Genomic DNA, 115,343 nt, shown 5'->3' on the forward strand with positions numbered 1-115,343 from the left:
CAATAAGCTTGCCTTGATTGGCTTTGTTCTGCCAGTTCGATAACGTTTGCATCGCTATGCCAAGTTGCTTGGCTGTGGCTGAAACATTACCGTTATTGTCTGCTATTTTCTTAACGGCTTCTGCTTTGAATTCGTCACTGTAGGTTCTTACTTTCTTGGTCATGGTAAACTCCAGTTAATACGCTTAGTTTACCAAGTTTAGTTGTACGGTTTCTTCAGCATAGCTCAACTACCTATTTAACTAGGCAGCTTTGGTGGTTTTTTAGGTTTTGGTAAAGGGGTTTTGGCATCGCCAGTCGGCTTATCATCAGGATCAGTATGATATTCTTCATCGAGGTTATCGCTATTGACGACACTTATTGTTTTGGTCGTCTTATCATACTGAATATCATCGGTATAAGGAACATTGTTCAGCTCTTCATCAGTCAAACCATCATCTAGATCCACGACTTTTTTTGGAGAGTTGTGAGGCTGAGTGTGATCACCTTCTGGTTGACTGTCGTAATATATGTCTGTACTTGTCTTTGAGTTTTGAGCTTCATTTTGCTTAGACTCAGGCAGTATTCTGACATCAGATAATCGGCGAACCACATAATTGCTTGGTATCGCCTTTCCGTTCTTTTGTGCTGAGGTATCGTCAAATATCATGTGCCCTTGACTATCGATACGCGGATAGTCCATCGGCTTATCACGTGGCCAAAAGAAGTCAGAAGGGTGGCTAATGATGTGACCGAACACCAGTTTGGTAAGGCGACTCCACTCAAAAAACCGCACTTCTTTAGAGCGTAGGGCAACAAACAGTGCCAGTGAAAAGCTGACTATGAGGTTGACCATACCGATGAGGGCTACGCCAAGTACAGAAATTAAAATGAGACTCCAGTTTATTTCATCAGCAGATATATTGAAAAGTCCATGTGCCAAGTTGGCCGAGGCAAAAGCAATATGGCGAATATCAATAGGTAAGCCAAAGATATAGCCGATGGTTGCTGTACTACCTAAGAATACGCCGAATAAAAAGTTGCCCATAATAGCGCCTAGATTGGCTTCTATAAAGCCGCCCAAACGCTTGAGCCATGATTGAGGCAATATATATTTTAAGAACCTATGACGCTGTATACGTGCACCCACATGGTTATACACTGCTAGATTGTCATAGTATCCTGCAATGAGACCAGATAAGAACAGATAAACACCAGCGATGGCAGCGTGAGGGAGCGCTAACGAGCGAAACGGGTCTAGATCGTGTAGTAAATGACCAGCTTTTTCTGAATCAATCATTGGTGCGCCTGTATACTGTAACCAGGCAAAGGAAATAATAAGCGCCACAGGCACAGCCAACATCACGTTACCCATGATAGCAACGAACTGAGTCCGCAAAATATCAACGACCAGTTCTGATAGCTTGGTTAGCTGATGTGATTTTTTACCAGAGCCTTCAGAAATGGTAGAGGCAATCGCAGCCGCGGTCATGGCTGGCTGCTTGGTCGCGACTGTGCCACGAATAACATGAATAAATACGAAACCCAAACCATAGATCATACTGTTGATAAATGCTCGTCCCATAGGGGCGAGTGCTAAATGGTAAGCCAATATCTTGATGGTGGCCATAAATGCAATGAAAAAGCCACCAATAGAGGCTTTTTTGAACATTTTTTGGTAACCAGCTTTATCGGTACTAATATAATGCTCGCCGACGCGACTGGCATTTTCTGTGACTTTGCGAGAGAGTAGTTTGGTATTGTTATCAATTAAATAACCAATACTATAGCGCTGATTGGCCGTAGTGATGAGCGCCTGTATCAGTTCGATAACAGCACGATCTCGCTTTTGATTATCGTCTGTAACCAACTCAGTTAAAATCCGCATACGCTGCAAGCTTTGATCTAAACGCAGCATCATATTAGTCAAACGAATAGAGATACCGGTCTTATAAATCCGCTTGCGTACGGTAGCGACGATATCTTCGCACTGCTCAATCATAACCAATAGCGGTGCAGGATCGACTGCTTGCTCGGGCGTAATATCTGTCAAGGTATCCAGCTCATGTGCTTGACGATATTGATTGACAAAGAGTACAGCTTCTTGATTTTGTGCAACAAAAGACGCTGAGTAGTTCAGTATCTGCGGATATGCCTCCATTAAATCAGGATGCAAGCCGATACCGCTGATGCGATAAGACAAAACGATAATGGCGTTTAAAATACTGTTTTTTGCAGTAGCGACTAGATTTAAGTGTTTCTCTTCTACGCGAACCAGCTCAACCAGTTTGTCCCATTTTTCCTTTTCAATATTGGCAAGCCAACGTTCATCAGAGCGCTTGTCAAATAGATAGCCTACCAGTTCTACGACAGAATCGTCTTGTGGTAGTAATGGTAAAAATCTATGGCCAATCAAACGGCGTAAACTGTTAAAGAACCCTTGGTCAGACATGATACCAGTGTCGGTATACAGTGCGATTTGCCGATATTGGATAATCAGTTTTAGCACAAAACTAGACAACCCATCTCCATATTCTGGATGTTGATGTATGATGTCAATAAGGGATTGAATTTTTTCGTTGGCCAATGCAGGTTCTTTATCACTGACTCGTAGCTCATCAATCAAGCGTTTGAGTACCGCAGGATCTGGCACGTCGCTCAAGGCGGTAATCTGTTGTAAAATGCGTTTTAATTCTGACACGTCGCACCCTTTATCATGGTTGTTTCAATCGTTTTTATTATTTAAATCGGTATAAGTGGTTGAGTGATATTTGCCAATCGTTCAATTGTAGTCGAGCGACATCTTGTCTTGCGTTATTTTAATCGGAACTGCCAATTGATATTGAATTATTTTGTTAGCAGTTATTTTGACAAAAAAAAGGACAGTAACACGACTGTCCTTTTAATCAAGGTATTTTAGGTTAGTTTTAAAGCTAGCTTAGCTTGCAGGAACATCGAAATAAGCAAGGTCAAAGTTCATCATTGGGTCACTACCAGCTTTGACCATTTGTGCATGAGCATCGATACGCGGTAAGACACGACCAACGAAGTAATCTGCAAGCTTGGCTTTGTTGGTATAAAACTCACCTTCTTTGCCATTAGCAGCTTCCACCATCAACGCAAACATGTATGAGTAAGCAAGGTAGCCAAACGCATGCATGTAGTCAACCGCACAGCCATTGATTTCGTTTTTGCGTTCGCCGATATTGTTAAGCACAGTGGTGGTTAACTCTTCGATGGTATCCGCAGCATCTAGAGTAGCTTGCTTGATAGCATGGTCTGCTTGCATATTGTTAACGAAGTCACGAATCTCACCCAAGAAATGAGTGACGTACTTACCATTGTTACGAGCAACTTTACGACCTAATAAGTCAAGCGCTTGAATACCGTTAGTCCCTTCATAAATCTGCGCAATACGTGTATCACGAACGATCTGCTCCATACCCCATTCGCGGATATAGCCATGACCACCAAAGACTTGCTGACAATCAACAGTGGCTTCCAGTGCTTTATCAGTCAGGAACGCTTTAGCAACTGGTGTCAGTAGGGCAACACGAGCTGCAGCCGCTTTGGCTGACTCAGGATCGGTACTAAACTTCTCTTCATCAAGGTTTTTGGCAACGTACATCGCAAAACAGCGTGACGCTTCAGTGTTTACTTTGGCGTTCAATAGCATACGACGGACGTCAGCATGATGGATAATAGCATCAGCGGGTTTTTCTGGGCTCTGTAGCTGGGTATCGCTACGGCCTTGACCGCGGTCATTGGCATATAACGCTGCATTTTGATAGGCAAGCTCAGAACCACCAAGGCCTTGCAAGCCCATAGTGACACGCTCGTAGTTCATCATGATGAACATTGATGATAGACCAGTGTTTTCCGCGCCAACCATCCAGCCTTTAGCGTTATCAAAGTTCATGACACAAGTCGCAGAGGCTTTGATACCCATTTTGTGTTCGATAGAGCCTACCGCTAACGTATTGCGCTCGCCTAAGCTACCATCTGCATTGACCAAGAATTTTGGTACGACAAATAGTGAGATACCTTTTGAACCTTCTGGTGCATTTGGTGTTTTTGCCAATACCAAATGAATGATGTTGTCAGTAAGGTCATGCTCACCACCAGTGATAAAGATTTTGGTACCAGAGATATCATAGCTACCATCATCATTAGGCACGGCTTTGGTTTTGATAATACCCAAATCAGTACCAGCATGCGGCTCTGTCAAGCACATGGTGCCAGCCCATTCGCCGTTGTACATTTTTTCTAGATAAGTTTGCTTTTGCTCTTCAGAGCCAGCTGCATTTAAACAAAGTGTCGCACCGACTGTTAGGTTTGGATACAGGGCAAATGATTGGTTGGCAGTGAAAACCATCTCTTCGGTGAGCATGGTAACCATTTTAGGGAAGCCCTGACCGCCGTATTCAGCGTTACCGCTTAAGCCGACCCAGCCGGACTCAGCATATTGCTTATAGGCTTCTTTGAATCCTGTCGGAGTCGTGACGACGCCATCACCTTCGAAAGTTGCGCCTTCTTCGTCACCGCTACGGTTAATAGGAAGTAGAATGTTTTTTGACAGTTTTCCCATTTCTTCTAAAATCATATCGACAGTTTCCATGTCGACATGAGCCAAGTTTTCGTTGTTTTGCCAAAACTCTGGCGCCTTGAATACGTCATTTAAGATAAAGCGCATGTCATTAAGAGGGGCATTATAAACAGCCATAAACATTCCTTTGGTTCAAATAATTAAAATTGAAGTTGTTAAGATTATCAACTGTTCTTTTGGTATAACCTTAGCGATTAATAATCAAAGTTTAACAAATAAGCTTGTGAGCGAGTGTATTTCTTCGTGAATTGTGCGTACACCAAAAGTTAGCAGCGGCTATTGAAGTGCTTACAGACACCTCACTGATAATTATAATGTAAGAAGGTAGGCGGGTCGGTACTTATAGACTGTTGCTACAGTCAAAACTATGTTGATAGTTATTATAAGCATACGCAAAACAAAGCGGCAACACACCGAAGTATATTGCCGCTCAAGATTATACGATTACGAAGTTTAGCGCTTTAATTAAAAGGCAAACTGATCAACGTCCATGCTCATGTATGGCTCTACACCAGTGCTGATACGCTGTACGTGCGTAGTAGTACGTGGCAATAGCTTAGCAAAGTAGAACTGAGCCGTTTTAACTTTAGCGTCATAGAATGCTTTTTCGCCAGTACCGTTTGCGATAGCAGTTTGAGCAACCAGTGCCATGCGTGCCCATAAGTAGGCTAGGGTCACATAACCGCTGAAATACATATAGTCTACCGCAGCGCCGCCGACAGCATCTGGCGTTTCAGTTGCTTGCATACCGATGCGTGCAGTTAAATCGCCCCATTCTTTAAGATGCTTGGCAAGTGGGCGGATAAACTGACCCATCTCGTCATTTTCTTTGTTTTCTTCACAGAATTCTTGGATAACGTTTACAAAGTTCGCAAGTAGCTTACCTTGTGAACCCAAGACTTTACGACCTAACAAGTCAAGCGCTTGAATCTCTGTGGTACCTTCGTATAAGCAAGAAATGCGCGTATCACGCACGTTCTGCTCCATACCCCATTCACTAACGAAACCATGACCACCATAAACCTGAATACCATGGTTGGCAGCTTCCAGACCTGTTTCAGTCAAGAACGCTTTAGCAATTGGTGTCAGTAGTGACAACATTTGGTCAGCAAACTTCAACTCTTTGCCTTCGCCTTTTGCGACGGTATCTGCAAAGTGTGAGAGATAATACACTAGCGCACGACCACCTTCAGCAAAGGCTTTTTCAGTCAATAGCATGTTACGAACCGCTGGATGTACGATGATAGGATCAGCGGCTTTTTCTGGTGCTTTCGTACCTGATAGTGAACGCATCGCTAAGCGGTCTTTTGCATAAGTCAATGAACCTTGGAACGCATACTCTGCTGCAGTCAAACCTTGTACAGCAGTACCGATACGTGCCACGTTCATGAAGGTGAACATGCACTGTAGGCCGCGGTTTTCAGGTCCAATCAAGTAACCCGTTGCACCATCGAAGTTCATGACACAAGTTGCAGAGGCTTTGATACCCATTTTGTGTTCGATAGAGCCACAAACGACATTGTTGCTTTCGCCAATGCTGCCATCTGCGTTGACCGTCATTTTAGGAACGATAAACAATGAGATACCTTTGGTACCAGCAGGCGCGCCTGGTAGACGAGCCAATACAATGTGGATGATGTTGCTAGTTAGATCATGCTCACCGGCAGAGATGAAAATCTTTTGACCAGTGATGCTATAGCTACCATCTTCTTTAGGCTCAGCTTTGGTACGGATAATACCCAAGTCAGAACCCGCATGCGCTTCAGTAAGACACATGGTGCCTGACCATTCGCCAGTAACCATTTTTTCTAAATAAGTTTGTTTTTGCTCGTCAGTACCATGATGCTCGATGGTTTGGATGGCACCATGTGAGAGGCCAGGGTACATAGAGAATGACCAGTTAGCCGTACCAACCATTTCATTGATGACAGTAGACAATGAGAACGGCATGTTTTGACCGCCAAAATCTTCTTCAGCTGATAAAGCAGGGAAGCCAAGCTCACAATACGCATCATAAGCTTCTTTGAAGCCTTTTGGCGTGGTGACCTTACCATTGTCAAACTTACAGCCTTCAGCATCACCGCTTTGATTCAATGGTGACAGTTCGTTTTCAGCAAAGCTTGCAGCCATCTCAAACAGGCTGTCCATTAGCTCGCGGTCAGCTTCTTGGAACGCAGGCAAAGTTTTGTAGTGGCTTTCACTATCGAGTAGTTCATGCATAACGAATTGGATATCACGTAAGGGCGCTTTGTATTGCATAACTTCCTGTCCTTTTTGGAATGTAACCGAGTATAGCCAATAATGAGCATATGGTCGCACTATCCTCTAGTGCGTTATTCTTACCTAGCCAATCTGAAAATCTAAATAAAGGATAAACAGTAAAGCAGGTTAACCATGCTATCGATTACATAAAATAGTGTTAAAAAGAGTGGTGATTGTCAGAGTCAATGAGAGATTAAATGTGCTCTAACAAATTCACTATAAAAGATAGGCTTTCATAGGTGATTATACAAGTTTGGTGATAGGACTGATAAGTCATGAACCTATCTTGCATCGGTTATGCAATCGACGTTAGGCGCTAGGAAACAGCAGCATTAAGCATATGAAAACTTTAATGTTACTAAGATAGGTAGTCCTCTATATGACCAGTATTAACGTGAAAAAACGACGGCCAAAAAAATAGCGTTTGCCAGAAAGACAAACGCATTAGTATAAATTACAACATTATTTGGTATAACCGAGCATGTAAGTTATTTCACAGATATGTACGCGATAAACCGTAATAAACATTAAACATGATCGTATGCTAGGAATCTGAACATATAGTCGATCCAATTTAGAAGTAGTACAAGGCAACCGAGTGCAGATGGAACTGTAATACTTTTATAGTGGATGACTATAGTAGTTTATGATTAATAACTTATAACGAATAATTTAGCGTTTACTCAGCAGCGTTTTGCTGAATCAACATCGCAGTAGCGACATCAGCAGCCACGGGTTTGCTAAACCAATAGCCCTGCCCATTTTTGCAACCCATATCTAACAATACATCACGCTGCTGCTCAGTTTCGATACCTTCAGCAACGACCTGCATGTCTAAAGCGACTGCTAAGTCCAAAATGGCTTTTACAATCGCGTGCTGGGTACGATCGGTTTCAATATTGGAGATAAAGCTCTTATCGATCTTGATAAAATCAAATGGGTATTCTTGCAAGTAGCTCAATGATGCATAACCAGTACCGAAATCATCGAGCGCTAGACGTACGCCAAGCTCTCTAAGCGAGTTAAGCTGTTTTTTTACATTGTCATGACGCTGAATCAAAGACGACTCGGTCACTTCAATATGCAATTGATGGGCAGCAACGTCATTCTCTGTCAGTAGTGTGCTGACCATATCAAAGAAGTCAGGGTGGCTAAATTCCGCGGCATCAGCGTTGATACAGACGTGTTGATGAAACCCTTGCTGTTGCCAAACGGAGAGTTGTTTGACAATTTTAATGGCCATTTGCGAAAACAAATCAAAGGAGAGCTTGTGCGCGATAATGGCATTGATGAAATGAATGGGCTTGAGTAATCCGCGAGTAGGGTGTTGCCAACGTACCAATGCTTCAAAACCTGTGATAGCCCTAGTCTCCAATGAGAACTTTGGCTGATAATAAGGAACGAATTGACCTTCAAGGGTAGCAGTCCTAAGCTCAGACTCTAACTCTAAGCTACCAGCGGTAGCGCTTTCAATGGCTTCATCGTACCAGCGAATATCATCGCCACCCTGCTGCTTGACATAGTCCAATGCTTTTTCTGCTTTGGTCAATAAACCCGTTACTTCGTTATCGTCTTTTGGAAAACAGCTCACACCCACAGAAATATGGTAATAGATATTTGCATCTGTCGCATGGCTCTTGTCAGTAGAGAAGGGGCGTTCACACATTTGCATGAGTGTGTCTAGCTGATGACGTACCATATTGGCATCTTTAACTTCAAACAGTAGCGCAAAATCATCACCACCAAAGTGAGAAAAGGAGCGTAAATTATGCAGTTTGAGCTTTTCGATTTCTTCTACAAAGTTTTTTATTAAGTCATTGGCACCATCAGGCCCTAGTAAGCTGGCAAGATTGCGATAACGATCAATATTTAAGCGTACAAGGACAACCTCTTGGTAACTATCTAATAGCATGTCACTCGTCTGACTCAAAAACACCTTGCGGTTAGGAAGACCTGTGAGCTGATCATAGTTGAGTAAATGCGCGACCTGTTTTTGGTCTTTGATAACGGATGACATGTCACGCAGCATACCTACATGGTAAGCTGTCTGCTCGACATAAATCTTGCGATAAGTGACATGGCAATCAATAGGCTCGCCATAACGATTGATCATCGAAAAATCAAGTTCGTAAAATCCATGACGGTCAAGGTTTTTACTGATGTCTTTCAAAATCAGCTGCTCTGCTTCTGATAGAAACTCAGCAGCATAAATACCAAGGGGCCGACCAACCAAGAACTCTTCTTTGTAGCCAATTATAAGCTCATAACTGGCATTAACCGCTAAATAACGTAAATTATTATCTAGTACAAATATGGCGTCTTCAAGTTGTTCACATAGCGTACTCATCAACTGCTGCTTGATTGATACTGGAAGAGTGTCAAAATTACTCATAATAGTGGCTCACAAAAGATAAAGGCTTATAAAAATAAGAACTGCATTATCAATTTATTTACATTGAGTTGACATCGCGTTTTACCATGTACGATGAAGAACAGACGTTATTTTTGACTATAAGCATAAAAGATGAAAACTACGATAGTCTTACTAGTACTTATCAGTTTTTACTAGGTGTTTAAAGCATGTAAAGTAGCTAATGCTACTACTGGTGCAGTTTCGGTACGCAAGACTCTTGTGCCGATTTGCCAACGCTCAAATCCAACACTTTCCGCTTGCTGACATTCATCTTGACTCAGACCACCCTCAGGCCCGATCAACAGTTTGATATAAGGGGTCTGTTGTTTAAGAATATCAGATAGAGCGTTAGGCATGGCAGGTTGTCCTGCTGCTGGTACACTCATTTGCATACATAGATCTGCAGCGTTTGCTAATACTTGGTAGTAAGGATCATGACTAAGCACATAAACGATAGAACTGACGGCCATTTGCGCCTTCGTAACGTCAGTAGCCATAGCCTCAGTAGTCTTAGCGTCAGAATTGGTATTGCTTAGCCATTCGTTGATAGATTGTGGCGCAAGAATAAGAGGTGGGCGGTTAAGGCCGCATTGTTCACAAGCTGCGATCGCTACTTGTTGCCAATGTGCCAGTTTCTTTTCAACTTGGGCAGGTTTTAATGTGACTTCACCGTGGTGGCTGCTGAGCAACTGAATGGCAGTCACTCCAAGCTCAGTTGCTTTTTGAATAGCATAGTCCATACGCTCACCGCGGCTCATTACCAAACCAATCTGAGTGATAGTAGGCGGCGTACGATCGTCGTCTATATGTATAAGCAAAGTAGCAGTGGCATTTTTTTTACTGATTGCCTGTAGCTCTACTGTATATTCGCCGCCAAATCCATCGAACAAAATCCCTTGATCACCAATATTGGCTCGTAGTACACGGCACCAGTGATGGACTACACTATCTGGCAATTCGACATTGCTACCTAGCGGTAACTCACCCAATTTAGGTAGTGCTGAGGCATCAGCGTTGTCGTTATTAACGGCATAAAAAAAACGTCGCACGTGGTCTTATTCCTATTATTTGATTGAGTATAGTTATTATTAGACCTATAGAATATCACTTGAGCCAATTAATGACATTTGTTTTATGAGAATTTTTCTTAATAAAGAAAATTATTTTTAGAGCAGCATTATTACACAGTGAAGAAATTTTTAAAAATCAAATAAGATAAAGTGTATGAACAAAACGGTAAAGGGTTATTGGTCAAAATTTTGACAATAAAAAACTGGCGCTCCTAGAAGCGCCAGTCATTGATAATGTATTCAGGAATGATTAAAGGATATTCTAGAATGCTTACAAGTTTAAGCGGTCAATCCCAAAGCTTCTACTAAGCGTTTGTTTGGCTCAACTTTGTTCATGCTATAAAAATGCATGGCAGGTACGCCCTCGGCAATCAAGCGTTCACACAAGCGATAAACCACATCAAAGCCAAACTCACGAATAGCCTTACTATCGTCACCAAAATCCGTCAACTGCTTACGTACATAGCGCGGAATATCGGCGCCACAGCTATCAGCAAAACGCAAGAGATTGCTTGAATTGGTAATTGGCATGATACCAGCGACCAAAGGCTGAGCTACCGTGTCAATACCGCGTTTCTCTAACTTATCACGCAAGTACAGATAGCTGTCAGCGTTGTAGAAAAACTGGGTAATCGATGCATTGGCACCAGCTTGGTATTTATTTACCAAGTTATCGATATCAAACTCAAAGCTACGCGCTTGTGGGTGCATTTCAGGGTAGGAGGCCACTTCGATATGGAAGTGATCTCCTGAGTGCTCACGAATGTACTTTACCAAATCTACCGCAAATGGCAGCTCACCCATGCCAACTTGACCTGAAGGCAAGTCGCCACGCAATGCAACAAGACGTCTGATGCCTAAGCTTTTGTAAAACTCAAGCAACTCAGCGATCTCAGACTTGTCATCACCGATACAAGACATATGCGGCGCGATTTCAGTGTCACCACGCGTACTTAGTGCCTGTACGATATCTAAGGTGCGGCTACGGGTTGAACCGCCCGCACCGTAGGTTACCGAAAAATACGCCGGTGACAACTTATTCAGCTCATCATAAGTGCCAAGAAGCTTTTCGTGACCTTGCTCGGTTTTTGCAGGAAAGAACTCAAAGGAGAAAGCAGGCTTACTCACAGTCAGACTCCTTTTAGTATTTATAAGCGTCAGGCTTGAATGGACCTTCAACTGGCACACCCAAATACTCAGCTTGCTTTTCAGTTAGTTTAGTTAGCGTACCGTTAAAGCCTGCAACCATCGCAGCGGCCACTTCTTCGTCTAATTTCTTAGGCAATACTTTTACGTATAAGTTGTCAGTACGTTGGTCAGCTGGCAAATCAGCAAATTTTTCTTCGAACAGATACATTTGAGCCAATACTTGGTTAGCAAATGAGCCGTCCATCACGCGTGATGGGTGACCAGTAGCATTACCTAGGTTTACTAGGCGACCTTCGGCAAGTAAAATCAAGTAATCGTTTTCATCATCTGAGCGGAAGATTTGATGCACTTGTGGCTTGATCTCAACCCAGCGCCAGTTGTCACGCATAAACTGAGTGTCGATTTCGGTGTCAAAGTGACCGATGTTACATACCACAGCACCAGGTTTAAGGGCTGCTAGCATATGTCTATCACAAACATGGTAGTTACCAGTAGTCGTGACGATCATGTCAGTGTCTTCAAGCAAGCGCTTGTTGATGCTGGCCGCGCCGCCAGTATTGTCACCGTCGATGTATGGTGATAATACTTCAAAACCATCCATACATGCTTGCATAGCACAAATAGGATCAACTTCTGAGACACGTACGATCATGCCTTCTTGACGTAAGCTTTGTGTAGAGCCTTTACCTACATCGCCGTAACCAATAACCAAAGCGCGGCGACCAGCAAGGAACATATCGGTAGCGCGTTTGATAGCATCGTTTAAGCTATGACGGCAACCGTATTTGTTATCATTTTTAGACTTGGTAACTGCATCGTTGACGTTGATGGCTGGTACTTTAAGTGTACCTTTACCAAGCATTTCAACCAAGCGATGAACGCCAGTAGTGGTTTCTTCTGAGATACCATGGATGTTATCAAGAAGCTCTGCATAATCGCTGTGAATCAAAGCAGTCAAATCACCACCATCATCCAAAATTAAGTTAGCATCCCAAAGTTGGCCTGATGCTTCGCCGCCAACATGGACTTGCTGACGTAGGCACCATTCATACTCTTCTTCTGTTTCGCCTTTCCAAGCATAGACAGAGATACCAGCAGCAGCAATTGCAGCAGCAGCATGGTCTTGAGTTGAGAAGATGTTACATGATGTCCAGCGTACTTCAGCACCTAGCGCGACTAATGTCTCGATAAGTACGGCAGTCTGAATAGTCATGTGGATACAGCCAGCGATTTTTGCGCCTTTAAGCGGCTGGTCGGCTTCGTAGCGACGACGCAAGCCCATTAGGGCAGGCATTTCGGCTTCAGCAAGGGTGATTTCACGACGGCCGTAATCAGCAAGGCTGATGTCAGCGACTTTGTAGTCAGTGAAAGAGGGATCGATCGTATGGGCAGATGGTGTAGTAGACACTGCGTCCATAATATGCTCCTATCAGTGGTTAACGAATGATAAAAAGAATAAAAACGCAGGTGCCGTTGTTTGCGCTGTGAGCGACCAAAAATATGGACTCTCGACAGTTAACCGAGCCTAACATAACCTGTGATTGCATAATTATAGAATGTTAATGCAGTAAATCACTGTTATGGCGCAACACCTCTCGGAGGTCGTTATTGTAATAGATGAGTGGTTAATTGTCACCTATTGACTGAGATAAATGATAAGCAATCATGGCATAAGTACCAGTATGTTTTTCATAGGTATAAAAAAAGGCCACCTGTAGATGACCTTTTATATTTACATAAGCGCTAGAGTTTTATAGTGCTAAGTCAGCTTAGTACCAGTTGTAAGTTAGAGAGGTAAAGTAGTTAGTGCCGTCAGTGCTGTATTCTGTGCCGAACTGATTAGATAACGTGTAATCTTCGTCAGTGATATTGTCAACGCGCAAATTAGCACGAAGATTAGGTGTAATGTAAACAGAGCCACTTAAGTTTAGTAAGGTGTAATCATCTAACTTAGTTGTATTTGCAGCGTCGGAAAATCTTTCGTCGGTATACTTAGCTTCTAATCGTACATCAAACTTTGGCTGTTGATAGCCTACATAAATTGAACCGCTATTTTTAGGGCGGTAAACGAGGTAATTACCATAAGTAGGCTCACCAAATGCAGGTTTTATAGGGTTTCTATCTTCTGCGTCTAAATAATTATATCCAAAGCCAAATAAGAAAGAATTGATTTGCCAATCTGACGTTAAACTTAAGCCTTTGATCTTTGCTTCTCCGATATTTTCCCCAGATGCTATTAAGTTTTCTGCATCAGTATGGTAACCAGTAAGTCGTGATAGCTGATTATCAGTGACATACTCCACGAAGATTTCGGTGTTCTTAGTGGTTTCAGGTTTTAAGTTTGGGTTTTCATAGCCTGGGAAGTATAGATCGTTAAACGTAGGAGCACGAAACCCTGTGGCATAACTTGTACCAATACGTACACCCTTCAACGGATGTATAGCAGCACCTATATTGTAGGTGCTTTCATTGCCATATTGGGAATTATCATCAACACGGTAATTAGCTTGCAAGTCGTAATACGTGTCGGCTAATTGGTAGCCGATAAAAGCACTTTTTATAGTGCGGCTATCGACATCGTATTCAGTAGTAGAGTCTATCTTTTGCTTTAGGTGTTCAAGTCCCAAAATCGCATGACCATCACCTGATTTAATTTGGCTCTCTAAACGTGCATGGTCTTGCTCAGTATCAAAAACAGTGCTGTTATTTAAATCATTACCATCTTCATAAGTAGAGATTTCATCGATACTACGACCATAGCTTAGCTTAGTAGTAGCAAGATCGTTAGTATGTTCAATAAATGCTGTTGCTGAACCATTTTTCTGATCACTATGAGCATCAGGATGTACAGCTCCAGTTGTCCAATCAGCAAAACCATCAAATTCAGACGTTGATTTGTTGTATAAAGCGCTTAGACCTGCTTTTACATTAGGTGCGATTTTTTTTGTCACAGCAAGGCTTGCGGAAGTCATATTAAATCCATCGTCATCTGGATTGAAATTGCTTCCAGTTTCGACAGCATTGAAACCATCAGTATCAGTATGACTAATGCCTAAGCTAAGCGTTGTATCTTGATTGGTAAATTGACCATTTACTCCCAAGTTATAGAGGTTGTGAGACCCTGCTCCCGCCGTGACTGAAACGTTGTTTTGCTCGATGTTAGAGCCTTTGGTAAATATTTGAATGACACCGCCCATAGCGTCAGAGCCATATATACTAGAGCCTGATGCACCATATAGTATTTCGATACGGTCAATTTGATCAGCAGAAAGTAAGTTTAATGCTGGCGTGCCTAAAGAAATAGAGCTATAGCGGATGCCATCAATAAGTACAAGTATCTGCTTGCTATCGTAACCGCGCATGTAAAAGTTACTAACACTTCCCATACCACCACTTTGAGTAATGTTGATGCCTGGTTGATTCTTTAATACATCTGTTACGGTTTGACCTTGATAACGTTGTAACTCTTCCTTATTAATTACTCGTGTTTGCGCAATTACATTACTTGTCTTAGTAGGTGTGCGAGTGGCTGTCACGACAATTTCATCAAGCTCAACTTGTGGTAGGTTACTATCGTTGATGGAAGTATTTTCAGAGGTAGCTGCCATTGCGGTATTTACTGCAAGTAAGCCAAGCGCGCTCAAAATACTTAAACGAAGATAGGTACGTGAAGATGCACGTGATACAGACATAGTCGATTCCAAAGTAATCAAGTTAAAAATGCAGAAATGAGAGGTAACTATTATGACGTAAAAGGGGTCAAAAGTTACAAAAAACAGTATATAAGCAAAACTGCGCTCATTATCTACAAATTAGCCTGCTTTATAAACTACTTTAACCTAATGTTTATTCAGGGTAGGCTGAATACTACTCATGTTAGCTTGCTAATAGTCTATTAAAAATTACTTTACTTAGATATTCTATGAGAACTTATTCAAGTTTATAAGATAAGCCTATTCTTAAAAATACCTACTATTAGAAGTGCACATAGAGTAAGAAACCAAATACCAATACAGTTAGCTACAAAATTGCTTAATCAAAAGCACTGCTGTTATAAATAATTGTTACTATAGTATGGACGCCACCTGTCATTTATCATGCCATTTTTAAACTAAGAGGTTTGTTTTGTCTATCAAGCATAATCTGACTCCCAGTCCTTCGCCTAATTTATTCTCTGCTATTACTAAAATGCCATTTATAGTCGCGATGCTATTACTGACTATACTGTTGAGTATTGCCTTGCCAAATAATGCCTATGCTGTCGAGGCTGGTGCGCTTGGAGTGGGTAATGACAGTAGTGGAGAGACAGTAAGTACGCCATTGCCTGATTCATTTGGCCGAGATACGCCGCGTCATACGGTACAAGGGTTTATCAGTGCGCTGGGTGAAAATGATTATTTGCTGGCAAGTAATTATCTCAACTTATCTAAGTCTGACAACCCAACGACCGTTGTGCGACAGTTCAAACAGGCACTAGATGCAGGAGGGCGTTTTCAGCCAGATCTACAGATTAGTAACACACCTGAGGGTAATCTAACTGACCAGCTGCCACCTAGCCAAGAAAATGTCGGTGTGATTAATATCGGAGAGCGAAGTGTTCCGTTACTACTCGAAAGAGTGGTCTCAAAACAAAACGAACAATATTGGCAATTCTCTAGCGATACGCTGACCTCAGTACCAGAAGTGATAGAAAATACTGAGCCGACCTTAGTCTCTCGCTATACAGTTGATTCTTTAGATGGCAAAAAGCTTTTCGGCTATCAGTTAGCTGACTTGGTCGCTGCGCTCACCATGATTGTGACCAGCTTTGTACTCACTTATGTCGCGGTATGGTTGCTGTACCATTTATTAAGGATTGTATATCCGCGTGTGCGTGGGACGCCGTTGCCATTACCAGACAAAGTTATTTTGCCATTATCTGTCGTGATCATGGCACTGATACTATCCGAGGTTATGGTTTATGCAGGGGTTTCGGTGACCCTGCGTGAGCCGGTCAATCGCTTTACGGATATAGCCTCTTGGTTGGCGCTGACTTGGCTACTATTGCGAGTGATCGATGCGATATTCACCCGAGCGGTAAATTTAAGCTACAAGAAAAACTATACTGAGCGAGTCTCAATTTTGGGGTTGCTGCGGAAAGTCGTCAAAGCGCTATTACTGATATTTGCAGTGATTGTCATTTTTGGCAATTTGGGTTTTGATTTGACCACTGGTATTGCGGCACTGGGTGTGGGTGGTTTGGCATTAGCCCTTGGTGCGCAAAAGACCATCGAAAACCTAGTTGGTAGTGTCGTCGTCGTCGCAGATTCACCTGTGCGTATCGGTGACTATTGTAAGTTTGGTACTTACGAAGGCACAGTTATCGACATTGGTATTCGCTCATCGCGTGTACGGACCTTGTCGCGGACGATTGTTACGGTACCAAATGGTGATTTTTCATCGATGCAGATCGAAAACTTTACCTCTCGGGATATGTTTCGTTTCTTCCATTACTTATATATTAAGCGTACCGCTGATCTTGACGTAATATTTAAAATGGTTAATGACTTGGATGAATTTATAAAAGAGCATGATTTGACCAATCAAGAATGGAATCAGGTCAATATTTTGGAGCTGCGCCAAGATTGCTATGTTATTCAGTTGCAAGCTTATGTGAATGCTATTGGTATCATTGAGTTCTATGACAAACAAAACGCTTTGTTTGTCGATATATTAAAGAAAGTCGCGAAATATAAAGTAGAACATGCATTGCCGACTCAGCAGTTGATTGTTAATCAAACGGAGCTTGAACATCATGTGGGAAGTAGCACTGATGAATCAGCAGCAGGAAATGAATCAGATAACAGTAGTAACTCTGCTAATAATGAAGTGTCTGATAACAAGGAAGTAAACACAAGCGTATACAGGAAAGATTACAACGACGATGGCGTTAATATTCGTAAAGATAGCGACAAGGCTAAAAATGATGTCGCAAGTCACCACAAATTCTCTATGGCGACCGTTAGCAGAAGTGGTGCGCTTAAGGCACTAAAGCATAAAAGTCATATGCTAAGAAAAAGTAAGTTTAAGCACACTAAAAACAAATCTGGTTTTTCTATATGGAACCAGCCTTAAAAGAGACTCTTTGCTCACGAGTGGTAGTGAATAACACTAGCTATGTCTTTGCTCAATTATTCATAAAGGTACTGCAGTTTTATCACGTAATGAGCCGTAGTACGACCAAAGCAATAGACTGGCAGCACTGCGACAAGGTGACCAGTGCTGAGTTAAGTCTTTTAGCTGCTTGGGTGTTGGGCGCTCTGCTAAGCCTAACAACTCCATGGCTGCAACTTTAATGGCTAAATCATCGACAGCGAGTATGTCTGCACGTTTTAGTGAAAATAGTAAATACATCTCAGCTGTCCAGCGCCCAATGCCTGTCACAGCTGTCAAGGTTGTTATGACTTCTTCATTTGGAAAGGTTTCTAACGCTGCAAAGTCTATATCATGATCCACTAAAGAGCGTACATAACGAGTTTTCTGCTTGGACAATCCCTGTGTCTTCAAAGTATCGTCTGTCGCTTCACGTATAGCTTGCGGGGTGATCAATTCTGCATCAACCAACCGTTTCCAAATACTGGCAGCGGCGGCAACTGATAACTGCTGACCTACCATCGCTCTCATCAACTGCTCAAACCCACCTGCGTTATGCCTAAGGTTAGGTGTGCCAACCTGCTTATGCACAGGAGCAAACCTTGGTTCAATGGTAATCAGTGTAGCAATCTGCCTTTCTAGTTCGTTGGTGTTTTCAATAGTATGTATGCTCATAGTGATTTCGCTTTGCTAATAAGAAGGTGTTCAAGTCAACATATTAATTCAGAATGAGAAGCTAACATTAAATGGAATGTACATGAAAGAGAGCGTTCATTAAAGGAAAAATTGTTGCAGTCTACCTCTAGACCATAAGTGATTGATAAAAAAAGGACTGCAAATAAGCAGTCCTTTTTATGTAGTACCGTATCACTAACAATAGACCTATTCACCATCTGCTTTAGGTTTTTTGAGTAGTACTAGTACAGCACCGTTACCACCATCTTTTGGTGGCGCAGAGCAAAAAGCTAATACTTCTGGCAATTGACGTAACCAGCCATTGATACAAGTTTTTAGAATCGCTTCGCTACCTTTACCATGGACGATTTTTACCATGGTTTCGTTTTTCTGCTTGGCTTGGCTCAATAGTTGAGTCATCGCTTCGCGAGCTTCTTCTATTGTACAGCCATGGATATCTACCGCATCATACCAACGCAGCTTGCCTTTTTTGAGCTGATCAAAGATTTTATTTTGCAGTGTAGGCTGCTTATAAGACAAATAAGCTTCAGCAGCGACAGGGTTCAGTAGTGCTTGCATATCTGACAAGCCTGCGCCTAGATCACTGGCTTCACTACCTTGAGCTGCAGCACGTTTTGATAGTGTCGCTGCATCAGGTTTACCTGCTCTAGCTGCGCTGGCAGGTGAGCGGACATTTTTGTCTTCTAGCTGATTGACACCATGCATGGCTTGCATAAATAGAACTTTATCGTCATCGATATGTTCACTATCTAGCTGCTTAACCGTCTTTTTTACTTGCTTTTGAGTCGGTAGCGATACCGGTTCAGTTGGCTTTTGATTCTCACCTTCAGGTGAATTGGTATCACGGCCTTTGCTCAGCTGGCCTTTGAGTTCTTTGAGCTGGTCTTGCATTTCTTTTGAAAACAGAGAGTTTGACATAAAAGTTAACGTATCGTTGATTGATGAATGGTTGATTGAACTATGTATATAGCATAGACATTGTTGAAGCTATTAGCATATATTTAAGCATAAATTATTGAGTTACTTTACCCGTCTGCTACGACGCCCGCAAGTAAGGATTGTAACGCTTGCCCTGGATGATCAGTTTTCATAAATTGCTCACCGATCAAAAAGTGCTGAATATCATTATTTAGCATCAAACGAATATCATCACTGCTATGAATACCACTCTCGGTCACGATAAGTGGTTTTTGTTCAGCACTATCAGTAGCAAGTGCGTCGTTTAAAATATTCTTAAGATCAAGCGTGGTTTGCAGGTCAACATCGAAGGTATTTAAATCACGATTATTGATACCGTAAATATTGTGTACTGAACGTGGCAACTGTAGCGCACGCTCAAGCTCAGATTTGGTATGCACTTCTATCAATACGTCCATACCAAGCTCAATACTGAGTGCATGTAGCTCTCGTACTTGGGCATCATCTAGGCAAGCCATAATGAGTAGGATGCAGTCAGCGCCCATTAGGTAAGATTGATAGATTTGATAGACATCAATCATAAAGTCTTTACGTAATATCGGTAAGCTTGAGGTATTAGCCGCTTGAATAAGGTAGCTGTCATCGCCTTGAAAGTAATCACGGTCGGTCAATACAGACAGACAACTAGCGCCTGCTTGCTCATACTGCTGCGCAAATAGAGCAGGGGTAAAGTTATGATTGATAATGCCTTTAGACGGTGAGGCTTTTTTAATCTCAGCAATGATACCGATACCATTTTCTTTAGTGCCAGCAGCATGTAATGCCGCGGCAAAACCTCGACGCGGTTTATCATCAGCTGCGACCTGTGCTTTCAAGTCCTCTAAAGACAATGCTTCGCGAGCGGCTTTTACTTCTTCTACTTTGGTGGCGACAATGCGCTGTAGCACTGACGGTATGTCTGAATGGGTTGTGGTCATACTGGTATCCGAATATCGTTAAATGTAAATACAGTCAGAGAGCTATTAATAACTACTAAATGGCTACGGCGTTTCCCTTCCTAGATGTACGATTTGTACAATCTGTGGTCGGCTGCCTTGTATCCGTTTTAGATTTTTTTGACTATAGACAGTATATAAATGCGTATAGATTAACCTTGAGCGACTAGCTGTTGGGTATAGTTGGCTAAAGACTCAAGTTTGAGTAAAGAATCACCATTTTGAATGATTTTCTGTGCTCGGCTAACACCGTTAGGGTAGTTGCTGGCAAGTCCTGCGGTGTATATCGCGGCACCTGCATTTAGCGCAATCATGTCACGTGCTTTAAGTACGGCACGGTCATGAGTGTCGGCTCCAGATAGTGCAGCACGAATCAACTCAAGGCTTTGTGCTGGAGAGTCGACATCGAGGCCAATAAGGGTTTGAGATTCGATACCCGCATCTTCTGGCATCATGTCATAAACTGATATCTCGCCATCTTTTAGCTCAGCGACTGTGGTCGAAGTCGCAAGACTGATTTCATCAAGACCATCTTTTGCGCCTACTACCATGACATGACGTGCGCCTAAGTTTTTCATTACCTTAGCAATCGGCTCACATAACTGCGCGGTAAACACACCGATGACTAAGTTTGGCGTGCCAGCAGGGTTGGTCAATGGGCCCAAAATATTAAAGATGGTACGCGCTTTTAACTCACGGCGTACAGGGTTGGCGTAACGCATGGCGCTGTGATGATTGGGTGCGAATAAAAATCCAATACCTTGGTTTTCGATACAGTCTTTCGCCTGCTCTGGCGTGAGCGCAAGACTGATACCTGCTTGCTCAAGTAAGTCTGAGCTACCAGACTTGGTCGAAACGCCGCGATTGCCGTGCTTAGCAACTTGTGCACCAGCTGCCGCAACAACCAACGCCGATGCAGTCGAGACATTGAACAAGTTAGCACCATCACCGCCAGTACCAACGATATCTACCAAGTAATCGCAGTTCTTTGGTTCAATGTTGGCGGCTAGTGCACGCATGGCACTGGCAGATGCAGTAATCTCATCAATGGATTCGCCCTTCATACGTAATCCCGTCAAGATAGCGCCCATCATAGCGTCGCTACATCTACCTTGCATGATAATCAGCATCACTTGATACATCTCATCAAAGGTTAAGTCAATGTGTTGAAATATTCTACCCAAAGCTGTGGTTAGCAATTGATGTGTTTGCTCGTCAGACAATTTTGCAATACTCTCTGGCGTGTGCGTTTCTTCTATTTTTGTTGTACTCATTGTAGTCTCACTTACTATTATTTTTTATATGAATCTGTGTGAAATTTGGCATGGGTTTATGAAAGCAGCATTTTTTACCAAGGTGCTTTTAGTCAAATCTAGCCAACTTGTGGTAGCTCATCGGATGTCAGATTAGCCAAGCCATGAGTCTGTAAAAAGTTATTGAGCAATTGATAACCTGCTTCGCTCAATATCGACTCAGGATGGAACTGGACGCCTTCTACAGCCAGCTCCTTATGGCGAATACCCATGATTTCCTCAATACTACCATCGGCATTTTGTGTCCATGCGGTAAGTTCAAGGCAGTCTGGTAAGCTTGTCTTGTCAATGACGAGCGAATGATAACGCGTAACCTGTGACGGGTTAGGCAAGCCAGCAAACACACTTTGCTCGTTGTGATAGATAGCGGATAAGCGGCCATGCATGACTTCGCCAGCTTTGACCACTTGACCGCCAAAGGCTTGACCGATAGCTTGATGACCCAAGCAAATACCCAGTATAGGAATAATTCCTTTAAATGTCTCAATGGCTTGCAGCGAAATACCCGCACGGTTAGGATCGCATGGACCTGGGCCAATCACAATGACATCAGGTGCAAGGGTTTTAATCTGCTCAATGCTGACCTGATCATTACGCCAGACAGTGATGTCCTGCTTTAGCTCACCGAAGTACTGTACGATATTGTACGTAAAGCTATCGTAATTATCGATCATCAAAATCATTAAGGCTTCAACTTATCAGTTTTATTATATTTTTAACATGAAATTTGTTCTCACTGTTATTGAGTCACTTGATTGCCGAACATAAATAGCTATGACTATAACAGAGGGGGTTATTGCGCGCGGTTATCTTACCACTATTTTGTTTTCTATCAAATGTAGGGTACGGGCTATCTAAGTAAGCACCAAGTAAAAACACATTTTTTATTATTTTGTCGATAACGAGGATAGTTTGACCAAGGGTAATGTTATGAATTCAACTATTGGCATTGCACTATAAAATAGCATTTTAATAATAAATATATTTGTATTTGCACCAATTGAGTGCTTTTAGTTCTCAACTGGTGCTCTGATTAAGTGCTATTCTAGAACTGAGCTGGATGAGAATTAATTAATATATAACGATATTCATCGTATAAATCACTGTAAATATTGATAATTAAATCTATCCATGACTATATCTGTTATCAGAGCGTCAATACATTGGCATAGCCCTTGCATTATTGCTGTTATGATTATTTTTAAAGCCAAAAAACTGGTCTAAAAATAATTATTAACAAGAGCCCGAAGAATTCAGCATTATGAGTTGTATATTGCTAGAATGTCGTTAGGATTGAATTGGCGTATGTTAGACCATGTGCACAAATATTGGTCTGATTGAGTAAACGCTTTAGATGAGCATCTTGACTAATACGCAAAATAGTGCTGATAATAAGCATAATATCGAATGCGCTGTTTTAGTATTGAGAGCACATCTGACATTCTTGGACAAGAACATCATATTAATAATTTTAAATCGCAATTACGTGATCAACACAACGGAGACTATTCATGTCGAATAAACTATTAGATCTTATCCAATCCTCTAATGCTAAATGGGTTGATTTTCGCTTTACTGATACACGCGGCAAAGAGCAGCACATTAGCTTCCCAGCGCATACCGTTGATGAAGATGTCATGGAAGATGGCAAAATGTTTGATGGCTCATCAATCGCTGGTTGGAAAGGTATCGAAGCGTCAGATATGATCTTGCGTCCTGATCCAGAAACTGCTTTTGTTGACCCGTTCTTTGACGCGGTGACTGTGGTAGTGACTTGCGATATCATCGAGCCATCAACGCTACAAGGTTATGACCGTGACCCACGCTCTATCGCACGTCGCGCTGAAGAGTATTTAAAGTCTACTGGTATCGGTGATACTGCTTACTTCGGTCCTGAGCCTGAGTTCTTTGTATTTGACGATGTTAAATGGTCAGTCGATATGTCTGGCGTTAGTCATAAAATCACGGCTGAAGAAGCAGCATGGTCGACTAACGAGACTTACGAGTGGGGCAACATGGCGCATCGCCCACGTGTGAAAGGCGGATATTTCCCAGTACCACCAATCGATAGCTCACATGATATGCGTGCTGTTATGTGTGAACGCATCGAAGAAATCGTTGGTGAAGGTTCGGTTGAAGTTCATCACCATGAAGTTGCTTCTTGCCAGTCTGAGATCGGTGTTGCATTCAACACAATGGTACGAAAAGCGGATGAAGTTCAGCAATTGAAATATGTTGTTCATAACGTTGCGCATCAGTTTGGTAAAACAGCGACCTTTATGCCTAAGCCAATCGTTGGTGACAACGGTTCAGGTATGCACGTACATATGTCAATCTCAAAAGACGGCGTAAACACATTCTCTGGTGATGAGTATGCTGGTCTATCTGAAACAGCATTGTATTTCATTGGTGGTATTATCAAGCATGCTCGTGCGTTGAATGCGATTACTAACCCATCAACGAACAGCTATAAGCGCTTAGTACCTCATTATGAAGCGCCTATTAAGCTTGCTTATTCAGCATCTAACCGTTCAGCATCTATCCGTATTCCACACGTAAGCAGCCCGAAAGCGGTACGTGTAGAAGCACGTTTCCCTGATCCAACGGCTAACCCATACTTAGCGTTTGCTGCACTATTGATGGCTGGCCTTGACGGTATCCAAAACAAAATGCATCCAGGCGAAGCTGCTGACAAAAACTTGTATGACTTGCCACCAGAAGAAGAAGCACAAATCCCAACGGTTGCAGAGAGCTTAGATGTTGCATTGCAAGCACTGCGTGACGATCATGACTTCTTATTAAAAGGTGATGTGTTCACTGAAGACATGTTAGAAGCGTTTATCGCTTTGAAAGAAGAAGAAGTACAACGTCTGAACGTAACTGTACACCCTGTTGAGTTTGATATGTACTACAGCTGCTAATTAGTCGCTAAAGCACTCAGTTATTTTGAGTCGAAAAAACCAGCTAAGTTATTCTTAGCTGGTTTTTTTATGCGTATTAATAAAGTGTATCAGTCCAGTTGTCGAATTTTCTTTGAAATCGATACTGATTTCATGTCAAAACTCACGCATAATAGTTTGATAAAATTATATTAATAGTAGACACTATCTAGGTTGATGGATTATGACTTTATTAGCAAAACCGAGTTTCTTGAAGAGTAGGATTAGAGTTGGGTTATGGACTACGGTTGCTCTCGCTAGTCTTTGTACATCTCTCACGAATGCTGCACTTATTTATAAAGTGGTTGATGAGCAAACCGGTCAAGTCACCTTTACTGACCGTCCACAGGATTATGAGCAGCAGGCTGGTAAACAAGTCAGTCAAACGGCTATTACGACGGGTAAGGAGACGAGCAGGTCAACTAGTCTGAATACGACAACCAATTCTAATACAAGTCGCCAATCATCAAGTGCATCTCAGATAGCGACTACTACTGAGTCGCCTGCGATAAATACTAAGGTGACCACGCCAGTAAACTATCAGTTAGTAATTACTGAACCTAGCGAAGAGAGAGCTTATCGTCGTCCAGTACAGAATATCGATGTCAATGTGCAGATTAAGCCTGCGTTACAGGCAGGTGATAGTGCCCGTATTTATTTTGATGATAAAGAGGTTGCACAAGGTTTAAGTGCATCTATTGCTACTGTTGATGTTTTGCCAGGTGCTCATACAATCAAGGCGGTTGTACAAAGCGAAACTGGCCAAACACTTGAGCAAATCACACGTACTGTATACGTGATTCAAAATACAACCACATTGCAAGACAAGAAAAGAAAGGCAGCGCAGCTGTTGGCTTATCAAAAGTTAGCTTGGTATCAAAAATTGATGCTAAAACTGCGTCAACAGGAAGTTGCTCAGTCACAATAATGGTTTCAATAATGATTGAATATAAAGGCAAGCACCGTTAACGATGCTTGCCTTTTTTAATGTAAATCACTTATTTTATTTAACTATAAGCTGTTTTATTTAGTTAACTCGATAGTACCGTTAGCAGTCACCGAAATAGTGCTATTGCCAGACTCAAAGCTTTGGCTTGGTACTGACTCATCTGCCATTCCTGATTTCATGCTCATAGCGCTATACATCGGACGTGGGTAGTTGCTACCTGTGTTTAGGTTAACATTGACGACGCGATAGCCACGAGCATCCCACGCGCGGGTAAGGCTCTTAGCTTGCTGCTGAAAAGCGCGAGAGGCTTCGGTCATTAATTTTTGCTCTAGAGCATCCTTTTTGGTATCTGATACGCCAAAATTAAGATTGTCCATCACCAAGGTTTCTTGCAAATCAGCAATTAGTTGGCTAGTCGCTGAAAAGTCTGTACTTTTTAAGTCTATGTTTGCTTGACCTGTCCAGCCAATGATTTTATCGTTTTTGTCGTAGCGTGGATAGGTGCGCTGTTGCCCTGTGCTCACGGTCACGCTAGGGTAGCGCTTGGCGATTTTCATGGCATTGTTGATTGAAGTATTGAGCATTGTAGCTAAAGTCTTAGAGTCAGTTGCTTGTGCTTTTTTGTACAAGCTGGCGCGTACTTCGTCGTTCTGAATCTCTTCTTTTATTTCTGTCTGAAACGTTAGTTGATCATAGCCTGTTGGCTCTGCATGGGCGCTACCCATCATCGCTGTCATGAGACAAACCGTACCAGAAGCTAGTGCTGCTTTATTCAATAAAGTATTTTTCATTATTATCTCCTAATTTGATTCTAATAATATATAAATGACAATTATCAACGCTCATTTATACACGAAAAGTTGTCCCTATTGTTCTCTAGAAATCGACATGGGTACAACTTCATTCACTAAAATAGCAAAATTCATATAAGTTGCTGTGAGAATTTTGTGACCTAAGTTGCTGATATAATTTGTGCTCATATATTGCTGGCATGAGCTAATGAACTAAATGACAGTGTTATTTAGGGTCTAAAGCAAACAGTTTTAAGATAGGGGTTGTAAAATTAAAAATTTCTTGTATAATTTGCGACTGGTGGCTCCATTGGTAGCCTCGCAACATTGTTCTATGAATCCCGCCAGGACCGGAAGGTAGCAACGGTAATAGTTATAGTGTGTGCCGAGGATGTGCTGATGGAGTCGCTTTTTTTTGCCTAAAATTTGATAACTATATTAATAAAGCACAAAAGACATACTTGTAATGTATTAAGCCCTTCATTGTAAAGGGCTTTTTTTTGTCAAAATTTTGTCTGATGGTTATCTATTTGCTTATTTAATTTCGATTTAGTTCCCTGTTCGATTTCCTTTGTAGTTCCGATCTAGTTCTGAGGTTTTATTGATTAATATGAGTTAAAATACAATGTATTAACTTTTTATTAACATTCTAGACACCTTGGAGTTTGATTATGAAGATGTTTGTTTGGCTATTCATTGCATTTGTGGTGTTGGTGGTTGTGTTTGGGGTATCCATTTTTAATAGATTGGTACGCGCACGTAACCAAGCAAAGAATGGCTTTGCTCAAATAGATGTGCAACTAAAGCGTCGTCATGATCTGATTCCAAACTTGGTCGAAACCGCTAAGCGTTATTTGAGTCATGAAGAAGAAACCCTCACTCGCGTCATTAGTGCGCGCAATCACGCCCAAGATCTACAGGACTCTAATAAGCATCAGCCAGACTCGCTAGAGCATATGGCACTATTTGCAAAAGCAGAAGGTATGTTGTCCAAAGCGTTGAGTCAATTTTCCGCTGTCGTCGAAGCTTACCCAGAGCTCAAAGCCGATAGTATGATCAAGGAGCTCATGGATGAGTTAACCAATACGGAAAATCGCATCGGGTTTGCGCGTCAGCATTATAATGACAGCGTGATGTTTTATAATAACGATCGCGAAGTATTTCCCAATAACCTCGTCAGTACGACCTTTGGCTTTCGTCCACTCAGTCCGTTGGTATTTGAAGATAGAGAAGCGATTGCTCAGGCACCGATTGTCAATATGGGCTAAGGTTTAGATAATTTTGGCAAACTCTAGGCAGCCTAATCTGATGGATTTTTTTGGTGAACAGCGGATACGTACGCGGCGCAGTCTATTACTTTATGGACTGTTTTTCCTGATTGTACTTGCTCATATGGCAGTGGGACTGGCTGTCATGTCTATACTGCTGACAGTATTTACAGGCGGTATATACTACTGGGTATTGGTTCTGGTCATTGTCTTGACGTTAGGCAGTTTCGTTGGTGGTAGTTTTTTAGAGTATCGACGCCTGCGAGCAGGTGGCCGCGCTATTGCTCAGCGAGTAGGGGCGGTTAGGCTATTCATTGATAACAGCCAAGAAGCATGGGAGCACAGTCAAGGAGTCGCTCATCAACACGAAGCTGAAGAAAAGGTTCGCTATAGTTCACGTCATATAGCAGTACGTGACGAGCGCGATTTTCCGCCCGTTTATCGTCGCTACTATGAAATCGTTCAACAACTGGCCATTGCGGCAGGTTTGCAAACCCCTATTTTGTACGTGCTACCTGACGAGCAGGGTATCAATGGTTTCGTCGCTGGTCGCCATAGCTCAGATATGGTACTCGTCGTTACCCAAGGTGCGCTAGATAAACTGTCTGATGAGGCGCTATACGGACTCATTGGTCATGAATATGGTCATATATTGCACGGCGATGCTACGTTCAACTTACAGCTGATGGTAGTATTGGCAGGCTTGCAGATACTGTATGACTGGAGTGACCCAATATCCAATCATATCTCTAATCGTCTCTCTAATTATAATCACTTTGATAGCGATAGTATTTCCCAAAAGTCTCTATCACAAAGACAGGTTGATATGCTAGCACGCAATACAGAAGCGCAAACGGCCAATTTCACCACGCATAGTGAATGGGTCGCTTACTGGCAGCAGCAATCACAACAACAGCAGTCCTCAGCCAAGCGTCAGTCTAAATCGGTACAAATGCCACCTATCATAGATCGTCAAGCCCCGCGTAGTGTCTGGACATTGCTACTGCATGGTTTAAGCTTCTCTAGTATGGCAAGCGCGCAGTTGATTAAGCACAGTTTTAATCGTGAGCGCGAGCTACTTGCTGATGCCACTAGTGTTCAATTGACACGTACGCCTGCGATTATCGAAACCTTAAAAGCCATTCATCAAGACCCGCTCGGCTCGCGTTTGTCTGGCATCGCCGATATCAACGGACTCAGCCATTTTTTCTTTGCTAGTAGTGGGGCAGACTTAGGGGATGTGTCATGGTTTGCCACCCATCCAAGCTTGACTGAGCGTATGAGCGCTATTAATGCGGATGCTTATTATCAGTTTGCGGTACAAGTCGCCAAAGAAAAGCGAATAAATCAGCAAAAGGTCAAAGAAATATATAGGCAACGCCGCTTAGGTGATTGGGGAATAACGAAAGAAAATAGCCTAAGTGAAGATTTCCCAGAAAAAAACTTGCAGCAGTCGGCGTTACTTGGATCTCAAACATCTGCAACGATTGATACAGATGACACTAAACAGCCAAATGATAGAAAAGTTCTTGCTGAATCTATAGGCGACGGTCGTAATACGGATAGTAGCGAATCAGAGATTGATGACGGTTTAGAGTTTGCCATAGAAGCTGATGTGGTGGTCGATGGGCGGCTTCAAGTACAAGCCGAAGACGTTGGCGTTCATCAGCTATTAAAACCGTGGCAATCCAAACCTGACGCTGACCTACCAGAAAACACACTAATTGAAGTTAGCGATATTCAAAAGGTATCGCTACCTCAGTACATACTAAACCATAGTCATCATCCTTTAGGTGCGCTAGCATTAGTCGAAGCTGTCTTGTTTTGCCATCAGTATCAACCCTTATCAACAACTACCACTTATAGTTTGAATGATATTTGGAATGACGGCTTGTCTATTGAGGGTGGCACTATTGACCATGAGCAAATATTACCGCATAGGATAGATACTAAGCTGATGACAGTAGTAGCCAGTTTGGACAGGCGTTTGGACAGCGCTTTGATTGAGCTCGCCTTAAACCAATTGCGTCAACAGGATTTATCTGAACTATGTATCGAAGATCTAAAGCTTAAAAGTAAAGACGATCATAGTCACGACAGTCATCAGTACTATAAAAAACAAGAAAAATGCCGTACGATGTTGTTGCGTTATCAGCAGGGCATATTTAAGTTATTTAACCAACAGCTGACATCTGACTTAACCAAAAGCTTAGCTTCTGATTCGTCAGATAAAAATATAGCTAGTGATAACGCTCATGCGGTTGCGATTACTCTGAATAATTCATTAGCTTTAGCACATCAAAAATCGCCAATATTATCATTATGGCAAGCGTTACATTTGCAGCAGTTGCTACCGATATTGTCTAAAGTTTTACAAGATACAGACGCGCAGTCTCTATGGCCGCAAATACTAAAGACTGGTATGGAAGACGTAAGGGCGCAACTAGATCCTTCAAGTCAGGTGTTTACAGGACTTAGTAAATCAGAAGTATCAGTTGTTGTCTTATTGGCTTATCGACTATCAAAAGATGTCAAAGGCCAGATGATCTCAATGCATGACCGATCGCTATTGAGTGAAGGTAACGACAGTGTGGCGCATTATATTGTAGATTTGAGACGGCATGCGCGCTTGATTGATATTGATCTCGTGACAGTAAGTGATGTTAATTTGCAGTGGCTATTATTGACCGCACAGCATTTGAATAGCATTCAGTTATTGGCGATTGTTTCTGCGGTTCCTGTATCTGCCAATCACTATCTCAAGCGCTCGGTAGGTGCTCAGAATGCTGATAATTATCGAGAGAAGCAACAGGATGGTAGCCAAATAGATTATAATGAAAGCGAGATGAGCCAGCCGACTCATAATGAGTATCGACAATGGCTAAGTACGTTGCATACGGTGATGTTACACGATACGATAATCAGCCAAGATGAGTACGATTGTTTGCTGGCAATATCAGAGCGTTGGCTCGGTATTCGACAGCTGTTTTGACGGGTATGTATTTAGTATTTGATTTATAGTACGACGCATACTCAGTGAAAGCTGCCAAAACCATAAAAACATTTATAAATGATATAGACAAAATTAATAGGATAGTAGAGTCGAATGAGTGATACCCAAGACCCGCTAACTGTATTACAGCGCCGTGTGCAGCAACGCCAAATTCTAGCGATGATGGGTATCAATCAGTGGGTGCAGCCTGAGTCAAAAACCATCAATATGGCTGACATTGCGACAGCTTCGGTTGAGCCATTAAATGCTGACTCTACTGATATTGAGTCTAATAACAATGAAGTAGTGAGCGCTGGAATTGTAGACACAGTTGATCAACCGACTGATGGTCATGATATCAGTGATTATAACGCTAGCGACTATGTCACCGATGAGTATGAGCCTGATTTGCAAGCTACCACTGAACAGACGGCTAGTGAGCAAAGCCCTGTTACTTATAGTTTTGATTCCGTTGATTCAACTACGGTTAGCTCAAGTACTGGGTCTAACTATTATAACATCCCAAGTACTGCATCGAGTCAAACTGCTGTAACCTCTACGAATGCACCTATTGAGCAACCCCAATCTGCGCAGAGTAATTTTCCGCAAAGCGCTTTTCCGCAAAGTAATAATGATGACAGCATAAATGATGATAGCTTAAAAAAAGTAGCACCATTTGACCTGCAAGGTGGCCGCTATGGTGACTGGGTAATATTGGTTGATATCAAAGCGCTAAATAGTGACAGTCAAAAACTATGGCAAAACATCACTCAAGCGCTATCAATCACTTGCGAGACAACATCATTCCCGATTTGTGATGGCATGGATACTGCTGAGCTTGCCAATGCCAGTCTTGCAGGATATATTTTTCGAATTGGCCGAAGCGAAGAGATACAAGTTGCTGCACTGACCGTGCTACCTGATGGCCTCCAACATCCCAACCTGACTACTGTACCGACATTAGAAGAAATGCTCGCAGACAGTGATGCTAAACGTCAGCTGTGGAAGCAGATATCTCATTGATTTGTATGAAAACTAACATCGATACCAATGCCTTTATCAACGAACTGAAATAAAAAACATCCTTTTATTTCATCATACCTAGGACTGTGATTATGCCTACAACCCCAACGTCTACAGCAACTGCTACACCGCATCGCCTGCCAAATTTTTGTGCTGGACCTGCTACCATGCCAACAGCCGTATTAGCGCACGCGCAGAGCGAACTGCTTGATTGGCAAGGTCGCGGCCTATCGGTCATGGAAGTCAGTCATCGTAGCAAAGAGTATATGGCCATTACTGACAAAGCGGAAGCTAAGCTACGCACGCTTATGGAGATACCAGATAACTATAAAGTGCTATTTTTGCAAGGTGGCGCAAGTTTGCAGTTTTCTGCGATTCCGTTGAATCTGTTAAATGGCGGACGCGGTGACTATTTGACGACTGGTGCATGGTCAGGTAAAGCGATCAAAGAAGCTAAGCGCTATGAAGCATTGGGTTTGGGCGAAATTAACCTAGTTGCGACTGGTAAAGAGAATAACTTTACTGACGTACCAGCGCAAAGCGATTGGAATATCAGTGAAGACGCGGCTTACTTTCATTACTGTGCCAATGAGACAATTCATGGCCTACAGATATTTGAGCCACCACAAGTAGATGCACCAATCATTGCTGATATGTCATCTTGTATCTTGTCGCAGCCGATAGATGTGTCTAAATTTGGCATGATCTACGCGGGCGCACAGAAAAATATCGGTCCTGCAGGTCTGGTAATTGTCATTATCCGTGAGGATTTGATGGGGCAGGCAAGTGAATGGTGTCCTATGCTGCTGAACTATGAGCATCAAGCTGACAAAGAGTCTATGTCTAACACGCCAGCGACGTACTCTTGGTACTTAGCTGGGCTAGTGTTTGATTGGTTGGAAGAGCAGGGCGGTGTGGCTGCTATCGGTAAAATCAATCAGCAAAAAGCTGACTTACTTTATAAGACAATCGATGAGAGCAGTTTTTATAATAATCCAGTAGATTCTAAATATCGTTCTATCATGAATGTGCCGTTTACTTTAGCAGACAGCAGCCTCGATAAAGTATTCCTAGAAGAGTCAGAAAAAGCTGGCTTGTTAAATCTAAAAGGTCATCGTGACGTAGGCGGTATGCGAGCCAGTATCTACAATGCCGTGCCACTTGAGTGGGTACAGCAGTTGGTTGATTTTATGATTGCTTTTGAAAAAAAGCACGCCTAAGCAAGATAATAACTGCTAACGTATAAAGTCTTCATACATAAACTGCACGTTAAGAAAGGCGCAACTGATCATGGTTGCGCCTTTTTTATATTTATAAACAAACAGTTTGGTCATGCTAGCACGTAGTAATAATGGTTTGTCGTGGATATCGCTTAATGCTATCACCATTAAGTCATATCCACGGCAAACCATTAGGTTAAAAAACCTAAGTTTGTTATGATAAAATTTTGCTATAACGCTGTTTTACTGTCAGGCTTTACGTTTTGATATTTATATTGGTTAGCATAGAGGTTTGTTATAACGTCATGATAATAAAAAACGCCCTGTTAAAAGCCATGTTGCTAACCATCACCGTCAGTTGGATACCGAGCAGTATCGCTGCACCTATCACGACGACCGCGCTTGGTCACAATAGCCCCACTGAGTACATCGATGCACCTTACTTACCTTATGCCAATCCAAAAGCGCCATCAGGGGGCACGCTTTCTCTAGATGCTCGCGGTACGTTTAATAACGCCAATAAATGGATGACCACGGGTGTCGCGATGATTGGCACAGACTATCTGTATGATACTTTAATGACTGGCTCATTGAATGAAGCTTTTACCATGTATCCGCAGCTGGCAAGTAAAGTGACATATGATCCAGATGATACGAGCTGGATTATTTATCATCTCAATCCTAATGCTCGTTTTTGGGATGGGTCGGGTGTGACCAGTCACGATGTAAAAGCGACTTTTGAGGCGATATTGAACAAAGGCCCCATGTATATTCGCAGTTATCTAAGTGATATCAAAGACATTCAAATCATTAATGACCAACAAGTAAAGTTTGTCTTTGCATCTGCTGAAAACAAAGAGATTTTACTGACTGTTGGACAGTTTCCTATATTTGCCAAGTCTTCCATTGACACCGATTTTGAGAAAATCAGTCTGTCACCATTGATGGGTAGTGGTCCTTATAAATTGGGTCGCGTCGATGCGGGGCGTTCGGTAAGTTATATACGTGATCCCAATTATTGGGGTCGTGATTTGATGGTCAATCGTGGCCGCTACAACTTTGATATGATCAAGTTTGTTTATTATCAAAGTGATGAGATTGCCTTTGAAGGTTTTAAATCTGGTCAATACCGCTTTCGCCCCGAAAATAAAGCATCGAACTGGGTAACTGGGTATAATTTCCCCGCAGTGAAAGCAGGGCTTATCCAAAAAGAGACGATAACCAGTCAAAACCCAGTACCGATGCAAGCATTGGTGATGAATATGCGTCGCCCAATTTTTCAAGATATCAAAGTTCGCCAAGCACTGACGGCTGCTTATGATTTTGAATGGATGAATAAAACCCTATTTCACGGGCAGTACGAGCGTTTGCAAAGCTTCTTCCATGGCTCAGAGCTTGCTGCAACGGGTACGCCATCTGATGCAGAGATGCAGGTATTGACACCGTTATTGTCTGAGCTCGAACCGACACAGCGTAAAGCAACATTAGCAGAATGGCAGCTACCCACCAGTGATGGGAACGGCTTTAATCGTCAAGGGTTATTAGAAGCGCGCCAGCTTCTATTAGAGGCTGGGTTTTATTATGAGGATATGAAATTATATCAACCTGATGGGTCGCTTGCTCAGATTGAGATTTTGATGACAGGCGAGACCATGGGCCGTGTCTTGTTACCTTACATTCGCAATCTAAAACGCTTGGGATTTGATGCAACCTTGCGCCAAGTCGATGGGCCGCAATATTATGAGCGTATGCGCCGTTTTGACTATGACATGGTCGTGGACGTATTTGCTCAAAGCCTATCTCCTGGTGCTGAGCAAGCGGCATTTTGGGGTAGCGCTGCTGCTGACGAGCCGGGTAATCATAACAGCGCTGGTATCAAGAATGCAGCCGTCGATAAGGTCGTTGCTGCCCTTGGTAATGCTAAAAATCGTGACGAGATTGTACTGTATACACAGGTGCTAGACCGGTTGTTGCGCGCAGGTCATTATGTTGTACCGCTATACGGCAAGTCTGGCACCAATGTCGCTTACTGGGATCAGTATCGCCATACCGAAAAACTACCGACTAATGCTGTTGGTATTGATTATTGGTGGGTCGATAAAGAGGCAGAAGGGCGTATCAATAAGTATTTAAAGCAGTAGACAGTTTTTATTATAAAGTTTGACCCTGTAACAACGGACAGCTGAGCCTATATGCTGTTGCTATCAAATATATGCTGTTGCTATCAAATAACAGTTAGATTAAATAATTTAAAATAACACGTAACAAAAATAACTACCGGTAAGGATTTAACATGAGTATCCGTATTCACCCAATCAAAGCATTTAGCGATAACTATATCTGGACATTGATTAATGAAAATAATAAGCAGGCGATTGTCATTGATCCAGGTCAAGCCCAGCCGGTCATTGATTATCTAGAGACGCATGAGCTTGAGCTAACATCGATTTGGACGACTCACCATCATCATGATCATATCGGCGGCGTCGCAGAGTTACAGGAGTCGTATCCGATGACTCATCTGGTTGCGCATAGTGAGCATGGCGTCGATGAAGACCAAACTATCAAAGATGGTAGCACGGTAAGCGCATGGGGCTGCTCTGCGCAAGTCTGGGATGTGTCAGGGCACACCGCTAGCCATATGGCCTATATATTAGATATCGATGGGCAAAAGCATTGCTTCTGCGGTGATACGTTATTTAGTGCAGGTTGCGGGCGTGTTTTTACTGGTACGATTGAGCAACTGCATGAGAGCTTTAAGCGTTTGAACGGCTTGCCTCATGAGGCGCTAATGTATCCGGCGCATGAATATACGGCCAGTAACCTGCGTTTTGGCCTGTCTATTGAACCTGACAGTGATGCGATGCAGCAAGCCTTAGCACGAGCAGAAGCTCAAACTGAGCAAGGCATGGCAACGCTACCAGTGACACTAGAGCATGAGCGCGCGGTAAATGTGTTTTTACGTACACAAGAGCCAAGTGTAATCGCAGGAGTGAAATCCAAAATGCCTATCGATGATGAGAAGTCATTGACGGTATTTGCAGCGTTACGTGAGCTGAAAAACAACTTTTAAAGCAAGTTTTTAACAAATAGTTTGCTTTTAAGCACCTATTTAATATATCACAATTCGCTGCTGAACGTCATTGCCCTCTCTCTTTATTTAGGAAGTCGCCATTATGGGTCGTTATATCTTAAAAAGACTACTACTGATATTGCCGACACTATTTTTGATATTGCTTGCCAACTTTGTGATCGTACAGGCGGCACCAGGCGGGCCTGTTGAGCAGCAGATGGCACTTATCGAACAGGGCGCAAAAGACAATGCGCTTGGCGGTAATATTGGTGCGGGCAGTGCAGGTGGCAACGACAGTACTTATCAAGGCACGCGTGGTCTCTCTGAGGAGATGGTCGCCGCAATCAATGCCCAATATGGCTTTGATGAATCTGCCCCAGAGCGATTTTGGCTCATGTTAAAGAACTACGCTCAGCTAGATTTTGGTGAGTCGTTTTTTAAAGGGCAATCGGTGACCGACCTTATTATAGAGAAGTTACCAGTCTCGATATCGCTTGGACTGTGGAGTACGCTGCTCATCTATATGATAGCTATTCCATTGGGGGTGTATAAAGCGATGCATCATGGCTCAGGCATTGATAAAGCCACGGCTATGCTGCTGGCGATCGGACATGCGATACCTGTGTTTGTCTTTGCAGTGATTTTACTGGTTTTCTTTGCAGGTGGCAGCTACTGGAATATCTTTCCATTACAGGGACTGACGTCCGAAAATTTTGATCAGCTAAGCGCACTTGGTAAAGTAAAAGATTATTTTTGGCATTTGGCGTTACCTTTACTGGCAAGTACTGTAGGCGGTTTTGCAGGTTTGACCTATCTGACTAAATTCAGCTTTTTAGAGGAACTGGGCAAGCAGTATGTACTGACCGCTCGTGCTAAAGGCATAGATGAGCGTCAAGTGCTATACGGCCATGTGTTTCGCAATGCGATGTTGATTATCATTGCAGGTATTCCAGCTGCTATCGTTGGTATCTTCTTTGCGGGTAATTTTTTGATTGAGATTATCTTTAAACTAGATGGCTTGGGCTTGTTAGGGTTTGAAGCCATTCAACAACGCGATTATCCAGTGATATTTGGCACGCTATTTATCTTTACCTTAGTGGGGCTGCTACTGCAATTAATCAGTGATTTGAGTTATCACTTAATTGATCCTCGTATTGATTTTGAGGGCCGCTAATGTCAAATAATCAATCTTCATCAAAAAGCAGTCCTATTAATAGCGAACCAGATAAAGCGCCAATGCCTGAGCAGCTATCTACCACAAGAAAGCAACGCTTGAACCCTATATGGCAGGCGCGTCTAAATCGCTTTCGCCAAAATCGTCTTGGGGTGATATCACTATTTGTTTTCGCAGTGATATTTGTCATCTGCATGGCGGCCAATGTTATTGCTAATGACAAACCATTACTAGTGCAGTATCAAGGCGACTATTATTTTCCGGTATTAAAGGCCTATCCTGAAACGACGTTTGGTGGTGTATTTGAGACCGAAACCAATTATAAAGACCCTGCAGTGCAGTCGCTGATTGATGAGCAAGGGTTTTATATGATGCCGCCTATCCCGTTTGCCGATCAGACGCCCAACGTCGAGCTTGGTCTACCTTATCCAGCAGCACCCAATGCTCAGAACTGGCTTGGTACTGATGATATGGGACGTGATGTGCTGGCACGGATACTTTATGGTATGCGAGTGTCGTTACTGTTTGGTTTGGCCTTGACGCTTGCGGGCGCACTGATTGGGATTATCGTTGGTGCGGTACAAGGCTATCATGGTGGCTGGGTAGATCTGGCAGGGCAGCGATTTATGGAAGTATGGGGCGGTATGCCTCAGCTGTTTATGATTATTATTTTGGTCAGTTTGTTTAGTCCTAGCATTATTATGCTGTTCGCCATGATGCTACTGTTCGGTTGGATGGGTTTGGTCGGTTTGGTACGGGCAGAGTTTTTGCGAGCCCGTAACTTTGACTATGTGCGAGCTGCACGCAATTTAGGCGTTTCGGACAGCCAAATCATGATCAGACATATCTTACCCAATGCGTTAGCTTCTAGTTTGTCGCAGTTGCCATTTATTCTAACGGCCAATATTATCGCTTTGACTGCGCTGGATTTCTTGGGATATGGATTGCCACCTGGCTCGCCGTCTCTTGGTGAGCTAATGGTACAAGGTAAAAATAACCTCGATGCACCTTGGCTTGCTTTGTCAGGATTCTTTAGTTTGACCTTTATTTTGTCATTGCTCATCTTCGTTGGCGAAGCGCTGCGTGATGCATTTGATCCGAGGCGTTCTTAATATGACTAAAAATATTATCGCCACCGAGCAAAACAACGCACCAAATGAAATCCCTAATCGTGCACAAGATAAACTTATGCTAACCGTAGATAAGCTTACTATCACAACTGCTACAGGTGTCCAGCTAGTCGATGCGCTTTTTTATCAGCTAAGACAAGGGCAGACCTTGGCCATCGTTGGTGAGTCAGGCTCTGGTAAATCAATTGCCAGTCTTGCGCTACTAGGTTTGTTACCAGATAGTTTAACGATTACTGGTGAGGTGCAGCTTGCAAGTACAACAGGCATGTCGACCTTGCCCATAGCGAATGATAAGGCGCGTAATGCCGCACTACGGTCTATTCGTGGACAGCGTATCGGTATGGTGTTTCAGGAGCCGATGACCGCATTAAATCCGTTGCATACGGTTGCGCAACAAATTGCTGAATCGTTGCGTTTAAGCGGCGTACCTAAGAAGCAATGGCGAGACACTAGCATCGCTTTGCTAAATGATGTCAATATTGCAGATCCTGCTGACAAATTGAATCGTTACCCACATGAGTTATCAGGTGGTCAGCGCCAGCGAGTGATGATTGCCATGGCATTGGCTCAGCAGCCTGATATTCTAATTGCTGATGAGCCAACGACTGCGCTCGATGTGACATTGCAGCATGAGATTTTGATGCTACTAGATGATCTCAAACGCAAGCACAATATGGCGATGATATTAATCAGTCATGATCTCAATATGGTCAGGCGCTATAGTGATGAGGTCATCGTTATGCGCCAAGGTCAAACGATTGAACAGGGTAAAACGTCTGTGGTATTTGATCAGCCTAAGGCCGATTATACTCGCACACTTATCAAGCAAGACTTTGGGCAAGCATTAACTATAAAAGACGATAATGCAGATAAACAATCAAGCGTACTAGAAGTGAAACGCCTTAACGTACAGTTCCCAATTGAAAAAGGTCTGTTTGGTGGTACCAAGCGCTGGTTTGATGCGGTCAAAGATGTCGATATGGCACTGCAGAAAGGTCAGGCATTGGGTATCGTCGGTGAGTCTGGCTCTGGTAAAACCACCATTGCATTGGCACTTAGTCAACTACTGAGCAACCAAGCACGTGTGAATGAGCAGATAGCCGTCAATGATCAAGATATCTCAGCATTATCCAAAAAAGCGCTACGTAACTTCCGCTCGCAGATACAGATGGTATTTCAAGATCCATTTGCCAGTATTAATCCGCGTATGACGGTCATGCAAATCGTGGAAGAAGGATTGTTAGTACAAGGCGTGGATAAAGTCGCCCGTCAGCAAGCGGTGCTAGATAGTCTTGCTACGGTACATTTGCCTTTATCATTTGCGCAGCGTTATCCTCATGAGCTGTCAGGTGGCCAGCGTCAACGCGTGGCACTGGCGCGTGCCCTCATTATGAAACCAAGCTTACTTATATTGGATGAGCCGACCTCCGCGCTCGATAGCACCACACAGGTCACAGTAGTTAGTTTATTACGTGAAATTCAAGAAAGACTGCGAATCAGCTATGTCTTTATCAGTCATGATCTCAAGGTAGTACGTGCACTGTGTCAGCATATCATGGTATTAAAACAAGGAGTGTGTGTGGAATCTGGACGTACCGAAGATCTTTTCAATCACCCACAACATATTTATACTCAGCAACTGTTAAAGACAAGTACTGACTAGTTTAATCGACTTACTGTAGCCACTTAAATTGATCAATCAAATCAAGCGACTAAAATAAGCGGCTTGGTATAAAATTGACACATTGCAGTTCATAATAATAGCGACATATTGAAAAGAGCAGTGGTACAATAATTTTAGAGAGCTGCCCATTTTATAATGCTGTGATGCGTATCTTTATACATTCTGGCGCTCGTAAATTAGTAATATTTAACTGGCTGTCCAAAACGGTCTTTATTGCCGTTAAAACCATCATTAAAAAGGATTTTTGTGCCCATGAAAACACAAAACAGTATTACTAAATTGGTAAAGAACAACAGCTTGCAGCATGCTGGTTATTTGGCTGTGGCTAAGACTCGAGCAAAGGTATTAAAAGCAGTATCTTATGTGATACCTATCAGAAGACCAATGCTCTTTGTCGGTGAGACTGCCTGTGATGAGCTGTGCGATATGCTGATCAATGAAGGCAATACCAATGTGTTTATCGTCACGGATACAGTGCTCAACAAACTGGGCATACCTGCGAAAGTCACTGATTATCTAGATGCGAAAAATATCAGTTATCACATCTATGACGGTATTACACCAGACCCTACTTTTAAAGTAGTTGAAGAAGGGCTCCGTCAATCTATAGAGGCCAATTGTGACTCTATCGTAGCCATTGGCGGCGGCTCAGTGATCGATGCGGCCAAAATGATAGCCATGTCTCAAGGCAACAAGTGCAAGCCCAAACAGCTAATCGGTATTCTTAAAGCAAGAAAGCCTGCGACGCCTTTATACTGCGTACCAACGACGGCTGGCACAGGTTCAGAAGCGACACTTGGTGCAGTAGTGTCTGATGACAAAACGCATCAAAAAGCATTGTCTATCGATCCAAGAATGGTACCGCTAGCCGCAGCGATTGACCCAGTTATCATGAAAGGCATGCCAGCCCATATCACAGCAGATACTGGTATTGATGTATTGACCCATGCACTAGAAGCATGGATGAGTGCCAATGCCAGCGTAGAGACAGATTACTATGCAGCCTCTGCCGTAAAATCTGTCATGCATTATCTACCACTAGCTTATAAAGACGGTGGCAATCTAAAAGCAAGAGAAGAGATGGGTATCGCTGCTCATTATGGCGGGATTGCTTTTAATAAAGCAGGTTTGGGTTATGTGCATGCTATCGCGCATCAGTTAGGCGCTTACTATAGTATTCCTCATGGTCGTGCTAATGCCATCGTGTTGCCTTATGTGCTCGACGTCAATCGTAAAGCGAGCAAAAAGAGACTGGCTGCATTGGCGAAAAGAACCGGTATGGTACAGGATGGTCAAGCAGCTAATGGCGATAGTGAGATAGCAGATCACCTTATTACGCAAGTCAGAGACTTGATTGCAGATCTAAACATTGATCCGACTGTCAATGGTATGCAAACCAGCGACTTTAATGATATTGCAAAGGCAGCTGCAAAAGAAGTCAGTGACACCTATGCCGTGCCCACCTATCTATCAGCATCTGAAATCAAAGAAATTCTAACGAAAATTAAGCAGGCTAGTGACGAACGTGCTGATAGTAATAATGAAACAGCGTCATAGTTTTTGATGGGGCTAGTGATATTAAAATAAAAAAGTCTATTACTCTTTGGAGGATAGGCTTTTTTAATGCATTGATATAATAAAGTTTCCGTCTTATTTTCATAGTTAATTCATACTAAAATATATAATCGTTATCAAACAACCGTTTAATTTATCTTGTGATAGCACCCAGTTGATAAAAAATATCTTAATAAACTGTAAATATATAACAGTATAGGAATGTTTCAGTGATACAAAAGCGTTAGGATATTTAAAGGACATTACGCTTAGGAGATTTTTATGAATCGCATATTACCATCTAAAATTATAGGGTTAGTTATCATAGCGAGTAGTGCGATTTACGCAGGCTGCGCATCAACTGAAAACAGCTCTACTATACAGAACACAACTGCCGCTAACCCATATGCACCGACTACACCAGGATTGGCAGTAGCCACAGTAGCGGGTGGGTGTTTTTGGTGTGTTGAAGCAGGTTATGAAAAAATCCCTGGCGTGGTAGAAGTAGTGTCTGGCTATACGGGTGGCACCGCTGAGAACCCAACCTACAAGCAAGTGTCGGCAGGTGGTACTGGGCATACAGAAGCGGCGCAGGTGTATTATGATCCTAAGAAGATTACTTACAACGGCATAGTACAGGCGTTATGGAGAATTGCTGATCCTACTGATGATAAAGGGCAGTATGTTGATCGCGGCACACAGTACCGTCCCGCTATTTTTTATAACAACGCGCAAGAAAAGCAAATCGCAGAAGCGGCTAAGCAGTCACTGCAAGCCTCTGGTGTATATGATAAACCAGTAGTGATTGAGATTGTTCCTGCTAGCACTTTTTATCCTGCTGAAGAGTATCATCAAGATTATTATAAAAAGAACCCACTACGCTATAAAGCTTATACCTTCAATTCTGGTCGCTATCAATTTATCGAGAGTGTCTATGGTAAAAACTACGAGCTTGATTTTAGTAAGTTTACGCCCGAAGCAGATAGCACGCAGCCAGCGATGTCAAATAATACCTCGGATAGCAAAGGTTTTAACCCAGATACATTCGTAAAACCTTCACAAGATGCGCTAAAGAAATCCCTTACTGATATTCAGTATAAAGTCACCCAAAAAGAAGGTACTGAGCGCGCCTTTGATAATGAGTACTGGGATAACAAAGAGCCTGGATTATATGTAGACGTCGTATCTGGTGAGCCACTGTATTCTTCGCGTGATAAATATAAATCTGGTACGGGCTGGCCGAGCTTTACTCGCCCATTGGATACGAGCTTAGTGGTTGAAAAGCCAGATCGAGGGATATTTGGAACCCGTACTGAAATTCGTAGCCGTTACGCGGACTCACACGTGGGCCATGTGTTTGATGACGGTCCAGCACCGACTGGCAAGCGCTATTGCATGAATTCAGCAGCGCTTCGCTTTATTCCGCTTGCAGATATGGAAGCTGAAGGTTATGGCAATTGGATCGATGATGTAAAATCAGTTGGTTAGTACTATTTTTTTATCGCTCGGCCAAAGAAAAAGGACGCATCATATGCGTCCTTTTTCTTTGTGTGTTATTTATAACAGCCTAATCAATTAACAGCGACTTAAAATGCTGGTTGACGTTTAGGTACCGCACCCAAAAATTCATTACGTACTTGATTATTGTGTTGATATTCGCCAAGCATCGCGGTACTACGCGTAGTTGAATGCTGTTTGCTAACACCGCGCATCATCATACACATATGTGATGCATCCATAACGACTGCGACGCCGCGGCAGCCAGTAACATCCATAATGGTCTGCGCAATCTGCTCACTTAGGTTTTCTTGTATCTGCAAACGACGGGCAAACATATCAACAATACGGGCAAATTTTGACAGTCCTAGTACTTGGCCGTCAGGTAAGTAACCGATATGAGCGACACCATGGAACGGTAGCATATGATGCTCACACAGTGAATAAAACTCAATGTTCTGTACCAGTACCAGCTCGCGATTCGCTGATGGAAACACAGCATCATTGACCACTTCATCTATACTTTGATGATAGCCTTGGGTCAGATGGGCAAAGGCCTTTGCAGCACGTACAGGCGTATCTAGCAAACCCGGACGATCTAAGTCTTCGCCAGTTGAAGCAATCAATTGGCGATAAGATTCGGTACTTTCTTTATAATCTGGGGTTATGATGGGGGTGTTACTCATAAGTTTGGCAGCCATCCAAAATGTGGGTGTAGCTTAACGTTGAATCCTATCATGTGAGGATTCTTATAAAAATTGTGCAAGCTGGGAAGGGCTGTGATTATACTCGAAATCTGCTGAACTTCATACTGCTGTGGCTAGCAGTTGAGTCTTTAATCAATAAAGGGGTGGTTGGTACTTAATCGAAACGGTTGTAGTGTTAATATTCGAAGTGCAATTTTTCCCATAAAATAAGCAAACTACTCTAGTCTGAGTATTTTATCGTAAAACATTGATGCTAAAATGCAATCTAATAACTCACGAAAAACTCTCACTGTCGATACTACTTGAAGTGATAAACTGCTATTAGTCATTTCAACATTATTAGTTGTTTGTAGCAGTCAATCCAATAACAAGAACCAAATACAGTTTACGACTGTTTACTTAAATTAATTCGTGTATAATAACTCATCTTTTCATTTGTACTATTTAGTAGTCTCAATCTTCTAATTACTCTAAATAAATTCTTATTCTAAATCATCTCGATTGATTCAAAAGGAAAACTTATGCTACTGCAAGGACAACGATTTGTCGTAACTGGCATCGCAAGTAAACTCTCTATCGCTTGGGCTATCGCAGAAGCGCTGCACCGCGAAGGGGCTTCACTAATCCTGACTTACCCGAATGACAAAATCAAAAAACGCGTCGATATGGCCGCTGAAAAATTTGAAGCAGATTTGGTTCTAGAATGTGACGTAGCTTCTGATGAGTCAATTGCTGCGTGCTTTGAGCAAGTGACTGCCCATTGGGGTGATGGTATTGATGGTGTGGTACATGCCATTGGATTTGCACCGATGGATCAGTTAGATGGCGATTTTGTCAATGCCACGACTCGTGAAGGCAGTCATATCGCGCATGATATCTCTAGCTATAGCTTCGTTGCATTGGCTAAAGCGGCTCGTGAGTTACTAGCGATGCGCCATGGTTCTATGTTGACATTGACCTATGAAGGCAGCATTTCAGTATTGCCAAACTACAATGTCATGGGTATGGCAAAAGCCAGTTTAGAAGCCAGCGTTCGTTATTTAGCAACGTCTATGGGCGGTGAAGGTATCCGTGTTAATGCGATATCTGCAGGTCCTATCCGCACGCTAGCGGCTAGCGGCATTAAATCTTTCCGTAAAATGCTCGATATTAGCGAAAAAATTGCGCCACTACAGCGCAACATCACACAGACAGAAGTAGGTAACGCCGCATTGTTCCTATTGTCGCCTTGGGCATCTGGTATCACAGGTGAGATTATGTTCGTTGATGCAGGCTTCAATACAGTAGCTATCAGTGAGCAGTTGATGATGCTTGATGAACCAGCACAGTAATTGTTATAGATGATTCGTTTGATAATAGAAAAGACAGCCAATTGGCTGTCTTTTCTAGTTATACTATGAGTCTTTTTGGCTACGTGCTTTTTTAGCAATGAGTCTTTTTGGCCACGTGCTCTTTTAGCAATGCGCCTTTTTAGCTACGTGCCTTTGGACGAGGGATATGATAACCAAGTTACCAAAGTGGATACTATGGGGCGGGGCAGTATTGGCATTTAGTGCTGGTTGCGTGAATACGACGGCGTTAATGGGGTTTGCCAATTTATCAGTGTCGCACGTAACGGGCAATGTAAGCTTGTTTGCAGCGGCTATCGCTCATTCAGACGCGCGTAGTATTTTATATATTGGTACTTTGTTGCTGTCCTTTTTGGCAGGGGCTATACTAAGCGGCTTTGTCATTGGGCAGACATCATTGAAACTCGGCCGTCGTTATGGGCGAGCGCTATATCTAGAAGCAGCATTACTTTTAGTTAGTTATTGGCTATATCAGCAGCATGATTACTTGGGGCAATTAGCAGCAGCAATGGCCTGCGGATTGCAAAACGCTATGGTGGCAACTTATAGTGGGGCGGTCATTCGTACCACTCACTTGACAGGGCTGACATCAGACATGGGTGCGGCAATTGGTAATTGGCTTGCTGGTCGTTCTATCAGTAAGCCAACCTTAGGGTTCCAAGCCATTATTTGGTATTGCTTTTGCGGTGGTAGCGCAGTAGGTGCTTTCTTGTTTGCAAAAGTCAGCTATGATGCTTTGTTTGTTCCCATCGCCATTGTGTCGACAGCAGCATTTGTGTACAACTATGTCTCAGATCATTTGCCAGAGGTGAGAGAACCAAAAAAAGATAGGCGCTTATCATAGTGATAAACGCCTATCTTTTTTGTTTGTACTAGATAAACATAATCTACTTAAAAATGAAGATAAATGTCATTGTTCATGAGATTTATTTTCTATCTTCTTCATGATCTTCATGTTCATGCATACCTTGCATCATATCTAATACAGAGTCGTCAGTACGCTGTTGATCTTTTTCGGCCAACCCATCTTGATTAATGTCTTTTGGTGCCATTTTGGTGGTTGCATCAATTTTATTTGCGTCTGTCATAAAGTTATTCCTTTTGTTTTTATTGATAATTTTCTATTCAACCTTCTGATTATGTGGTATCAATTTTTGCTTGTATAGCCCTAAATGATAAATGTTTAGAGGCTTTATGTAATTTTTATAAATCAGGGTCTGCATGAAAAGCAGTGAGAGAGCCATTGTCTAAAAATAAAATTAGTCGAAGGGTAACCGCTATTAACAAATCAAACAGATGAGCTAAAGAAACAAAATTAATCAGATTGTATTCATATATAAATTATTCTGATATGATATTTTCCCGCGTAATATTCGCTATATGAATATAATGATGTCATACAATAATTGTGTATTGCAATAATTTTTGACGTCATATTCCCTCTGGAGGCAATAAGGATAATTTATGTCAGAGAAAAAACTGGATAGCCATCTTCCTAATGATGGCAATGAATATTTATTTACAGATACATTCCCAAAGGGAACGGGAAAAGGGTTGATCGTGGTCGCCATCGCGGCAATCATTAGCTTTATTATTTATAGCGTATTACCATTTGAAGTTAGTGCAAATAAAGGGTTAGCGTTGTTATTCTTTATTGGCGTGCTATGGCTCACTGAGGCGATACACGTCACTATCACTGCGATTTTAGTGGTTGTAGTTGGTACTTTGGTTGGCATTCCTGATTTTAATGCTGAAGTCGGTCTGCAGAGCTTTGCCAGCCCCATTATTTATCTCTTCTTTGGTGGTTTTGCCTTGGCTGCCGCGTTACATGTACAAAAGCTCGATAGAAAAATCGCGTTAAAAATTCTATCGTTGTCGGGTGGTAAGCTCAGTACAGCAGTATTTTTGATATTTGGTGTGACTGCATTCTTGTCCATGTGGATATCGAATACAGCGACAACGGCAATGATGCTCCCATTGGCACTCGGTATTTTAACGCAAGTTGATAGTAAAGAAGATCGCGGTACTTTTGTGTTTGTACTGCTTGGTATTGCTTATTCAGCAAGTTTGGGTGGTTTGGGCACGATTGTCGGCTCGCCACCAAATGCCATTGCTGCAAAAGCATTGGATATCGCATTTGTTGATTGGATGAAGTTTGGTATCCCAATGATGCTGATACTATTACCAGTACTGTTGGGTGCGATGTATTTGTATCTAAAGCCGAACCTAAACCGTACTATGCAGCTAGAGCAAGATGAAATCATTCCTTGGACCAAAACCCGCCTATTAACAATTACTGTTTTCATTGTCACGGCAGCTAGCTGGATGTTGTCTAAACAAATTGGGGCTGCAGTTGGTATCGAAGATACAGATGCCGTTGTCGCGTTGCTTGCAGCAGTGGCGGTCGTGAGCTTGGGTCTAGTTTCTTGGAAACAGGTATCAGACAACACGGATTGGGGCGTGCTCATGTTATTTGGTGGCGGTATTGCGCTATCAAATATCTTAAAAGTATCAGGTGCGTCATTAGTGTTAGGCGAGACGGTTGCTAATGGCTTACAAACAGCGCCACTATTGGTGGTGATGCTTGCAATCTCAGCCTTTATTATTTTCTTGACAGAGTTTGCATCAAATACGGCTTCAGCAGCGCTCTTAGTACCTGTGTTTGTGGCAATTGCCGAGCATATGGGTATACCGAGTGAGGTCTTAGTACTTATTATTGGTATCGGTGCGTCTTGTGCGTTTATGCTACCAGTTGCCACACCGCCAAATGCTATTGTGTTTGGTACAGGTTTGATCAAGCAAACAGAAATGATACGTACAGGTGTCATCCTTAATATTGTTTCTACTATCATCATTGGGTGTTGGGCATACTTTTTCTTGTTGTAGTTAAATAGCTCATGTAGACATAGTCATATGTAAAAATGCTAAAAACCCCAATGTTCAAGACAAATTGAACGTTGGGGTTTTTTATGGCCTATCATACGAGCTAGCGGTATAGAATGTTTATTATTAACGTCATCTTATTAAATGGATTTGATCACATGACACAGTATTTATTAAAAGCAATTAGTCTAATAGTACTAGGCGCAATTGCCGTGGTAATGGTATTTATAGCAAAATACTGGGCACCTGATCGTACCATCGCTGAGCTAAAAAAATGGCAACTACCCAACAGCGAATTTATAAACATACAAGGTATGCAAGCGCATGTATCGCAGTCAGCTAATTGTCATGTAAATCGTGGCAATACAGCTGAAAAAGATCAACCTGAAACAATCGTTTTATTGCATGGTACATCGGCAAGTTTGCATACATGGGAGGGCTGGACCAAGGCGCTGTCTGATCAATACTGTGTCGTGAGCATGGATTTGCCAGGGTTTGGTTTGACAGGTCCTTATGTGGACGAGAGCACGCAATATAGCAGCGAAAATTACGCGGCGTTTGTTATTGAAGTACTCAATCATTTGAAGCTGGACCGCGTCACGCTAGCCGGTAACTCATTAGGAGGCAAGGTAGCGTGGCGTACCGCAGCTTTGTATCCTGAGCGTGTCAATCGATTGATACTGGTAGACTCAGTTGGTTATCCAGCAACACCCAAACATGTCCCTATTGGTTTTAAACTTGCTAAATATCCAATGATGTCACCAATTTTAAATCGTATCCTACCCAGAAGTGTCGTCGAAAAAAGCGTTTTAAGTGTGTATGCAGACAATAGCAAAGTAAACGATGCCTTGGTTAATAGATACTATGAATTGACCTTGCGCCAAGGTAATCGGCAGGCTTTGAGTCGTCGCCTAAATGAGAGCGATGATGCCAGTGTCCAAGCGCAAATAAAGCAGCTGGACATACCGACTTTAATCTTATGGGGTGCAAAAGATGATCTTATTCCTGTAGAAAACGCCGCGTTATTTCATAGAGATATACGTAATAGTCAGCTTAAGGTATTTGATGACTTAGGTCATGTACCGCACGAAGAAGATCCGTTAGCAACCGTTGACGTTGTAAAGCAGTTTTTGATTAGTGAGTCAGGAAATGGATAACTTAGAAAAGAAACAGATAACAACCATCGCTGCGATTTCAGATATTCATAGTAATGTCTACGCCCTTGAAGCTGTACTTGCCGATATAAGATATCGAGATGTTGATCAGATTGTCAATCTTGGTGATATTTTGTACGGGCCAATAGCGCCTTATGCTACCTATGAGCTATTAATAGCAAATCGAGATGATATTATTACTATTAGAGGCAATCAGGATAGGCAGATTTATGAAGCCACTACGGCAGAAATTGCTAATAATCCAACCATGGGTTTTATTATCAAAGATCTCTCTAAAAAAGCGATTGAATGGATGCGGTCTTTGCCATTTGATTTTCATGTAAGTCAGGATGTATACCTCTGCCATGGCTCGCCGACCGATGACATGATATATTTACTAGAGGATATCGAAACGGGTCAACCAATAGTGCGTAATGATGCGACTATATTGGCGTTACTTGATGGTATTGATAATGATGTTATCTTATGTGGTCATACACACATCCCGCGAACAGTAGTACTGTCGTCAGGACAAACTATTGTGAATAGTGGTAGCGTTGGCTATCCAGCTTACGAAGATGATTTGCCTATTATTCATAAGATGCAAACTTATTCGCCTCATGCTAATTATGCTCTTATCAAGTGTATTGAGACTCAACAAGGTAAACATTGGCAAACTGAGCATGTCAAAGTGGCTTATAACCATGAAGCAGCAGCAAATATGGCTCTAAGAAACGGACGTGAAGATTGGGCATTTGCATTGAAGACGGGTAGAGTAGTTCCAGTATGACAGTACTTAAAAACATTCTATCCTAGCACTGACAGCATTACCTTTAGATTAACTATGGATTTTGATTTAATAGAGATTACGTAAAATGGTAACACTATATATGGTTCAACTGGGCGGTCGTCCTAAAGGCCGTCTGATTGAGCAACACGATATTTTCTTTGGCGCAGCCAGCCAGGTGAGTGACTTGATAGGAGATATCAATGAGCATTGGCCTGAAGTAAAAAATAAATGGCATATTGATTCATATCGAGCAGTTACTAAAGTGGGTAGTTATGCCATCAAGTTAATTGAACCAAGTCAGCAAATAACGGCTGCTGCTGACTTAAAGTTATTCTTTATCAATCTAGGTGGCTATCAGCAGGGCAGTTTTGAAGAATTCCATTATAAGCTACTCATCGTTGCACCTAACCAAGCTGACGCGATCAAACAAGCGAAGAACAGTGATTTTTATAAGCAATTTACTTTTAAAGATGAAACATCACCTTTTGACGCTGCCTCACATATCGATGATAAGTTTGCAGTAGATATAGATGACATATATACCGTAAATGATCTTCTCTCAAATGTTCGACTTTCGATTGAGCCTATCAGTGATATAGATGAGCTGAATGCTTGCGAAGACAAAGAATATGTTGGCTATCTAAGCATCAAGAATTTAAAGAAATTGGCGCTATAATAGGTTCATCTAAATTTTATAAAAGTAACCCAATACATGCTTGATTAAATGAACTTACTGGATAACTTAAGTTCGGATACGTTCTGTAATGTGTGATAGTTTCAGCATTATTGATACAAGAGCAATCAGGACTCGACTAACTTGAATCATACCCCAATTACCCCCATAATCTAACCACTTCTACATAATAAATAGCCTAAGCAAATATGCCCAATACTTCTAAGCCCAATATTCCTAAAAACAGCGATCCAGATACATCTACTGTAAATGAAACTCAAGATACTAAGAAGCCAGCAGTACCACTGGCGGATCTACCAGTACTTGCAAAGGATAGCTATTACTTAAGCCGTCTTGAGCGAGAACTGGCACGTGCTGCTGTATCTAAAAATAAAAAATCTGATCATGATTCTGAGCAAAAGAATAATTCAGATGATGTAATCGCCAAGAAACGTGCTCAGTACGAAAAAATCAAAACGCGTTCTCAAGAAGCTGTGCAGGCACGTATCGATAGTATTCCAAGTGATTTACCTACCAAGCTAAATTTAGATCTGCCTGTTAGCCAGCGCGCAGAAGACTTAGTACAAGCGATTATCGATAATCAAGTCATTATTGTCGCTGGTGAGACGGGTTCTGGTAAAACGACGCAGCTGCCTAAGCTTGCGATGCTGGCAGGGCGTGGTATCACAGGGCAGATAGGGCATACACAGCCGAGACGATTGGCTGCTCGTAGTGTGGCAAACCGTATCGCAGAAGAGCTGGGTGAGCCATTAGGTAATACCGTCAGTTTTAAGATTCGCTTTAATGAGCAAGGGACAGCGCAATCTGTTGTAAAGCTCATGACAGATGGTATCTTACTCGCTGAACTAGGTCATGATCGGTTTTTGAGTAAGTACGATACGATTATTATCGATGAGGCGCATGAGCGTAGTTTAAACATCGATTTTATTATGGGTTATCTCAAAAAGATGCTGCCCAAGCGTCCAGATTTAAAAGTTATTATTACGTCGGCGACCCTTGATACTAAGCGCTTTAGTGAATACTTCAGTCGTTATGACAATAAGTTCAAACGGCAAGTTCCTGCGCCTATTTTTAATGTAGAAGGGCGTAGCTTTCCAGTAGAAGTCCGTTATCGTCCGTTGACAGATGAACCAGTAAATAGCTCGGAAGACGACAGCTACGATGATTTTGAAGAGAACCTGCCGCGTGCTGTGGTTGCCGCTGTCGAAGAGTGCTTTAGCGATGCGCAGAGTAAAGGTCACGCCGATCAAGCTGATATTTTGATATTTGCTGCGACTGAAGCGGAGATTCGTGAGACGCAGGAAGTGCTTGAGCGTCATGGCCCGCGCCATACCGAAGTACTGCCATTATTTGCACGGCAGACTTATGAAGAGCAGCAGCGTATCTTTCAGCCATCGGGTCGAGGTCGCCGTATTGTTATCGCGACCAACGTTGCTGAGACTGCCTTGACCGTGCCGGGTATTCGCTATGTGATCGACTTGGGTTTTGCGCGGATTTCGCGTTACTCGTATCGCTCGCGCGTACAGCGTTTACCGATTGAAGCAATTTCCCAAGCAGCGGCCAATCAGCGTAAAGGTCGCTGTGGCCGTGTTGCTCCAGGTGTTTGTATTCGTCTTTATAGTGAAGAAGATTTTAGTGGCCGCCCTGAGTTTACTGAGCCTGAGATTTTACGTACCAATTTAGCGTCAGTAATCTTGCAAATGGCCAACCTACGTCTGGGTAGTGTGGATGACTTTGAGTTCATTGAGCCGCCTGATAGCCGATTGGTTACTGATGGTCATAAATTGCTAGATGAGTTGGGCGCTATTACTTCTAAGAAAGACATTGCTGCTCAGGACAAAACCAACAAGCCAAAAGCGAGAAAAGGGCTTGATCATCTGCGTTTGACAGCAACTGGTCAGAAAATGGCACGTATGCCAATCGATCCAAGGCTAGCACGTATGCTGGTGGCTGGTTCTGATTTTGATTGTATTCGCGAAATGCTGATCGTTGTGGCAGCGCTTGCTGTACAGGATCCACGCGAGCGTCCTGCCAATAAACGCACGCAAGCGGATCAAAAGCATGCGGTCTTCCGTCAAGACGACTCTGACTTTTTGTTTTATCTGAGTCTATGGAAGGCGCTGTTTGAAAAAGATGAAGACGGCAATAAACTGTCTGGTAATCAGCGTAAGCAGTTTGCTAAGAAAAACTATTTAAGCTTCCCGCGTGTACGTGAGTGGCATCAGACACACCGTCAATTGGTACAGATGGTTACTGAACTGAAGTTAACTGATGTCAATGAGTCAAAAGCTGCTGATAAAAATGTGGCTGTCAATGATCCAACAGCGATCGAAGACGAAGAGCTAAAAGCGGTCAAATATGCCAATCTGCATAGAGCGTTATTGACGGGTTTATTGTCTATCATCGCGCACAAGACTGAAAGCCGCGGTGAGTATTTAGCGGCGCGTCAGCAAAAGGCCAAGATATTCCCAGCCAGTACGGTGTTTAAACAAATACCACCTTGGGTGATGGCGTTTGAAATGGTGGAGACTTCACAAGTCTTTATGCGTACTGTTGCCAAAATCGAACCAGAATGGATTATTTCAGCGGCAGGTGATTTGCTGAAATATCATTACTTTGAGCCACATTGGTCCAAAAAAACAGGACGCGTTAAAGCCTACGCACAGATCAGTCTGTTTGGGCTGATTATTATTAGTAAGCAGCTGACCAATTATGAGCAAGTCAATCTGGTCGAGTCACGAGAGATATTTATCCGTGATGGCTTGGTGACTGGTAACTTTGGTCGCAATGCACCATTTTTGCAACATAACATGGACAAGATTGCTCATGTTGAGCGTATCGAAGACAAGCTGCGCCGCCGCGATTTGTTGGTAGATGAAGAGACGCTCTATCAGTTCTATGATAAGAAAATCCCTGAGCACGTTGCCAGTCGTAAAGCGTTTGAGGATTGGCGTGCAGAAGTCGAAAAGCATGATGCCAAGCATCTATTCTTCACTGATAAAGATGTACTTAATAGCCAGGCGCCGACCACAGGGGACTTTCCAGAAGTGTGGAAGCTGGGCGATCTAAAGCTGCCGCTGCGTTATATTTTTGATCCCGCCAGCGATGATGATGGTGTGACCATACGTGTGCCGCTTGCCGCATTACCGCAGCTCGATGCGATTGAGCTACTGTGGGGCGTGCCCGGTTGGCGCTATGAACTGGTATTGCAGCTGCTCAAGTCGCTACCAAAAGAGATACGTCGCCAAATCGTACCGATACCCAATACTGCAGACAGTTTGTTTGATGAATTGCAGCCAAAGGGTGGGCAAGGATTACTGAAGCAGCTGTGTCAGGCGTTGCATCGTCGCGGTATTATGTCGGTGACGCCAGAGAACTTCAATCCATCTACGATTGATCGTTATTTGCAGCCACAAATCTGCGTGGTCGATGAGAAAAACCGTATCATCGAAAAAGGCCGTGATCTGCAAACCCTACAGATTCGTCATGCATCTGAGACCAGTCAAGCGGTAAATGAACAGCAAGGCGTGCATACTGAGTTTCCTGAGCATTTTGCTTTTAGCAAAAATCATCATAGCGCAGGCGTGGTAATGAAACAGTTTGCGGCGCTCGTCGCTGATGAAGCGGGAGAAGCGGTATCGATTCATCAATATACTGATGTCAATGCAGCACTTCAAGCACATCGTATCGGGGTGCTGACTTTAATCAAAGGCAAACTTGGTGCAAAGAAAAAGCAGTTAACGAGCCAAATCGATAGTATATTTAAACTGGCATTTGCGCCACTTGGCGACATGGATAAACTCAAAACGATTGTTATAGATGCTGCGTTAGACGCGGCTCTCGAAGAGCACTACGTCTTATTTGATCATGCTGAAAATTTACCAGAAAGCGCCGATGACATCGCAGTTGGATTGAGCGAAGAGCTACCGTTTACCTCTAAGGAGTATGCCCAGACTCTTGAAGTGGTGGTGAATAACTTCTTATTAACTGGTCAAAGCGTTATCAAAACGCTTAAGAATGTCTACACTCGTTGGCAGCGTATTCGCCAAGGGTTGCTGATGTTAGATCGTGAAATATTTGGTGAGTCTATCGATGATATCGAAGATCAGTTAGAAGACTTACATTTGGCAGATTTTGTTTATCGGATGGACTATAGCCATTGGCAACAATACCCACGCTATCTTGAAGCGCTACAGATTCGACTAGAGCGTCTGGAGCACAATCTCGACGCCGACCTTGATGGTGTTTATGCGCTTGACTTGCATATGGAGCGGCTAGCAGGACGTGCGGACAAAGAAGCCATCAGTGAGTATCGCTGGATGGTGGAAGAGTACCGTATTCAATTGTTTGCCCAGCCTATGAAAACTCGTATGGCAGTATCGCCCAAGCGTCTAAGCAAGATGTGGGATAAGGTGAGTTAGGCTAAGTTTTAGGTTTGTATGGTACGTTATATTATAGAGCCCACATCAATTTCAAGATATGAGCTCTATAACTAAGCGTTTTAAATGCCATATGTTACCTACTAAATTGGATATCAATCTCAAATAAAAGGATTATTAAAATGTGGGATGAACGCTATAGTGGCACAGAGTTCGCATTTGGCACCGAACCTAATGATTTTTTGAGAGAGACATTTGAGCAGATACCTGTAAGTGGACACGTACTTTGTCTAGCAGAGGGCGAGGGTAGGAATGCAGTATTCTTAGCTGAGCAAGGCTTCACTGTAACTGCGATGGATATGTCCGAAGTAGGGTTAAACAAAGCGAACAAGTTGGCCAAAGAGAAAGGGGTAGCTATTACCACCCAAGTAGCTGATTTAGCAGATTACAACTTTGGTCAGGATAAATGGGATGCCATAGTTTCTATCTGGGCACACGTGCCTGAAACGGTACGTCAATATGTACATGCACAAGTTGGCACTGCTCTCAAGCCAGAGGGAGTATTTATCGTCGAGGCTTATACAGAACGACAGCTTGAAACAGAGGCAGTCGGTGGCCCACTAGCCAGTCAAAGGGAGCGTTTTGGCGCTTTAGAGAACTTTCAAAATGAGCTTGTAGGGCTGAACGAAGTGATTGGTGTAGAGAAGTTGCGTATGGTATCAGAAGGAAAGCGGCATCAAGGGCTTAGCGCTGTAGTACAGTTTGTTGGCAAAAAAGTTAGCAACTAGCCGTTGTAAGTTAAATCTATTAGTCGTTTTAGTAGCTATATACATAGTTAGAGAAGATAGTTTGCAAACCATCTTCTCTATGAGCTATTGAGACTTAATGTCTGATAGTTAGCGACTGGTATCTAATGACTAGTATTTAATGATTGGTACTTAATGATTGGTATTCAATGGCTAATCTTTTCTGTCAGTACACCCATGCTATAAAGTACATAAGCAATCACAGTTAATGCGACGATAAATGGAGTAAGCATCCAAATCACAATGTTGATTAAAAGTGATGGTAGCAATCCATTGAACAATTCAATATCTGGTGCGAAAAAATCGGTCATGACATCGACGGCACGCTTAGCAATAGGGAATAGCAAGGTGCTAAAAGCTAACATGTAAATGTACTTACTAAAGCCAGGGTCACTCATGACTACCATAAAGTAGAATACTGTAAAAAAAGTGATGCCAAGTGCCCAGCATTTGAGAGTGTAGCTTAAACGAATCATGTTATCTCCTCCCTAAGCTTTCTATTGATCGCTTTACATCGATCGTACGCAGAGTAAAGCTGCTCCTATACATTCATTATTTTAAATATATAGTATATGTTATAATACGAATATATAGTCACGTCAACCAATTTTTCTATTTATTTAAAATACTCCATGAATCATTCAATTTAAAAATGATGTTTTTTGGGGAAGAGTTTCATAGGTATAGTAGAAAATAGCCTAAGCAAAATTATTCATTCTATTAAACGATAAGGTTATAACTACAACTCATTACTTGGGCTTAGACCAAAAAACCGCTTATATTCTCGGCTAAACTGACTAGGGCTTTCGTAGCCTACTTGCATCGCTATTTGTGATATTTGCGCTCCATGCACCTTAATTAATCGCCTAGCTTCCATTAAACGTAAGCTTTTTTGATACTGTAGCGGACTCAGCTGGGTTATTTCTTTAAAATGCTGATGAAACCCTGAGACACTCATGCCGCATCTACTAGCTAAGCTCTCAACCATGATAGGTTCATCTAGATGTGCCTTTATCCAGTCAGTCGCTTGAGCAATGCGGTGTGTATGGCTACCGCTGACGACCAATTGCTTAAGTTTGTTGCCTTGCTCAGCCAAGAGTAGGCGATAGTATATTTCTTGTTGAATTAAAGAAGACAGAAAATCAATATCGTTTGGATAATCAAGCAAGCGTATCAATCGATCAAACGCATCCATTATGGTGTCATCTAGGTGCCACTTTATCCCTAAATGGCTGCCTGCCATTGAGTGTGTGGTCGGTATCTGCGCTAATACATCTCTAATCATGGCTAAATCTAATTTCATCGATAAAACAATGACAGGGTTCTTTATCGAAGCGTGCTTGATATGCATACTTAGCGGTATATTAACTGGACAGAACATCAAGTTACTATTGTTAAACCTTTGACAGTCAGTACCCAAATAAATCTCTCGTTCTCCTTGTAGAACAATACAAATACTTGGCTCTTGAATATAACTTACGGCTTTGCTTGGTTTGTCCGCGCAATAAAAGAACAAACCTGAAACAGCAGATTCGATGGTTTTATTTCTAGGCAGTACTGCTAAAAGTTGGTCAATAGTCGTTTGATTCATCACGAGTGCTTATTTTATAGAATTGCCTGATAGTATAAATATTTGTAGGATTAGGCAAGAGTTATAGAGGTTTGTTCTAACGTATCAGTGTAGAAGATTCTATAATAATTTCATCGCAACAGCGTAAGTACGACCTCTAATAATATGAAACAAGGAATGATTACTCATGAAAATATTTTATAAAACGCGCGCAACCGCTACTGGTGGACGTTCTGGCCATACTGGATTAGACGATGGTTCGTTAGGATTTGATTTGGTATCTTTTCAAGAGCAAGATAAAGAAGGCGTGAACCCAGAACAGCTTTTTGCCATGGGTTACGCGGCTTGTTTTGATAGCGCTTTGAGCATGACTGCACAGCACATGAAGTTGCCTGTTACCGCTTCAAAGACCTCTGCGCAAGTGGGTATTGGTATGAAAGCTGACGGTAGCTACAACTTAGAGATAGAGTTGTCTGTAGAAGTATCAGGTATTGATGAAGCGCAGGCGCAGCAGTTAATAGAAGCCACGCATCAGGTGTGCCCGTATTCTAATGCTACTCGCGGCAATGTCGATACTCGTCTAGAAGTGACTGTTGTTTAAAGACTAGTGACCGTAGACTAACAATATTAAAATAATAACTCGAATATAAAACGTCCCGATTTATAAAAGTCGGGGCGTTTTATATTGTCTAGTAGAGACATTAGCTTGAACCTTTTTGAGCAACTTAGCTGATGATAGGTTATCAATAGCCTTATTTTATACCGGTACTTTTTTATTTAAGGTAAACACCAAGACCGCGCCCAAAATGACGGCGCTTGCAACTATAAATGGCATAGTCAACTGTTCAGATAAGAATACCACACCTAGCAACGCAGCAATCACAGGGACACATAGCTGAACGATAGCGGCTTGTGTGTTTTTCAATAGTGGCATTGCTGTATACCAGATACTATAGCCCAACCCTGAGGCGATCGCTCCTGATGCACAGGCGAGTAGTACACCTTCAGTCGTAATACCTTCCAAATTGATATTTTTAAAACCCAAGTCATCTAGATACGTCATACCTACCAGTAATAGTATAGGCACAGCGACTAAGCTACGCACAAAGTTAAACCCTGTCGCTCGAAGCGGTGAGACACATGATTTGCCTCGTATACTGTATATTCCCCAAGCTATGCCGCTCATAGCCATTAACGCTGTCGCCAATGGTGATGGTATGGCAGCTGATGGCAGCATCAAATACACGAACCCTGCCACTGCAACAGCAAACGCCAACCATTGTAGCGCGCTGAGCTGTTCTTTTTTATAAATACCCCAGCCAATCATCGTCAGCTGAACCGCTGAAAACAAAATCAATGCCCCAGTGCCAGTATCTAGCTCTACATACGCAATTGAAAAGCACAGCGCATAAATCACCAAGCTGAGACTACTCAACCAACTGCCTTTATCATTTAATATAGCGTGGATAGTAGAGTTGTCATGATTGGGCGTTTGGCGTCGCAGTCTGTAAGCATGTATAGCCATGATAAGGCCTAGACAGGCCGTCGCACTCACTAGCCTAATGATTGTAAAACTCCAAGCATCGATGTAGCCTTCCGCCAATGCCATTCGGCAAAACAAGGAGTTTGCGGCAAAGGCGATTAACGCAATAATGGTATAAATAGTGACTTTCAAAAGTAATTCCTACAATGAATAAATGGCACAAAACAGGCAAGCATAGGATTTTAATTTTAGGTCTTGAGATACGCTGTTATAACGAACGCTTATTTCTTAGCAAAGATAATAGATTGATAAATTATCAATCTAATCTATAGCTGTCTCACAGGACAGGATATTTTGTCGTACTTATGGCAAAAAGTCTCTTTTAAATCAGAATAACGATAGTTATATTGACGATAAGGTCTAAAAATAGGGATGATGTGCGTCGCATCAAATGAACTATTAGAACAACATTCATTAAACACAATAAATCAGATAAATAAATAGGAAAAGATAGTATGAATTGGGCAAGTATTTTTATTTATGACACAACTTGGTTGTTTGCCGTAGAAATTTTAATACGTGTCACTGTAATGTTTGTATTAATTATCACATTTTTGCGATTCACTGGTAAGCGCGGCGTCCGTCAGCTCTCTATTTTCGAGCTAACCATTATTTTATCATTGGGCTCTATTGCAGGTGACCCTATGTTCACCGAAGACCTGCCGATTATCCAAGCGGTATTAATCATGGGTACGGTCATTTCACTTTATAGGCTCTGTACTTGGGCGATGATGAAGTTCCAGCCTTTTGAGGACCTGCTAGAGGGGCGCTCAATGTATATTGTAGAAGATGGCATGCTGGTGCTTGATAAGATTAAACAGGGGGAAATGTCACATGATGAGTTTTTTGCTGAAATGCGCCAACAAGGGGTTGAGCATTTAGGCCAAGTTCGTGTCGGTTTGCTCGAAGCTGATGGCAATTTTAGTATCTTGTTGCACACCTCTGAAAAAACAGACTACGGTATGCCGCTTTTCCCCAAGCAATATCGACCGGTCGAGCAAGTAGAAGCAGGGGTTTACTATGCTTGTATGTATTGCGGTTATGTTGATGAAATCTCTGATCCCAATCAGTGTTGCCCGCGCTGCGAGGATAATTGCAATAACTGGGCTAAAGCGTTAAACAATCATATCGTCAAATAATATTACTACTTGGCTGCCTTAGCTCAGTTGATAAGCTAAGGCAGCCAAGTTTTTTCAAATTATTAGATAAAAACCTTTCATTTACTGACAGTTTGTTTGACTTGCTTTATACAGTGCATGGCTCTCATCATTTATGTCACTTTATACCAGTCAAGTTTGCGAGTCATCACCATCACGCAGGCAAGTATCACAAAGCAGAATATCGCACCTAATAATAGATTGAGATCTTCTGTACTTAAAATACCGAAAAACGCAGCGTATAGCCCAGCAAGCGTCGTGGTAAAGATTACTGCCCGTTTCAAACCGCCAAATACATAGTAGCTATACCAGCCAATAAGCCCAACACAAGCACTGGCCGCTACCATATAGGCTTGCCAAAATGCGATTTGTTCTGCAAGCGGCAGTAATAAGACATAAAAGACAAATAGTGCGCAGCCGACGAGCAGATACTGAATAGGGTGGATACGACTTGATTTGAGCACTTCAAATAAAAAGAAAGTACCAAACGATACCAACATTAATAGCAAAGCGTACTTCATGGCTCGTTCAGTTTGTAGATAGACATCGTTGGGGCTTGCAAAACTAACGCCAAAGCTGTTTAGCAGAACACTTTGATTACTACCAGCTACTGCTGCACTGTCTGTCGTCAGACCTCTTGATGCCTCAAGCGAATCAGGATTGTACGAATGACTATCGATATTGAGCGTTGATTCACTTATGATTGTACATTGCTGGTTAGGTGCGCTGAGACATTGAGAGAGGTATTGATTATTTGCAACGGTTAGATACTGATTTTGCCAACTGGCATTGAATCCTGCAGCGGTAATGCTCTTGGTATTTGGTAGTGCTTTGCCGATGAAGTTTGGTGTCTGCCAGTCACTGTGCATAGATAAAGTAAAGTTCTGCCCAGTTGGTACAGTTGTTACATTACTAATGCCAGCTAAAGGTAAGTCGATCACGATATGAAGCGCTTGATTGTCTTTAGGGCTGGATAATTGGCTACTCACCTCTGATTTATTTAGAGCTGTATCTATTGAGCCTGTGGTAGCCAAGCTATCTTCATTCTGCTGGCTAGTAAGATTGCTTAATTGCTCCAATACGTCTTTAGGAATATCTACTTCGACATAGGTTAAGTTCTCTATCATTGGTATCTGCGGATAGTTTGCTGCAATTGATTTTTGATTGATTGTGACAGTAGGCAAGGTAGCGACACCGCGTAAGTCAGACACGGGAATGATCAATTTTGCTTTATTCCAGTGGGTAATGGTTTTGGCTAGCTGTGTCTTATCTGTATCATTGTCGATTGTATTGCCAATCTGATCTAAATTTTCTAAAGTCTCAGCAAAGGTATAACTCTGATCGAATGTCAGCTGACCATCATAGCTAGTAGCGCTATAAATACCGCGTTTATAAGTGTCTGTGTTCACTTTTAGGTCTTGTGCAGCTTGCGTCTGAGAGGCAAATATCGTCTCAATCTTCGAGTACGACGGTTCGCATTTGCTCTTTATATTTGGTGTATCAGATGCATTTGACTGACATGCCGGTGTGACTGTCATGGGAATAGCGATAAATGGATTAATGACTTCTTGTGGATTGACATGCTGCTGTGTGATTTCTTTTATCACTGATTCTGCGTAGTATTGCCTCTCGTATATGATATCGCTAATCATAGTGAGTCCGATTGAAAAGACAATACAAAGTCCTATAATGATGGATAACTTAGTCAATAATGTTTTTTGCATGTTGTTGCCTCCTAAGTGTCTTTAATCCACAGCTGCCGAGATAGCAGACCGTGGCTTTAAAAGACATCATAGAGAGGGTATAACGAGAAGATGTGCAGGAAATATGGAAAAACAGTGAAAGGGCGAAAGTCGATATTTTCGGATAATTATTTTTCGATTATTAATGTTTTTAATGCTTTTTCGTGTCGCCAACGACTTTATCCATAATAGCGAATAACAAGCCAGACAATACAAAGGTCATATGAATAATAACCTTCCACATGAGTTTGTCAGCATTAAGTTCACTCATTCCGCTAGATATATCCATAAAGGACTTTAGCAGATCAATCGCTGAGATAGCGACGATTGCTCCGATGACTTTGAGCTTTAGACCAGAAAAGTCCACTTTGCCCATCCAGCTAGGACGATCATCATGAGTGCCAGTATCGATTTTTGAGACAAAAATTTCATAGCCACTGAATATAATGATAAGCAATAAACTGGCAACTAGAGAGATATCAACCAATACCAATATATCTACAATCACACTGGCTTCAGAGGCCGTCAGAATGTCAGCGAACATGTGCCATAGTTTTTGGACAAACTTAATAAATAATAAAATAATGCCTAACACCAACCCTAGATAAAAAGGTGCCAATATCCAGCGGCTATTAAATATGGTTTTTTCTAAGTAAAGCTCAAACTTCTTTAGCATGGGTATCTCTTAGGTTTCAAATACAAAAAAGTGTTAAAGACAAGAAAGTCTTAAAAACACAAATATGAATAAGTTTTTGGGTATAGCTATTTAGCTTTATTCAGGCGATATTTTATCTATATTAGCGAGCTGCGCTACTACTTGTTGAACGCGCGCTTTTCTATCGCCACTAATGCGTTGAAAAGGTTTTTGGTGCTTGCTCAATTGATTGGCGAAATAAGCACTTATCTCATCGCGTTGGTGTGGACTGTCTCGCAGGTCATCGGCGACCCATGGCGTATCAACATCCGTCAATAATATCAAGTCATAGTGATGGGCCAACGCTGATTGCTCAAGGGCCGTAGGGCAATCGTCATAATACCAATAAGAATAAACCATTAGCTCAAACAAACTGGTATCACAAAACAAATAATCACTGGCATCAGACGTCTGAGCGATCTGTTTGGCTAGGGTATTTTCTAGTGTAATTTGCCCCTGTGCGATAGGGAGCAGGTCCTCCCACGTACAAGTCAGCTGCTCGTCGTCCCATTTTGCCTGTAAGTAGGTACGCATATATTCTGACACCCAAGGAGTATCAAAATGCGCGGCCAAATCACGACATAAGGTCGTCTTACCCGTACTTTCTGCCCCTAAAACCGCGACGTTGATGACAGATTTAGGCGTATGCTGCTCGAGGTTGTACACGGTAGCGTCGTTGCCATTCATAGTATGCCCAGATTGCGATAAGAGTGAAAACTACATATTGTAGCGCGGTAAAAGTAAAACCTTTATAAAAGTATAGCGGTACCGATATCGCATCAGCGATGATCCAGAGTATCCAATGCTCGATTTTGCGTCGTGCCATGAGCCACATTGCCATCAAAAACAAAGCCGTGGTAAGCATGTCGATATAATCGACCCAAGTAAATAGATGGATCCCAAGTACCGTACCATCGAAACTAAAGCCATTATTAATCACTGGACGGAAATAATAAACCAAGCCTACAAAAGCTATCGTTCCTGCTGCCAAAGCAGAAAGTATAGGGATGTCACCTGCATGTAAATGTTCAATACGGACATTATTGGCATCTGACTGCTTATGCTCAACAGACTGGTTTTTCTTGTTCTTTGACCAGTTAATCCAGCCATACAAGCTCATCACGGTATAGTAAGCATTGATGAACATATCGCCAAACAGCTGCCACTTCCACAGTAGGTACACAAATATAGCAGTGCTGACCAGACCAATAGGGAAGACTAGGATATTGGTTTTGCTGGCGAGTAAGACACTTGCTACGCCAAAGACAACGGCAATCAGTTCAAGAATGATGAATATTGTAGAATAGTCAGCGTATTGACCAAATAACCAGTTGAGAAGTTCTGCCATTAGTATTCCTAAATATGAGCGCGTATCAATATTCTGAATTATTAAAATAGTTCGATGAATAGTACAGAATAAATGATGCTAATTATAACGTAGCTATCGAAAAAGGACGGTAGTCTTTGCTAATTTATGGCAAGAAACAGATTATTTGTAACAAAGTATTAGAAAAATTATAATATTCAGGCATAATAAACACACTGATTTTAAGTTTACAGTTATTCACTGAATTTGAATGGCTATTATTTTTCCACTTTTATGCTTATTCCAAGCACCACAGTAGTAGACAAGGAAGCTTATCATGACGACTTGTATCACAGGCACTGGTCTTTATATCCCACCTTACAGCATTAGTAACGAAGAGCTAGTTGAGTCATTTAACCAGTATGTTGAAAACTATAATACCGAACATGCTGAAGAGATAGCTGCAGAGACAGTGACGGCACTTGAGCCTTCTTCAGCTGCCTTCATCGAAAAAGTATCTGGTATCAAATCACGTTATGTGATGGAAAAAGAAGGTATCTTAAATACTGAAATCATGGCGCCAGTTATTCCTTACCGCAACTTGGGCGAAGAGCTGTCGGTCATGGCTGAAATGGGTGCAGCAGCACTTAGAGACGCTTTGGCTGATGCTGGACTTGAGGCCAATGACTTAGACGGCATCATCCTTGCTTGCTCAAACTTCCAGCGTACTTATCCTGCGGTTGCTATCGAAATCCAGAACGAAATTGGTATGATTGGCGGCTTTGCTTATGATATGAACGTTGCGTGTAGTGCGGCGACTTTTGGTCTGTCACAAGCACATGGTTCTATCATCTCTGGTTTGGCCAAACGTATTGCTGTGGTCAACGTTGAGATTACCTCAGCGCATCTAAACTGGCGTAACCGTGACAGCCACTTTATCTTCGGCGATGTAGCGACTGCTTCTATCGTTGAAGAATTAGATACGCCAAAAGGTTACGAGATTCTAAACTCTAAGCTATTTACTCAGTTTTCGACCAACATCAAAAACGAATATGGCTTTATGGATCGCTCAGAGTATCTAGCAGCGCAGACCGAAATGTATCCAGATATCAAAGCACCGGTCACTGACAAGCTGTTTTTGCAAAACGGTCGTAAAGTATTCCGTGAAGTCTGTCCAAAAGTATCAGAGATTATCACTGAACACTTGCAAGAAAACGACATCCCAACATCTGATGTTAAGATGATGTGGTTGCATCAAGCCAATGCCAATATGTTGGATTTGATTCTGCGTACCGTGGTTGGTAAAGATGCCGATAAGTCGATTGCACCGAGTGTTATTGCTGAATTTGCCAATACTAGCTCAGCGAGTCCTATGATCGTATTCCATCGCCACAAAGATGACTTAGTATCAGGTGATTTGGGCGTTATTTGCTCATTTGGTGCAGGTTACTCTATTGGATCGGTCTTAGTTCGCAAGGTCTAATACTTTGACTACTTGTTTTGATAAAAATAGCTAAGAATATTCTTAGCTATTTTTTTGTCTGTCGTTTTTGCTATTGAAATTAAGCTGTGACATCTAAATATAAACAGAGATGTTTGAGAAGATAACGTCAAGATTACCGACAATATCAACAAGAATGATTAGAGGTTTTAATTTACCCCAAAAAATTTGCTATAATCACGGGCTTATTCCTCTTATCCAATTAAAAGTCCTTTTATGAAAGAATCCTTACGCCTGCGTTTAGACCAGATGGTAGACCGTTATGAAGAGGTCACCGCTTTATTATCAGATCCTAGTGTCATCAGTGATAATAACAAGTTCCGTGAATTGTCTGTTGAGCACAGCGACTTGATGGAGATCACGACGCTGTGGCAAAACTACGTGGGTGCAGAAACGGATCAGGCTGATGCAGAAGCGATGCTAGCCGATGCAACAGATCCTGACATGAAAGAGATGATGATCGATGAGATTGAGAGTGCGCGTGATATCATCGTAGAGATGGAAGAAGCGCTTAATCTGATGATGCTACCAAAAGATCCTAACGATAAAGTACCAGCGTTTTTGGAGATTCGTGCAGGGACAGGCGGCGATGAAGCAGCGATTTTCTCTGGTGATTTGTTCCGTATGTACCAAAAATACGCGCAGAGCCAGGGCTGGACACTAGAAGTACTCTCTGCAAATGAAGGTGAGCATGGTGGTTATAAAGAAATCATCACTCGTGTATCTGGCAACAGTGTATATGGTCGCCTAAAGTTTGAATCGGGCGCTCACCGTGTACAGCGTGTCCCTGAAACCGAGAGCCAGGGTCGTGTTCATACTTCAGCTTGTACGGTCGCAGTCATGCCAGAAGTTGAGATTGATGATACCGTTGATATCAATCCTGCTGATATCAAAATGGATACTTTCCGCTCAAGCGGTGCTGGTGGTCAGCACGTGAACACAACTGACTCTGCTGTACGTTTGACGCATATTCCAACGGGTACCGTAGTAGAGTGTCAGCAAGAGCGTAGCCAACACAAAAACCGTGCACATGCTATGAAAATGCTGGTCTCTAAAATTCAGCAAGCCAAAGTACAAGCACAGGTCGATGTGGCGGATTCTATACGTCGTGACTTGGTCGGTAGTGGCGATCGCTCAGAGCGTATCCGTACCTATAATTTTCCACAAGGCCGCATGACTGATCATCGTATCAACCTTACCTTATACAAGCTCGATTCCATTATGGAAGGCGACTTGGATGAGATTCTTGATGCATTGTTGCGTGAGCATCAGGCCGATTTGATGGCCAGTATCGGTGGCAATGACTAGTAGTTAGTCTTTAAAAGTACCAACAGTTTTATCGTTTTTATCACCATGTCTGTTCTTATAATAATAAGTATTGATTTAATTTTTCTGTTTTCGTTTATCCATTTAATTACCTAAAAATATTGAGAGTGTTATGTCAAAGCACAATAATCAGAACCAAGATCAAACCCCAGTCGTAGAAGATGCTAACGAGCTAATCGCACAACTGCAAGCCAAGCTAGATGATATTAGTGCTTCAGGTAAACAGCCGTATCCTAATACGTTCAAACGCACTGATTATGCGCAAGACTTACAGACGGCTTTTGATGGTGTCTCAAAGCAGGAAATTGAAGAAAAAGCAGCGAATGGTGAAAAAACACAAGTCAACGTGGCGGGTCGAGTCATGCTCAACCGTGGTTCGTTCATTGTGATTCAGGACATGACAGGCCGTATTCAGCTATATGTAGCACGTAAAGAGCTTGATGAGGAGACGCGTGCGAGCATTAAATCACTAGATTTGGGTGACATTGTTGGTGTATCAGGCTATATCGGTCGCTCAGGTAAAGGCGATTTATATGTGCATATTGAAGAAATTACGCTACTGACCAAATCACTACGTCCAATGCCAAATAAATTCCATGGCTTGGCTGATGTAGAAGCGCGCTATCGCAATCGTCATCTTGATTTGATGACTAATGAGACGACTCGCAATACCTTTATGGTTCGCAGTCAGATCGTCAGTGGTATTCGTCAATTTATGCTTAATGAGCGTTTTATGGAAGTTGAAACGCCAATGATGCATCCGATACCAGGCGGCGCAGTAGCTCGTCCGTTTGAGACACATCATAATGCATTAGACATGCCTTTATATCTACGTATCGCGCCTGAGCTTTATCTTAAGCGTTTGGTCGTTGGTGGGTTTGAGCGCGTGTTTGAGATTAACCGTAGTTTCCGTAACGAAGGCGTTTCAACCCGTCATAACCCTGAATTCACCATGATTGAGTTCTATCAAGCATACGCTGATTATCATGACTTGATGGATTTGACTGAGCGTCTGTTTAATCAGTTAGCCATAGATGTGCTAGGCACGACGGAGCTAACTTATCAAGAAGAAGCCATTAGCCTAAAAGCACCATTTGCTCGTCTATCAATGTCTGATGCGATTGCAAAATATGCTGAAAACTTTGACATGACACGTATCAATGATCGTGAATACCTAGCAGAATATGCATCGACGACACTTAAGCAACAAGTCAAAGATGTGTTTGGTGTGGGTAAACTACAGACAATTATCTTTGAAGAAACGGCTGAGCATCAATTACGTCAGCCAACGTTCATCACTGAATATCCTGCTGAGACCTCGCCTCTAGCGCGCCGTAGTGATGACAATCCTGAGATTACTGATCGTTTTGAGCTGTTCGTTGGTGGTCGTGAGTTGGCTAATGGTTTTAGCGAGCTTAATGACCCAGCAGACCAAGCCGAGCGTTTCCGTGGTCAGGTCGCTGAAAAAGACGCTGGCGATGATGAAGCTATGCATTTCGATGAAGAGTATATCGAAGCATTGTCTTATGGTCTGCCACCGACAGCCGGTGAAGGTATTGGTATTGACCGTCTAGTAATGCTATTTACCGACTCTGCTAGTATCCGTGATGTGATCTTGTTCCCGCATATGCGCCGCAAACAAGACAGCTAAGCTGGGTTTGCTTGCTGTAAATCCAAACTGATACTTAACTCAGCATAAAAAGCTTTTGCTCATTTTCACAGAATGGGTATAAGCTTTTTTGTGAAATATCGTTTATAGAGGTATTATGGATATTCAGCAAGCATCACATGCGCCATGGCAAAAAATGATTCAGCAATGTTTTTTATCATTGTATGAGTTGCCTGATGACAAAATCACTGACTCTGATCATTTTCAGGGTTATGATTTTGTTTTTGAGTTTTCCGGCGCTACTATTTATTTGCTCGTCAATACGGTTGTGATGCAAGCAAATAGACAAGAAGTGGATAATGCTAAAGTTCGTGAGTGGAGAAAAGAAGTTGTTAACCAACTTATCAAACGCCACGCTCAGATTTATCAAAAAAACGACAGCCTAATTGTAGATAGAAGTGCTGTGACAACTGATAAAGCGGTTTACTTTATTGGCTTGACGTCATTGTCTATCAATCATCAAGACGATCAGTCGGGCCATTCATCTTATGCAGTTGGCTACGAGTATGGCAGTCGATTTTTTGCAGAAGACTGTGTTTTAGACTTAGATGATGAGCAAAGTATCCTACAAGTCTTTAGTCATCAAAACTTCGTTGATATCCTCAATCAATTGGTGACGCCAAGTGATTTGACAACCTTTTTAGACTTCCATCGTCGTCAACTATCTAGCTTTGCATCATTTCAAAACGAATCAACATTGCTCAAACAGTTTCTACAATCACCTGACTTTCATCAACGAGCGATTAGGGTGCAAGAACAGCTAATCGATAACGAGTTAATTGAGCAAGTTGAATTACGCTTACTTAAAGCAGTAGAGCCGAATCAGACTGTGTATGCCGATGCCTTAATGACTGAGATGCAAAAAAATACTCGGATGTGGTTCAAGCTGTTTAACAGTGTTCTTGAGCGTTATTATGAAGCGGGTAGACCTTTACCAAATGAGCAGGTTGATATTTTGGTAGATGAGTCAATGTATACCTATGCGTGTCTAGTAGAAAAAATCTTAGCTTATAGAACCATGGATCAAGACTCGCGCTGGAATGGATATATCCGTCATGAGCATTCTTATCATGTATTTGGACGCCATTATCTCATGGTGTTTTATGCGCAAGACGATAGCAGTTCGCTAAGCGCAGAAAATGTTCGGCGCTCTTATAAAGACTTACTGTCAGATATTAATGTCCAATTACAGGAGCCTGTAATGGACGATTTATTTTTACTGGGCGTAGAGTTTCGGCCGTGTGAAGACAGTGTAAACACTGAGGTTTATCTGGATATTTTTCATCAAGCAGGCTCATTGATTGATGAAAGTACTCAGCGCTTATATGACCGGCTGGCCCAACTTCAAGCTCAGTTATAACCAAAACATAGTATGATTCATTAGCCCGACGCTTCATTTATATTTGTATTATTTACATTGGCATTTCTTATGACGCAGCAATATCAAGTTTTAGCTCGCAAATACCGACCAAAAAACTTTCATGAGTTGATTGGGCAGACGCATGTGTCTCAAGCGTTGATTAATGCGATTGATTACAATCGTTTGCATCATGCCTATCTGTTTACAGGTACGCGCGGTGTGGGTAAGACAACGATTGCGCGTATTTTATCTAAATGTTTGAACTGTGATACAGGTATTACCAGCACTCCTTGCGGCGTATGCGATAACTGCGTTGCTATTGATCAAGGGCGTTTCATTGATCTTATTGAGATTGATGCCGCTTCTCGTACCAAGGTCGAAGACACTCGTGAGCTGTTAGACAACGTGCCTTATGCACCAAGTCAAGGGCGTTATAAGGTTTATCTGATTGATGAAGTACATATGCTGTCTACGCACAGCTTTAACGCGCTATTAAAAACGCTAGAAGAGCCACCTGAACATGTGAAGTTTTTGTTGGCGACAACTGATCCACAAAAGCTACCGATTACGATTATTTCGCGCTGCTTGCAGTTCGTTCTGCGCCCATTACCTCAAACGTTACTTAGCGAGCACTTGGCAAATATCTTGACCAAAGAGCAGGTAGGCTATACTCAGCCAGCGATTTGGCAATTGGCAAGTGCTGCTAAAGGTTCTGTACGTGATGCGTTATCATTGACCGATCAAGCCATTGCTTTTGGTCAAGGCGCATTGGATGATGCGACTGTCAACGCAATGCTTGGTCTGATTGATGCTGCTGACTTAGTGTGTCTAATCACAGATATTTATAATCATGATAAGTCTGCGGTTGCTGCTCATATTGAGCAAATGCGCGCGCAAATGGTTGATGCGACTAGTATGTTTGATGGGCTCGCTGAGCTGCTACATCAGTTGGCATTGACTCAGATGTTGCCTGAGGTCGCTCTCAATGTCAATGAGGCACAAGCGAAAGATATTTATACGCTAGCTCAGCATATTAGCCCTGATGTCTTGCAGCTGTATTATGAAATTATTGTACAGGCACGTGAAGGTGTCAAGCTTGCAAGTACACCGATGCAAGCGCTTGAGATGTGCATTTTGCGATTACTGGCGTTTCGTCCATTGCCAGTCGATGAAGTCTTGAGCAATACTTATGATAGTAATGGGTCTGCTACCGAAGTACCAGCTATAGAACCAGTTTCTTCGGCATCAGCTTCAGATGCTATTGTACATGAGGCGTCAGCACCGCCGCCAGAGCTTTATAATGTTGATTATCAGGCTTCAAGTCACGATGAGCTGCAAAGCGGTATTGATGATAATTTATCGCAGTCAGTGACTAGTGCTATGCCTGAACCAGTTGTTGAGCCTGAACCAGTTGTTGAGCCTGAACCAGTTGTTGAGCCTGAACCAGTTGTTGAGCCTGAACCAGTTGTTGAGCCTGAACCAGTTGTTGAGCCTGAACCAGTTGTTGAGCCTGAACCAGTTGTTGAGCCTGGCGCAAATGATTCTCAGTTAACAGCCCACTCTGATCAAGATCCACGTACGTTGCTGCGTTGTCCACCTCAAGAGCTGACCGGCGAGTGGAACCCAGAAAAGTGGGACTACTGGTTACAGAAGGCTCGTGAAAGCGAGGTATTGGCACAAGATGAGCTAGCACTAGCACGGCAAGGTACAATGACTGGTCAATGCAATGGCAAAGCCACGTTTTTGACCAGTGTTGATAGTAAGCATTTGCAGGTCACTTTTCAGCAATTGGCAGCTAAGTTACAACAGCAATTTACGCAAGCTGACATTGACTTGAAAATTGATAGTAGTATCATGCAGACCGAAGATAAAACCCCAGAGCGCCGACAGAAGAAACGTTTAGAGCAAGCGAAAACCGTTGCTGAAACGAAATTACTAAAAACACCAGTAATGCAGTATTTAACTGAACGCGGTGAGGGGAAAATGGGTAAAGTACAGCTATATTGAGATTTTAGAGCAGTGTTTGCTCAAAGTATCTAAAAGTATATTTATATATTGAACGTAGTTTTATATTAAATATCAAGGTGATAGCAATATATCACCTTGATATTTTTGTTTTTATTACGGGTCAAAATATATTTATCAAACAAGAGAGAACCATTTGATAACGATAAGATGAATGCAAAGTCGTTATAATGGTTAAGTTATATTAAAAACTGAAATGACGTTTAGGTGAGAATATGTTGGATAATTTACGCGGTATGGCTGTGTTCGCCAGTGTGGTCGGACATGGCTCTTTTAGTGGCTCTGCACGTGAGCTAGGTATTACAACCAGTGCAGTCAGTCAGCAAATTCGTTCGCTAGAGAACGAGCTTGGCGTGGTGTTGCTACATCGCTCGACTCGTAAGCTAAGCTTAACAGAAGCTGGTGAGAGCTTTTATGAAGCGGCAAAAGATGTCGTTAGTGCAGCAGAGCAAGGGCGTATCAAAGTTAATCAATTGCGTGATGAGCTAGCAGGTAGCTTGCGTGTATCGACGACTCCTGAGCTTGGTGTTAATCACATACTGCCGGCACTCTCTACGTGGATGGCGGCACATGATGATTTAAGCGTCACCTATCTAGCTGACAATCATTATATCGATATGATTGATGAGCGTATTGATATTGCTATTCGCATGAGTCCATCGATTAATGATTCTAGTTTGAGCAGTCATCCATTGACCGATGTGCGCCAACTGTTGGTTGCTTCACCTCAGTATTTGCGTCAGCACAGTAAGCTAAATACGCCTAAAGATTTGGCTGAGCATCAATTAATCTGTATTGAAATCATGAAAGATGCCAATCAGATCGATATGATTCAGACTGAAACTGGCAAAAAAACGCGTGTCAAAATGAACTCACGTATCTATACCAATAACGTGTTTATGGCAACGACGTTGGCTAAAGAAGGTCATGGTTTGGTTAGAATGTTAGAAATGGACGTCAAAAAAGAGCTTGAAAGTGGAGAGCTGGTAGAAGTGTTGACTGGCTATCAATTGCCAAGCTTTGTGCTATATGCGGTCACTTTAAATCGCGACCAACAGCCAGCTAAAATTACTCGTTGCCTAGAAGTACTGAAAAAATACTTCCATGCAAACTAAGTGTTGTTCTCACTACGCACGAAACGTTTTTAGTTAGCAATAAGCAGTTAGCAAAAAGCCTATAGATAATGAATCATCTATAGGCTTTTTTGTTGTCTGTTATTAACGTTGAAGCATGCTTTAAAATGATGGCTTCAACAGATTGATTAAACGCTCAGCGACTTGTGTGCTTTCATCACGGCTCATGTTAAGCGGCGGCAGCAAACGTACAACATGACCACCGGTCACATTAATGATCAGCTTTTGCTCATCACGGGCACGATCCACCAGTTGGCTACAATCCATATCTTCAGGTAGCGCGATACCAATCATCATACCTGCACCGCGACTACTAACGCCATGTTGGCCAAATGTATCAACGATACTTTCTCTGATAAATAAACCCTCAGTTACTGCGTTTTCCATAATATTACTATTTGCTAGCACGTCATATACGCTATGTACCACGCGGCTGGCCAATGGCGTACCACCATAAGTAGAGCCATGGCTACCAGCACCAAACAGACCATTGGCGCGGCCACGTACCATGCACGCACCGACTGGGAAACCATTACCTAGACCTTTGGCTGTCGTCAACACATCAGGGCGAGCATTGCTATGTTGATAAGCAAAATATTTACCCGTACGGCCATTACCTGTTTGCACTTCATCCAGCATAAATAGCCAGTTATGAGCGTCACATTCTGCTTGCAACTCTTCAAGATAAGTGAAGCCATTGGCTGCCGTATTTAGGCCACCTTCGCCTTGAATCGGCTCTACAAAGATAGCGCAGATGTCATCATGTTCTTGAGCAGCTTGTTTAACGGCAGCTATATCGCCAAATGGCACACGAATAAAGTCCTCATCTAGCGTATAAAACCCTTCGCGCGCTTTTGGATTTGCAGTAGCTGACAAAGATAATAACGTACGACCATGGAACGATTGCTCCATTACGATAACTTTTGGACGTTTAAAACCTTGTTTGTACGCGTATAAACGTGCCAGTTTCAATGCAGCTTCATTGGCTTCAGCGCCGCTATTGGCAAAAAACACACTGTCCATTTGGGCGGCGGTACATAGTATCTCTCCAGCGCGCTCTTGCCAATCAATGCCAAACAAGTTACTTGTATGAATTAACGTACCTGCTTGCTGCTGAATCGCGTCAGTGACTTGTGGATGACAGTGTCCTAAGCCGCATACCGCGATACCAGTTAAGGCATCTAAGTAAGGCGTGTCATCTTTGGTATAGAGCCAACTGCCTGCACCGCGTGTAAAGCTGATTGGTTGACGATTATAAGTGGGCATCAGGTAAGTAGCAGACATGTAAAGCATCCTTTGTATAATAATTGAGTAAGAGTGTGGGTTATAGCTCGTCAGAAAAAGGCGTGGTTTCTGCAGGTAAGGTGTAGTCTTCGTTTGCCCAAGCACCTAAGTCAATCAGCTTGCAGCGACTGCTACAAAACGGCTTATATTTATTGTCTTGCCAGGCCGTCTGAGTACCGCAACGTGGACAAGGGTAGGTCTTTGGGGGCGTGCTTGCAGTAGAATCAGTCATAATAAAAGAGAAATGTCCTAAATGTTATTAGTATTGGTTGCATATGGCATAAGCATAAAACGCATCCGTCATTGAAATTACGACTAAACGAGGCGTACTTGCTATCGCTGTATTACTATTCAAGTGGATTGACTATATAATAGCATGGGGCCGAATAATGACAAAAGACAAATGCTTTAAGGATAGTAGATGACCGACAATATTGATCTCACGCATCAGCAAGAGCGTGCCTTTCAACCACAAAAACTGTCAGCACCGCGTGACTTTATTATTCCAAATATCATCAATGATAATAAAGATGAAAAACCGTTGATGCTAGAGATTGGGGCAGGGAAGGGTAAGCATGCACTTAGCTTTGCTGCACAAAATCCTGATAAGCATCTGATAGCCATTGAACGCACGCGTAATAAATTTGAAGCATTCTCAAAATTAGCTACTCTACAAAATTTATCAAACCTAGACGCGATTCATGCGGATGCGATTGCATGGACAGTGCATGCCATTAAACCAAATAGCTTGGCTAAAATATATATTCTTTATCCCAATCCTGAACAGCACAATCCAAATCAGCAATGGCTGAACATGCCTTTTTTTGAGTTTTTATTATCACGCTTGCAGGTGGGCGGAGAGGTGATATTAGTCACTAATATCGAATCCTATATGGACAATGCAGAACACCAAGCAACCAAAGTATGGTGTCTACCATCAACACGTTCTCGAGTACCAGCGACCAGTCAGCGCACTCATTTCGAAGTGAAATACCTTGCCCGACAAGAAGTGTGTTGGGAGCTAAGCATTCGTAAGCCGAAGTGGTATAAAACAAGATTTGATGATTGGCAGGTAAGTGCTATAAGCGAAAAATAATAGCCTAAGTAAATATAGGACTTATATCAGTGATACACAGTAAAGTTAGTAATATTAGATATAAAATAGCCTAAGCAAATAAAATAAAAAAATTAAAAAGCCGTCACTAAAGGACGGCCAAAAATTTGCACGGTTTATAAATAAGGTTTTACGAGGCTATTAGAGTTGGTATGCGCATCTAAAACAGTCAGAAAAGTATATGCACCGATAAACTTGCGGCTAATAAACATAAATTCTTTTGGTGGTAGATTAAATTCAAAAGATTGCATTGCACGTGTGGCCGTAGTGGATAGACGTGAATGTAGTTTACTGTTGGCCCAAATATATCGATTCTGCTCATCTAAACATTCGCTAGGGATGTTGGTATTTTTCTCAGGGTCACTAAAAGGCTCGGTAGCAAGCAAAAATAACGAGGCAATATCCGAACGTACTTTATTACTCATGCTATCGAAAAAGTCGTATCCTTTCATAGCAATGCTCATTGCTTGCTGGTCATGGCGATATCCCGCACGTAGTAGATCACGGGCAATCGTTAATAAGTTACCATCAAACTGACGAATCGCTCCAAAATCTAGCAAAACCAATCTATCGATATCTTCATCGTTTTCGCTCACACGCACTAAATAATTACCAAAGTTGGGATCTGTTTGCATCTCACCCCATACAAAAATCTCTTGCATCATGATTTCTATGGCTGCTTGGCCAATGGCATTACGGCGTTCATGAGGTAGTAATTGCAGTGCTTCCGAGACCACAGTGATACCTGGCTCGTATGACATACATAGCAGACGCTTTTTAGAATAAGTGCGATTAATCTTAGGCACGATATAGCGAGGATCATCGATTAAACGCTCATAAAAACGCTCCGTCGTAGCCGCTTCCGCTTCATAATCGACTTCGTGATGGAGTAGGTCACGTATTTCCTCAAACCAAGCGTCGAGTGCGCGTGTTTGGGGAACGATATTACTTACTTTTAACAATCGTTTGAACAAGGCAAGATCAGAGTTGATAGCGTCTGCCACACCCGGATACTGAATTTTTAATACAACTTGTTCGCCAGTGGCGAGTACGGTCGCACGGTGAACTTGAGCAAGAGAAGCGGTTCCGATGGGGACAGGATCAATGTCTAGCTCGTTTAGTTTGTTGCCCAGTAACTGGCGTAATGTTTGCTCAATCGTCGGCCAAGTCAATGTTGCCGTGTCATCATTAAGGGTTTGCAAAGCACGCGTAATCTCTGGCGGCAGTATATGCTCACCATAAATCGCTAGCATTTGACCAATCTTGACGACCGAACCTTTCAATTTACCTAGCTCTGATGCCAGATAATTTGCTTGAGTTTCCATAAACGCCTGATTGCGTGCAGTACGAGCTTCTTTATTTAAGAACATACCAGACACGCTATTACCCGCCCAACGACGACCAATATTCAAAGAAGTTTTTGCAATCGACATACGACGATCAAACCCTGAGGTTTTTAGGCTATCGATTGACTGCTTGTTGCTAAAAGGTTTAGACGTATCATTTGCCATAAGTATAATCATTCATCCAATTGGTATTGATTTGCGGGTTCGAAACCTACAATACAAGGGAGACGTGATGCACAGGTACAAAATTGTATCATATAAAGCGTGTGGGTTTTATGAGCCTGAACTGGCCATTGATAGTTACTTTGTAAGCTAATATCTAGCGGTAACTATTGATAAATAGGTGCTTACTAGTTTGAGTATGATTGATAAATAGCTAGAATTTTTTAGCAAGGTCACTTGTTATTAAAACTTAGAAAAATCTATTTATAACTAATAGCTAAGTGTCAAAAAGATACTAAAAAATAAGACCTAGCATGATGCTAGGTCAAATAGTGATGTAGAGCCATAAAATACAGAAATACTATTAATCAAACACATTGAGCAAAACCTTCGCATTATCTAAAACATTGTCCAAGACGTTACTCAATATGTTTTTAGGATGCCTTAGCTGCTAAGCATTTTCGCGAGTGATGGCATGGTGTCCAATATCACGGCGATACTGCGCACCATCGAAGCTAATAGCAGCGGTAACTGCTAATGCAGCTTGCTGAGCATCAGAAATACTATCTGCTAGCGCAGTCACACATAAGACGCGCCCGCCGTTTGTGACGACTTCTTTATCATTATCGTTAGAAAGTGCCGTACCAGCATGGAAAACTTTAACAGCTTCGTCGTTGTTAGGATCTAGTTCTGGCAAGCCAGCAATCACATCACCTTTAGATGAAGTTTCAGGGTAGCCTTTTGATGCGACAACGATACCTAGAGCAGGGCGCGCATCCCATTTGGCTTCACTAGGTAATTGACCTGCCAAACCTTGTGCGACCAAATCGACCATTGATGACTGCAAACGCATTAAGATAGGCTGCGTTTCTGGATCACCAAAGCGGCAATTGAACTCGATGACATACGGGTCGCCTGCCTTATCAATCATAAGACCAGCGTATAAGAATCCAGTATAAGGATGGCCTGCGTTTTTCATTGCATCGACTACTGGTTGAATCACTTGCTGCATGACCTTGTTATGAACATCGCTCGTAACAACTGGAGCAGGGGAGTAGGCACCCATACCGCCAGTGTTTGGACCAGTATCACCTTCAAAAGCACGTTTGTGATCTTGGCTGGTTGCCATTGGTAGGATATTGTCACCATCAATCATACAGATAAAGCTGGCTTCTTCACCTTGTAAGAACTGCTCGATAACCACGCGGCTGCCAGCATCACCAAACTTATTATCCGCTAGCATATCGTCGATAGCTTCATGTGCTTGTTCGATCGTTTCAGCGACGATGACGCCTTTACCTGCAGCAAGACCGTCTGCTTTGATAACGATAGGCGCGCCTTGCTCATCGACGTAGGCTTTTGCAGCGACTGCGTCTGTAAAACCTTGATAAGCAGCGGTTGGGATATTGTTTTGCTCCATGAACTCTTTAGCAAAAGTTTTTGAGCCTTCTAACTGTGCACAGTATGCTGTTGGGCCCCATGCTTTGATACCTGCATCACGACAAGCATCAACAATACCCGTAACCAAAGGCGCTTCTGGACCAACAATTACCATGTCGATATCATTATTTTGACAAAACGCGATAACAGCACTATGCTCGCCTGCGTCAGCGTCGGTAGACTCTAGCGTAACGTTTTGGCATTTAGGCTCAAGGGCGGTGCCAGCATTACCAGGAGCGATGTAGACATTTTTTACATTGTCATCTTTTGCACATTGCCATGCCAATGCGTGTTCGCGACCACCTGAGCCAACCACCAAAATATTCATCATACCTTTTGCCCTTAGCATTAAAGTTAATAGTGAGCGAGTCGTACGCTCTTAAATATGTTGGCATATTCTAACAAAAAAACGCCTTCAATTACCATGAGTATCCGCCTGCCAGCACCGAATCATCCATATCGATGTCCAAAACCGCGTTGTCTCATTAGTAAAGGTTATCGACACATCGCTGATTCATGAAATGATGTTGTACACTTTAGCTCGCGCCTTATGTGCGTTACACTTCACTATATTGGTAGTATTAAATTCTGATGGCTACATATTAATAAAAAATAAGAGCAAAAAAGGAGAAAATTTCTAACTGTTATAAAAATAAAATAAGTCGCGTGAATGGAAATACTGCACCGTTGCACCAATGATGAATATGCAGTAACAGTAGTCACTCTAAATCGATAAACTTAAATAAATAAATGTTAAACCAAATCTATAAAAAAAGGACGCAGGAAATGCCAAACTCCCTCAGTATCGCAAAAGAGCGCATTAGCCAGATAAGCGATATTGCTACCAGTTATGTACAAAAAGACAAATCGTTATTTGATCATTTTATTCATAGCTATTATCAACCGCTGCATCAAGAAACTGCAGAGGCGATTAGTAATGCTGACTTGGCGGGCATGGCGCTACATCACTTTACACTACTCAAAGCTTACGACGGCAGCAAGCCGCAGCTGACAGTACTAAACCCAGCAGCAGAAGAGCAGCATTTTCACAGCTCGCACACTGTCATTCAAATCGCAGCTTATGATAGACCGTTCTTAGTTGATACGATTTTGATGAGCCTAGAAGCTGAAGGTATCGATGTTCATCGCACTTACAATATCATTATCAGTGTTGAGCGTGATGACAATGGTGATATTACCCATATCGAAGGCGCACATGAAAGTGCCACCTCACATATGTCATTGATTCATTGTGAAATTGCTTACCAAGACAACGAAGACTTGGAAGCACTTCAACAGATGCTGATGTCAAAAATTGACACGCTTGATACGGTCGTTGGCGACTGGAAACAGATGCGTGCGCAGTTGAATGACATCAAAACTGAGCTTTCAACTAAGCCGCTACCGGAAGTATTCTACTCACAACAAGAAATCCAAGCATTTTTAGATTGGATCTTAGACGATCACTTTATATTCTTAGGATATCGTGAATACCGCTTGGAAGGTGGTCAGTCTATCGAAGTGACTTCTGAGCCGACCGATTTGGATTTATTTGCGATTGGTAACAGTGGCCTTGGTCTATTACGTGGTTCTGAAAAAGACAAGCTATCAGAAAGCTTTAGCCAATTGCCTAGAGGCTTAAAGCAATTATTGACTGAGCCGCGCGTGTTGATGCTGTCTAAATCAAGCCGTGTATCACCTGTGCATCGTTCAGTATATATGGACTTTTTGGGCATTCATAAGTTCGATGATAACGGCAACCTAATTGGTGAATACCGCTTTATCGGTTTGCTTACGTCACAAGCCTATCAGCTGACTGTACAGCAAATACCGCTATTGCGCGAAAAAGCCAATAAGATTATGGCAATGGCGGACTTGCCACGCGATGGTCATGCCCATCATAAGATGATGCATGTGATTAACACCTTACCACGCGATGATTTGTTTCAAGCCAGCGTCGAAGAGCTATACCCAATTGTTTCGGGTATTACTCAGCTACAAGACAAGAAGAGCTTACGTCTATTTAGCCGTATCGACCATTACCAGCGTTTTGTTTCGTGCTTGGTCTATATCCCGCGTGATAAGTTCAATACCGAGCTACGTATTAAAGTACAAAACGTCCTAAAAGACGCCTATAACGGTATGTCTTCAGGATTTACTACTGAATTTAACGAATCTGCGCATGCTCGTGTGCATGTCCACGTACGTACCGTGCCTGGTCAAGTAAATGACGTCAATATCGCCACACTTGAAGCCAAGTTATCAGCACTCATGCAGTCATGGGATGATAATTATCAAAAAATGCTACTCGACAATGTAGGTGAGCAACAAGCCAACGCTTTAAATCGTCGCTTCTTAAACTATATTCCTGCTGCCTACCAAGAGCGTTTTGATGCTCGTACTGCAGTCGAAGATACGAAACGTTTGGCGGGACTGACTGCAGAAAACCCGATGCTCTGGCATTTATACCAGTCGACAGGCGATGCACGTAACCAGCTCCACCTAAAGCTATACGGTCGCGAGCAGCCGGTTATCTTGTCAAAAGTATTACCAATACTTGAAAACTTTGGGGTATCGGTTATTTCAGCACAGACTTATGAGTTTGACTTGCCAGAGCAGCCTATCTGGATGCAAGAGTATGAGCTGACCCTAGAGCATGTCGATACGGTCAATATGCAAGTCGTGCGTGGTCAGTTCGAAGACAGCCTAAAACAAATCTGGGCAGGTCGCGTTGAAAGCGATTCATTTAATGAATTAGTACTAACGACCAAGCTCGATACTTATGATGTCGTCGTATTGCGTGCATTGTCTCGCTATATGCTGCAAGCACGTGCCCCATTCTCTAGTGCTTATATTCAGCAAACTGTGGTCAAAAACAGCGATATCAGCGTGGCGTTAGGTAGTTTGTTTGACGCACGTATGAATCCTAAGTATAGCGAAAAAGAGCGCCAAGAAAAGGCTGCTACCATTCAAGAGAAAATCACAGCTGCGTTAGCAGATGTCGATAGCCTGGATGAAGATCGTATCTTGCGCTGGTACTTAGATTTGATCAATGCGATGGTACGTACCAACTTCTATCAAGTGGATAGTGATGGTCAACGCAAAGATCGTCTGTCATTTAAATTCTTGGCAGCAGACATTCCAAACTTGCCTAAACCAAAGCCAATGTTTGAAATATTTGTGTATTCACCACGCGTCGAAGCTGTGCACTTACGTGGCGGCAAAGTCGCTCGCGGTGGTCTGCGCTGGTCAGATCGTATGGAAGATTTCCGTACTGAAGTACTCGGCCTTGTCAAAGCACAGATGGTCAAAAACGCAGTAATCGTCCCTGTAGGTTCTAAAGGCGGCTTCATTGTAAAAACCAAGAGCATGGCTGATGGTCGTGAGGCGTTCCAAGCAGAAGGTATCGCTTGCTATCAGACATTCTTACGCGGCATGCTTGATGTCACAGACAATATTGTAGATGGCAACATCGTCCCGCCAGCCAACACGGTACGCCATGATGAAGACGATCCGTACTTGGTTGTCGCAGCAGACAAAGGTACAGCTACTTTCTCTGACATAGCCAACGCGCTAGCAGCAGAGTACAACTTCTGGCTAGATGATGCCTTTGCCTCAGGTGGCTCAGTAGGTTATGACCATAAAGCAATGGGTATCACAGCTCGCGGTGGTTGGGAGTCGGTCAAACGTCACTTCCGTATGCGCGGTATGGACATTCAAAACCGTGACGACTTTACCGTTGTCGGTATTGGTGACATGAGTGGTGATGTGTTCGGTAATGGTATGCTGCTATCAACGCATACTAAGCTCGTTGCTGCCTTTAACCATTTGCATATCTTTATTGATCCTAATCCAGATACGGCCGCCTCATACGCTGAGCGCGCACGCTTGTTTGAATTACCACGCTCATCATGGGCAGATTATGAAGCATCATTAATTAGTCAGGGTGGTGGTATCTTCTCGCGCCAAGACAAAACCATCGCTATCAGCCCTGAGATGAAGTCGCTCTTCGATATCAGTGAAGACAGCCTTGCACCAAATGATTTGATCAGTGCGTTACTACGTGCACCTGTCGATCTTATCTGGAATGGTGGTATCGGTACTTATGTCAAAAGTGCAAACGAAACGCATGCTGACGTGGGCGACCGTGCGAATGATTCGCTGCGTATCGATGGTAATGAGCTACGTGCAGCCGTGGTTGGTGAAGGTGGTAACTTAGGTCTAACTCAGCAAGGTCGTATCGAGTACGCTCAAAAGGGCGGACGAATCTATACAGATGCAATCGACAACTCAGGCGGTGTTAACTGCTCGGATCATGAAGTCAATATCAAAATCTTACTTGGCAAAGTGGTCGAGCAAGGTGATATGACACTGAAGCAACGTAATGAGCTGCTTGAGAGTATGACTGAGACCGTAGCAGAATTGGTACTGCGTCAAAACTACTTGCAACCACAAGCGATTGAGCTGAGCCATATCCGTGCCGCAGCCAACCTGAGTGATCATCAGCGCTTTATTCAGATGCTAGAGAGTGAAGGGCGTCTGGATCGTGCGATTGAGTATCTGCCATCAGATGAAGAGATTGCGAAGCGTCAAAAAGCGGATACTGGTCTGACCAATCCTGAACTGGCAGTGGTCTTGGCTTATGGCAAGATGTGGGTTTATGACAATCTACTACTATCTGATTTACCAGATGATCCGTACTTTATCAATGAGCTACGTAAGTACTTCCCAGATGAGCTTGCTTCACGCTTCTTTGATGAGATGACTGAGCACCGTTTGCATCGCGAGATTATCAGTACTTACTTGACCAACAGTGTGGTCAACCGCTTAGGTATTGAAGCGCTATTCCGCCTCTTTGAAGAAACCGATCAATCACTAGCCACTATCGTACGTGGTTATGCGATTAGCCGTGATGTATTCAATGTATCGCGTGCTTGGCAAGCACTGGAAGCATTAGACAATCAAGTTGAGGCGACGTTACTGCTGAACCTTGAGCTACGTCTACGTGATTCACTTGAGCGCGGTGTGGTCTGGTTCATCAACGCCTTCGGTCAAAACTTGCAAGTCGCTGACATGATTAGCCGCTTTAGCGAAAGTGTAGAAAAACTGACTAAGCCAAGTGGATTTATCGAGCAGCAGTTTGCACAATATCTGCAAGAAGATACCAAGCGTTTGATGCAAAAAGAGCTGTCTGATAACGATGCTACGCTATTTGCGATGCTACCGTACCATGTCGATGCGCTTGATGCTGCATTGCTGGCCGAGCAATATGAGCGTCCTGTTGATGAGATTGCAACCCTGTACTTTGAAGCCTATCAAGTGTTGCAATTAGACTGGATGATGGACAATATTGCCAATTTACCACAGCAAGACTATTGGGATCGCCGTGCGCGCCATGCGTTAGTGAACGAGCTGTCACGCAGCTTGCGTCTATTGATGGATGTGGTACTCTCAAAACCAGATGCTAAGCAAGCATTTAGTGAATGGAGAGCAAGACACGTCGATCAGCTTGCAGCAGTCACTACAGAGATGAATAAATTAGATGAGCTGCATAGCAACGATGAAGAAGGCCAAATCGGTCTTTCAACGTTGTCCGTATTGATGAGTGAGCTTAGTGGTTTAGTTACTAAGTAATGAAGTAATATTAACCCAAACTGTCGCACAAAAAACCATCGTTCTTAATGTTCGGTGGTTTTTTGTTGTCTAAACGAAAGGGTTTAGTCGAAAGTATTAAGTAGTAAAGTGATTAACTTATGAGGCTTTTTCACTGACAATTTTATGACACCCTTGGCCACTAATTCGGCTAAATCCACCCGAGAGCTTTTCGACTTTAATCTGGGTTAAAATGCGATCTTTTAGCGCCTGAACATGGGATATCACCCCGATTAATTTACCTTCTTGCTGTAGATTGGTCAGCGTATCAAGCGCAATGTCTAAAGATTCCTCATCCAATGTACCAAACCCTTCATCCAAAAATAGCGAGTCCACGCGTATATTTTGACTGGCCATCTGTGATAGCCCTAGTGCTAATGCTAGGCTAATAATAAAACCTTCGCCACCTGAGAGGTTTTTAGTGCTACGAATTTCACCACCTTGATAGTCATCCATGACGTTGAGCTCAAGGGGGTTGCCATCATCACGAACCAGCAGGTAGCGATTGCTCATCTTTTGTAGCTGAGTATTTGCATGACTGATCATAATGTCAAAGGTAAGTCCTTGAGCAAAAGTACGAAACTTTTTGCCATCAGATGAGCCAATCAATTTGTGCAGTTGCTGCCAAACTTGTAACTCACCTTTTTGGGCGTTAATAGCATCAAGCTGCGCTTGTTGGGTGGTTTTCTTATCTTCGTTGTCTTTTAAACGCTGACTGATTGCACCGATTGACTCAATCCGTTTGTTAAATTCATCTTGGGCTTGTGATTGCTGTTGGGTAAGCGTTTCTCTATCGTCTGTTGTAAGTGGATTAGCCTGCTTAGCCTCAAGTGTCTTTTGGGTGTCTTCTAATAAAGACTGCGCTTGTTTTAGCGCGTAATCGATATGCTGCTGCTGCTGCCTAAGTGCATTACGCTCATCTATGGGCAGGCGTGCATTAGTAAAATCTATTTCATTAGCGAAATCAGAGGCGGCAAGCGCTGACTTAAAGGTATCTTCTTGGCTGCTAAGTGTAATCCTTACAGTAGTCATTTTCTCAGTCACCTGACGTTGCTTATCCAGCAATTGACTAAGTATGTGCTCAGCATTGTCTAACTGTCTTTGCGTAGAGGTCTGCGTGGTTTTAGCCTGATCTAACGCATCACGTAAACGCTTTTCTTCTGTTTCAGGATCTTTATTAGCAAAAACATACTTTCTATCTGTTTGTAATTTCTCAATCGCCTCAGTTCTTTCTGCCACGAGTTGAACCAGTTTACCAAGCTCATTTTTTTCTTTGTCGAGCTGAGACTGCTTAGTCTCGATTTGTGTTTCTAGACGACTGAGTGATGTTTTTAGGTTTTGTTGATCCTCTTTATAGTCGTTGAACTGTTTCTTGATTTGTAAAAATGCACTGTGACATTGGCGCAGGGTGTTGATATGCGACTGATATTCCGTTTCACTTAGTATGGCTTGGCCTTCAATACTGGTTATCAACGGTTGTAATGATTGCAGTGAAGAACGTATCGCCATTTTTGCATCTGACTGATGTTTGTCAGCGGAATATTTATTTAACGGAGCTAATATATCGGTTTTGAGCACAGTCAATTCAGAAAAATTATCATGATATTTCTTGTCTAAGTTTTCTATAGCCCATGCTATTTTTTCACTATTGCTCTCAATCTCGTTAATAGTGCTGGTTAGCTCACGCTGCTCCTTGTCTAACGCTTCGATGTCATTACGCATCGTAGAGAGCGACTCGCTAAGCGTTTCATATTGAGTTAACGTATTTTTAAGAGATTCTCTACGCTTACCTAGCTCGATTTTGCTACTGTCTAATAATGACAGCGCATCTACATGCGTCTCAATCTGCATCAATGGTTTTAATGTTTCAGCAACAAATTGAGAATAGCCTTTATTTAGTACTGAACTGACCAACTGGTCGATATCTGTCTTTAACTTTTGTATTTGGTGATTTAGCAGGGTTTGTTGCTCTTCCGCTTGCGAGAACTGCTGCCTTACAGTTGCCTGAGTAATACGACGTTTAGATAAAGTATCTTCTAAGTTGGATATAGTCGTATCCAGCTCTGCTATTTGCCGCTGAGTTTGCGTTGCTTCCGTTTCTTGTATCAAATGTGGGTGGTCTGCACTATAAGGATGCTCTAGCGATCCACAAAGCGGGCAGGGATGACCATCTTTTAGGTCAGCGATATAGTCTTCTAACTTGGCGACTTTTTGTAGTAAATGCAGCTGGGCTTGTTTGTCTTGACGCTTTTCTTTGGCAGCGCTGATAGCCGATTCATTATCAGCGATTAAGCCTGCCAGCTTTGTGAGGTCGTTACTCATTACTGGCAAGGTCGCAACTATTTTCTCTACTTGTACGCTAAGCTCATCTTGCTGTTTTGCCTTAACGCTCACTTGGTCAAGTTGACGGTTGATATCATCAATCTGCTCTTGCTCATCTCGCATATCAGCCAATGACTGCACTTGGGTTAATGCTGCTTGCTCTTGTTGTAAAGCGGCTAATTTATCCTGTATAGACAACATGGTGGTGTCTTTTGTCTTTTTCTGTTGATTTAAGACGTCAAGATTGGCGCGATACTGGTGGATCTGTTGCTGCTGGCTTGTTTTATCATCTGATAGGGCGGTATTCTCTTGCAATAGGGCTTTTAGTCGGCCGCAATGACTCTTAAAATTCGCTATATCACTATCGATAGTGTTTAATTCATGGGCGTCATTAAGATAGCTTTCGACACGTGCGAGCTGGGTTTTATTTTGTGCAGCCTGTTGTTTATGTTTGTCTATCTCTTTATTTAAATGTTGAGTGCTGCTCGTTAGAGTTTGCTGTCTTTGCTCAATGTCTTTTAAGATATGCGTGTTCTGCGCAATCTCCACATCGAGTCTACGCGCCTGCGCAATATTGGGTAGAGCCGTTTGCAAAGCATCATGGGTAGCTTGTGTATGAGTTTTCGCTGTCTCTAGATGTGTGGTTGCTTGTTCTAAATCATTTTGTTTTTGCGGTAAGATGCTGCTGATTTGCTGCTGTTCTTCTTGTAAACGTTTTAGATTATCTCGACTATGGACAAGTTGGCTGAACTGACTATCAATTTCTAGTGCTTTATTAGCAGCGATTAAGCGTTTGGCACTAGGGATAAAGTCTTGCTGAGCCTGCTGAGCCTGATCTAGATCATTTTGATAAGTATTCAGTTTTTCTTTTGACTCTGTCACGCTATCTAGCCACTTTATCTTTTCAGCCAAATCTTGAATGGTTCGCTGCTGCTCACTTTGGGCACTTTGATATGACTGCAAGTCAGCTTTTAACTGATTTTCTTCATCGGTATCTAAAAGCATCAAACCGTTTAAACCGTATTGCAGTTTGCTGAGAATTTCCTCTTCGGTACGTTTTTTATCATGAACCTGTGTGGAGATAGTTGCGTAAATATCAGTGCCTGTAATTTTCTCTAAAATATCAGCACGTTCATCAGCCTTTGCCTTTAGAAATGCTGAAAAACTGCCCTGAGCCAGCAATATAGAGCGAGTGAACTGCTGAAAATCCATCCGAGTCAGTTCAATGATCTTGTTCTTGGTATGTTTTAAGGTGCTCTCTAACAGCTCATCCTCTTTTGACGAATCATTGACGTTTAGCTTAGCAATTTCATGAGTCGCATCTTGCAGATTGCCATCTGCTTTATTGTAAGCACGGCGCTGTCCCCAGCGGCAGCGATACTGATCACCATTCAAATCAATCACTACTTCAGCGAAACACTCTGCCGTCTGCCTGGTCATCACTTCATTGCTGCTCTTACTGATGCTATTAATCCTTGGCGTCTCACCATATAGCGCTAAGCAAATAGCATCCAATATGGTGGTCTTGCCAGCACCTGTTTGCCCTGTAATAGCAAAGATACCTTCATTGGTAAAGGCAGTATCAGCAAAATCAATATGCCATTCACCTTTTAGGGAGTTGAGGTTTTTTAGTCTGAGTTCGATTAGGCGCATGGATAAGTCTTAATATTGGTAATAGCCGCAACTGCGAAAAATTTAGGAAGATAAGGAAGTGTGGTCATGATATGTCGCTTATATCATTCCGCCTGTTTGTCTTCATGACGTAAGTTATAAAGTATCTGACCATAGGCATCGCGCAATGAGTCTTTTTGAGAATCAGCCACATCATTTATCGTCAAGCAGCGCTCAAACACTTCCATCTCATTTAAGTCCTGCAAGTTCTCTGAGGTCTGCTGTTGATTAAGCACTTTGTTATAAGTACGAGTGTTTTTTATCTTAAGCACTTCACATGGCAACCCTTCTACCATTGCTTGCACTTGCTCACGCAAATCACTGACGATTTCGTCACCTGTATAGACAACCTCCAGCCAAATAGAGTCAGATTGCGTAAGCGCTCTAATGGTTTGTTCAATCGTGGTTAGGTCACCAGATATTTGCGCCAATTGTTGGAACTTTGGGATGGGTAGGGACACTACTTGCATCTGATTAGCATCATCGCGATGTAGGATTTCATTGCTAGTCACGGCATAAGTCGAGGTTGGTTGATTGTTTGTATCTTGCTCAACAGGAGTATTTTCTATGGCAGTAGATTGTGCTACCTCTTCATTATCTGAAGGCTCATCAAAGCCAAACAAATCATCCATGAAAGGAAGTTCCTGACTCGCCACTTTTTTAGCGGTTTTTTCTGCTAATTTATCTACTGATTTTTTCACTTGGGCGACTTCAATGTCAGCAGTTGTATCGATAGCATGAGGAGTAATACTATTAGGTGCAACGTTTAGCTCTGAGATGTCGTTATTGAAATGTTCTGCGGCACCAAACTGTACGAGCAATACTTGCTTTTGTTGTTTGGCCTCTCCGAAACCCATGGCGATGGGTGAGCCTGAGTAGCGAATACTCTCACGACCGCCAACGCGCTGCGGCACGTGCAAATGTCCAAGTGCGACATAATCGAAGCCATCATTGAACATATCGGCGGAGATTTTACCTAGTGAGCCGACATAGAGCTCGCGTACACCATCATCCTCAGTTGTTTTGCCACCAGATGCGAATAGATGTCCTGTCGCGATAATAGGAATATATCGCTGATGCGTTTTGATTAAATCGGCTTGTTTAGTTTTCGCAATGTCTGCAACATTGTCATAATGCGCACAAATACCAGCGATAACATTGGCGTCTTTGCTATCTGCGGACTCGCCAGCGCTACTGCTACGTACATCCCGATCGCGCAGATAGGGCACAGCGGCAATAATACAATGGGGGTTGTTGTCGTCATCACCCAAGACCAATACTTCGTCGTCCAAGTTATCACAAGCCGTGCCGATCACATGGACATTTAAAAATTTAAGCACATTGCTTGGCGCATCTAAAAAAGTTGGTGAATCATGATTACCTGCGACAATAACCACATGCTGACAGCAAGAGCGTGAGACCTTACCCAAAAACTCATAATACAGCGCTTGGGCTTTATTGCTAGGGGTCATGGTATCGAAAATATCACCTGCGACGATCAATATGTCTACTTTTTGCGCGCTGATGGTGTCTTGTAGCCAATGCAGGAATGACTCAAACTCTTCGTAACGGAGACGCCCATACAGACGTCGCCCCAAGTGCCAGTCAGAGGTATGCAATATGGTTAAAGGTTTCATTCGCGTGGTTAAAGAACAAGACAAGCTAGCATCAGGTATGGGCATAAGTAGACTATGATTATGAGCAGTAGAAAGTCTTCATTCTAGCAAGAATCGTTGAGATTTGCGCTGTTGCCAAAAGAAAACCCTACCAATAATATACTGGTAGGGTTTACTCATTATTCATGACTCATCGTTTTGCAGGTTAGCAGTAAGTGCTAGTCAATAATCAATTGCTCCAGACCATCTCCTTGCTGCGTTGCAAGATTTGCGACCATCGATAGGGCATGAGCTTGTTGGTCTATGGGTTGTTGTACTGTTTCACCTCTTGATCCTTCACGCAACCAATTTTTAGCGATGTCATCGCTGTTTTGACTGTGCTGCTGATTTTGTAAATTATACCAAGCCAAATCATGATGCAAGCTGACTACGTCGCCCATAATTAGGAGGGCAGGCGTTGGCAATTGTGCTTGTTCTTGTTTGGCAACAATCGTTGCAAGCGTACCTGTCAATACTTGCTGATTGGGCATACTCGCATTAGAGACGATAGCAATCGGCGTCTCGCTACTACGACCAGCATCAACCAAGCCTTCAGTCAGACGAGCCAGCGAGTGCAGACCCATATAAAACACGACTGTCTCATCAGTATTTAAAAAGTTCTCAAAATTACTGTTGGGTGCACCAGCTTTCAAAAATCCCGTCACAAAACGCACCGACTGTGAATGGTCACGATGAGTTAGCGGAATGCCTGCATAGCTAGCAGCGGCATTGGCAGCAGTAATACCAGGAACGACTTGATATGGCACATTATGTGCCCGCAGGCTTTCGATCTCTTCGCCGCCACGTCCAAAGATAAATGGATCGCCACCTTTTAAACGCACGACACGGCGACCTTGTTTGGCATGATTGACGAGTAGCTCATTGATGCCCAACTGCGCGACCGTATGGTTGCTGCGTTTTTTACCGACGAATACTTTATCAGCATCACGGCGACATAAGTCCAACACCTGCGGTGAAACTAGTGCATCATAAAACACCACGTCCGCTTGCTGCATTAGACGCAAGGCTTTAAAGGTCAACAGCTCTGGATCACCAGGGCCTGCGCCAACGATATATACTTCACCAACGGCTGGTAAGGCTTTTTCTGGCTCATCCGATGCGACAGGCTTAATGGTATCCGACTCTCTAACCGAGTTTGCATCGTCGCTTTTCTTACTGATAGCCGCTGCGGTACTATCCAAATCGGCTTTTAACTGTGCAGCCGCTTCAGTTTCATTACCGGCAAACATCAGCTGACTGACCTGACCTTCAAATGCTCGCTCCCAAAACTGACGACGGCCAGTAAGCGTCGGTATCTTGGCTTTTACCTCACTGCGGAATTCACCTGCCAGCTTGGCCAATTTTCCATAGCCTTGCGGGATTAATGTCTCAAGGCGTGCCCGTAACAGACGTGCCAGTACTGGCGCTTTACCATTTGATGAGATACCAATCACAATGGGATTGCGATCGATAATCGCTGGAAAGATAAAGTCACATAAATGCGGCGTATCGACCACATTGACTGGAATGTTTAGCTCAGTCGCATCTGCATGAATCTGGTGATTCAGCGTCTCATCATCAGTCGCAGCAATGATTACCCGTGCGCCTGACATATAGGTTTTATTATAATTCTCATAGATAAACTGGTGCTTATCATCAGTTAGCAAAGCTTGTAGCTCATGGCTGATATCGGGTGCAAGTATAGTGATACAGGCACCTGCACGGCTGAGCAAATCCGCTTTACGCAGTGCCACTTCGCCGCCGCCCACGATAAGCACTTTACGGTCTTCTAATTTAAAAAATAGCGGGAAGGTGTTCATAGTGTCACCATATATTTAATTGTTTATTATAAAAGGTAGAAAAGATATAAGGAATGCCGCCATTATGAGGTATCACAAGCACACTCTCACCTAGTGAATTGGCATTAGTATATTCGTTTTTGAGATATTAATTCATATTTTAGCTAGTAATAGGAATAGCGGTAAGTTTTCGATATATAGCCAGAGAACTAGTAAAAGGCTACGGCATTACTCTCCCTAGAGGTACTATTTGTACAATCTGCAATCGACTGCCTTGTACCCATATTAGATTTCTTTGACTATAGATAGAACAGGCACAAAAAAATCCCGCTTAACGACTCTATTAAGAGCCAAGCGGGATTTTTTATTTATACAGCTATAGCCGTTATTCAATAAACAATAGCTATAGTCAGTGCCTTACTATAGCTGAGTATGCAAACCACACTCACGGCTTTCTTCTACCTTAGTTGGATCAAAGTAGTCATGCTCGTTTGGCAAGTTGTGCTCTTCTAGATATACGTCTAAATCAGCATCGGTTTTTTCAAATAATGGCGCTACTTTTAGCACACCGTCTTTTGATAAGCTAAGTACGTCAAGACCTTGGCGGAACTCAGTTTGGTCTTTACGAATAGCATTGAACCACACATCTGGCTTTAGCTCATCTAACGCACGGCGGAATGGCTCAAGTTTAACTTGCTCAGTGAACTCGTCATGCTGTGGGTTATCGATACCTGGGATGCCATTCATCGTCGCGTCACGGTGTGCAGCCGTTTGCTTAGGGATATAAGTAACGACATTTAGGTTCAAATCATGGATAAGCTTGTTGGCAAACTGATAAGTAGCATCAGTGTTGTAACCTGAGTCTACCCACAATACTGTGATATCAGGACGCTGTTTAGCAACTAAGTGCAAAATAGCCGATTCATATGGACGGAAGTTCGTCGTGATGATTGGGTTTTTTGCTTGAGTCAGTGCCCACTCAACGATTTGCTCAGGTGACTTACCTTGCAGGTCTTTGTTGGCTTGGTCAAGATCTAGATTTGGGTGTAATTGGCTCATAATACGTTCCTTAATTGTTGTTAATATAAAAATGTTGAATAAAAATATCGGGTATTACTATAAAAATTATGGTCAGTGCGACAGCTATGCGACTGAAGGCTCTGACGGTTGTGCAAACATCGGTAAATCTGAAGCGCTTCGACCGTCAGAGCTACTAGCAAGGGCAGTAAAGGCTTGCTCAATACCAAATTTAGAATCTGCTTCTAGGTCATGCTCGCTCAATACAAAGCTATCAACGCCCACACGTAGCATATAGGCAATTTGATCGCGGCCAAACGCGCCAGCCACTCGAATCTCGCCTATATAACCAATTTGGCGCAGCGTACGTGCAAAGCTAAAGTGACGGCCATCAGCGAACTTAGGCACATCAATTACGATAAGTGCGTGTGTTGATAAGAACTCACTAAGTCCCTCTAATGCATCAGCGTCAGTATCGGCAGTAACCCACAATCCAAGCCGGCTACTGTGCTGTACGATCAGCTCATAGACTTCTTTAATCAGACCACCAGCCTGTGCGCCCGTAAGATCTAATAGATCAACAAGTGGCACGATGACATCAGGTTTTTCTTGTTTTTGTAATAGCTCAAGCAACGTAATGTTAGTCGATACAATGCTCTCTGGCAGTGCATCAGTAGTAAGTACATGCCATGTATCTTGACTGCCAATATCGACGCCATGACTGTCCAAAATATGGTGATTAGCCATAGACCTTCTCCTTAAATGGATCAATACCAACGCGCTCAACCAATTGACCAAAGCTTTCTACATCGTTATCAGTACTGGCACGTAAGTCCACATAGACATCAACGATCTGCTGTATGGTGTTGGCAACCTCAAGAGCCGGCACAGATTTTCCTAAGATTTTGCCAAGTTTGGCATCGTCGCTAGAGTTGCCGCCAAGGCTAATTTGATACCAATGTTCGCCTTTTTTATCGACACCCAAGATACCAATATCGCCTGTATGATGGTGCGCACAAGCATTGATACAGCCAGACATGTTCAGGCGAATCTCACCCAAGTCGTATAGATAGTCTAGGTCATCGAACTGTTTTTCGATTTGTTCAGCGATGTTGTGCGTCGTTGCATTGGCAAGCGAGCAGTAATCCCAACCTGGGCAGACAATCATATCTGTTAGGGTGTTGATGTTTGCGCGTGCTAAATGCAATTCTGATAGCTGCTGCCACAATTCATAAAGCTTATTGGTTTGCACATCAGCGAATACTAGATTCTGCTGATAAGTACCACGCAGCTCACCAAAGCTATATTTGTCAGACAGGTCAGCCAGTGCATCCATCTGTGATTCACTGACATCACCGGATGGTACATATTTGCCATCGACCAAACCTGCTTTGAGAGAAATAACCACGGCACGATAGCCCGCTATTTTATGGGCTACGGTGTTTTGGTTATACCAATTGGCAAAGTCTTTATCAGCATCTAGTTGCTGTTGTAGCTCAGACTGTACTTGTAGTGCGTCAAACGATACATAGTCAGGCTCACTAAAGAAGCTGCTCGCAGTGGCAAAGTTCTCATCAGTCAAAGTCAATGGGCCATCTTTGGTATGAGCTTCCCACTCGGCATCGACCAATTTAGCAAAGGCTGGACCGCCCATGCTTTCGACCAAAATTTTGATACGTGATCTGTATTTGCTGCCTTTGTCACGGCGACCATGCAAGTTATAGACACGCAAGATGGCGTCTAAATAACTAAGCAGATGCTGACGTGGCAAGAATTTATTGATAACTTTACCAAGGACAGGAATACGTCCTAGACCACCACCAACCAATACTTCAAAACCAATCTCACCTTCATCATTGGTTTTTACATGTAGACCGACATCATGTACTTGGGTTGCCGCGCGGTCATCATTAGTACCGATCACAGCAATCTTAAATTTACGCGGCAAAAAAGCAAACTCAGGATGGAAGGTTGACCATTGGCGGATAATCTCGCAATAAGGACGTGGATCAGCGATTTCTTCTTTATGGATACCAGCATATGGATCGGTGGTGGTATTACGGATACAGTTGCCTGAGGTTTGGATGGCATGCATTTGTACTGATGCTAATTCAGCCAAGATATCTGGCACATCTTCTAGCTTTGGCCAGTTCAGCTGAATATTGGTACGGGTCGTGAAGTGCCCATAGCCTTTATCATACTTGCGAGTAATTTCGGCCAATTTGCGCAACTGGTAGCTGGCAAGCAAACCGTAAGGAATGGCGATACGCAACATCGGAGCATAACGCTGGATGTACAGGCCGTTTTGCAATCGCAATGGCAAAAACTGCTCTTCTGGCAGCTCACCTGCCAAAAATCGCTCGGTTTGGTCGCGAAATTGGGCAACTCGTTCCTCTACCAAAGTCTGGTCAGCGTAATTATATTGATACATGACGTAATCTCAGTTTTGTTTTTAATCTTAAAATCAGCGACGAAAATGATTTGCGTGTGTAATAGGTTTTATTGCCGTTCGCAATGTAAATAATTCAGCTATACATCATATAAGCTTGTACCCAGAAACATAAATTCCTTTCAGACATATCCATATCCAAACACAGCATAAATTTTCATAACGAAAGTTAGGTAGCCTATGCGTAACAAATTCAATGCCCAATCGTTAGCACGCTATTTATTATCTAGCGACGGCTTTCTTCTCAGTTTTGTACATTTAATTGCTGTTGCATTTTTGCTCATCTCTTCCAACCATTCTTTTTATAAGAGGTTTTAATAACTATATGTCTCAGACTCAAAGCCAAACCCAATCCCAATTCAAATCAAAGCTGGTTCCTCCACACGGTAGTGCAGAGCTTAAGCCACTATTACTAAATGGTGCAGCACGCGATCAAGCATTAGAACTTGCCAGCACATTGCCAACCATCACCTTAAGCTCACGTGAGCGTGGCGATTTAATCATGTTCGGTATCGGCGGTTTCACTCCGTTAAATGGTTTTATGAATCAAGCGGACTGGCAGGGTGTAGTAGACAACATGCGCTTGCAAAGCGGCGAAAACGCAGGCTTGTTTTGGCCAATTCCTATCACTTTGTCTGCGCCAAAAGAGACTGCGGATAATTTGAGTCAAGGTGACAAAGTAGCCTTGGTCGCTCAAGATGGCGAAGTCATGGGTATCTTGACGGTAGAAGAAACCTACACTATCGATAAAGAGCACGAGTGCCAGCAAGTATTCACGACTACGGATTCAGAGCATCCAGGCGTACAGCAAGTATTGAACCAAGAAGCCGTCAATATTGCCGGTAGTGTCGAAGTGTTGAGCGAAGGTGAGTTCCCAACGTTATATCCAGAAATCTACAAAACGCCAGCAGAAACGCGCGCAATTTTGGATGCTAAAGGCTGGAAAACAGTGGCTGCATTCCAGACGCGTAATCCAATGCACCGCTCACATGAATATCTGGCTAAGATTGCAATTGAGATCTGTGATGGTGTGCTGATTCATTCATTATTAGGCGCATTGAAACCTGGCGATATCCCAGCAGAAGTCCGCCAAGAAGCCATTAAAACATTAATTGATAACTACTTTAGACAAGATACTGTTATCCAAGCAGGTTATCCGTTAGATATGCGTTATGCTGGCCCACGTGAAGCGTTACTACATGCGCTATTCCGTCAAAACTACGGATGTAGCCATCTGATTGTTGGTCGTGATCATGCGGGTGTCGGCGATTACTACGGTGCGTTTGATGCGCAAACGATTTTTGAACATGTTGGTAAAGACGACCTTATCACCCAACCGCTCAAAATTGGCTGGACGTTCTGGTGTAATGCTTGTAATGCTATGGCCTCTGACAAGACTTGCCCGCATGACGCCTCTGAGCACGTTAAAGTGTCAGGTACCAAGCTGCGTAAAGCATTATCAGAAGACGAAGAGGTACCAGATAACTTTAGCCGTCCAGAAGTACTACAGATTTTGCGTGACTACTATGCCGGCATTGCAAAAGAAGAGCGTGCTGAAGTTAAATTAACAGGTGCCTCTGCCGTATAAAAACTGATCATCAGTATAAAAAAATTATACTAAGCCAATCATAAAAAAGGTGTCAGACTTATAGTCTGGCACCTTTTTGTTTTTATCACTACTTTTGAAATGAAAAACACGTCCTAACACATGCTAGCGATGACTATTAAATCTCCAAACCTACTGCCAGCTTTTTATACTCTCCAGCAAGCGAGCCTCCACCTGAGCAAAAATAGTTCAATGCATACTTGTCTGAGCTGTCGATGATGAGGGTATCGTCCTTAAATTGAAAAAAGGCAGTACTGCCATTTACCTTTGCCTGAAAAATCGTGCCATGAGCAGTATCTTGTCCCATTAATGTCGCCTTACCATCGAAGTGACAAGTAGGTTTTTTGATATCGCTGCGTGAGCGAACTTTAATGTCAATCTGTCGATCACCATCTGCTCGTACCATCACGCCAACCCAATCATAGCCTTGTGCTCGTTTGTCGTAGTCGGCAGTAGCGTAATCCGCTGAAACCTTGTCTGTTGAAACTTTATCTGTTGAAAATCTGTCTGCTGAGACATTGGTACCCAAGATATTACTTTCAATAGCTGGCAAAGTAGATGTTGTACTGGCAATTGATTTAACCGTGCTGTGGCTATCGCTATGCACAGTGGGCGACACGCTATTACAGCCTGTTAAAGCAGCTAGGGTATAGGTCATTATTATTAGCCCTACAATAGAATAAAATTGACGGTATAAAAGAGTCATATAAAGGCCTTTGGTCAAGTAGGAGGGTAAGGTTTGCATAGTATCGAGATAATGAAAGTATCATTAATACAGCAAACTTCATGACGTACAAATAATGGTACAGCCTACCCAAATCATAGTCTACTTAATAAACCTGCCAGCAACTACTCAACCCATTTTATTCTTAACGATGCAAAATGATGCAAAACGATTGCTCCTATCACTTATGCCAACTTCACTAGTCGATAAGCTAATTCGTCACTAAGCGTTTGCTATTTCTGCTGCTAGCATAGCTTGCATCATCCCGACAACCGAACTCAAAAGATTGTAGGCTCTGTGATGATGGTCAAGATTTTGACAAAACGCTTCTAATACTTTTATCGAGAGCATCATGCAAAAAAAATTCCAACAAATCAGCATTGCTAGCATTCAATCAACTAATGATAAGCCTGTAAAAGCGCGTGTACTTGCCACCAGCGGCATGCTCGCAGCAGCGATGATAATGACAGGCTGCAGTCCAACCGAAGCGACGCAAGATGACGCGGCAAATAGTGCCAGTGGCGAGACAAAAGATGTCAATCTACTCAACGTTTCCTATGATGTGTCTCGCGACTTTTATAAAGACTACAACACTTTATTCAGTACCGACTATCAGAAGACTCATCCAAATAGCAAAGTAAATATCAATCAGTCACATGGCGGCTCTAGTAAGCAAGCGCTTTCTGTCGCCAACGGTTTGCAAGCGGATGTAGTGACTTTTAACCAAGAGAGCGATATGAATCTATTGGTGGAAAAAGGCTTGGTCGCTGCTGACTGGCAGCAAGCACTACCAAATAATGCCGTGCCGTACACCAGCACCATGGTGCTACTGGTTCGCGCTGGTAATCCAAAAAATATCAAAGACTGGTCAGATTTGGCCCGTAATGATATCGATGTGGTCATCCCAAACCCGAAAACCAGTGGTACAGCGCGTTATGCTTTCTTGGGTGCTTATGGCTACGGCTTGCACCAATTCAAAGAAAGCAATAATGAAAACCCTGTAAAAACCAATGACTTTATTAAAAAGCTGCTGGCCAATGTCGTCACTTATGACAATGGCGCGCGCGCTGCGACTACCAGCTTTACCCAGCGTGGTCTAGGTGATGTATTGATCACGACCGAAAACGAAGCACATTTGGCTGCACAGCAATTTGCAAAGGGTAACGTTGATATCGTATATCCGAGCTATTCGATTACGATTGCCAACCCAGTAGCGGTCGTAACGGCAGTGACTGAAAAATCTGGTAAGACGGAAGCAGCTAGTGCTTATCTAAAAGGCTTGTGGGACAAACCTGCCCAAGAGCTCATGGCAAAAATGTACATGCGTCCAAGTGATGAGCAAATTTTAGCTGCTCACAAAGATACTTTGCCTGATATTGAGACGTTTGAACCTGTGGCTGTATTTGGCTCATGGGCAGAGATTATGGATGCTTTCTTTGTAGATGGCGGCCGTTTTGATCAGCTGGCAACCACGAAGTAGTCGTTAATTCTCAGTTTATATAGCTATCTATCTTAGCTGCTTTCAATGAAACGCGGACAAGATAGATAGGGCGCATGCCAGTATTAAAACCATCAATAAACAAACAGTCGGTTATACATATAGATTCTTTTAACAACTTATTGATATGTCTAGCTTTGTTTACTGGTTATTCCCTTTTGGCAATAACATACGCATATTCATCATTAAACATAATAAGATGGCGCTGTTAGCATACTTGCATTACACAACAGACATCTTTGAGGTATTTATGACAGACGTAGCTCGTTATCAACAGAAAAGTAAAACTCTTAGTGCCTTGAGTATTGCTGGCGTTGCATTGACCCTTGGTCTAGCTGGCTGTAGCAACAGTGAGACTACTGAGGCCACAGCCGATGGTTCAGCGACGACAGAAGGGCAAAATATCGAGCTACTTAATGTCTCATATGATGTGGCACGTGACTTCTATAAAGATTACAACCCGTTGTTTGTCGAGCATTACAAGGCTGAGAACCCAGACAGCAATATCCTAATCAAACAGTCACATGGCGGCTCAAGTAAGCAAGCATTGTCTGTGGCCAATGGTCTGCAAGCGGATGTTGCCACCATGAACCAAGGGTCTGATATTGAGCTGCTTGAGAAGAAAGGCTTGGTTGAGTCAGATTGGGAAAGCAAATTCCCAGACAACGCGGTTCCTTTTACCAGTACGATTGTATTCTTGGTGCGTAAAGACAATCCAAAAAACATCAAAGACTGGGAAGATTTGACCAAAGATGGTGTTGAGATTGTCATGGCCAATCCAAAGGTCACAGGTAACGGTCGTTATGCGTTCTTAGGTGCATACGGTTATGGTCTACATGCTTTTAATAAAGATGAAACGAAAGCTAAAGGCTACGTCAAAGACATGCTAAAAAATGTCAAAGTCTATGAAAACGGCGGACGTGCAGCAACGACAACTTTCGTACAGCGCGGTATCGGTGATGTGTTGGTTACTTTTGAAAACGAAGCCAACCTTGCAGCAACTGATTTTGGCGCAGGTCAAGTAGACATCGTTTATCCAAAATACTCGATTAAGTCAGAAAGCCCTGTGGCAGTTGTGAAGACGGTAACAGATAAAAAAGGCACTACAGACGCTGCCAAAGCGTATCTTGATTACTTATGGAGTGAGCCTGCTCAGCAGCTAGCGGCCAATCTATATCTACGTCCTAGTGTTAAGAGCGTTCTTGACAAAAACGGTGACAAATTACCGCCAGTTGAGACTTTCCGCCCGAACGATGCATTTGGCACATGGGATGAGATCATGAGCACTTACTTCAGTGATGGCGGTGTATTTGATCAATTGGCAATTAACGCGCCTCAGTAATCACTTGCTAAGTACTTAGAGTAGCTACTGCGCTAAACACTGAAACGGATTAACTCAATTATTCGTACAGTCAGTCATGAAGCACCCCATAAAGGACATGGTCGTACGCACTATGTCCTTTATATCATAAGCCGACCAATAATAATTTTGATAACAATGGTAATAATGGTCTTACAGTGAGCACCCTCGCTAAGTACCATCAGTTAGGCAATAGGACATCACTATGAGTGCAACATCTTCTTCTGCCAGTAAGCCCGGCAATAAAAAAGGTTGGCTGACCCGTTTGCGTCAGCGCAATGTGCTACCCGGGTTCGGTCTGAGCATGGGTATTACTGTCTTTAGCTTGTCGTTATTGGTGGTACTACCGTTTGCCATGATGGCCTATACCACGACGCAGATGGGTTGGACTGGCTTTTGGGAAACCATTACCCAGCCACAAGTCACTGCCGCTATCAAGCTGAGCTTATGGATGTCGTTTTTGGCGATGTTGACTAATATGGTATTTGGCACATTGGTCGCATGGGTACTTGTGCGCTATGAGTTTTGGGGAAAGTCACTGATTAATGCCTTGGTTGATTTACCATTTGCACTACCAACTGCCGTTACAGGTATCTCGCTTGCCACTTTATATGCGCCTAATGGCTTGATCGGTCAATGGTTTGCCAAGTTCGATATTCAGGTCGCCTTTACGCCAATAGGTATTTGGCTAGCACTGGTTGTGGTTAGCTTTCCCTTTATTGTCCGCGCGGTGCAGCCAGTACTCGCTGAGCTGTCAGTAGAGTTTGAAGAAGCCGCTGCAGTATTGGGCGCCAATCGTTTGACAACTTTTCGTAAAGTGATTTTGCCGGAGTTGTTACCTGCTTTGCTAATGGGTGCAGGTATGATGTTTGCCCGTGCCACTGGTGAGTATGGTTCAGTTATTTTTATCGCGGGCAATATTCCGATGCAGTCTGAGATTTTGCCGCTCATTATCATCAGTAAGCTTGAGCAATTTGATATTCAAGGTGCTTCTGCGGTGGCATTATTTATGCTACTCATATCATTTGTCATCTTGCTGACTATTAATATCATGCAGTGGAAACTGTCGCGCCGTGTAGGAGCTCGCTAATATGCAAATATCTAATAGCTATGACTACCAAAGCAACGCTGCGACCAAAGATACCCCATGGATACGCCGTACCTTTATTGCCATTGCTGTGCTATTCATGATTGTCATGTTGGTCATTCCATTACTGGCTGTGTTTTACGAAGCCTTTAAAAATGGTTGGCAGTTATATATTGCTTCATTAGTAGACCCTGAAGCTTTACAAGCTATCAAGCTTACGCTCATCACGGCAGGAATTGTCTTACCGATTAATATGGTAATGGGCATTGCGATTGCATGGCTTGTCACGCGTTACCAGTTTAAAGGTAAGCAGCTGGTCACTACTTTGCTAGATTTACCATTTTCGGTATCACCAGTGGTTGCAGGCTTGATGTTTGTACTGCTGTTTGGACTGAACTCTACTATCGGCGGTTGGCTTGAGAGCATGGGTTTCCAAGTGATCTATGCGGTGCCTGGTATCATTTTGGCGACGTTGTTTGTGACCTTTCCTTTTGTTGCACGTGAGCTGATCCCATTGATGCAGACTCAAGGCGACTCTGAAGAGCAAGCAGCGCTCACACTAGGTGCGACTGGTTGGCAGACGTTTTGGCATGTGACATTGCCTAATATCAAATGGGCGCTGTTGTACGGTTTGATTTTGACCAATGCCCGCGCGATGGGTGAGTTTGGTGCGGTCAGCGTGGTTTCCGGTCACATTCGCGGCGAGACCAACACCATGCCGCTATTGGTTGAGATTGCCTATAACGATTATAACTTTACCGCTGCGTTTGCCTTATCAAGCATATTGGCTGCATTAGCCTTAGTGACGCTACTGATTCAGCAAGTCATGACTAAGATACAAGAGCGTAAATTTGCCAAGTCTGAGCGGCTTGCCAGTGCACCTGAGCTGCCAGTAAGTGCTAACGCCACTGTCGCCACTGAATCGACGAGTGCGGACAGTACTGGCAAGGTATAACTGCCATTATCTGATAAATGATGTTAATACTACGGATGCAGTCGCTACTCAGCTACTTGCCACGATACGACAAAAGATATAATAAGAGATACGATTATGAGCATTGAGATTCGCAACGTTAATAAAAAATTCGGCAATTTTACCGCTTTAGACAATATCAATATCACTGTGCCGACTGGCAAACTGACGACGTTACTAGGCCCGTCAGGCTGCGGTAAGACCACTTTGCTACGTATTATCGCAGGTCTAGAGTATGCTGACTCTGGGCAGGTATTGTTCGATGAGCTGGATGTGACCAATACCCCAGTTCAAAAGCGCCATATTGGCTTTATGTTTCAGCATTATGCCTTGTTTCGCCATAAGAACATCGCGGACAATGTGGCGTTTGGATTGACCTTGTTGCCAAAAAACGAACGCCCGAGCAAAGCTGATATCAATAAGCGTGTGGCAGAGCTCTTAGACCTCGTACAGCTACCACAAGTTGCCAATGCTTATCCGCATCAGCTATCAGGTGGTCAGCGCCAACGCATTGCGCTAGCACGTGCACTTGCTGTCAAACCGAAGCTACTGCTGTTAGATGAGCCGTTTGGTGCACTAGATGCCAAAGTTCGTAAAGAGCTGCGCACATGGCTAAAAAACATCCATCACGAGCTTGGTATCACCAGTATCATGGTAACGCATGATCAAGAAGAAGCACGTGCGGTATCAGATGAGATCGTCGTGATGAATCAAGGCCGAGTAGAGCAGGTAGGCACGTCAGAGGAGCTGATACACCAGCCAGCCAACGCCTTTATCAGCGATTTCTTAGATCTTGTATAAGCATTTGATCTAGCGCAATGTAGGTCCAATTATCAATATTTAAGCCAAAAAAAAGACCTACGAAAGTAGGTCTTTTTGGTTTGGCGCATTGCCGCAGATATATTGTCTCAAACGATTTTTATAAAGCGTAGTCAAAGAGCCAAAAACCTAAGCGGACACAAGCGGACAATCGTATCTACGCAAGATCCGATACATCTCTACTAGTTCCTCTAGGAGTGATTTGGTCGTAGGTGATGTCTAAGATATCTTGACACCAATCTGGTAAATCATCAGCGACCTCATACCACATCCAAGTACCGTCACGCACACAGCTCAAGATACCCAATTTTTTCAAATGGTTTAGGTGGCGTGATATCGTTGGTTGTGGCTGGTCAAGCATATCTACCAAATCACCCACGCAACGTGCTTCTTTTTTGAAAAGAATTTGAAATATTTTTAGACGTGTCGGATCAGATAGGACTTTGAATAAATCGATAGGTCGTATCGTAAAGTTATTATCAGACATAGGTGAATTCCAATGGGCTTCGTTAATAGGGGTTCAATATAACAGCAGTTATCTACAAAATCGATTAAAAAATAAGCAAATTTACAGTTCATCGTTAATTTACTACCTTTGACAATATTCGGTTACACGCACACTTATATCCACTTACATAAATGAACTGCCTGTAATACAAGGATACCGTCTCAACGAATAAATATATCGAATGTGATTGAAAATGATAATAATTATCGTTATTATACTGCAAGCGATAAACGTGATTTCAACGACTAAGTTTTCATTGCTAGAAAACAGTAAATTATCCGTTTATCAATGACACTTACCACAAAAGTTTTTATATAAGTGTCGTATGCCGTCATTATCGAATAGTGGTATTCCGAGGAGCCAATCCATGTACGTATGTATCTGTAACAACGTAAAAGAAAAGCAAATCAAAGCAGCTATTGCTGCAGGTGTTGATACGCTCGATGGTCTAAAAGATACGCTCGACGTGGCAACGTGCTGTGGCTGCTGTGAGCCGATGGTCAATGACTACCTAGACGAACATCATGCAAAACTCGATAATCTAGCATACGCCGTTTAAATATTATCAATCATATACCTTGTAATATAATACGAGAAAATATATTCAATATTCTGCATCTAACTTTATTATACATAAAGGGTCGGGTGCAAGCGTCCATATAAACTCACTCAAACGCCAGCATGTTACATAACACATATCAATACTAGTTGTAGCTAATTATGATTCTCAATTAGCATCTTATTCTTAGTTCATAACGTTACACCCTATACTGCGCCTGTATGCTACTATATTTACTTGACATTAGAAGCCATTTTATTGATTTTGATTTTTACTGATCAGTTCGCCAATTATGCTATCCTTATATGATAAATTGTGGATGTATGGTGATCGGTAAAAATAAATAGGGGAGTACGCGTTATGATAGGTAGCCAGAAAGTCATTGATTATTTGAATTTCTTACTAGGTGGTGAGCTTGCCGCTCGTGACCAATATTTTATTCATTCAGAGATGTACGCTGAGTGGCACTATGGCAAGTTATACGACCGTATCCATCATGAAATGGAAGACGAAACGCTACACGCACAAAATATCATTCGCCGTATCTTGATGTTGAGTGGCACGCCAAAGATGTCAGTCGACGCTATTCATATTGGTGCGACTGTCCCTGAGATGTTGCAGTTTGACCTAGATTTAGAGTACCAAGTACAAAAGCATCTAAAAGAAGGTATCGCACTTTGCGAAGCAGAGCATGACTATGTCACGCGTGAGATGCTGGTTGAGCAGTTGAAAGACACCGAAGAAGATCATGCGCACTGGCTTGAGCAGCAGCTCCGTCTCATCGACATGATTGGTCTACCGAATTACCTACAAAGCCAAATGGCTGAAGTTACTCCTAATATTGTCTGATATCATCCTACGTATGAATAGCATTCACAGTATTTAGCATAAATAATAGAGATTAAGGGAGAAAGGTAATGACAGGGGATAAAGAAGTTATTCGCGCGTTAAACAAAGTACTTGGGCAGTCACTGATTGCCATCAACCAGTATTTTTTGCATGCTCGTATTGCACGTCATTGGGGGCTAGAGGCGCTTAATGACTCATTGTATAAGCAATCTATTGCTGAGATGAAATGGTCAGACGACCTAATCGCTCGTATTTTATTGCTAGGCGGTTTGCCAAACTTGCAGGAACTGGGCAAGGTATTGGTCGGTGAAGATGTACCAGAAATTATCGAGTGCAACTTACGTCTTGAGAGACAAAAGTTCGATATTATTACTGACGCCGTCACCTTATGTGAGACAAAGTCTGACTATGTCTCTCGCCAGCTATTAGTCACGCTAAAAGATGGCAATGAAGAGTATGAAGATTGGTTAGAGACGCAGCAGGACTTAATCGAGAGTATTGGTGTAGAGCGCTACATCCAATCGCAAATGAGTGATGATGACGCATAATAGTATTAATTATTAATGTCAGTCATAAGAAAAAGCCAGTATGAGATTGATAATCCAATCGCATACTGGCTTTTTTCTGTCTATAGATAAGACATTTCTAACATTTCGGGTATACAGAATAGAGACGTGTTGTACGTAAAGTCTCACTCAATAGAAAGCTTATCTTGATTGGAGACACGCTCTAGTATAAACCGCGGCCATCCTCAGGTTTTAAACGTAAAAAATACAGCCCCGAAAGAATGGTCAAAATGCCCAATATCCAATAAGTGGTTTGGAACGCCACTAACGTATCCATCTGTAGACGCTCACGTAATAAATTCAATACAGCAGCACCGAACGCAATACCAAAGCTAATCGCCAACTGCTGATTGACCGCCATTAAGCTATTACCGCTACTAGTCTGTGTGCCCTGTAAATCGCCAATCGTAATCGTATTCATCGCACTAAACTGCATAGAGTTGCAGGCACCCATGATGGTTAAGATAGGTATAAACCATAGCCACTGCGACGCATCGTTAAACTGCGCTAGTACAATGATAAGCGAACCCATAAACAAGGTATTGTAGACCAGTACTTTACGATAGCTAAACCGTTGAATAATCTTGCTAACCCAAGGTTTGATACCTATAGCACCCACCGCAATTGGGGCAAGTAGCCAACCTGCCTGCGAAGGTGAGTACTCAAATACCACCTGTAGTAATAAGGGCAGCAAAAATGGCACTGCACTGATACCAAGCCGCGTAAACAAATTGCCTGTAATACCGATTCGAAAGGTGCGAATATCAAACAAGCTCAGTGGAAACAGGGGAGCTGCTCGCCGTTTGGCATGCCAGATGTACGCACCGATCAATAGACTTGCGCCTAACCCGAGTAATAGCCCATAAACCCCGCGACCAGTCTGTGAACCAAACTCGACAGCCAGTGTGAATCCGCAAGCAGCAGCGGCAAACAATACAAACCCTGTCCAGTCAAGACGCTTAGTGTCTTCAAATAGCGCTGGCACCAGTTTTTTGCCCATGATAAAACCTGCCACGCCCATCGGTATATTGATCAAGAATATCCAATGCCAGCTGGCATACTGCACGATATAGCCGCCCAATACCGGACCGACTAGTGGTGCAACCAATGCTGGTATCACAGCGAAATTCATCACAGTGAGTAGCTTATTGCGCGGATAAGACTTGACCAATATCAAACGAGCGACAGGCGTCATCATGGCACCGCCGATACCCTGTACCACGCGTGAAGCAACCAAAAAATCTAGTGTTTGCGACGCCGCACACAGTAATGAGCCAACACAAAAAATGATGACCGCTGATAAAAATACGCGGCGTGTGCCATATTTATCCGCTAAAAAACCACTGATAGGGATAAAGATCGCTAGGGTCAATGCATAGCTAATGACTGCCCACTGCATCTTTAGTGGCGACTCACCCAGTGCTTGCGCCATTTGTGGCAACGAGGTATTCAAAATAGTAGCGTCTAAAATTTGCATAAATAGCGCTACCGCTAGTACGTAAGGTAGGTATTTCTCTTGAGTCGGGGTGAGCGTTACCATGTGAGTCCCATTGAACGTCTCGTTATGAAGTAAGAAAATAGCGGATTTGCGAGCAGATCACTATGCAAGCTGAGTAGTATAAGAAAGCCTGGCTCATAATAAAAGTGACTCAAAGTAACTAATATAAGAGCAACGATGCGAAGGGTAGCTAATAAAAAGGCAAAGAGTCGAAATATGACAAAAAATTCGATGCGTGCTAATAGCTCCTCTGTATTTACTCTGGCAGTAGAAACACAACATTGATTACAAGAGAGGACTTTAATATCGTTATGAGTTCTCGTTATAGTAAACCTTCGCGGCAGTCATAAATACAAACCGAGGATAAATTATGAGTCAAGATAATAATAAATACGTACCACCAAAAGTTTGGACGCAAGATAAAGACAACGGCGGCAAGTTTGCTAGTATTAACAGTCCAACGTCTGGAGCTCGCTATGATAAAGAGCTGCCCGTTGGTGATGCCCCGTTACAGCTGTACTCGTTAAATACGCCAAATGGTGTCAAGGTAAACATACTATTAGAAGAGCTGGCAGAGCTTGGCATTGACGGAGCAGCATATGATGCCTATAAAATCGATATTTCTAAAGGTGAGCAGTTTGGCTCAGGGTTCGTAGAGATAAACCCTAATTCAAAGATTCCAGCCTTGGTCGATCATTCTACTGATACAGCAGAGGGGCCGATAGCACTCTTTGAGTCGGGTGCTATCTTAATGTATCTAGCAGAAAAGTTTGATAAGTTCCTACCACTGGCTACTGGCAAAGCGCGAGCAGATTGTTTGTCTTGGATTATGTGGCAAATGGGTAGCGCGCCTTTCTTAGGTGGCGGCTTTGGACACTTTTATGCGTATGCGCCTGAACCTCTAGAGTACCCAATCAACCGCTATACGATGGAAACCAAGCGTCAGCTCGATGTATTAGATACGCATTTAAAAGATAATGAGTACCTGTGCGGCAATGATGAATCTGATTACAACATTGCGGATATGATTGTCTGGTCTTGGTATGGTCAGTTGGCACTAGGTAAGCTCTATGACGCGGCAGAATTTTTACAAGTAGAAGACTATAAACACTTGCAGCGTTGGGCTAAGAAAATCGCCGAACGTCCTGCGGTCAAACGTGCAGTAGCGCTAGAGCTAAAACCAATCGACTAAACTAAGTACTCAGTACAGCTTAGATCTAACAGTACAGTTTAAGCATAAATAAACCTTAAACAGAGCAGCAAGGCTGATAAGCAAATAGCTTATCAGCCTTTTTATATATTCATAAAAATGAATATAACGTATGCTAGGTCTTCCTTTTGTATTTACACAATGATACATTAGTACAACAGATAGAAACACTAGTGCGTTAAGATAGCCGAGCACCATTACAATAGACAGGTGTTTATACTTCTTCTACTGAAAGGTGATGATTATGAAAGACAATAATTATATAAACAATATGTCGCTATTAAAAGGCGTTGATTTAACTGGTGTTAGTAGGTCAGGGATTACCTATGACGATAATAAGTATGATGACAATAGCTATAAAGATAGTGCCCAGTTTAATAAAAATCCCAAAAACATCATTGTAGAGTATTACTCAGAAAACATACCTAAAAAAATAAAAGAACAACCCACCTATATGATAAAAAATAAAATATTACTGCCTGTACTTGCAGCGCTTAGCACAGCTTTATTTAGTACCACCAGTATGGCCAGCACATCGACTGAGTTTACCAGTCAAGACTGGCAAGTCGCTTGTGATAATACGCGTACATGCCGGCTGGCAGGGTATCAAGCAGAGAATAACAGCGAGTTCCCGGTTTCTATATTGCTCGTACGCCGCGCAGGTGCGAATGCTGGCGTGGATGGTAAAGTAAAGCTTGGCGGGGCAAAGGACAGCTCGTCTAAAGCCCTAATGCAGCTCGGTAATCGTCATCGCATCTCGTTGTTTATTAACGACAAGGATTATGGCGAAACGAAGCCATTTTCAGCCGCTGCAGGTAACGCTGAGCTTACTCAAGCGCAGGTAACTGCATTATTAGAGGCTTTGACTAAATCTAGTAAGATTACGTTGGCCTTGCGCAATTCACGTTGGCAGCTCTCTGACAAAGGTGCCAGTGCTGCTATGCTAAAAGCCGATGAGTTCCAAGGTCGCGTTGGTACATCCAGTGCTTTTATCAAAAATGATGATGTTGTTAAATCTAGTGGCGGTATATTGCCTCCCAAAGCCGCACCGGTACTACGGTTTGTCGTGCCAAGTGCCAAAGCTGATGATGGTAATGACAAAAAATTTGTTATGAGGTCCTCTCAGTTGGCATCATTGGTAAAAGGCACAATGAAAGATGCAGACAGCGTTTGTCCTAATCTTTCAGACAAATCACCTTGGCGTATCAGTCGTCTAAATGGCTCGCAACTGTTGGCACAGCATGAGTGCTGGACAGGCGCTTATAACGCTGGAGCAGGGGTTTGGGTAATCAATGACAGTAAACCTTATAAGCCAACATTGGTAACGACCAATGCTACTGGCTACGATAAAGGTAAGCTTACTTCTGTACAAAAAGGTCGCGGCATCGGTGATTGCATGAGCAAAACCGATTGGCTATGGACGGGCCGTGCATTTGAAAAAAGCCATGAAAGTACCACAGGACTTTGCCGCTTAATTGAGGCGGGCGGGGCATGGCAGCTACCTACTTATGTAACAGAAGTCAAAGTAGTACGATAGATAAATAGCCAGTAGCTCATTTTCTTTAGTTATTAAATTTTGCTGTAGTCATTAAATAAAACATCTAAACTTGTTTATTATCAACACTGTTAGTGCTTATTTACTCAGTAATTGAAGAAATAGGTACATATATTTTTTTATTGTGCTATACTGCGTCGCCACGTTAGCTTAGGCTTTCGTGAATTATGAGATTGATAACATCGCCTGCGATTTTGGGTCTAGGATGACCATAAGTAATTGTTGCCGATGATTTTGTGTACTTAAATAACCTTTAAAAATATCCGTTATTTTTGACTCATATCTTATCTACTGGCCTATAACTAGGGTCTAGATTGGTTGCTGTTTGCCTTTATCTGCTTTGGACAAAGCATTGATAATGAGCGTATATCAAGCAAGGATAAGACACTCGGCACTACCACCAAAATACGTCAGACAGCACGAACGCATTTATTATAAAGACGCTAAGCTCTATTGGCTTGGTTTCTAATTATCGACAATTTTATATTGCTCGGTAATGCTAATAAAAGCAGCGTGGTGAACGGTTATCAGTGGTATGCATCAAGTTTGCTGAATTTACAGCAACTTATACTTACCAAGGATTCTTATGACTGACATCTTATCTGCAATCGCCGCTGAAAACGGCATCATCGAAAGCACTGACATTCCAAATACTGATAACAATACTCAAGCGGCTGCTACTGACGCCACTGAAGAAAACAAAATCACTTTTACTGATCTTGGCATTGCTAAGCCAATTCTTACTGCCCTTGATCGCAGTGGCTATACCAATCCAACCCCTATTCAAGAACAAGCCATTCCTTTTGCTCTAGCTGGTCGTGACCTTTTATTGTCAGCGCAAACGGGTAGTGGTAAAACAGCGGCTTTCGTTATCCCTGTACTTGACCGTTTGAGCCGTGCTACTAGCTTTGACAAACTAACCAAAGCACTTATCCTAACGCCAACGCGTGAACTTGCTCAGCAAGTACATGACAGCGTTCGCACTTATTCTAAAGATATGCGCGGTCTATTTTGTGTACCACTAGTTGGCGGCGCACCATACAACGGTCAGATCACTGCTTTGAAAAAGGGCGTTCAAGTAATCGTTGCAACTCCTGGTCGTCTACTTGACCATATCAATGCAGGTCGCGTTGATTTGTCAAACCTAGAAGTATTGGTACTTGACGAAGCTGACCGTATGCTAGACATGGGTTTTGCTGATGACATCAGTGACATCCTTCGTGCAGCGCCAATCGATCGTCAAACGATCATGTGTTCAGCAACTTGGGATGGCCCAGTAGGTAAAATCGCTGCCAGTTTCACTAAGAACCCTGAGCGCGTATCAATCAAAGTAGAATCTGCACACATCGAAGAAAAAGTGTACTACTGTGATGATTTTGATCACAAAAACCGTTTACTTGACAAAATCGTTTGCCAACAAGATATGGAACAAATCATTATCTTTGCTGCTACCAAACGTAGCACTGAAAAACTGGCTAAACAGTTACAAGAAGCAGGCCATAAAGCAAGCTTCCTACATGGTGACTTGCCACAGAGCAAGCGTAACCGTATCGTTCAAGACTTGCGTAATGGTAAAGTAAAAATCCTAGTAGCGACTGACGTTGCTGCTCGTGGTCTAGATATCCCAGCTATCTCGCACGTTATCAACTATGACTTGCCGCGTCAGACTGAAGATTACGTCCATCGTATTGGTCGTTGTGGTCGTGCTGGTCGTACTGGTGTTGCTATTAGCCTATGTAGCATGGATGATCGTCCACAGCTTAACGCTATCAACCGTTATTTAGATCGCAAAATGGAAGTATGTATCATCGAAGGTATGGAGCCTAAGAAAACTTACGTACCTAGCGAAAACAAAGGTAATGGTCGTGGCCGTGGTCGTGGTCGTTCTAACGGCGGTGGCGGTCAAGGCCGTGGTCGTTCAGGTGGTGGCTATGCTGGTAAATCTAGCGGTGGTGGTCAAGGTCGTGGTCGTTCAAGCGACAGTGCTCCAACTGGTCAACGTGCTAGCAACGACAGCGGTTATCAAGGTAAGCCACGTGACACGTCAGGCAAACCAAATGAGCGTTCAGGTGGCAAGCCGTATCAAGGCAAGCGCACTGGTGGCCCAAGCCGCGGTGATAGCAATGGCGTTCCACGCGGTGAGCGTGCTGCAACTGGTCGCGGTCGTCCAAGCGGCAGCCAAGGCCGTCCAGCTGGTCGTTCTGACAGCCGTGGCCAAGGTCGTCCAAACGGCGGCAACCGTGGTAACAACTCGTAATACAGCTATATTTGACGATTAAAATCATTGATTCATTAATCGTCTAAAGATAGCACTAAAAAAGCCAGATACTTGTTATCTGGCTTTTTTGCGTTTACCTGTTTTGTATTGCTCAATAATGGGCGTATGACGTTACGTGTCTAGCCATTACCTTGCTGCTCATCCTGTCAAATACTACTCAGCAAATCCTAGCTAATAGTTGATGGCTGCTTGCAGGAGTTTTTTGCCTTGTCTATACTGATTTACTTTTGCCCGTTGTAACTCTTGGAGCGCCTTGATGCCAGCCACCTCAAATTTAGCAATTGATAATTTGCCATTAGCCTTTGGCATCATCATGGCCATTATTGGTCTGGTTTTTTATACCCAAGGCTTGCCAGGTAAGTTTTGGCGTCGGTTTTATGCTGTACTGCCTGGTATTGTACTTTGCTGCTTTATACCAGCCACTTTAAATAGCTTAGGCGTTTTTGCCGATGGCGTTGGTTCGCAGATTTATGGCTTTACTGCGACTTATTTGCTGCCAGCAAGTTTGTTGTTGATGACCCTATCTATGGATGTGCCCAAAATATTGGGCTTAGGCTGGAAAGCGATCGCGATGTTTTTTGCTGCAAGTATTGCCATTGTCATCAGTGGTCCAATCAGTTTGGGAGTCGCCAAGTGGATATCGCCTGCGATGTTTACCGATGATACGTTATGGCGTGGGTTCTCGGCAGTAGCGGGCAGCTGGATAGGCGGCGCGGCCAACCAAGCAGCGATGAAAGAGCTGTTTGGGGTCAGTGATGATTTGTTTGGTATGATGATTTTAGTCGATACGACCAATGCCTCACTGTGGCTGCTAGCTATCTTAGTAATGGCAAAACATAGCGACAAGATAGACCGTTTTTTGCGCGCTGATACCAGTAGTATTGATAAAGTGGTCAAAGCAGTCGAGAGCTATGAGCGTGATCATGCCCGCCCAGCAACTATTAACGATCTAATGGTGATGTTTGGCTTATGCTTTGCCATGGTCGGGGTCGCACACTTTGCCGGTGGCCAGATTGCAGAGTTCTTTGCGCCTTATAGTTGGGCCGTTCAATATAGCTTTGCCAGCTCGTTCTTTTGGATGGTAGTGATTATTACGGTAATAGGCGTTATATTTTCGTTTACTAAGATACGTAGGTTAGATCATGTTGGCGCGTCAAAAATCGGCACGGTATTTATCTTTGTATTAATCGCCGCGATCGGTATGCAAATCAATCTGGCAGGTATCGTCTCACAGTGGCGACTATTACTAATCGGTCTGTTATGGATGAGTATTCACGTCGTGATTATCTTTGCTGTCGCTCGACTCATTCGAGCACCGTTTTTCTTTTTGGCGGTTGGTTCTAATGCCAATACTGGCGGTGCATCGTCAGCACCGATTGTCGCTACGGCATTTCATCCATCGCTAGCACCAGTAGGAGTGTTTTTGGGTATTTTAGGTTACGCAGTAGGGACATTTGGTGGTTATATCAGCACGCAGTTGATGCGCTTGGTTGTATCTTAATACCTAAATTGCCAGCCTCTTAGCAACTTAATAGCATTTCTTGCTAAACAAAACCCGCCTTGATGCGGGTTTTTTATTATTAATGATTGGATGACTTGAGTTATCGTTTTGTCTATCTATGCTATTGATACGTAAGCCTAGCCACAGCCTTGCATAAGTACGTGTTAACCTTTCTGCTAATTAGGAATAAACAACGATTCATAGGAACAATAACGCTATGGCGAACCCAAAAAAATTAGAAGAAAAAACAAGTAAAACAAACACAGTAAAAAATGCTCTATATAACCCTGACCAAGAAAATATTCAGGTCAGAGGCGCGCGCGTACACAATTTGAAGAACGTCGATGTTGATTTGCCTCGCAATGCTTTGGTGGTCTTTACCGGTATCTCAGGCTCAGGAAAGTCGTCATTAGCATTTGGTACGTTGTTTGCCGAGTCACAACGCCGTTATCTTGATTCTGTATCGCCTTACGCAAGACGACTCATTGATCAGGTCGATGAGCCAGATGTCGATACCATAGAAGGGTTGCCACCAGCAGTCGCTTTGCAGCAGAAGCGGGGTACGCCATCAGTGCGCTCGTCCGTGGGTAGCGTAACGACGATATCCAATGGCCTGCGTATGCTCTACTCACGCGCAGGAGAGTATCCAGCAGATCAAGGAATACTATATGCCGATGCATTTTCCCCCAACACCCCAGATGGCGCTTGTCCGACTTGCTCAGGTATTGGCCGCGTATTTGAAGTCACTGAAGAGCTGCTGGTGCCAGACAATACCAAGACCATCCGTGAGCGGGCAATTGCGGCTTGGCCACCAGCGTGGCAAGGTCAAAATCTTAGCCGTATATTGACTACATTGGGCTATGATATTGATAAACCATGGCATACATTGCCGAAAAAGACGCGTGATTGGATTTTGTTTACGGATGATACGCCAACAGTGCCTGTCTATCCTGAATACAACATTGAGCAAACGCGCGATGCGATCGAAAAAGGCGAAAAGCCAAACTATATGGGTACTTTTACCAGTGCCAAAAACTTCATTTTGCACTCTTTTGCTACCACTCAGAGCCCGCGTACTAAAAAACGCGTCTCGCAGTTTATGCAGATATCTGAGTGCCCTGAATGTCATGGTAAAAAACTAAAGAAAGAATCGCTATCGGTTAAGTTTGCAGGACTCGATATCGGTGAGCTATCACAGTTAACATTGACTGAAATGGCGGAAAAATTAGAAGCAACCGCTCGTACTAAGGTAGGCGATAACACACCAAACCGCGAAAAAGCCATCGTCGCCCAGCGTATCGCCAGTGATATTCTCTCTCGTGTTGAAGCGCTGACAAGGTTAGGGTTAGGCTATCTCTCGCTTGAGCGTACCACACCGACTCTCTCTCCTGGTGAGCTACAGCGACTACGGCTGGCAACCCAGATTCGCTCGCAGTTGTTTGGCGTGGTATATGTCCTTGATGAGCCATCGGCAGGTCTGCATCCTGCTGATACTCAAGCATTGCTAGGTGCGTTGGATGAGCTGATTGCCACTGGTAATTCGGTGTTTGTCGTTGAGCATGATGTGAGTGTCATCAGACATGCCGACTGGGTAGTCGATGTCGGGCCAAAGGCAGGCACGCATGGTGGCGAGATTGTCTATAGTGGCCCTGTAGATGGACTTCGTAAAGTTACGCAGTCGCATACTGGTCAATATCTATTTGCCAATGCTACGTCTAACGCACAGTCAAAATCTAACACAAGGCAGCCGGCAGCCTGGCTCAAACTTGCCAACATTGAGCGAAATAACATAACAGGATTAGATGTTGAGTTTCCGCTTGGGGTGATGGCCAGCGTCACAGGGGTCTCAGGCTCAGGCAAATCAAGTCTCGTCAGCCAAGCATTGGTAGAGCTTGTCAGTGAAGCGTTGGGGCAGAAGACAGTTACAGAAGCGCCTGTTGGTGAAGCAGATTTACTTGAGCAGGAGCTTGAGTCAGTAACTGGCGGTGAGATCGTCGCTGGCATGGAGCACGTCCGTCGGCTTATTAATATCAATCAAAAAGCAATTGGTCGTACACCGCGATCTAACTTGGCAACCTATACGGGCTTGTTTGACGATGTGCGCAAGCTGTTTGCAGCGACCAAGCAAGCAAAAGCGCAAGGCTATGATGCTGGCAGGTTCTCATTTAATACGACTAAAGGCCGCTGCCCAAATTGCGAAGGTTTAGGGTTTGTCAGTGTTGAGCTG

83 protein-coding genes and 1 other RNA gene (1 of these 84 running past the window's edge) are annotated in these 115,343 nt (G+C 42.9%); 47 read left to right on the forward strand and 37 right to left on the reverse strand.

Annotated elements, in window-relative coordinates; translation table 11 throughout:
* The 9 genes from QL898_RS06690 to QL898_RS06730 form a co-directional block, all read right to left on the reverse strand.
* On the reverse strand, positions 1 to 163 hold a 163-nt coding region (locus tag QL898_RS06690; protein ID WP_252962504.1), incomplete at its 3' end, for a transposase.
* A 74-nt stretch (positions 164 to 237) separates the two neighbouring features.
* The gene (locus QL898_RS06695) at positions 238 to 2,679 is read right to left on the reverse strand and encodes a site-specific recombinase (protein ID WP_290176251.1); all 2,442 of its coding nucleotides are present in this window, start codon (positions 2,677 to 2,679) and stop codon (positions 238 to 240) included.
* Between the two features lie 237 nt (positions 2,680 to 2,916).
* Complete coding sequence (locus QL898_RS06700; protein ID WP_057760379.1) at positions 2,917 to 4,701, reverse strand: acyl-CoA dehydrogenase C-terminal domain-containing protein; 1,785 nt, start codon at positions 4,699 to 4,701, stop codon at positions 2,917 to 2,919.
* Between the two features lie 348 nt (positions 4,702 to 5,049).
* Positions 5,050 to 6,843: an acyl-CoA dehydrogenase C-terminal domain-containing protein gene (locus QL898_RS06705; protein ID WP_290176252.1), complete on the reverse strand. Its 1,794-nt coding sequence runs from the start codon at positions 6,841 to 6,843 to the stop codon at positions 5,050 to 5,052.
* A gap of 682 nt (positions 6,844 to 7,525) precedes the next feature.
* Positions 7,526 to 9,238 (reverse strand): sensor domain-containing phosphodiesterase, encoded by a 1,713-nt coding sequence (locus QL898_RS06710; RefSeq protein ID WP_290176253.1) that lies wholly within the window; start codon positions 9,236 to 9,238, stop codon positions 7,526 to 7,528.
* Between the two features lie 173 nt (positions 9,239 to 9,411).
* Positions 9,412 to 10,308 carry a 16S rRNA (uracil(1498)-N(3))-methyltransferase gene (locus QL898_RS06715; protein ID WP_290176254.1) on the reverse strand — a complete coding sequence of 299 codons (897 nt, stop codon included), beginning with the start codon at positions 10,306 to 10,308 and terminating at the stop codon, positions 9,412 to 9,414.
* Between the two features lie 300 nt (positions 10,309 to 10,608).
* Complete coding sequence (gene metF / locus QL898_RS06720; protein WP_290176255.1) at positions 10,609 to 11,457, reverse strand: methylenetetrahydrofolate reductase [NAD(P)H]; 849 nt, start codon at positions 11,455 to 11,457, stop codon at positions 10,609 to 10,611.
* Between the two features lie 13 nt (positions 11,458 to 11,470).
* A complete protein-coding gene (gene ahcY / locus QL898_RS06725; protein ID WP_290176256.1) occupies positions 11,471 to 12,895 on the reverse strand; it encodes an adenosylhomocysteinase in 1,425 nt (474 codons plus the stop codon).
* 352 nt (positions 12,896 to 13,247) lie between these two features.
* A complete protein-coding gene (locus QL898_RS06730) occupies positions 13,248 to 15,170 on the reverse strand; it encodes a TonB-dependent receptor (RefSeq protein WP_290176257.1) in 1,923 nt (640 codons plus the stop codon).
* Between the two features lie 433 nt (positions 15,171 to 15,603).
* On the opposite strand from QL898_RS06730, the gene QL898_RS06735 reads away from it, so the two are divergent.
* The gene (locus QL898_RS06735) at positions 15,604 to 17,592 is read left to right on the forward strand and encodes a mechanosensitive ion channel family protein (RefSeq protein ID WP_290176258.1); all 1,989 of its coding nucleotides are present in this window, start codon (positions 15,604 to 15,606) and stop codon (positions 17,590 to 17,592) included.
* Positions 17,593 to 17,652: 60 nt separating this feature from the next.
* Here QL898_RS06735 and QL898_RS06740 read toward each other — a convergent pair whose 3' ends face one another.
* From QL898_RS06740 to QL898_RS06760, 5 genes are all read right to left on the reverse strand, one after another.
* Entirely contained in the window at positions 17,653 to 18,285 is a 633-nt protein-coding gene (locus QL898_RS06740; protein WP_057760365.1) for a DNA-3-methyladenine glycosylase, read from the reverse strand.
* Positions 18,286 to 18,492: 207 nt separating this feature from the next.
* Positions 18,493 to 19,224 (reverse strand): Smr/MutS family protein, encoded by a 732-nt coding sequence (locus QL898_RS06745; RefSeq protein WP_057760364.1) that lies wholly within the window; start codon positions 19,222 to 19,224, stop codon positions 18,493 to 18,495.
* 107 nt (positions 19,225 to 19,331) lie between these two features.
* Positions 19,332 to 20,201, reverse strand: a complete 870-nt coding sequence (gene trpC, locus QL898_RS06750) for an indole-3-glycerol phosphate synthase TrpC (protein ID WP_057760361.1) — start codon at positions 20,199 to 20,201, stop codon at positions 19,332 to 19,334.
* A gap of 170 nt (positions 20,202 to 20,371) precedes the next feature.
* Positions 20,372 to 21,493: an anthranilate phosphoribosyltransferase gene (gene trpD / locus QL898_RS06755; RefSeq protein WP_201548297.1), complete on the reverse strand. Its 1,122-nt coding sequence runs from the start codon at positions 21,491 to 21,493 to the stop codon at positions 20,372 to 20,374.
* 98 nt (positions 21,494 to 21,591) lie between these two features.
* Positions 21,592 to 22,215 (reverse strand): aminodeoxychorismate/anthranilate synthase component II, encoded by a 624-nt coding sequence (locus QL898_RS06760; RefSeq protein ID WP_290176259.1) that lies wholly within the window; start codon positions 22,213 to 22,215, stop codon positions 21,592 to 21,594.
* Between the two features lie 828 nt (positions 22,216 to 23,043).
* Here QL898_RS06760 and glnA point away from each other — a divergent pair.
* Together glnA and QL898_RS06770 are read left to right on the forward strand one after the other, a co-directional pair.
* A complete protein-coding gene (glnA, locus tag QL898_RS06765) occupies positions 23,044 to 24,453 on the forward strand; it encodes a type I glutamate--ammonia ligase (RefSeq protein ID WP_057760355.1) in 1,410 nt (469 codons plus the stop codon).
* A gap of 202 nt (positions 24,454 to 24,655) precedes the next feature.
* Positions 24,656 to 25,399 carry a DUF4124 domain-containing protein gene (locus tag QL898_RS06770; RefSeq protein WP_290176260.1) on the forward strand — a complete coding sequence of 248 codons (744 nt, stop codon included), beginning with the start codon at positions 24,656 to 24,658 and terminating at the stop codon, positions 25,397 to 25,399.
* A 95-nt stretch (positions 25,400 to 25,494) separates the two neighbouring features.
* On the opposite strand, the gene QL898_RS06775 is transcribed toward QL898_RS06770, so the two are convergent.
* Positions 25,495 to 26,211, reverse strand: a complete 717-nt coding sequence (locus tag QL898_RS06775; protein ID WP_102091728.1) for an SIMPL domain-containing protein — start codon at positions 26,209 to 26,211, stop codon at positions 25,495 to 25,497.
* Between the two features lie 308 nt (positions 26,212 to 26,519).
* On the opposite strand from QL898_RS06775, the gene ffs reads away from it, so the two are divergent.
* The 12 genes from ffs (at position 26,520) to msrB (ending at position 42,817) form a co-directional block, all read left to right on the forward strand.
* Positions 26,520 to 26,616, forward strand: an RNA gene (gene ffs, locus QL898_RS06780) — signal recognition particle sRNA small type.
* A 266-nt stretch (positions 26,617 to 26,882) separates the two neighbouring features.
* Entirely contained in the window at positions 26,883 to 27,479 is a 597-nt protein-coding gene (locus QL898_RS06785) for a LemA family protein (protein ID WP_201548292.1), read from the forward strand.
* Between the two features lie 13 nt (positions 27,480 to 27,492).
* Complete coding sequence (locus QL898_RS06790; protein ID WP_290176261.1) at positions 27,493 to 30,471, forward strand: M48 family metalloprotease; 2,979 nt, start codon at positions 27,493 to 27,495, stop codon at positions 30,469 to 30,471.
* Between the two features lie 114 nt (positions 30,472 to 30,585).
* A complete protein-coding gene (locus tag QL898_RS06795) occupies positions 30,586 to 31,494 on the forward strand; it encodes a DNA polymerase III subunit psi (RefSeq protein WP_290176262.1) in 909 nt (302 codons plus the stop codon).
* 92 nt (positions 31,495 to 31,586) lie between these two features.
* The gene (serC, locus tag QL898_RS06800; protein ID WP_290176263.1) at positions 31,587 to 32,714 is read left to right on the forward strand and encodes a 3-phosphoserine/phosphohydroxythreonine transaminase; all 1,128 of its coding nucleotides are present in this window, start codon (positions 31,587 to 31,589) and stop codon (positions 32,712 to 32,714) included.
* Between the two features lie 308 nt (positions 32,715 to 33,022).
* Complete coding sequence (locus QL898_RS06805; RefSeq protein WP_290176317.1) at positions 33,023 to 34,855, forward strand: extracellular solute-binding protein; 1,833 nt, start codon at positions 33,023 to 33,025, stop codon at positions 34,853 to 34,855.
* Between the two features lie 152 nt (positions 34,856 to 35,007).
* Positions 35,008 to 35,787: a hydroxyacylglutathione hydrolase gene (gloB, locus tag QL898_RS06810; RefSeq protein ID WP_290176264.1), complete on the forward strand. Its 780-nt coding sequence runs from the start codon at positions 35,008 to 35,010 to the stop codon at positions 35,785 to 35,787.
* A 103-nt stretch (positions 35,788 to 35,890) separates the two neighbouring features.
* Positions 35,891 to 36,961, forward strand: coding sequence for a microcin C ABC transporter permease YejB (gene yejB / locus QL898_RS06815; RefSeq protein ID WP_290176265.1), 1,071 nt, complete (start codon positions 35,891 to 35,893; stop codon positions 36,959 to 36,961).
* A gap of 98 nt (positions 36,962 to 37,059) precedes the next feature.
* Positions 37,060 to 38,073, forward strand: a complete 1,014-nt coding sequence (locus tag QL898_RS06820; protein ID WP_290176318.1) for an ABC transporter permease — start codon at positions 37,060 to 37,062, stop codon at positions 38,071 to 38,073.
* A 1-nt stretch (position 38,074) separates the two neighbouring features.
* Positions 38,075 to 39,754: a dipeptide ABC transporter ATP-binding protein gene (locus tag QL898_RS06825; RefSeq protein WP_290176266.1), complete on the forward strand. Its 1,680-nt coding sequence runs from the start codon at positions 38,075 to 38,077 to the stop codon at positions 39,752 to 39,754.
* A 273-nt stretch (positions 39,755 to 40,027) separates the two neighbouring features.
* Positions 40,028 to 41,332, forward strand: a complete 1,305-nt coding sequence (locus tag QL898_RS06830; protein ID WP_290176267.1) for an iron-containing alcohol dehydrogenase — start codon at positions 40,028 to 40,030, stop codon at positions 41,330 to 41,332.
* Between the two features lie 279 nt (positions 41,333 to 41,611).
* The gene (gene msrB, locus QL898_RS06835) at positions 41,612 to 42,817 is read left to right on the forward strand and encodes a peptide-methionine (R)-S-oxide reductase MsrB (RefSeq protein WP_290176268.1); all 1,206 of its coding nucleotides are present in this window, start codon (positions 41,612 to 41,614) and stop codon (positions 42,815 to 42,817) included.
* Positions 42,818 to 42,915: 98 nt separating this feature from the next.
* Here the strand turns inward: msrB and folE are convergent, their stop codons facing one another.
* Positions 42,916 to 43,512: a GTP cyclohydrolase I FolE gene (gene folE / locus QL898_RS06840; RefSeq protein ID WP_290176269.1), complete on the reverse strand. Its 597-nt coding sequence runs from the start codon at positions 43,510 to 43,512 to the stop codon at positions 42,916 to 42,918.
* 542 nt (positions 43,513 to 44,054) lie between these two features.
* Between folE and QL898_RS06845 the strand changes: the two genes are divergently transcribed.
* Together QL898_RS06845 and QL898_RS06850 are read left to right on the forward strand one after the other, a co-directional pair.
* Positions 44,055 to 44,864, forward strand: a complete 810-nt coding sequence (locus QL898_RS06845) for an enoyl-ACP reductase (protein ID WP_101205004.1) — start codon at positions 44,055 to 44,057, stop codon at positions 44,862 to 44,864.
* A gap of 166 nt (positions 44,865 to 45,030) precedes the next feature.
* Positions 45,031 to 45,726, forward strand: a complete 696-nt coding sequence (locus QL898_RS06850; RefSeq protein ID WP_057760330.1) for a YoaK family protein — start codon at positions 45,031 to 45,033, stop codon at positions 45,724 to 45,726.
* An 82-nt stretch (positions 45,727 to 45,808) separates the two neighbouring features.
* On the opposite strand, the gene QL898_RS06855 is transcribed toward QL898_RS06850, so the two are convergent.
* Positions 45,809 to 45,970 (reverse strand): hypothetical protein, encoded by a 162-nt coding sequence (locus QL898_RS06855; protein ID WP_290176270.1) that lies wholly within the window; start codon positions 45,968 to 45,970, stop codon positions 45,809 to 45,811.
* A gap of 376 nt (positions 45,971 to 46,346) precedes the next feature.
* Here QL898_RS06855 and QL898_RS06860 point away from each other — a divergent pair, with 376 nt between their 5' ends.
* The 6 genes from QL898_RS06860 (at position 46,347) to QL898_RS06885 (ending at position 55,570) form a co-directional block, all read left to right on the forward strand.
* On the forward strand, positions 46,347 to 47,768 hold the full coding sequence (locus QL898_RS06860; protein ID WP_290176271.1) for a DASS family sodium-coupled anion symporter: 1,422 nt from the start codon (positions 46,347 to 46,349) through the stop codon (positions 47,766 to 47,768).
* A gap of 155 nt (positions 47,769 to 47,923) precedes the next feature.
* Positions 47,924 to 48,922, forward strand: coding sequence for an alpha/beta hydrolase (locus QL898_RS06865; RefSeq protein ID WP_290176272.1), 999 nt, complete (start codon positions 47,924 to 47,926; stop codon positions 48,920 to 48,922).
* Positions 48,915 to 49,709: a metallophosphoesterase family protein gene (locus QL898_RS06870; protein WP_201548269.1), complete on the forward strand. Its 795-nt coding sequence runs from the start codon at positions 48,915 to 48,917 to the stop codon at positions 49,707 to 49,709. Before QL898_RS06865 ends, QL898_RS06870 begins: the two co-directional genes overlap by 8 nt.
* 85 nt (positions 49,710 to 49,794) lie before the next feature.
* A complete protein-coding gene (locus QL898_RS06875; RefSeq protein WP_290176273.1) occupies positions 49,795 to 50,385 on the forward strand; it encodes a DUF1543 domain-containing protein in 591 nt (196 codons plus the stop codon).
* A 206-nt stretch (positions 50,386 to 50,591) separates the two neighbouring features.
* Positions 50,592 to 54,824: an ATP-dependent RNA helicase HrpA gene (hrpA, locus tag QL898_RS06880; protein ID WP_290176274.1), complete on the forward strand. Its 4,233-nt coding sequence runs from the start codon at positions 50,592 to 50,594 to the stop codon at positions 54,822 to 54,824.
* Positions 54,825 to 54,964: 140 nt separating this feature from the next.
* Complete coding sequence (locus QL898_RS06885) at positions 54,965 to 55,570, forward strand: class I SAM-dependent methyltransferase (RefSeq protein WP_290176275.1); 606 nt, start codon at positions 54,965 to 54,967, stop codon at positions 55,568 to 55,570.
* 164 nt (positions 55,571 to 55,734) lie between these two features.
* Here QL898_RS06885 and QL898_RS06890 read toward each other — a convergent pair whose 3' ends face one another.
* Positions 55,735 to 56,064, reverse strand: coding sequence for a hypothetical protein (locus QL898_RS06890; RefSeq protein ID WP_102091713.1), 330 nt, complete (start codon positions 56,062 to 56,064; stop codon positions 55,735 to 55,737).
* A gap of 263 nt (positions 56,065 to 56,327) precedes the next feature.
* Complete coding sequence (locus QL898_RS06895) at positions 56,328 to 57,179, reverse strand: AraC family transcriptional regulator (protein ID WP_290176276.1); 852 nt, start codon at positions 57,177 to 57,179, stop codon at positions 56,328 to 56,330.
* 166 nt (positions 57,180 to 57,345) lie between these two features.
* Between QL898_RS06895 and QL898_RS06900 the strand changes: the two genes are divergently transcribed.
* The gene (locus QL898_RS06900; protein WP_160021698.1) at positions 57,346 to 57,759 is read left to right on the forward strand and encodes an organic hydroperoxide resistance protein; all 414 of its coding nucleotides are present in this window, start codon (positions 57,346 to 57,348) and stop codon (positions 57,757 to 57,759) included.
* A 156-nt stretch (positions 57,760 to 57,915) separates the two neighbouring features.
* On the opposite strand, the gene QL898_RS06905 is transcribed toward QL898_RS06900, so the two are convergent.
* Complete coding sequence (locus QL898_RS06905) at positions 57,916 to 58,833, reverse strand: EamA family transporter (RefSeq protein ID WP_290176277.1); 918 nt, start codon at positions 58,831 to 58,833, stop codon at positions 57,916 to 57,918.
* 323 nt (positions 58,834 to 59,156) lie between these two features.
* Between QL898_RS06905 and QL898_RS06910 the strand changes: the two genes are divergently transcribed.
* The gene (locus tag QL898_RS06910; protein ID WP_290176278.1) at positions 59,157 to 59,840 is read left to right on the forward strand and encodes a YetF domain-containing protein; all 684 of its coding nucleotides are present in this window, start codon (positions 59,157 to 59,159) and stop codon (positions 59,838 to 59,840) included.
* A gap of 131 nt (positions 59,841 to 59,971) precedes the next feature.
* Here QL898_RS06910 and creD read toward each other — a convergent pair whose 3' ends face one another.
* The 4 genes from creD to pnuC form a co-directional block, all read right to left on the reverse strand.
* Positions 59,972 to 61,582, reverse strand: coding sequence for a cell envelope integrity protein CreD (creD, locus tag QL898_RS06915; protein WP_290176279.1), 1,611 nt, complete (start codon positions 61,580 to 61,582; stop codon positions 59,972 to 59,974).
* 169 nt (positions 61,583 to 61,751) lie between these two features.
* A complete protein-coding gene (locus QL898_RS06920; protein WP_290176280.1) occupies positions 61,752 to 62,276 on the reverse strand; it encodes a TIGR00645 family protein in 525 nt (174 codons plus the stop codon).
* Positions 62,277 to 62,372: 96 nt separating this feature from the next.
* Positions 62,373 to 62,960: an ATP-binding protein gene (locus tag QL898_RS06925; RefSeq protein ID WP_265089173.1), complete on the reverse strand. Its 588-nt coding sequence runs from the start codon at positions 62,958 to 62,960 to the stop codon at positions 62,373 to 62,375.
* Positions 62,932 to 63,642 carry a nicotinamide riboside transporter PnuC gene (pnuC, locus tag QL898_RS06930; RefSeq protein WP_290176281.1) on the reverse strand — a complete coding sequence of 237 codons (711 nt, stop codon included), beginning with the start codon at positions 63,640 to 63,642 and terminating at the stop codon, positions 62,932 to 62,934. The genes QL898_RS06925 and pnuC overlap by 29 nt, the downstream gene beginning before the upstream one ends.
* 295 nt (positions 63,643 to 63,937) lie before the next feature.
* Between pnuC and QL898_RS06935 the strand changes: the two genes are divergently transcribed.
* From QL898_RS06935 to QL898_RS06960, 6 genes are all read left to right on the forward strand, one after another.
* Positions 63,938 to 65,083 (forward strand): beta-ketoacyl-ACP synthase III, encoded by a 1,146-nt coding sequence (locus QL898_RS06935; RefSeq protein WP_057760302.1) that lies wholly within the window; start codon positions 63,938 to 63,940, stop codon positions 65,081 to 65,083.
* A 234-nt stretch (positions 65,084 to 65,317) separates the two neighbouring features.
* The gene (prfA, locus tag QL898_RS06940; RefSeq protein WP_290176282.1) at positions 65,318 to 66,409 is read left to right on the forward strand and encodes a peptide chain release factor 1; all 1,092 of its coding nucleotides are present in this window, start codon (positions 65,318 to 65,320) and stop codon (positions 66,407 to 66,409) included.
* Positions 66,410 to 66,539: 130 nt separating this feature from the next.
* A complete protein-coding gene (lysS, locus tag QL898_RS06945) occupies positions 66,540 to 68,078 on the forward strand; it encodes a lysine--tRNA ligase (protein ID WP_102090341.1) in 1,539 nt (512 codons plus the stop codon).
* Positions 68,079 to 68,193: 115 nt separating this feature from the next.
* Positions 68,194 to 69,456: a hypothetical protein gene (locus QL898_RS06950; protein ID WP_290176283.1), complete on the forward strand. Its 1,263-nt coding sequence runs from the start codon at positions 68,194 to 68,196 to the stop codon at positions 69,454 to 69,456.
* Positions 69,457 to 69,525: 69 nt separating this feature from the next.
* A complete protein-coding gene (gene dnaX / locus QL898_RS06955) occupies positions 69,526 to 71,463 on the forward strand; it encodes a DNA polymerase III subunit gamma/tau (protein ID WP_290176284.1) in 1,938 nt (645 codons plus the stop codon).
* Positions 71,464 to 71,696: 233 nt separating this feature from the next.
* On the forward strand, positions 71,697 to 72,596 hold the full coding sequence (locus QL898_RS06960; protein WP_057760292.1) for a LysR family transcriptional regulator: 900 nt from the start codon (positions 71,697 to 71,699) through the stop codon (positions 72,594 to 72,596).
* A gap of 120 nt (positions 72,597 to 72,716) precedes the next feature.
* Here the strand turns inward: QL898_RS06960 and QL898_RS06965 are convergent, their stop codons facing one another.
* Together QL898_RS06965 and QL898_RS06970 are read right to left on the reverse strand one after the other, a co-directional pair.
* On the reverse strand, positions 72,717 to 73,898 hold the full coding sequence (locus QL898_RS06965) for an aspartate aminotransferase family protein (RefSeq protein ID WP_160021706.1): 1,182 nt from the start codon (positions 73,896 to 73,898) through the stop codon (positions 72,717 to 72,719).
* Positions 73,899 to 73,938: 40 nt separating this feature from the next.
* Positions 73,939 to 74,130 carry a DNA gyrase inhibitor YacG gene (locus QL898_RS06970; RefSeq protein ID WP_160021707.1) on the reverse strand — a complete coding sequence of 64 codons (192 nt, stop codon included), beginning with the start codon at positions 74,128 to 74,130 and terminating at the stop codon, positions 73,939 to 73,941.
* 189 nt (positions 74,131 to 74,319) lie between these two features.
* Between QL898_RS06970 and QL898_RS06975 the strand changes: the two genes are divergently transcribed.
* Positions 74,320 to 74,994 (forward strand): DUF938 domain-containing protein, encoded by a 675-nt coding sequence (locus tag QL898_RS06975; RefSeq protein WP_290176285.1) that lies wholly within the window; start codon positions 74,320 to 74,322, stop codon positions 74,992 to 74,994.
* A 134-nt stretch (positions 74,995 to 75,128) separates the two neighbouring features.
* Here QL898_RS06975 and QL898_RS06980 read toward each other — a convergent pair whose 3' ends face one another.
* Positions 75,129 to 76,523, reverse strand: coding sequence for an AarF/ABC1/UbiB kinase family protein (locus QL898_RS06980; protein ID WP_290176286.1), 1,395 nt, complete (start codon positions 76,521 to 76,523; stop codon positions 75,129 to 75,131).
* 448 nt (positions 76,524 to 76,971) lie between these two features.
* Positions 76,972 to 78,288, reverse strand: coding sequence for a phosphoribosylamine--glycine ligase (purD, locus tag QL898_RS06985; protein WP_290176319.1), 1,317 nt, complete (start codon positions 78,286 to 78,288; stop codon positions 76,972 to 76,974).
* A gap of 458 nt (positions 78,289 to 78,746) precedes the next feature.
* Here purD and QL898_RS06990 point away from each other — a divergent pair, with 458 nt between their 5' ends.
* Positions 78,747 to 83,594, forward strand: a complete 4,848-nt coding sequence (locus QL898_RS06990; RefSeq protein ID WP_290176287.1) for an NAD-glutamate dehydrogenase — start codon at positions 78,747 to 78,749, stop codon at positions 83,592 to 83,594.
* A gap of 117 nt (positions 83,595 to 83,711) precedes the next feature.
* On the opposite strand, the gene QL898_RS06995 is transcribed toward QL898_RS06990, so the two are convergent.
* The 6 genes from QL898_RS06995 to QL898_RS07020 all read right to left on the reverse strand — a co-directional run bounded on the left by QL898_RS06995 (position 83,712) and on the right by QL898_RS07020 (position 94,507).
* Entirely contained in the window at positions 83,712 to 87,587 is a 3,876-nt protein-coding gene (locus QL898_RS06995; RefSeq protein ID WP_290176288.1) for an AAA family ATPase, read from the reverse strand.
* Between the two features lie 83 nt (positions 87,588 to 87,670).
* Positions 87,671 to 89,242, reverse strand: coding sequence for an exonuclease SbcCD subunit D C-terminal domain-containing protein (locus QL898_RS07000; RefSeq protein WP_290176289.1), 1,572 nt, complete (start codon positions 89,240 to 89,242; stop codon positions 87,671 to 87,673).
* Positions 89,243 to 89,439: 197 nt separating this feature from the next.
* A complete protein-coding gene (cysG, locus tag QL898_RS07005; RefSeq protein ID WP_290176290.1) occupies positions 89,440 to 91,080 on the reverse strand; it encodes a siroheme synthase CysG in 1,641 nt (546 codons plus the stop codon).
* Between the two features lie 399 nt (positions 91,081 to 91,479).
* Positions 91,480 to 92,118: a phosphoadenosine phosphosulfate reductase family protein gene (locus tag QL898_RS07010; protein ID WP_160021712.1), complete on the reverse strand. Its 639-nt coding sequence runs from the start codon at positions 92,116 to 92,118 to the stop codon at positions 91,480 to 91,482.
* Between the two features lie 84 nt (positions 92,119 to 92,202).
* Positions 92,203 to 92,823, reverse strand: a complete 621-nt coding sequence (locus QL898_RS07015) for a DUF934 domain-containing protein (protein WP_160021713.1) — start codon at positions 92,821 to 92,823, stop codon at positions 92,203 to 92,205.
* A complete protein-coding gene (locus tag QL898_RS07020) occupies positions 92,816 to 94,507 on the reverse strand; it encodes a nitrite/sulfite reductase (RefSeq protein ID WP_290176291.1) in 1,692 nt (563 codons plus the stop codon). Before QL898_RS07020 ends, QL898_RS07015 begins: the two co-directional genes overlap by 8 nt.
* Positions 94,508 to 94,850: 343 nt before the next feature.
* Between QL898_RS07020 and sat the strand changes: the two genes are divergently transcribed.
* The gene (gene sat / locus QL898_RS07025; protein ID WP_160021715.1) at positions 94,851 to 96,113 is read left to right on the forward strand and encodes a sulfate adenylyltransferase; all 1,263 of its coding nucleotides are present in this window, start codon (positions 94,851 to 94,853) and stop codon (positions 96,111 to 96,113) included.
* 136 nt (positions 96,114 to 96,249) lie between these two features.
* Here the strand turns inward: sat and QL898_RS07030 are convergent, their stop codons facing one another.
* Positions 96,250 to 96,789: a hypothetical protein gene (locus tag QL898_RS07030; RefSeq protein WP_290176292.1), complete on the reverse strand. Its 540-nt coding sequence runs from the start codon at positions 96,787 to 96,789 to the stop codon at positions 96,250 to 96,252.
* Between the two features lie 418 nt (positions 96,790 to 97,207).
* Between QL898_RS07030 and QL898_RS07035 the strand changes: the two genes are divergently transcribed.
* The 5 genes from QL898_RS07035 (at position 97,208) to cysA (ending at position 102,574) form a co-directional block, all read left to right on the forward strand.
* Positions 97,208 to 98,335, forward strand: coding sequence for a sulfate ABC transporter substrate-binding protein (locus QL898_RS07035; RefSeq protein WP_290176293.1), 1,128 nt, complete (start codon positions 97,208 to 97,210; stop codon positions 98,333 to 98,335).
* Positions 98,336 to 98,603: 268 nt separating this feature from the next.
* Positions 98,604 to 99,695 carry a sulfate ABC transporter substrate-binding protein gene (locus tag QL898_RS07040; protein ID WP_160021718.1) on the forward strand — a complete coding sequence of 364 codons (1,092 nt, stop codon included), beginning with the start codon at positions 98,604 to 98,606 and terminating at the stop codon, positions 99,693 to 99,695.
* Between the two features lie 223 nt (positions 99,696 to 99,918).
* Positions 99,919 to 100,803, forward strand: coding sequence for a sulfate ABC transporter permease subunit CysT (gene cysT, locus QL898_RS07045; protein ID WP_057760265.1), 885 nt, complete (start codon positions 99,919 to 99,921; stop codon positions 100,801 to 100,803).
* A 1-nt stretch (position 100,804) separates the two neighbouring features.
* Positions 100,805 to 101,755 carry a sulfate ABC transporter permease subunit CysW gene (gene cysW, locus QL898_RS07050; protein ID WP_160021719.1) on the forward strand — a complete coding sequence of 317 codons (951 nt, stop codon included), beginning with the start codon at positions 100,805 to 100,807 and terminating at the stop codon, positions 101,753 to 101,755.
* A gap of 96 nt (positions 101,756 to 101,851) precedes the next feature.
* A complete protein-coding gene (gene cysA / locus QL898_RS07055; protein WP_082624600.1) occupies positions 101,852 to 102,574 on the forward strand; it encodes a sulfate ABC transporter ATP-binding protein in 723 nt (240 codons plus the stop codon).
* Positions 102,575 to 102,749: 175 nt separating this feature from the next.
* Here the strand turns inward: cysA and QL898_RS07060 are convergent, their stop codons facing one another.
* Positions 102,750 to 103,079, reverse strand: coding sequence for a metalloregulator ArsR/SmtB family transcription factor (locus QL898_RS07060; RefSeq protein ID WP_290176294.1), 330 nt, complete (start codon positions 103,077 to 103,079; stop codon positions 102,750 to 102,752).
* Between the two features lie 388 nt (positions 103,080 to 103,467).
* Between QL898_RS07060 and QL898_RS07065 the strand changes: the two genes are divergently transcribed.
* The 3 genes from QL898_RS07065 (at position 103,468) to bfr (QL898_RS07075) (ending at position 105,056) form a co-directional block, all read left to right on the forward strand.
* Positions 103,468 to 103,659, forward strand: a complete 192-nt coding sequence (locus QL898_RS07065) for a (2Fe-2S)-binding protein (RefSeq protein WP_101205900.1) — start codon at positions 103,468 to 103,470, stop codon at positions 103,657 to 103,659.
* Between the two features lie 360 nt (positions 103,660 to 104,019).
* Positions 104,020 to 104,508, forward strand: a complete 489-nt coding sequence (gene bfr / locus QL898_RS07070) for a bacterioferritin (protein WP_057760257.1) — start codon at positions 104,020 to 104,022, stop codon at positions 104,506 to 104,508.
* A 68-nt stretch (positions 104,509 to 104,576) separates the two neighbouring features.
* Positions 104,577 to 105,056, forward strand: coding sequence for a bacterioferritin (bfr, locus tag QL898_RS07075; RefSeq protein WP_057760255.1), 480 nt, complete (start codon positions 104,577 to 104,579; stop codon positions 105,054 to 105,056).
* Positions 105,057 to 105,237: 181 nt separating this feature from the next.
* On the opposite strand, the gene QL898_RS07080 is transcribed toward bfr (QL898_RS07075), so the two are convergent.
* Positions 105,238 to 106,614 (reverse strand): DHA2 family efflux MFS transporter permease subunit, encoded by a 1,377-nt coding sequence (locus QL898_RS07080; protein WP_102090732.1) that lies wholly within the window; start codon positions 106,612 to 106,614, stop codon positions 105,238 to 105,240.
* Between the two features lie 328 nt (positions 106,615 to 106,942).
* On the opposite strand from QL898_RS07080, the gene yghU reads away from it, so the two are divergent.
* The 5 genes from yghU to uvrA form a co-directional block, all read left to right on the forward strand.
* Positions 106,943 to 107,764, forward strand: a complete 822-nt coding sequence (gene yghU / locus QL898_RS07085; RefSeq protein ID WP_160021722.1) for a glutathione-dependent disulfide-bond oxidoreductase — start codon at positions 106,943 to 106,945, stop codon at positions 107,762 to 107,764.
* Between the two features lie 262 nt (positions 107,765 to 108,026).
* The gene (locus QL898_RS07090) at positions 108,027 to 109,319 is read left to right on the forward strand and encodes a DUF1176 domain-containing protein (protein ID WP_290176295.1); all 1,293 of its coding nucleotides are present in this window, start codon (positions 108,027 to 108,029) and stop codon (positions 109,317 to 109,319) included.
* 604 nt (positions 109,320 to 109,923) lie between these two features.
* The gene (locus tag QL898_RS07095) at positions 109,924 to 111,594 is read left to right on the forward strand and encodes a DEAD/DEAH box helicase (protein ID WP_290176296.1); all 1,671 of its coding nucleotides are present in this window, start codon (positions 109,924 to 109,926) and stop codon (positions 111,592 to 111,594) included.
* Between the two features lie 277 nt (positions 111,595 to 111,871).
* The gene (locus QL898_RS07100) at positions 111,872 to 113,116 is read left to right on the forward strand and encodes a DUF819 family protein (protein ID WP_160021724.1); all 1,245 of its coding nucleotides are present in this window, start codon (positions 111,872 to 111,874) and stop codon (positions 113,114 to 113,116) included.
* A 217-nt stretch (positions 113,117 to 113,333) separates the two neighbouring features.
* Positions 113,334 to 115,343, forward strand: the 5' portion of a protein-coding gene (gene uvrA, locus QL898_RS07105; protein ID WP_290176297.1) for an excinuclease ABC subunit UvrA. The gene runs 558 nt beyond the window's last position; 2,010 of the gene's 2,568 nt are visible here — the first part of the coding sequence; the start codon lies at positions 113,334 to 113,336; the stop codon falls past the right edge of the window.

The organism is Psychrobacter sp. APC 3279 (assembly GCF_030407795.1).
GTDB lineage: Bacteria > Pseudomonadota > Gammaproteobacteria > Pseudomonadales > Moraxellaceae > Psychrobacter.

Bases quoted from the DNA above. Each gene is read 5' to 3' on its own strand.
- QL898_RS06700 (WP_057760379.1), bottom strand. From the start codon at position 4,701: ATGGCTGTTTATAATGCCCCTCTTAATGACATGCGCTTTATCTTAAAT.
- QL898_RS06705 (WP_290176252.1), bottom strand. From the start codon at position 6,843: ATGCAATACAAAGCGCCCTTACGTGATATCCAATTCGTTATGCATGAA.
- QL898_RS06710 (WP_290176253.1), bottom strand. From the start codon at position 9,238: ATGAGTAATTTTGACACTCTTCCAGTATCAATCAAGCAGCAGTTGATG.
- ahcY (WP_290176256.1), bottom strand. From the start codon at position 12,895: ATGGACGCAGTGTCTACTACACCATCTGCCCATACGATCGATCCCTCT.
- QL898_RS06730 (WP_290176257.1), bottom strand. From the start codon at position 15,170: ATGTCTGTATCACGTGCATCTTCACGTACCTATCTTCGTTTAAGTATT.
- QL898_RS06740 (WP_057760365.1), bottom strand. From the start codon at position 18,285: ATGAGCATACATACTATTGAAAACACCAACGAACTAGAAAGGCAGATT.
- QL898_RS06745 (WP_057760364.1), bottom strand. From the start codon at position 19,224: ATGTCAAACTCTCTGTTTTCAAAAGAAATGCAAGACCAGCTCAAAGAA.
- trpC (WP_057760361.1), bottom strand. From the start codon at position 20,201: ATGACCACAACCCATTCAGACATACCGTCAGTGCTACAGCGCATTGTC.
- trpD (WP_201548297.1), bottom strand. From the start codon at position 21,493: ATGAGTACAACAAAAATAGAAGAAACGCACACGCCAGAGAGTATTGCA.
- QL898_RS06760 (WP_290176259.1), bottom strand. From the start codon at position 22,215: ATGATTTTGATGATCGATAATTACGATAGCTTTACGTACAATATCGTA.
- glnA (WP_057760355.1), top strand. From the start codon at position 23,044: ATGTCGAATAAACTATTAGATCTTATCCAATCCTCTAATGCTAAATGG.
- QL898_RS06770 (WP_290176260.1), top strand. From the start codon at position 24,656: ATGACTTTATTAGCAAAACCGAGTTTCTTGAAGAGTAGGATTAGAGTT.
- QL898_RS06775 (WP_102091728.1), bottom strand. From the start codon at position 26,211: ATGAAAAATACTTTATTGAATAAAGCAGCACTAGCTTCTGGTACGGTT.
- QL898_RS06785 (WP_201548292.1), top strand. From the start codon at position 26,883: ATGAAGATGTTTGTTTGGCTATTCATTGCATTTGTGGTGTTGGTGGTT.
- QL898_RS06795 (WP_290176262.1), top strand. From the start codon at position 30,586: ATGAGTGATACCCAAGACCCGCTAACTGTATTACAGCGCCGTGTGCAG.
- serC (WP_290176263.1), top strand. From the start codon at position 31,587: ATGCCTACAACCCCAACGTCTACAGCAACTGCTACACCGCATCGCCTG.
- gloB (WP_290176264.1), top strand. From the start codon at position 35,008: ATGAGTATCCGTATTCACCCAATCAAAGCATTTAGCGATAACTATATC.
- yejB (WP_290176265.1), top strand. From the start codon at position 35,891: ATGGGTCGTTATATCTTAAAAAGACTACTACTGATATTGCCGACACTA.
- QL898_RS06825 (WP_290176266.1), top strand. From the start codon at position 38,075: ATGACTAAAAATATTATCGCCACCGAGCAAAACAACGCACCAAATGAA.
- QL898_RS06830 (WP_290176267.1), top strand. From the start codon at position 40,028: ATGAAAACACAAAACAGTATTACTAAATTGGTAAAGAACAACAGCTTG.
- msrB (WP_290176268.1), top strand. From the start codon at position 41,612: ATGAATCGCATATTACCATCTAAAATTATAGGGTTAGTTATCATAGCG.
- folE (WP_290176269.1), bottom strand. From the start codon at position 43,512: ATGAGTAACACCCCCATCATAACCCCAGATTATAAAGAAAGTACCGAA.
- QL898_RS06845 (WP_101205004.1), top strand. From the start codon at position 44,055: ATGCTACTGCAAGGACAACGATTTGTCGTAACTGGCATCGCAAGTAAA.
- QL898_RS06850 (WP_057760330.1), top strand. From the start codon at position 45,031: ATGATAACCAAGTTACCAAAGTGGATACTATGGGGCGGGGCAGTATTG.
- QL898_RS06855 (WP_290176270.1), bottom strand. From the start codon at position 45,970: ATGACAGACGCAAATAAAATTGATGCAACCACCAAAATGGCACCAAAA.
- QL898_RS06860 (WP_290176271.1), top strand. From the start codon at position 46,347: ATGTCAGAGAAAAAACTGGATAGCCATCTTCCTAATGATGGCAATGAA.
- QL898_RS06865 (WP_290176272.1), top strand. From the start codon at position 47,924: ATGACACAGTATTTATTAAAAGCAATTAGTCTAATAGTACTAGGCGCA.
- QL898_RS06870 (WP_201548269.1), top strand. From the start codon at position 48,915: ATGGATAACTTAGAAAAGAAACAGATAACAACCATCGCTGCGATTTCA.
- QL898_RS06875 (WP_290176273.1), top strand. From the start codon at position 49,795: ATGGTAACACTATATATGGTTCAACTGGGCGGTCGTCCTAAAGGCCGT.
- hrpA (WP_290176274.1), top strand. From the start codon at position 50,592: ATGCCCAATACTTCTAAGCCCAATATTCCTAAAAACAGCGATCCAGAT.
- QL898_RS06885 (WP_290176275.1), top strand. From the start codon at position 54,965: ATGTGGGATGAACGCTATAGTGGCACAGAGTTCGCATTTGGCACCGAA.
- QL898_RS06890 (WP_102091713.1), bottom strand. From the start codon at position 56,064: ATGATTCGTTTAAGCTACACTCTCAAATGCTGGGCACTTGGCATCACT.
- QL898_RS06895 (WP_290176276.1), bottom strand. From the start codon at position 57,179: ATGAATCAAACGACTATTGACCAACTTTTAGCAGTACTGCCTAGAAAT.
- QL898_RS06900 (WP_160021698.1), top strand. From the start codon at position 57,346: ATGAAAATATTTTATAAAACGCGCGCAACCGCTACTGGTGGACGTTCT.
- QL898_RS06910 (WP_290176278.1), top strand. From the start codon at position 59,157: ATGAATTGGGCAAGTATTTTTATTTATGACACAACTTGGTTGTTTGCC.
- creD (WP_290176279.1), bottom strand. From the start codon at position 61,582: ATGCAAAAAACATTATTGACTAAGTTATCCATCATTATAGGACTTTGT.
- QL898_RS06920 (WP_290176280.1), bottom strand. From the start codon at position 62,276: ATGCTAAAGAAGTTTGAGCTTTACTTAGAAAAAACCATATTTAATAGC.
- pnuC (WP_290176281.1), bottom strand. From the start codon at position 63,642: ATGGCAGAACTTCTCAACTGGTTATTTGGTCAATACGCTGACTATTCT.
- QL898_RS06935 (WP_057760302.1), top strand. From the start codon at position 63,938: ATGACGACTTGTATCACAGGCACTGGTCTTTATATCCCACCTTACAGC.
- prfA (WP_290176282.1), top strand. From the start codon at position 65,318: ATGAAAGAATCCTTACGCCTGCGTTTAGACCAGATGGTAGACCGTTAT.
- lysS (WP_102090341.1), top strand. From the start codon at position 66,540: ATGTCAAAGCACAATAATCAGAACCAAGATCAAACCCCAGTCGTAGAA.
- QL898_RS06950 (WP_290176283.1), top strand. From the start codon at position 68,194: ATGGATATTCAGCAAGCATCACATGCGCCATGGCAAAAAATGATTCAG.
- dnaX (WP_290176284.1), top strand. From the start codon at position 69,526: ATGACGCAGCAATATCAAGTTTTAGCTCGCAAATACCGACCAAAAAAC.
- QL898_RS06960 (WP_057760292.1), top strand. From the start codon at position 71,697: ATGTTGGATAATTTACGCGGTATGGCTGTGTTCGCCAGTGTGGTCGGA.
- QL898_RS06965 (WP_160021706.1), bottom strand. From the start codon at position 73,898: ATGTCTGCTACTTACCTGATGCCCACTTATAATCGTCAACCAATCAGC.
- QL898_RS06970 (WP_160021707.1), bottom strand. From the start codon at position 74,130: ATGACTGATTCTACTGCAAGCACGCCCCCAAAGACCTACCCTTGTCCA.
- QL898_RS06975 (WP_290176285.1), top strand. From the start codon at position 74,320: ATGACCGACAATATTGATCTCACGCATCAGCAAGAGCGTGCCTTTCAA.
- QL898_RS06980 (WP_290176286.1), bottom strand. From the start codon at position 76,523: ATGGCAAATGATACGTCTAAACCTTTTAGCAACAAGCAGTCAATCGAT.
- purD (WP_290176319.1), bottom strand. From the start codon at position 78,288: ATGAATATTTTGGTGGTTGGCTCAGGTGGTCGCGAACACGCATTGGCA.
- QL898_RS06990 (WP_290176287.1), top strand. From the start codon at position 78,747: ATGCCAAACTCCCTCAGTATCGCAAAAGAGCGCATTAGCCAGATAAGC.
- QL898_RS06995 (WP_290176288.1), bottom strand. From the start codon at position 87,587: ATGCGCCTAATCGAACTCAGACTAAAAAACCTCAACTCCCTAAAAGGT.
- QL898_RS07000 (WP_290176289.1), bottom strand. From the start codon at position 89,242: ATGAAACCTTTAACCATATTGCATACCTCTGACTGGCACTTGGGGCGA.
- cysG (WP_290176290.1), bottom strand. From the start codon at position 91,080: ATGAACACCTTCCCGCTATTTTTTAAATTAGAAGACCGTAAAGTGCTT.
- QL898_RS07010 (WP_160021712.1), bottom strand. From the start codon at position 92,118: ATGAGCCAATTACACCCAAATCTAGATCTTGACCAAGCCAACAAAGAC.
- QL898_RS07015 (WP_160021713.1), bottom strand. From the start codon at position 92,823: ATGGCTAATCACCATATTTTGGACAGTCATGGCGTCGATATTGGCAGT.
- QL898_RS07020 (WP_290176291.1), bottom strand. From the start codon at position 94,507: ATGTATCAATATAATTACGCTGACCAGACTTTGGTAGAGGAACGAGTT.
- sat (WP_160021715.1), top strand. From the start codon at position 94,851: ATGTCTCAGACTCAAAGCCAAACCCAATCCCAATTCAAATCAAAGCTG.
- QL898_RS07030 (WP_290176292.1), bottom strand. From the start codon at position 96,789: ATGACCTATACCCTAGCTGCTTTAACAGGCTGTAATAGCGTGTCGCCC.
- QL898_RS07035 (WP_290176293.1), top strand. From the start codon at position 97,208: ATGCAAAAAAAATTCCAACAAATCAGCATTGCTAGCATTCAATCAACT.
- QL898_RS07040 (WP_160021718.1), top strand. From the start codon at position 98,604: ATGACAGACGTAGCTCGTTATCAACAGAAAAGTAAAACTCTTAGTGCC.
- cysT (WP_057760265.1), top strand. From the start codon at position 99,919: ATGAGTGCAACATCTTCTTCTGCCAGTAAGCCCGGCAATAAAAAAGGT.
- cysW (WP_160021719.1), top strand. From the start codon at position 100,805: ATGCAAATATCTAATAGCTATGACTACCAAAGCAACGCTGCGACCAAA.
- cysA (WP_082624600.1), top strand. From the start codon at position 101,852: ATGAGCATTGAGATTCGCAACGTTAATAAAAAATTCGGCAATTTTACC.
- QL898_RS07060 (WP_290176294.1), bottom strand. From the start codon at position 103,079: ATGTCTGATAATAACTTTACGATACGACCTATCGATTTATTCAAAGTC.
- QL898_RS07065 (WP_101205900.1), top strand. From the start codon at position 103,468: ATGTACGTATGTATCTGTAACAACGTAAAAGAAAAGCAAATCAAAGCA.
- bfr (WP_057760257.1), top strand. From the start codon at position 104,020: ATGATAGGTAGCCAGAAAGTCATTGATTATTTGAATTTCTTACTAGGT.
- bfr (WP_057760255.1), top strand. From the start codon at position 104,577: ATGACAGGGGATAAAGAAGTTATTCGCGCGTTAAACAAAGTACTTGGG.
- QL898_RS07080 (WP_102090732.1), bottom strand. From the start codon at position 106,614: ATGGTAACGCTCACCCCGACTCAAGAGAAATACCTACCTTACGTACTA.
- yghU (WP_160021722.1), top strand. From the start codon at position 106,943: ATGAGTCAAGATAATAATAAATACGTACCACCAAAAGTTTGGACGCAA.
- QL898_RS07090 (WP_290176295.1), top strand. From the start codon at position 108,027: ATGAAAGACAATAATTATATAAACAATATGTCGCTATTAAAAGGCGTT.
- QL898_RS07095 (WP_290176296.1), top strand. From the start codon at position 109,924: ATGACTGACATCTTATCTGCAATCGCCGCTGAAAACGGCATCATCGAA.
- QL898_RS07100 (WP_160021724.1), top strand. From the start codon at position 111,872: ATGCCAGCCACCTCAAATTTAGCAATTGATAATTTGCCATTAGCCTTT.